Genomic DNA, 115,343 nt, shown 5'->3' with positions numbered 1-115,343 from the left:
CGTGGGCGTGACCTGGTCGGTGCTCGTCGGCGTTTCCGTGATCTACGGCCAATGGCATCGTCCCTCGGACGTGGCCATGTCCATTCTGCTGGTGGCGGGACTGGCCCTGATCGCCATGGCGTTCACCCGCACGTCCGGTATGGACGCGCCCGGCAGCCGCGTCTCCTCGGTGAGCGTGCAGATCGTGGGCAGCGTGCTCATCACCGCCGGACTGCTGCTCATCGCCTACGCCGCGTACGTGATCTGGCAGGTGGTGCCGGGCCTGCCCGTCAGTGCCAGCTGGGCCGTGCAGGGCTCCATCATCAGCGCCGTGGCGGGCGTCACGGGCGTGGCCTCGCTGGCCTTCGGACTGATGTTGGCCCTGCGCCAGATCACAGCCTCGCCGTTGAGCCGCATCGGTCTGATCGGCGCCCCGCCGGCCCCGCCGAAGCGCTAGGCGGGCGTCTTGCCGCCGTCGCCCGGATGCGGTCGTCCGGGCTGCCGCACGCCCCCGATTTGGCGATTGGCCATCGTTCGTGAGTATTATGACGCCAGAAACGCATGTTTCCGCAGGAGAGATATTAAGGAGTGGGTATGGCTACCAAACTCGTGATTGTGGAGTCTCCGACCAAGGCCCACAAGATCGGTGACTACCTGGGCAAGGGGTACACCGTCATGGCGTCGGTGGGCCATATCCGCGACCTCGCGCAGCCCAGCCAGGTTCCCGCCGCGGACAAGGCCAAGTTCGGCAAGTTCGGCGTGGACGTGAACGACGGCTTCAAGCCCTACTACATCGTGGACGGCGACAAGAAGCGCACGGTGAGCGAACTGAAGTCCGCGCTCAAGGGCGCCGACGAACTCTACCTCGCAACCGATGAGGATCGCGAGGGCGAGGCCATCGCATGGCACCTGGTGCAGACCCTGAAGCCCAAGGTGCCGGTCAAGCGCATGGTGTTCCACGAGATCACCAAGGACGCCATCAACGCCTCCCTGAACAAGACGCGCGACGTGGATGGCAACATGGTCGACGCCCAGGAGACCCGTCGCATCCTCGACCGACTCTACGGCTACGAACTGTCCCCGGTGCTTTGGCGCAAGGTGGGTCCGGGCCTGTCCGCCGGCCGCGTGCAGTCCGTGGCCACGCGCCTCATCGTCGAACGCGAACGTGAGCGCATGGCCTTCAAGCGCGCCCCCTACTGGGACATCGTCGCCACGCTGGCCGCCCCCTCCGCCGACGGGGACCGCACCGAATTCTCCGCGCGCATGGTCTCGCTCGGCGGCAAACGACTCGCCGGCTCCAAGGACTTCGGCCCGGACGGCCAGCTCACACCCGACGGTTTCAAGGACAACGTCCGCCAGCTTGACGAGACCTCCGCCACCGCGCTGGCCGGCGTGCTGCGCGACGCCCCGTTCACGGTGATGAGCATGGAAACCAAGCCGTACCGCCGTCGCCCGCAGCCGCCGTTCACCACCTCCACGCTGCAGCAGACCGCCGGCAACCGCCTCGGCATGGGCGCCCGCGCCGTGATGCGCGCGGCCCAGAGCCTGTACGAGAACGGCTACATCACCTATATGCGAACCGATTCGGTGACGCTGTCGCAGGAGGCCATCGCCGCCGCCCGCAACGCCGTCTCCTATCATTTCGGCGACCGGTTCCTGTCCGCCGAACCCAAGCAGTACGCCACCAAGACGGCCGGCGCGCAGGAGGCCCACGAGTGCATCCGCCCGGCGGGCTCCCGATTCCATGACCCGGACGAGCTGGCCTCCAAGCTGCCGGTGGACCAGCTGCGCCTGTACACGCTGATCTGGCAGCGCACGCTGGCCTGCCAGATGGCGGACGCCACCGGTTCCACCGCCACCGTGCGCCTGTCCGCCCCGGCCGGTCCCGCGGACGGCGAGGCCGTGTTCCAGGCGTCCGGCACGGTGATCGAATTCCCCGGCTTCATGAAGGCCACCGGCGAGGGCCGCAAGCCCGCAGCCAAGCCGGCCGCAGCCGATGCCGCCACGTCTGGCAAGGCCGATGGCAAGGCCGCCGCGGGCAAGTCCGGCGCCGACGCATCGGAAAGCAACGCCTCCCTGCCCCCGATGACGGTGGGCCAGCAGGTCGACGCCACAAGCGTTGAGCCCGACGGCCACGAGACCCAGCCGCCGGCCCGATACACGGAAGCCACGCTGGTCAAAACGCTGGAGGCCAAGGAGATCGGTCGCCCGTCCACGTACGCCAGCATCATCTCCACCATCATGGATCGTGGCTATGTCTACGAGCGCGGTCGCGCGCTGATCCCCAGCTGGCTGGCATTCTCCGTGATCAAGCTGCTGGAGACCAAGTTCCCCAAGCTCGTGGATTACCAGTTCACCGCCGAGATGGAGAACGGCCTGGACCGCATCGCCCACGGCGCGGAATCCGGCCGTGAATGGCTCACCCGCTTCTACTTCGGCTCGGGTGAGGGTGCTGCCCAGAACGCCGACGAGGCGCATGAGGGCCTGCAGCAGCAGGTGGCGCAGCTCGGCGAGATCGACGCGCGCGCCATCAACACCATCGACATCGGCGACGGCCTGCATGTGCGCGTGGGCCGCTACGGCCCGTATCTGGAGGATATGGAGCATCTGGACGCGGAAGGTAACCCCAAGCGAGCCTCCCTGCCGGACACCATCGCCCCGGACGAACTCACCGTGGCCGTGGCCCGCGACCTCATCGACAACCATTCGGGCGGCCCGCGCGAGCTGGGCAAGGACCCGGCCACCGGCGGCACCGTGGAGGTGCGCAACGGTCGCTTCGGCCCGTACGTGGCGCTGACGTTGCCCACGCCGGAAGGTGCCAAGGAGGCGCCGCGTCCGAAGATGGCCTCGCTGTTCAAGACGATGAGCCCCGAATCGCTGTCGCTGGAGGACGCGCTCAAGCTGCTGAGCCTGCCGCGCGAGGTGGGCAAGTATGAGGAGACCAACGCCGAGACCGGCGAGGTATCCGAATGCACGGTGTCCGCCAACAACGGCCGCTACGGCCCGTACCTGTCCAAGACCGGCGCGGACGGCAAGTCCGAGACCCGTTCGCTGGCCTCGGAGGACGAGATCTTCACGGTCGACATCGACAAGGCCAAGGAGCTGTTCTCCCAGCCCAAGTACGGTCGCGGCCGCGGGCGCGGCGCCGCCAAGCCGCCGCTGCGCGAGCTCGGCACCGACCCGAACACCGGCAAGAACGTGACCATCAAGGATGGCCGTTTCGGCGCGTACATCACCGATGGCGAGACCAACCGCACCGTGCCGAGGCAGTACACGCCGGAGACCATCACGCCGGACGACGCCTTCCGCCTGCTGGCCGAGAAGCGCGCGGCCGGGCCTTCGAGCCGCGGTCGTGGCCGCGGCCGTGGCGCTGCGGCTGGCAAGGGCAAGAACGCCAAGGCCGCGCCCAAGGTGAGCGCCGTCGAGGCCAAGCGCGCCGAGCGCCGTGCCGAGGTCAAGAAGCTGGCCGCCAAGGGATGGGCCAACACCCGCATCGCCGAAAAGCTTGGCTCCACCGCCTCCACGGTCAAGGCGGACATCGAATGGCTCACCGCGAACGAGGGCTTCACCCGCCCGCCGGTCGTGGCCGCCAAGCCCAAGAAGAAGTAGGCGGGCCCACTCGCACGATTGCGTTGAATGCCCCATTGACAGGCTGCCGTGGCGGTCGTTGATGGGGCATTCCGATTATCAGGCGTCATTCAGCCCCTCGCAATCGAGATGGCCGACGATTTCAGGCAACTCTCCGCCTCACGGTAAGGTCAGGAGCATGACCGGTCTGTTTATTTCCTTTGAAGGCGTCGACGGCGTGGGCAAGACCACACAGGTCGAACGGTTGCGTGCCTACCTGGAGGCGCAGGGGCGCACGGTCGTGGTCACGCGCGAACCGGGCGGCACCGCACTTGGCCGCGCCATCCGCAAGCTGCTGCTGCAGGGCGTCGGGGAGGGAACCGCCGACATCGCCCCGCGCGCCGAAGCGCTGCTGTTCGCCGCCGACCGCGCGCAGCATGTGGCCGAAACCATCCGTCCGGCGTTGGAACGCGGCGAGGTCGTCATCACGGACCGATACTTGGATTCGTCGCTGGCGTACCAGGCGGGCGGTCGCGAACTGACCTCCAAGGAAATCCGGAACCTGAGCATGTGGGCCACCGGCAATCTGCTGCCGGACCGCACGTACCTGTTGGATATGGATCCGGCCCTCTCGCACAATCGTCTCGAACATGCGGAGGATCGCATGGAATCGGCCGGCAGCGACTTCCAGAACCGCACCCGTCAGGCGTTTCTGGACCTGGCCGCCGCCGAGCCGGACCGGTTCCGCGTGATCGACGCCGGGCAACCCATCGAAGCGGTCTGGGCCGTCATCGAAACAGACATCGCCGCATTGCTGCAGTAATGAGCAAGGTTCTGCTCAGCGGGGCCGACGTAACCTATGTTCCTTGGCTCCCCTTGTCAGGGGAGCTGTCGGCGAAGCCGACTGAAGGGTAGTCGAAAAACAAGATTCACGTCAGTTTTGGTCTAATGGAATCAATAGGTTTTCAGGTTAACTAGCACGGGGAACGGCACCCGCAACGACAAGGGGGAGATGCAATGAGCGTGTGGGATTCGCTGGTGGGCCAGCAGCCGGTGGTGGATATGCTGAGCCGCATCGCGCAGGGCGACCCGAGCCAGATCGCCCAGTCGTGGCTGATCTGCGGGCCTCCCGGATCGGGCAGATCGAACATGGCCCGCGCGTTCGCGGCGGCGCTGGAAAGCCCGGATCGCGGCATGGGCGACGGACCCACGCGCGTGACCCAGCAGGTGCTGGCCGGCACGCACCCGGACGTGACGGTGTTGGCCACCAACAAGGTGACCATCGGCATCGACCAAGTGCGCGACATCATCACCACTTCCGAGCAGATGCCGTCCACCGCGCCGTGGCGCATCATCATCATCGAGGACGTGGACCGCATGCTGGAGCGCACCACCAACGTGCTCCTCAAGGAGATCGAGGAGCCGGCCGAACGTTGTATCTGGCTGCTGTGCGCCCCCAGCGCGCAGGACGTGCTGCCGACCATCCGATCGCGCTGCCGCGTGGTGAACCTCGCCGTGCCGTCCCCGGCGGCCGTGGCCGAGTTCCTCACGGCAAACACCGGTGCCGAGCCCAAGGTCGCCCAGCGTGCGGCCCGCCTGTCCGAAGGGCATATCGGCATCGCGCGCCTGTATGCCACGAACGAGCGCGTGATGTCGGACCGCGACGAGCTGGTCGTCGGCGTGCTGAACCTCGCCCGCGCCTCGGACGCGGTGCTGCTGGCCGGCAATCTCATCGACAACGCCAAGGGACAGGCCGAGGCGGACGCCAACGAATGGTTCGGCAAGCAGGAGGCGGAATTCCGCCGCATCAACGGTCTCGCCGAGGGGGAGCGCATTCCCCCGAAGCTGCGCGGCGCATTCAATCAGGTGGCCAAGAAGGACGATATCAAGCGATACGCCACCCGCCGCACGCGCGACGTGCTCGACCGTGCGCTCAACTCCGTCGCCTCCATCTACCGGGACGTGGCGGTGCTGCAGAACAACGCGGAGGACGCTGTCGGGCTCATCAACCTGGAGAACCGGTCGGCCATCACCGAACTGTCTGTGCGGCTGGATCGCGCCGGTGCGGTGGCCCGTCTGGACGAGGTGGCCCGAGCGCGCAAGCGTCTGGCAGGCAACGGCAACCCGCTGCTCACGTTCGAGGCGCTGTTCTGCGCGTTGATTCCGTGAAGTAGTGCCTGCTTCGCCGCGTTGCCACCATGCCATGCGATTGCTGGCGGGGCGGGAAAGGTAGTACGTTGCCGGCTTGCTGCGCATAGTGGGTGCTGAGCGGGGCATGACGGGTAGTGAACAACCGGTTTGCCCCGATGCGGGCGCACAAGCGGGGCATGGCAGGTAGCAGGTCGCTGGCCTGGCTCGATGAGGCCGCGTGATTGGGGCAAAATGGGTGGCAGGTCGCTGATTCGCCTCGGCCAGGCGGTCGCCGGCGTGGCAGATCGGGCATGAGCCGCCCGTGCCGCCCCGCCGGCCGGTAACATGGGGCGCGATACACTGGAGCGTATGAAGATTTCCGCTGATTTCACCGTCGTTCCCGACGACTTCGCCAAAGCGGCCGCGCCTGAATACCGCGCGGGTGGCGTGCCCATCATCTCCTTCCCGTTCTATATCGACGAGGTGAACCCGGAGGCCCATTACCTGCACTGGACGTTCACCGATCCCGATTCCATCCCGGTGTGCGGATTCGAGTGGATCCATTGGACGGTGGCGAACCTGCCGATCGACGCGCTGATGTTCGACTTCAACGACTCCCACGCGCTCTCGATCCCGCCGGACTTCTCCCGTCAGATGACCGCGATGATTCCCGAGGCGGTGCAGGGCCGCAACTCCTCGGCCTCGAAATTCGTGGGCCGTGAGAACGACCCGGCGATCATCATGCGGTACAACGGTCCGCAGCCGCCGGACAAGGATCATGACTACTACCTGCACGTATGGGCTACGAAGGAGCCGCTGCCCGGCCTCAACCAGGGCTTCTGGATGAACGAGCTGCTGCACAAGCTGCGCGAATGCGGCGAGGCTCCCGACCAGGGTGGCATGTTCGTCACCGGCAAGGCGTGAGCTGCGTAACTTCGTAACATATAGGCAGCGATAGCGCGGTCATGGCTCCCCTCCCTGAGGGGAGCTGGCCGACGCAGTCGGACTGAGGGGAGTGCGCCACGGCCCGATTATGCGAATTTTTGACTACCCCTCAGTCACGCAAAGCGTGACAGCTCCCCTGACAAGGGGAGCCAAATGGAAGAGAAAGGACATCATCCAATATGGCCTGCACCACGATTCTGGTAGGCAAGGACGCGAGCTATGACGGTTCCACCATCATTGCCCGCAACGAGGATTCCGCCAACGGCGAGTTCAACCCCAAGCGCTTCATCGTCGTCAAGCCGGAGGAGCAGCCGCGCGAATACAAGTCGGTGATCTCCCACCTGACCATCACCCTGCCGGACAATCCGCTGCAGTACACGGCCGTACCGAACGCCGACCTCAAGGAAGGCATCTGGGGCGAGGCCGGCGTGAACGAGGCGAACGTGGCCATGAGCGCCACCGAGACCCTCACCACCAACGAGCGCGTGCTCGGCGCCGACCCGTTCGTGGAGTACGCCCCGGCCAAGGGCGACGAGCCGGAAGTGCCCGGCGGCATCGGCGAGGAGGACTTCCTGACCATCGTGCTGCCGTACATCAAGACCGCACGCGAGGGCGTCGAGCGTCTGGGCGCGCTGCTCGAGGAGTTCGGCACCTACGAGATGAACGGCGTGGCCTTCTCCGATGTCAACGAGATCTGGTGGCTGGAGACCGTGGGCGGCCATCACTGGATCGCCAAGCGCGTGCCGGACGAGGCGTACGTGACCATGCCGAACCAGCTGGGCATCGACGAATTCGATCTCGAGGACGCCTTGGGTGATCAGGAGGAGCACATGTGCTCCGCCGACCTGGCCGAGTTCATCGAGACCAACCACCTCGACCTGTCCGTGGAGAACACCACCCCGTTCAACCCGCGCGACGCCTTCGGCTCCCACTCCGACTCCGACCACGTGTACAACACTCCGCGCGCCTGGTACATGCAGCGCTTCCTCAACCCGTACGACGAGGTGTGGGACGGTCCGGACGCCGACCACAAGCCGGAGTCCAACGACATCCCGTGGGCCCGTCAGCCCGAGCGCAAGGTGACCATCGAGGACATCAAGTACGTGCTGTCCTCCCACTACCAGGGCACCCCGTTCGACCCGTACGGCCAGCTCGGCGACGAGCGCACCCGTCACATGTACCGCACGATCGGCATCAACCGCCAGAGCCAGCTCGCCGTGATGCAGATTCGTCCGTACCGCCCGCAGGCGAACCGCGCGATCCAGTGGATGGCGTACGGCTCCAACCCGTTCAACACGCTGGTGCCGTTCTTCCCGAACGTGGACACCACGCCCGCCTACCTTGAGGACACCACCACCCGCGTGACCTCCGAGAACTTCTACTGGGCCAACCGCATCATCGCCGCCCTGTGCGATGGTGCCTTCCGCTCCACCTCCAACGCCGTGGAACGCTACCAGGAGAAGACCGGCGGCATGGGTCACCGTCTGGTGGCCGCCACGGACGAGCAGGTGGCCCGTCTGGGGCTGACCGCAGCCGAGGAAGCCGCGCAGTCGGCCGCCGAGGAGGAGTTCGAGGCGGACAACGTGGACGGCGACGTGCAGCCGATGGATCCGGATGAGATCATCGCCGCCGTGCGCAACCCGGAGGTGCGCGGCATCCTCGCCGCCGCCAACCAGACCATGGCCGACCAGCTCAAGGTGGAGACCGACAAGCTCCTCGACTCCGTGCTGTACACCCGCAGCATGGAGATGAAGAACGGCTTCCACATGTCCGATTTCTAATCCGCATATCTGGGCTCCCTTCTCTGAGGGGAGCTGGCCGCGGAGCGGACTGAGGGGAGTTTCGGAGTGAACGGTTCCCCTTCAGTCTCACTCTGTTCGACAGCTCCCCTCAGAGAGGGGGAGCCAAGATGCGGGCCATCCCCACCACACAGAAAGGCTTGAAAATGACCACCATCGAAGACTTCACCAGCCAGTACGGTCTGGTCCAGAAGATCGACGCCTTCGGCTACATGAAGTATCTCGCCGAGAACCCGGACGCCCCGCGCAAGCACGGCAAGGTCATCCTCGTGACCGCCGATACGCCGCTCAAGGCCTCCCGCGGCGAAGGCAAGACCACCACCACCATCGCCCTCATCGACGCGCTCAACAAGCGCGGCATCGACGCCACCGCCGTGCTGCGCCAGCCGAGCATGGGCATCACCGCCGCCGGTTCCAAGGGCGGTGCCTCCGGTGGCGGCAAGGCCTCCCTGACCCACCCCGAGCTCATCGACTGGGGCCTGTGTGGTGAGATGGGCGCCATCGCCGCCGCGCAGAACCTGCTCGTCTCCTTCGCCGAGAAGGCCATCGACGACGGCAAGCTCGACACCATCCTGGTGCCGCGCGTCTCCGAAGTGCCGTCCCGCTCCCTGCGCTCCATCGCCGTGGATTACGGCAAGGGCAACGTGGCGGAGAAGGTGGTGCTCACCCCGACCTCCGAGCTCATGCAGATCGTAGTGCTCTCCCGCTCCATGGACGAGATCGCCGACCGCGTCTCCAAGATGATCGCCGGCACGAAGGACGGCAAGGCCGTGACCTTCGGCGAGTTCATCGACCTGTGGCGCATCACCGGCATCCTGGCCGACGCCGTCAAGCCCGCCAAGACCGAGACCGTGAACGGCTCCCCGGTGTACGTGCACGGTGGCCCGTTCGCCAACGTGTCCATCGGCATCCCGACGCTCGTGTCCGTGGAGATGGCCTGCGCCCTGCATGACGTGGTCATCGTCGAGGCCGGCTACGGTACCGACGCCGGCGCGCAGAAGTGGCTGGACATCGCCTGCCGTGAGTTCGGCGCGCAGTGGCCGTCCGCCGCGGTCGTGGTGACCCGCGCCTCCACTTGGCGCGACGATCCGGATCTGGCCTGGCGCTACCCGTTCCACGTGCAGCGCCTGGAGGGCCTTGACATCCCGACCTTCCCGCTCATCAACCTGTGGGACGGCGAGGACGATCAGATTCCGGCGCTCAAGGAGACCGCCGAGGAGCTGGGCTTCCGTGCGCCGATCATCGGCAACCTGTTCCGCGACGGCGGCGAGGCCCTGGCTCCGCAGCTCGACGGCTTCGTGGATGTGATCGAGAGCGGTTCCATGCCGGCCGAACCGCACTCCCACAAGGGCATGGCCCTGACCGAGAATGTCAAGTGGGTGGCCGAGCACGCCTACGGTGTGCCCGCCGACCGCGTGATCTACAAGCCCGGCTTCACCGAGTCCGTGTCCGCCGCGATGGAACTGTGCCAGTCCGCCGGCATCTCGCTCGATGACCTGGCGCTTGTGGCCGTCAAGTCACCCGCGACCATGACCGACAACGACCGCGCCCCGGAGGAGGAGCGCACGGTGACGCTGAAGAAGGTCGAGGTGCACGCCGGCGCCGGTCTGGTGCACGTGAACCTGACCTCGTCGCTCACCACGCCGATGCCGAAGATCGTCTGATGCTCGTTTGACTCGTTTGACGCACGATTGAAAAAGCCCGCCAGCTCTACGCTGACGGGCTTTTCCATTGATCTTTGGCTCCCCTCGCTGAGGGGAGCTGTCAGCGAAGCTGACTGGGGGGAGCCCTACGCAGGTCACCCCGCGACTCCCCTCAGTCTCACTTCGTTCGACAGCTCCCCTCAAAGAGGGGAGCCGGAAAAGGAAGGAACTCAGAAGTTCCCGCCATTCCAGCCCCAGTCGGTGGTGGCGGTGTAGCGGATGTACGTGCGGTCCTCGGGGATACCGAGCGTGGAGTTCAGCGCGGCCATGATGGATTCGGTCAGCTTCTCCCAAGCGGAGCCTGGCACGGAGCGGCCGAACACGTTGACTTCCACGTAGGCGGCCGGCTTGGAGTCGTCGCCGCCGAAGTAGATGGGCATGTTGTCCTCGAACGGGCACATCAGCCAGCCTTCGGATTTGCCGGGCACCGCGGTGATGGCCTTGCCGTACGCGGCCTTCAGGGCCTCGCGCTGCTCGGGCGTGGTGGAGACGGAGACATGGGTGTGAATGACGGGCATGATTCCTCCTTGACGAAAGCCCTCGCTGACAAGGGCATCGATGAGAACGTTCGCCTTCAGTCTATCGCCGTCCGACGGCTTTCACCGAGGGTCGTACCGGGTCGGCCGGGCGGTCCGGGCTGAATCGCCGCAGACGAACCGAATTGCAGAGATTGCGGGACAATACAGCCAACGGACAGCCGGCAGTCAGACGGGTAGTGTTGAATACCCACTGTGAGAAAACTGATCGCGCAGCTTATGAAGTTCGGCATCGTGGGCGTCATCGCCTTCATCATCGACTGGGGCATCCTGAACCTCCTGGTCGGTGTGTTCCACATGCACAATGTGATTGCCGCCACCATCTCCTTCATCATCTCGCTCATCTTCAACTACCTGGCGAGCATGAAGTTCGTGTTCAAGCACCGTTCCGACATGGCCCGCTGGATGGAGATCCTGATCTTCGTAGTGGGAGCCGTAATCGGTCTGTTCATGAACGACGCCATCATCTGGATCTCGACGTACGGCATGAACCGCGACGCCTTCGTCTCGCAGCACGCGGAGTACCTGCTGCGTACGAACATCGGCAAGCTGATCGCCACCGCCGTGGTGATGGTCTGGAACTTCCTCATCCGCAAATGGCTGCTGGACGATACGCACACCAACGCCATGAACCGTCTGCGTTCCGCGGAGAACAAGCTCACGGCCGAAGAGCTTGAAGCCAAGTGGGAGAACAGCTTCTCCCACAAGCTCGGCGTCTGGTCCCTGGAGCACACGCCCAAGGGCTGGCCGAAGTAGTAGCCTTCGCTGCTCGCGCCTGCCGCCCAATACATACGTAAAAGCCCGGTCCTCAACGGCCGGGCTTTTGTCGTAATACGAGAGTCTTGGCTCCCCTTGTCAGGACATTGCCGTGAAGCAAACGGCAGAGCCGTTTGTAGGCAATGTGCGAGGCGACAGCCGAGCCAGTAGGATGCGAACGGAGTTCGTCATTAATTGCAGGACGAGCTGTCGAACGAAGTGAGACTGAGGGGAGTGCCGTGACGATAGCCCTTGCGGAGACTCCCCTCAGTCAGCTTCGCTGACAGCTCCCCGCAGAGAGGGGAGCCTTCGCCGCTACGCGGCTCACTTCGCCTATGGGAAGTCCACTGGACTCCCCATTTAACGGCTCGGCCCTCAGAGAGGGGAGCCAGACTATCTCACACCGTGACTTCGGTGAGTGTTGGCTGCTCGGTGGAGCCCTTGATCTGCTTGAAGCCCACCAACGCGATCACCAGCGAGGCGATGGCCAGCGTGGTGACCACCATGAAGCCGCCGTGCGAACCCATGCGGTCGATGAACTGGCCTGCGATCGCGGAACCCGCGGATGAGCCGATGGAGTTCATCGCGCCCATCCACGCCATGCCCTCGGTCAGGCGGGACGGCGGCACCAGATGCAGCATGAGCTGGTTGCCGTTGATCCACGTCGGTGCCTGGCACACGCCGATCACCAGATAGATGATCATGATGACCCACAGGTGCTTGGCGAACATGAACGTGCCAATGCCGATGTTCACCACCGCCAGGCAGAAGTAGAAGCGCTTCCACAGCGGGATGGCCCAGTTCTTGGCACCGTACACCAGCGCGCCCATGAGCGAGCTGATGGAGAAGCAGGCGAACACGAAGCCCGTGTACTGCTTCATGTTCGACTCCGTGGCGAACGCGATGATCGAGATGCCGGCGGCCGACTGGAACGCGCCCAGGCCGAACCAGGTGACGCACACCGCGATCAGGCCCGGTCCCCAGATGGACGCCTTCTTGCCGCTACGCGCCTCGGCCACGGCGGCCTGGATGGCGGCCTGGATCTTCGTCTCGTCCGTGACGCCCTTGCGCTCCATGCGGTGACGGGCCTCCTCGGCCGCGGTCTCCGCCTTCAGCGCCTCCGCCTTGGCGGCCTCGCGCTCGCGGTACTCCTTGCGCGTGATGCCCTCGGCGCGTGCCAGCGCGGTCTGCGATGGCGGCTCGGTGGTCAGCTCCGTGAGGAACATGAGCGCGCCGATCACCACGCACACGCCGGTGAACGAGAACGCCAGCAGGCCGGAGATCACGGCCAGCGTGGAGGCCAGCGGGTTGCCGATCACCCACATGCACTCGTCGAGCACGCCGCACAGCGAGAGCGCGCGGTTGGTTTTCTCGCGGTCGCCCTTCAGGATCTTGGTCCAGCGGGCGCGGCTCATGGCGCCCCACGGCGGAATCGCGGCCAGGAACGGGGTCAGACAGTACAGCACCCACTCCGGCGCACGGTTGGTGATGGACGTGACCAGCGCGATCGCGGCCACGATCCATACGAGAATCGTCGGAATCGAAACCTGACGCTGGCCGAACTTGTCCGTGAGCTTGCCCAGCAGCGGCGTGGCCACGGCCAGCGCGATCGCCTGGATGGCCGTCAGCATGCCGGCCAGAGAATAGTTGCCGTAGTAATGCTGTACGGAGATGGTGATGGTCATGCCCACCATCGGGAACGGCATGCACGCGATTACCGAACCGATGGAGTAGCGTGCGGTGTGCGGGATACGCAGCAGCTCGGCGTACCCGCCAAAAACCTTATGTCCGACTTCCTTGATGGCGGCCGTGACGGTGTTCATGTTGGACATAACAGCACTACGCTCCTTTCCGCTCCCGATTGGATGTCCCTCGCGATCCGTGGCGTTGGATGGCGAAGCCCTCATCGAATGATGTGTCTGTCCATGGTCGCGCAAAGTTTGCGTGGCGTTCGGGAATCCGGCGAGACCGCCGCCCCCGACTTCGCATATTTGCGTCACGGCTACTCTATGCGGTGGGCTCGATTGACACGCGGTAGTTAAGGGGATTCGGGCCGTTGTTTTCCGTCCACCGCTCCCTGGCCCGGCTGGTCGCGTATAGTGGCCGTAGCCGTTCCGTTCGCAAGCAACTCGCAAGCAAGGAGAGCCAACGATGACCGCCACCACCATCCACTTCGTCCGTCACGGCAAGGTCTACAACCCCGACCATCTGCTCTACGAGCGCCTGCCCGACTTCCACCTGTCCGACCTGGGCCGCCGCATGGCGCAGGCCACGGCCGCCTACCTGGCCAGCAATCCGCAGACCAACACCATCGCCGCCGTGTACTCCTCGCCGCTCGACCGCACGCGCGAGACCGCCGGAGCGATCCTCGACGCGCTGAACGGGGTACGTGAGACCCGCGGCGAGGCTCCGCTTACGCTCACCACCGACGAGCGCGTCATCGAGGCCGGCAACGAGTTCCGCGGCAAGCGCATCGGCCATGGCGAGGGTGCACTGTGGAAGAACGGCAACTGGAAGCTCGTGACCAACCTATACAAGCCGAGCTGGGGCGAATCGTACCAGCACATCGCCCAGCGCATGGACGCCTTCGCGCGCGAGAAGGTGGCCCAGCACCCCGGCCAGCAGATCGTGGTGGTCAGCCACGAGTCGCCCATCTTCAGCTACCGTCACTATCTGGAGACCGGCCATCCGGAGCATTGGATGTTCCTACGTCACACCGCGCTCGCCTCCGTCACGTCCGTGACGTACGACAACGAGACCGGCCGTGTGATGTCCATCACGTATGTGGACCCCGCAGCGGATGTGAAGTAACCGGAATCGTTGCAATTCCGCCATTTTCATTGGCTCCCCTCTTTGGGGGGAGCTGTCGTCGCAGACGACTGAGGGGAGTCCGTGCGGGTTGGGCCGGGGCGTGCCGCACTACAATCGACTGATGAATATGACCGGCCCGCTGAGGGGCGAGGGGCCTGACGCAAAGGAGCATGCAATGACCGTTGAACTGAATCGTGAGGCAATCGCGCGTGTGGCCGCGCTGCCCGCCGTGCGCGAGGCCGCCGAGTCCGGCGCGCGTCTGGTCGCGCTGTGGCCGCTTACCAAGGCCATGCGGATGGACAACGACGCGAAGTACGCGGAGAACCTGCAGGTGCGCGTCACCCGTGCGTTCGCGCGCATCATCACCGGCGAGGACGTCACGGTCCCCGACGCCGAGTTCGTCTACGAGGGTGCCGACTCGATTCCCGGCCGTCCGCAGTCGATCGTCGACGTGCTGCTCGCCGCCAACGACGCCTACGACACGATGGCCGGGTTCTCCGAGTCCGGCGACGCCTCGCTCGTGGACGAGGCGGCCGAATCGTTGGGCGTTGCCTGGCCCGATGACGTGTCCGTCGCCGTGCATGAGGCGCTGGAGTCCGTCGAGGCCGCCATCGACGCCGGCATGTTCGACACGGGCGTATACACGGTTCCGGGCGCCGCGGACGGTGACGGCGATGCGGCCGGTTCGGCCGACGCCGGTGATGCCGATACGGCCGGTGAAGCCATGGACCCGTCCGATGACGAGTTCGTCCCCTCCCCGGCGCTGACGGACGCGATGGCCCACCGTTTCGCCGCGGCGCTCGCCGTCTGCGACGTGCTGGTCGGAGCGACGGCGGATAGTGCCGTTTCGACCGGCGGCGCCCCGGCTTCCGATGCCGCGGCGCGCGCGGTGCTGCCGGTCCTGCTGGCGGTCAACGAGCTGCGCGAGCAGATCGCCGTGCCGCGCATCTGCCTGACCGACGACCAGATTCGCGGATTGCTCGACGTGCGAGCGAAGGCCGCCGATCCGTCCGGCGCATCCGAAGGCGTGACTCTCGATGCCGTCGCCGACTATATCGCCCCGCTCGCGGCGGCCGAATGGGCCAAGCACCGCGAGGATGTGCTCTGGGATCCCGCCGAGGCCAAGAAGAAGGCCAAGGAAGAGGACGAGAAGCGCAACAAGGAGGCCCTCGCCGCCAAGTTCGCCCACGTCAAGAACGACAACAAGGAAACCGTCGAACTGTAGCTGAACGGCGGCGGTAAGCGATACCTTTCGTCGCGCGTTCTGCTTTGAGTGTGCGACAAAGACAGTCCGGCAACGGTATGCATTCAATTTTGCGTAAAGTTGGTAATTTTACTTTGCCAGTTTTGCGCAAATTGGTAAAGTAAAGTTACCAGTTCTGTTTTCTTGGAAGGGTGATCATGTCTAATCCAGTGATCGCGGAAAAGCTGGAAAGCTTCGATATCGCCGATTTCCAGCCAATCGTCGCACGAGATTTGGATCTGGGCGCACCGTTGACACCCAAGGCGGGCAATCTGGTCAAAGTCGTGACCGGCATGCGTCGTAGCGGCAAAAGTTATCGGTTGTTCCAGGAAATGGAATCGCTGCATCGTTTGGGCGTTCCATGGAATCGCATCTGCTACTTCAATTTCGAGGACGACCGGCTGGGAGTGATTACGCCGGCTACGGGTGACGAGGTATTGGAGGCGTTTTACACTGCTCATCCCGAAGCTCTTCGGGAAGGTGCGTACCTGTTCTTCGACGAGCTGCAGGAAATGCGCGATTGGGGCGCGTGGCTGCGTCGCGTCGTGGATGGCACGAAGGCCACGATTTACGTCAGTGGATCCTCGTCCAAGATGTTGTCGCGCGAGATCGCCACGGAATTCCGCGGCCGCGCACTGGATTTCGAGCTGTTGCCGTATTCGTTCCGTGAGTTCGTCCGGGCGCGCGGGATCGTTGCCGCCGAACGGCTGGATGGCCATGACGCCTCTACGGGAAACTATTCGTTCGAGGAACGTCTCGCTTTGCAGCGGGGCCTGAACGATTATCTGACGGTCGGCGGTTTCCCGGCGGCGCAGGATCTTCCCGTCCCACAGCGGATCGCCCTGTTGCAGTCGTATGTGCAGCGTGTGGTGCTGCGCGATGTGGTCGAACGTCATAACGTCTCACGTCCCCGGGTCGCATCCGCGCTGGCCCGGCGCGCCTTGGGCTCCAATGGCCGGCAATTGTCATTGCGTAAGGTGGAGAATGACCTGCGTTCTGTCGGGTTGCCGACCAGTCGCGAATTACTCGGGGATCTTATCGGTTATTTCGAGGACGCCTATCTGCTGTTCCGCGTACGGGAATTGTCCATGTCGCTCAGCGAGCGGAGCACCGCGGTGCCCAAGGTGTACGCCATTGATCCCGGTCTCGCCGCGGCCTCGTCCAGTGCGGTCATGCGTGATGATGGACAGCGTTTGGAGGAAGCGGTGTATCTGGAACTGCGCCGCCGCAACGTGGGATTCCGGCGTGATGGCATCGCTTCATGCCGTACGCGCGAGCATGCATATGAAATCGATTTCGTGGTAGGCGACGCTTTGGAAAGTGAGACGTATGAGCTCTACCAAGTCACGGCGAACATGAACGACGACGCGACGGTCAAGCGAGAGACGCGCGCGCTGTGGGAGATGATGGCGGAGCATGGTCTCAACGAGGGCGTCATTATTGTGGGCGAGGGCGCGGAACGTGACTATGAGCAGGACGGCTTGGTGATCAAACAGATTCCGGCTTGGAAGTGGTTTCTGCGCGAATGATCATCTGGTGCGCCGCTCCATGACGGCATGGTCTCCGGCCTTTCAGAGAGAAACCGATTCGGACACACTTGCACCGCCGCGGCGGAATTCCAGGGGGGTGCATCCGAAGCGCTTCCTGAACGCGGCGCAGAATGCGCTGGTGGAGTAGAAGCCGCATTCGGCGCAGATCTCCTTGAGGGTGGCCTCGCCGGTGAGCAGCAGGTACTTCGCGGCATGCATGCGCGCATTGACGATGTACGTGTGCGGCGTATAGCCGGTGACCTGCTTGAACACGCGGATGTAGTAGTACTCGCTCATCAGGGCCATGCCGGCGAGCTGCGAGACCGGCAACGGTTCGCTCAGATGCGTGGCGATGTACGAGAGCGTCTCCTCGATGGCGTGCTGGTTGTACGGCGTGCCGGTCCGTTCGGCGGTGTCGTCGCCGGCGGTCAGGCATTCGGTGAGCACCTCCGCTATGGCCAACGACATGCGCGCCTCGTTCACCTTGCGCTCCTCGGCGAAGGTGTCGTAGATCATGCGGAACCGGCTGATGGCGTAGGTGGCGCGCTTCAGGGTGATGACGCTGCCGAGCTCGTCGTGAATGGTCTCGAAGTAGTCGTGCGCGAGCCGGCCGTCGAAGTGCATCCACAGCAGGGTGCTGTCCGTCTCGGCCTGCGCTTGGTAGACGTTCGGCTCATGGCAATCGAGCAGCACCAGATCGCCGGTGCTCGCCGTGGAGCGGCGGCCGTTGACGGTGAACGTGAACGTGCCGCTGTAGACGGCCATGAGGATGAAGCTGTCGAATGAGGCGCGATTGAGCCAATAGCCCTTGAGATAGCGGTACAGGCCGATGCGCGTGGGGTAGAGGAACATGCGCAGGGCGTTGCGGCTGGGCACGTACACGTAGTAATGCGAGACCGCCGCGTCCACATGATGCTCGACTGGTGTCATGCCATTCCTCTCGCGTGCCTGCTTGGCTCCCCTCCCTGAGGGGAGCTGTCACGAAGTGACTGAGGGGAGTGACGATGACATTGGACTCCCCTCAGTCCGCCTGCGGCGGCCAGCTCCCCTCAGAGAGGGGAGCCAAGGGTGCCCCCATAATATCAAAAAATTGTCCTGATAATGATGGAAATTGTGCTGCATCCATCGTCATCAGGGACCTCGATAATCGCTGAAAACGCTGCTATTGCAAGGATTATTGGCCGCGGTTGGGGTGTTGCGTCAGATATCGCCCGTGTTTCAATAACAAGTGAAGGGCATTCGTAAGGAATACCGCGGGCGAGGGCGTCGGCGGCATCCCGCGCGAGTCACGAACAGACGAACGAACCAACCACACGAACCGCAACGCGCACACGAAAGAAGGAACCCATGGCAACCATCGACAGCGAACTCGCCGCCGTAGCGGACCTCTTCCAGCTGGAAGGCGAGGTCGAAAGCATCAAGCCGTACGGCGACGGCCACATCAACGTCACTTACCTGCTCACCACGGATCAGCGCCGCTACATCCTGCAGAAGATGAACACCAATGTCTTCCCGGACACCAAGAACCTCATGCGCAACGTCGAACTCGTCACTGACTTCCTGCGCGCCCGCGGCCAGGAGACGCTGGACATCATCCGCACCAAGGACGGCGGCACCTACGTGGAGCGCGAGTCCGGCGCGTGGCGGGTATACGCCTTCATCGAAAACACCACGTCCTACAGCCTCGTGCCGAACGCGGATGTGTTCCGTGAGTCCGGCCGTGCGTTCGGTGAATTCCAGCAGACGCTCGCTGAATTCGACGCCTCCCAGCTCACCGAGCCGATTGCTCACTTCCACGACACCCCGCACCGTTTCGCCGATTTCAAGGCCGCGCTCGCCGAGGACAAGCTGGGTCGCGCCGCCACCTGCCAGCCGGAAATCGACTTCTTCCTCAAGCACGAGAGCCAGTACTCCGTGGTGATGGACGGCCTCGCCGACGGCTCCATCCCGCTGCGCGTGACCCACAACGACACCAAGCTCAACAACATCCTCATGGATGCCGAAACCGGCAAGGCCCGCGCGATCATCGACCTCGACACCATCATGCCGGGCTCCATGCTCTTCGACTTCGGCGACTCCATCCGCTTCGGCGCCTCCACCGCGCTGGAGGACGAGCAGGACCTCGACAAGGTGCACTTCAGCACCGAGTACTTCCGCGCCTACGCCGAAGGTTTCATCGGCGCGGTGCGTGAGAGCGTCACCCCGCGCGAGGGCGAGCTGTTCGCCTTCGCCGGCAACCTGATGACCATGGAATGCGGCATGCGTTTCCTCGCCGACTACCTGGCCGGCGACACCTACTTCGCCACCAAGTACCCGGAGCACAACCTGGTGCGCGCCCGCACGCAGATCAAGCTGGTGCAGGAGATGGAGGCCAAGGCCGGCGAGATCAAGGCCATCGTGGCCGACGTGCTGGAAGGGAGCGCCCGCTGATGGCCGTGGAACACGAAGCCGGCGTGCAGTCCGGTACCCAGGCCGATGCTCAGGCCGCGCTCGCCGGGGTGTACGCCTCGATCGATGCGCTGATGGCCTACGCCGAGCGCAACCTTGACTTGGACGCCCGCGACGCCGACTGGACCCGCAACCGCATCTTTGAGTTGTTCGGACTGGATTCGTACGGTGCAGTTGCCCCGATCGCCGCTGACGAAGCCGCCGCTTCCGACGCTTCCGCCGGCGACTACGCCTACCCCGACGCTCTCCTCGCCGACTTCCGCGCCGCCGCGGTCGCGGCCGGCCTGTTCGAGCCGGACGAGGGGCCGGTCTACGCGGACATCGTCATGGGCCTGCTCTCCGGCACGCCGTCCTCCATCGAAGACAGCTTCGAGGAGACGGAAGGCACGGACGGCGGCATGGAGGCCATGCACTGGTTCTACCGCTACTGCGTGGCCAACAACTACGTCAAGAAAGCCGTGCTCGACAAGAACCCGCGCTTCGACTCGCACGGACTGGTCATCACCATCAACATGGCCAAGCCCGAATTCAAGAACATGAAGAAGGCTGCGGCCGGCAACTCGGTGGCCGGCGGCTACCCGAAATGCACCATCTGCCACGAGAACGAGGGCTTTGCGGGCCGCAACAAGCGCACGCTGCGCACCATCCCGGTCGCGCTCGGCGGCGAGGAATGGTTCTGGCAGTTCTCCCCGTACGGTTACTTCCACCAGCACGGCATCTGCGTGAACCGCGAGCACACGCCGATGCATGTGGACCGCGACACCTTCGGCCACCTGCTCGACTTCGTGGATCGCTTCCCCGGCTACTTCCTGGGCTGCAACGCCGCACTGCCGCGCATCGGCGGTTCGGTGCTCGCCCACGACCACTACCAGGGTGGCGGCGAGCTGCTGCCGATGCACAAGGCCGCGGCCTGGGCCACGTTCGCCGTGCCGGACTTCCCGGATACCGTGGTCGAGATTCTCGACTGGCCGGGCACCGCCGTGCGCGTGGTCTCCAGGAACCGCGACGCCATCGTGGAGGTCAGCGACAGGATCCGCCTCGCCTGGCAGGGCTACGATGACGCGGCGGCGGATATCGCCAGCCATGACGAGGACGGCAACCGCCAGTCCGCGGTGTCGCCGAGCGCCATCATCACCGACCGCGGCTACGAGATGAGCCTCATCTTCCGCAACAACGCCATCAGCGAGCAGTACCCGGAAGGCATCTTCCACGCGCACCCCGAATTCTGGCCCATCAAGCAGGAGCCGATCGGACTGATCGAGGCGCAGGGCCTGTTCATCCTGCCCGGACGACTGGTCGAACAGCTCGGCAAACTGGAGGACGCGCTCGCCGCCGGCGAGGGACTGCCCGAGGATTGCGCCGAATTCCAGCTGCAGTGGTCCGAACTTGCCTCCACCCTCGACGGCAACCGTGACCGCGACGCCATCCGCGCGGCCATACAGGACGAGCTCGGCAGCGTATGCGAACGCATCCTGGGCAACACCGCCGTCTTCAAGGACAAGCACACCACCGTGGCGTTCCTTGAAGCCCTCGGCCTCACGCAGCAGTAGCTGCCCCCCCCCCTGGGCTCCCCTCTCTGAGGGGAGCTGTCGGCGAAGCCGACTGAGGGGAGTGCTCGAGGAAGTTCCTGTCTCTGCACCATCACCATCGAAAAAACGTATCCGATATCCATCGGCATCAAGAAAGGAATCCAATCATGGCTGAAGTGATCATCGTCAAGAACGAGGAGGAGGCCGGCGAGATCTACGGCCGCTGCGTCGCGGACCTTATCAAAGCCAAGCCGGACGCGGTGCTGGGTCTGGCCACCGGCTCCAGCCCGCTGGCCGCCTACCGCGCTCTCGCCAAGATCGTGAAGGACGAATCCATCGACGTCTCGCAGGTGCGCGGCTTCGCGCTGGACGAGTACCTGGGCCTGCCGTTGACCCACCCGGAGTCCTACCACTCCACCATCCACCGCACGGTCGTCGAACCGCTCGGCCTCGACCCGGCCAAGGTCCACGTGCCCGGCGACGTGCTGGGCGGCGCCCCGCTCGAGGACGGCGACAAGATCGCCGCCGCCGGCCCGGCCTACGATGCGGCCATCGAGGCCGCGGGCGGCATCGACGTGCAGATCCTCGGCATCGGCACCGACGGCCACATCGGCTTCAACGAGCCCGGCTCCTCCCTCGCGTCCGGCACGCGCGTCAAAACCCTCGCCGAGCAGACCCGCATCGACAACGCACGCTTCTTCGACAACGACATCAACCAGGTTCCGACCCACTGCATCACGCAGGGCATCGGCACGGTGCTCAAGGCCCGCCACCTCGTGCTGCTCGCGTTCGGCGCGGGCAAGGCCGAGGCCATCGAGGAGACCGTCGAGGGCGGCGTGAGCGCGTTCTGCCCGGCGTCCGCGCTGCAGCTGCACCCGCACGCCACGATCATCATCGACGAGGAGGCCGCCAGCCGCCTGCGTCACAAGGACTACTACCGCTACGCCTTCGCCCACAAGCCGGCCTGGCAGGGCATCTGATCGGTAGATTGCAGTGTATCGGTTGCCCCGGCGACTCCGTTTCTCCATGAAACCGGCCGCCGGGGCAAGCCCGATTTTGGGCCATTCGTATGCTATGACGCCGATTTGGCGGAATAGTGCGGTTTGTGAGACATCGGTCGTTGCCCCCGCAAGCCGAATCACGGTGGAAAATAGCCGGCGGGGCAACGCATCTGCCCCGAGATGACGAATCACGGCGAATATCCCTTGCCGGGGCAGCATTTTCAGCCCCGGCAAGGCTGATATGGGTGAATCGCGCGTGTAGGGGCCGGAATTATGGTGTATTGGGTAGAGCCAAGTGGTTTTCAGGCAAAGGAGCATCAGGAAACATGACGGACAGAAGTGAAATCGTCGCGCGCGTGACCGCGGCGTTGGAAGGCGAGGCCAAGCCGGTCGCGATCCGCGGGGCGCGCAAGGTGGACGCCCGCGGCGAGCAGTCGGGCTACTGGGTGGTCTCGGACGCGCGTGGCGTGATCGTGGCCACGGGCGCCGCGGCCGCGGACGGTACCGGCGAGGAGGCGTTCGAGCACGCCTGCCGCACGGTCGGCATCGACCCGGCCTCCCGCTCCGGCGAGGTGATCGACGCGGGCGGCCGCATCCTCACGCCCGGCTACGTGGACATCCACGCCCACGGCGCCTGGGAGAAGAGCTTCGACGACGGCCCCGACGGCATCGACGTGGCCCGCGCCGGCCACGCGGTGCACGGCACTACCCGCCAGGTGCTCTCGCTCATCACCAACCCGATGGATGTGATCTGCCGCAACATCCGCACCGTGCACGAGAAGATGGCCACCCGCCCCGACATCCTCGGCTGCCACCTCGAAGGCCCATTCCTCGCCTTGAAGCGCAAGGGCGCGCACGACCCGAACTGCCTCAAGGACCCGGTGCCCGAACTCGTGGACGAGATGCTCGACGCCTCGGGCGCCGACCCCGCCGCGCGGCAGATCGGCTGCATCCGCCAGATCACCATCGCCCCCGAACTCGAGCACGGCATCAGTGCCATCAGGCAGTTCGCGGCCGCCGGCGTGGTGCCCGCGGTCGGCCACTGCGACGCCGACTATGCCACCGCCCAGGCCGGCTTCGACGCGGGCGCCGGCATCATGACCCACATGTTCAACGCGATGAACGGCCTGCACCACCGCGAACCCGGCCCCATCCCGGCCGCCGTCGAGGACCCGCGCGTCACCATCGAGCTCATCAACGACGGCTTCCACGTCCAGAACCCGATGGTCAAACTCGGCTTTGGACTGGCGCCCCACCGCATCGCGTTCGTCACCGACGCCATGGCCGCCACTGACTGCCCCGATGGCGCGTACAAGCTCGGCGAACTCGACGTGAACGTCATCGACGGCCACGCCCGCCTCGTGTCCAACGGCGCCATCGCTGGCTCCACGCTCACCCTGGAGGTCGCGGTCCAGCGCGCGGTCAACGAACTCGGCTTCAGCCCCGTCGCCGCAGTCGAGGCCGCCACCCTCACCCCGGCACGCGCCTTCGGATTCGACAAAGTCAACCCCGTCACCGGCACTCCGCTCGGCCTCATCGCCCCCGGATACGCCGCCGACCTCAACCTCCTCGACCCCGCCGACTGGACCGCCCAGCACGTCTGGTGCGCCGGCCGCCAGGTGGAGTAAACGCTGCAGCGTACGAAATTGGCCTCCGTTCGATAAGGAACGGAGGCCAATTTGCTATGTCAATCAGTTAGTTTCACTGACCCTGCCAGGGCTTCTGTGCGCTGTCGTCGTCGGAAGTCGGTGCGGCGGGCGTCGTCGAAGCCGGCTCGTGCGGAGACAACACGGTTGCGTCGCTCACGGGATCCTCGGCGGGGGCAGCGGGAGAAGAGTATTCCGGAACCGGTGCCGGCGCGGACGCCGCGGCAGGCTGCGCCGACTGACCGTAGTCAGGCAGCGGCACGGACGGTGCGGGTGCCGCAGGGGCCTGAGTGGGCTGTCCATAGGCGGCCGGAGTCGGCTGACCGTACTGCGGCGCTGCCGGAGCGGATTGAACCGGCTGCCCATATTCCGGTGCGGCCGGAGTCGGAACCGCAGGAGCCTGCTGGCCGTATCCCGGAGTCGGGGCGGGCGTGCCGTACTGCGGAGCGTAGCCATTGGCGGAAGCGGTCGGAGCGGTCGGAGCCGGGGCAGCTGGAGCGCCGAACGCGCCGGTGCCGCCGGGCACATCGAAGCGTGCGCCCTCCGGCTTGCTCGGCAGCGCCATGAACACGATGTACACGATGCCCGCAGCCAGCGTCAGCAGCGAGCCGATCACGGCGATGCCGATGCCGCCGGCCGCTGCCGTGCCGTAGTGGTTGCTGTAGCTGCCGGACGCAAAGCCGCCGAGGCCACCCCAAATCGCGGTGCCGGCACCCACGGTCATGAGAATCGCGCCGATGACGATGGCACCATAGAAGATGGCCACCCACCAGCCGGGCTTGTCGATGTCGTGCAGACGACGAACCGCCAGCGCGATGCCGGGAATCAGGGTCGCCAGCGCCCACAAGGTGGCCAGGAAGGCCAGCTTGTCATCCGTGGCCTCCGAAAGGATGTTCAGCACGATATTGACGGCGCTGGCCGCCAGCGTCCACCACCAGAATTCGCTGCGGGAGGCGCGGCCGGAGAATACGATGTACTTCTTCCAGAAACGCAGGAACGCTTCCGGGAACGGGCAGCCATAGTAGGGCTGGTCCAGCGGAACGGGGCCAGCCGGGGCGCTCGGGGCGGCGTACTGCCCGTAGGACGGCGGGGCCTGATTGTACGGAGGCTGGGCGCCGTACGGATTCTGACCGTATGGATTGGCGGGTTGTGCGTACGATTGCTGCTGGCCGTAGGCGGGTGCGGGGGTCTGCTGGCCGTAGGCGGTCTGCCCATACTGACCGTACTGGTCGGCCGGGGCGGAGGCGTAAGGATTGCCGTTCGACTGGGGTGGCGTGGGTTGGCCGTAAGCCGGAGCGCCATATGCGCCATACTCGGGCTGCGGGGCGGAAGTCGGTGCGGGCGTGCCGTACTGGCCATACTGGCCATACTGAGGTGCGGTATTGCCGGTATTCTGCGGATTCTGCGGGGCCGGCGCGGAGCCGTCGGCGTCGGTGTGCGGTGTATTGGGTGCCGAGGGAAGCGGCACGTTGTTGGGATCAGTCATTGATTCCCCTTTCATCACGGACGGTATCGTCCTGCTCCATTCTTCCAGCTTTTCCATGAAAACCCAACAAATACGGTAATTATTGCCTGAACGGCGTCGTTGAGGCGGCGGCATGGTTCGTGGACGGCGAATCGGCGGGAATCGGCGCGTGCAATCGTTATCAAATCGATATCAAACGAGCATGTTCGTTATTGAACGGTTCTGTACTATTTATCGATAGATACGCGCACGGTTGCGGTGACGGAGCCGGAGGAAGCCAACGAAGCTTTCGGCGCGAACGCAATTACAGATCAACATAGGGGAACCATCATGAACAACGACTACAACTACAGCGGCAGCGATCGCCACGACTCCCACGAATCCGACGCACAGGCGCAGGACTGGGCCCTGCTGTTCGACGGCCTCGCCTGCTGACGGTTTCAGCGCTCCGGCGCGTCCCCGCTCCGCGGCAGAATAGAGCCCATGACTGATGCTGAAAACACCAAACCCGAACTCCCCGCGAACATTCGTGTTCGCTTCTGCCCGTCGCCGACCGGCACCCCGCACGTGGGCATGGTCCGCACCGCACTGTTCAACTGGGCCGAGGCCCGCGCCACCGGCGGCAAGCTGATCTTCCGTATCGAGGACACCGACGCCGCCCGCGACTCCGAGGAAAGCTACAACCAGATTCTCGAGGCCCTGCGCTGGCTCGGCATCGACTGGGACGAGGGCATCGACGTGGGTGGCCCCCACGGCCCGTACCGCCAGTCCGAGCGTGGCGACATTTACAAGGACGTCGCCGCCAAGCTGCTTGAGGCCGGCTACGCCTACGAGTCCTTCTCCACCCCGGAGGAGATCGAGGCCCGCAACGTGGCCGCCGGCCGTCCGAAGGCCTTCGGCTACGACGGTTACGACCGCAACCTCACCGAGGAGCAGAAGGCCGCCTTCCGCGCCGAGGGCCGCAAGCCCGCGCTGCGCATCCGCATGCCCGACGAGGATATCGCCTTCGACGATCTGATCCGCGGCACCATCGAATTCAAGGCCGGTTCCGTGCCGGACTACGTCATCGTGCGTCCGAACGGCGATCCGCTGTACACGCTCACCAACCCGGTGGACGACGCCATGATGGAGATCAACGTGGTACTTCGCGGCGAGGATCTCCTGAGCTCCACCCCGCGCCAGATCGTGCTCTACCGTTACCTCGAGGAGCTCGGCATCGCCAAGACCACCCCGCTGTTCGGCCACATGCCGTACGTGATGGGCCAGGGCAACAAGAAGCTCTCCAAGCGCGACCCGGAGTCCAACCTGTTCAACCACCGCGACGCCGGCTTCATCCGCGAGGGCCTGCTCAACTACCTGGCCCTGCTCGGCTGGTCCATCGCCCCGGACCGCGACGTGTTCTCCATGGAGGAGATGATCGCCAAGTTCGATGTGCGCGACGTGAAGGCCAACCCGGCCCGCTTCGATCTGGACAAGGCCATCTCCATCAACGCCGAGCACATCCGCATGCTCGATGCCGACGACTTCCTGCGCCGCTCCGTGCCGTACCTGCACCGTGACGGCGTGGTCTCCGCCGACAACTGGGATGCGCTGACCTCCCGCGAGCAGGAGATCCTGACCGCCGCCGCCCCGCTGGTCCAGCCGCGTGTGCGCCTGCTGGGCGAAGTGGCCGGCATGGTTGGCTCGCTGCTTTCGACCGAAGGCTACATCGAGCCCGACGACGACGCCCGCAAGACCCTCAAGGATTCCGCCGGTGCCGTGCTTGACCTCGCCATCGCCGCTCTGGAGGGCGCCTCCGAGGACGGGTGGAAGGCCGAGCCGCTGCATGAGCTGCTTAACAAGGCGCTCATCGAGGACGGTGGCTACAAGCCGCGTCTGGCCTTCGGCCCGGTGCGCGTGGCCGTCTCCGGCCGCCGCGTTTCCCCGCCGCTGTTCGAGTCCATGGAGATTCTCGGCAAGGATGTGACCGTGGCCCGTCTCAAGGGCCTGCGCGAGCACCTGTGATGTGAGCCTGAGCTGCGGCTGAATTGTTCCGCTGACTGACTTTGGCGAAGAGTATACGGGCGTTTGTCTTTCGTGGGCAGGCGCCCGTTTTCGATGCCGCAGATGGTTGGTGCATCTGCTTATTCGCGGCCGAAGGACTTGACGGCTGAGTAAAGGTCATCGGAGGCCATTTCGGGCGTCTGTCAACCAAGGAATCACAATGTGACACGCCGTAGTTGACGTTGGTGAGATGTTCCCGTATATTAATCACTCGTTGCGGTTCGCCGCAGCGGATAACTTAAGCCCCCATCGTCTAGCGGTCTAGGACTACGCCCTCTCACGGCGCCAACACCGGTTCAAATCCGGTTGGGGGTACTTCTTCGAAAAGCCTCGGCATCGCGCCGAGGCTTTTTCGTTTTCCCGGCCGGCGGTCCGGGGTGACGGTTTTGGGGCAGGGGAAGCGTAGCCGCATCCCTGGTTCTGGGCATACTTTTCTCAATTATTCTGCGCATATGCATACCGCGAAAACGGTCTGAACGGGGAGTCCGTGGTGGATGTATGTCCGGAACGGTGGATGGCGGACGTTTCATGATGGGTATATGCCCGGAATCGATTATCGGGATTCATGGTGGGGCCTGCTTATGGTTTGACGCCAAAACCGCGGAATTCCGCGCGACACGCCGTGATTTGCATTCGGCTGGGCTTTCTGTAATATATACACCTGTTGCGCGGTTCGCCGAGCAGCCGGTTGAAAAACTGAATATGCCCCCATCGTCTAGCGGTCTAGGACTACGCCCTCTCACGGCGCCAACACCGGTTCAAATCCGGTTGGGGGTACGACGGACAACTCTTCGGAGTTGCTACGCCAGCCAAATTGGGGTGTGGTGTAATTGGCAACACAGCTGATTCTGGTTCAGCCATTCTTGGTTCGAGTCCAGGCACCCCAGCCAATGAGCCCTCGCGAAATGCGAGGGTTTTTTGTTTTTCTGGGGGCTTCACGAAAGCCCGTCCCCGTACTGAACGAGAACGAAGGAGATCGAGTATGTCCGCTGAAACCCAGAAGAACACCGCGAACACCCAGACCGCCGCGAAGAAGCGCATGCCGAAGTGGGCCATCGCCCTTATCGTGGTGGTGATCGTCGCCGTGATCGCCGTGGCCGGCGTGTTCGGATTCCGCGCGTATTCCGAGTCCCAGTACAACACTGCTGTGGCTGCCTGCGCCACCGCCTCCGAGGAAGTGCGCAACGCCACCAACGACTATAACAATCTCGTCAACGGCGATGCCTCCGAAGCCGCCGCCCTCACCGAGAAGGACGTTACGGACGCATCCACGCTCGACGCGCTCAACAAGGAACTGAGCGCCGAAATGCCCGAGTACGAGGGCTGCCTCGCCGACGACACCAAGGGCTACCAGGCCGCCACCGACAAGCTCAACGAGCAGACCGACTGGTACAAGACGCACACCGCCTCCCTGCAGAAGGCCGTGGACGCCGTCAACGCCGCCAAGAAGTGAGTTTTCAGCTCCTGACTCCCGTTCGCCGCTCCACTGCGGTGGGCTAATACCCGTTGCGCCCCGCTGAGATTGTTCTTGGCGGGGCGCAACGGGTATGTGATGGCGGTTTTGCCTCGCTGACATGACGTGAGCGGGGCAGCGCGGGGGCGTAACGCCGGGTTTTCTTCGCTTGGAGGCCTTCCGCGTTCATTGCCGGGTATGCTCTCCCCGTTGTGCCACGCTGATGGCCGATGCAGCGAGGCACAACGGATACGAGCTCCTTGTTGCCCCCGCGCATGGGCGGATCCCGAGGTCTACGCGACGAACCGCAGATAGGTGCGATCGTCGAACGAATCCAAATCGGACGTGAATCCCTTGGTTGACCGGTACTCGTTGATGAGTGCCGGATCGTCGTGCTTGAGACGCTGCAGTTCGGCCTCGGACTCGGCAAGCGTGGGCCTGAGCAGGGGGTAGCCGTCCGAGGCGAGCGCGACCTCGTCGCCGGGACGCACCGGCACCGCGCGAATCGGATATGCGGGGTCGGTGAACCCGTCGAACACGAAGTAGCCGTAAGGCCCGCGTTTGTTGGCGAATTGCGATTGCAGTCGCAGGAACGGCAGAATCATGTCGCGTGCCGGGTCTGAAGAGCCGGATGATGAATCGGATGATGAGTCGGATAGTGAATCGGGAGCGGAATCGGGTGAGCTGCTGGCCGGAGCGCCGGATGCGACGTCGGAAGGCGCGTAATTCCGTACGTTCCGTTCCCGCAACGCCAACGTGACGAACGCCCGCAATTCGCCGAGCAATTCATCGACCCGCTTGACGGTGGGCGTCTGCACGCCATTGACCATGATCTGGCAGTCGCCGAACAACCAGGCCTCGTGGCGGTGGGCGCTATAGACCACCGCATTGGTCTGCAGCCGTTCCACGGGCTCGCGTTCGAACACGGCGTAATCGCAGGCCGCTGGGGAATCGTCGGTATGCCCGTACGCGGCTTTGGTGTCCGCGTCGTCGCTCGGGTTCGGGCTGCCGTGCGTGCGCGTATCGGCGCGACTGCGGTAGGCAGTTTGGAACCGTCCATCGATGGCCCGCTGCACCTGCCGCATGTCCGCATCGGCCGGCAGCTTTGCGATGGTTTCCAGCGCCAGATTCTTCGCGACCACTCCGCCGCTCGGCCGCCAGAGATGTCGGATGCTCTTGCTCGTCACCCCATCCACCACGGCCGCGAAGTTGCCGGTGACGATCAGCCCGTCCTCGTTGAGTGATTGGTCGCTCCGCTTGCCTTGACAATACTGTTCGATGATGCGCATGACCGGCCTCCCGGAATCACTATAGGCTTTGTGAAACCAAGACGGCATGTTCTCTTATTTCTGGCTCCCCTTGTCAGGGGAGCTGCCGGCGTAGCCGACTGAGGGGTAGTCCAGCCGGATTCATGCCAATTCTGTTTGAACAGAGCTTTACTGTATCCCTATTAACCTTGGATTGTTGCGCTGCAATTGGCATGCCTCTCGCGTCACCGCCGTCCGACGACCCAGGTGGCGTCGGATCGCACGTGCGGCACCATCATCACGATGACCGCAAGCAGACATGCGATCATCACCATCAGAATCATGTCCTCATGGCCGCGCGTCTGCAGCATCGCGCCGGTCAGGGCACCAAGGGCCAGCGCCAGCATCACCACCGCGCGACGGCCCAGTTTCGACTGCTCGTGACCATGGGCGGACGTATCGGCCACGATTCCGGTCAGCGTCATCGTCAGCACCGTGGTGGGCAGGTCGGGTACGGACAGTTTGCGTGCGGTGGAGTTCTGGATGCCCATGGCAGGCGCGAGCAGCACGATGAGCATGATGATGTGCAGGTCGATATGTCGTGCGGTGGGGAAGTTCAGGCTCGGCTGCGAGGCACGCGCGAGGGTCGTGGGATCGGTGCCGCCCATGGCCGGTTCCGGGGCGAAATGATTGAGCAGGTAGATGCCGGCCAGTGCCGCGGCCACGAACGCGAGCTGTATCACGGTCGACACCAGCAGGTGACGGGCGCGGTTGGCGCCGAAGTAGTGGATGATGCGCCCGCCGATAAGCGCGCCGACCATGAACGCTGCCAGAGTCAGCGCCGACGTCCACCAGACGAAGCCCTATGCATGGGCGATCGCGAATCCCAGGAAGACGATGTTGCCGGTCACGTTGGCCACGAACACGTGCCCGAGCGCCAGATAGCTCAGCGCATCCACGAGTCCGGCCACGAACGTGAGGATCACGAGCGCCGGGGAGAGCAGTCCGTAACGGTCGTCCTTGCGGGGAATCAGCGTGCGTCCGGCTTCTGCCAGGTGCGATGTGGAGGTCATGGTGTCGGGCGGGTTCCTTGGAATCGATGGGCTTTGCGGGCGGCGCGATACGCCGTACGTGGCAAGGCTAGGGGAGTGGCACGACTGACGTGCGGAGAAGGATTTGCGGAGCTGTCGTGCACAACGATTTGGCGGAGAATTCCGCCAGAAAACAAGAGAGCCCCGAGTGAGAATTGGACTCACGACCTCTTCCTTACCAAGGAAGTGCTCTACCACTGAGCTATCGGGGCGTTACGGATTCGGTCGAGCCGTTTGGCCGGGCCTCATCAGGCAACCTGTACATCATGGCACGGAATCGCGTATCGCGCAAATCGGCGGCCGGAAGTCGCCGTGTTCACCACCGCGCTGGCGCGAATTCACCTGTGCTTGGTCGAGTACACATGATTCGGAAACACGGGCGGGGTAAACCGAATCACGATATGAACGGAAGATAAGCAAAGGAATGATTATGAACGCACAGATCAGCGACTATGAATCGCACCATGCCGCCGCGCATCACGGCAACGACAGCCAATACGACGCCTACATGTACACCGAATACGGCATCGAGCGCTGACGCTCTCGCCTAGCCGGTATCCGGACAGAGAAGCAGGCGTGCCGCCGACGGTTCGACATGCTTCCCGCGCGTACCGCGTAGTCACGGGCGATTCCACAAACCCCGTAGTCGTCACCGGTCTTCGCCTCGTCGTAGATGTGTTTTTGATGGCGATATTCATATCCGTCGTTCGGATTGCCGCATGCTGTATGCAAATGAGGCGAGATGCCCGTCTGAACAGTCTCATCCTTGCGGGTAATCCTTCCGGATGAGCCGGTGCGCGATTCTGCGAACCGATTCGGAATGGTTCATCCCACAGCCCGATGGAGGGCCACACGACTGGCCCGTAGCCTCGGTGGTATGAACGCAACAACACAGCAATCCCAGCGAACCGTACCGGCGGCCCGTCCCACCGCCCCGGCAGTCCAGCCGGCGCAGTCTCAACTCCGGCAGCCACGTACGTGGACGCCGATACTCGAGGCGCATGATCTCGTGATGGACTACACCGCCGCAATGCTCAACACGCAGGCCGGTCGCGGGGTCACCGGAGTGGCATCCCCCACCTCCGCCGCAGCCATCCCGAATGCGCCATTCGGCCCGCACGCACTCGCCCTGAACCACGTGAACTTCGCATTGGGAGAAGGCGAGACGGTGGCCGTCATGGGCCCGTCCGGTTCCGGCAAATCGACGCTGCTCCACGCGCTCGCCGGCATCATTCGCCCGACTGCCGGAACCGTGATGTTCCGCGGCGCGAATCTCGGAACGATGAGCGATGCCGACCGCACCAGGCTGCGCCGCAGCGTCTTCGGCTTCGTGTTCCAGTCAGGTCAGCTTCTGCCCGAGCTGCCGGCCGTGGAGAACATCGCCCTGCCGATGATGCTTGGCGGTGTGCCATACCGCGACGCAACGGACGCGGCCATGCTCTGGCTCGAGCGCATGGGTCTCAAGACGCTGGCCACGCATCGGCCCGGCGAGATGAGCGGCGGCCAGATGCAGCGCATCGCCATCGCCAGGGCGCTCGCCGTGCGACCGGCCGTCGTCTTCGCCGACGAACCGACCGGCGCGCTCGACCAGACCACCGGTCGCGAGGTCATGGGCATCCTCATGGCCGCCGCGCGCGACAACGGTGCGGCCGTGGTCGTCGTCACCCATGACCCGAACGTGGCCGCCTTCTGCTCGCGCACCGTGACCATGCAGGACGGACGACTGGGGGAGGGCACACGATGAGCACGTTCGCACTCTGGCGGTTGTTCCATCGTTCCGGTCGGTCGAACACGTCCGGGCATACCTCGGTACTGGCGATCATCGCGTTCGCCGCGGCTACCGCCATCTTCCTCACGGTGCTTGGCGGCGTGCACGGGTTCATATGGCGAGCCTCCGCCGACCACACGCTCGGATGCCTGTTCGATGAAACCGTATGCAGGCCGGGCACGTTGGCCGTCTGGCAGCATCGGCTCACCAATCCCGCTGACCCGGCCTCCTACGCCTCCGGGTATGTGATGCTGGCCGGGTTCGCCTGCGTGCTGCTCGTCGTGCCGTTCGTGGCACTCGCTGGTTCCGCGGCGCGACTGGCTGCGTCCCGCCGTGATGCGCGTCTCGCCGCCCTGCGACTGGCCGGCGCCACCACAGGCCAGGTGGTCCGTCTCACCGCGCTCGATGCCGCCGGCCAGGCTTTGGTGGGCTCGCTCATCGGCATTCTCGGCTACTGCGCACTCATGCCGTTGATCATGCTGCTGCGTTTCCAGAATCAGGGATTCACGTTCGAACAGCTCTGGGTCGGAGTACCTGCTTTGGTCGTCACGGTTGCGGGCGTCGCTGTGCTGGCGCTGGTCTCTTCGCTGATTACGCTGCGTCGCGTGGCCATCACGCCGCTTGGCGTCATGAGTCGCGCGGCAGGTTCGCTGCCGTCCGCTTGGCGCGCGGTGGTCTTTGTCGCCGTGATGCTCGTCGCCGTGATCGTGTTCAAGAATCCGGCGATGCTGGCAGGCTTCGGCATGGGAGAGGCGATGATCTATGTTGTGGTGATCGGCTTCGTGCTGCTCTGCTTCGCGCTGTTCAATCTCATCGGTTCATGGGTGGTCACGGCCCGTGCCAAATCCAAGGGCCGCCATCCCAAGGACGCCGCGACCATGATCGCCATGCGCCGCATCCTCGATAACCCCAAACGCGCCTGGCGCAACGTCTCCGGCATCGCATTGGCCGTGTTCATCGCCGGTATCACGTCGATTTGCGGATTCCTTGGCTCGGCTGCGGTGGGCGGCAGCCCGAATGATCCATCGACGCTGTTCCTGCACGACATCGGCACCGGCGGACTGCTGACGTTGGTGTTCGCCGCCGTGCTCGCGGCCGTCAGCTCAGGCGTGATGCAGGCCGGCAGTGTCTACGATCAGGTGAACGAATACCGCATGCTCGTGCTCGAAGGCACGGATGCGAAGACCCTGAACCGCGCGAGATTCGTCGAAGTGCTCACACCGCTCAATATCGTGGTGATTGTGGCGGGTAGCTGTTCGATGCTGCTTATGGCGCCGCTGTTCGCCGTATCGATGACCGAGCCGGCCACGCTGCTCAGTTTCCTCGGCGGTCTCATGCTGTGCTATGCGCTGGTCGCGATCGGTGCATTCGCCTCCAATCGCGTGGCCGCCGGTCTCAATCTGGCTGATTACCGCGCCGATGACTGATTAAGGGTATTGGGTTATGGGCTTGTAGACCCGAGACCGTTCGAAGGATTGACTGATAAGCAAACCCCGGAACCGTAATGGTTCCGGGGTGATGGCGGAGGATACGAGACCCCAACCTTCAGGTCGGCTCCGCCTTACTGCCGCTTGGTGTTTGAGGGATTCGCGCGCTCGCCGTACCACCTCCGTTACCACGTCCACGGCGTGTCGTGACGGGGCTTCACGTCATGTGCGGGGCGGCTGCGATGGGGTGAGGATGCGCCATGTGCCGCGTTTGTCAGAGCCGATGCGTTCGATGAAACCGGCTTCCTGCATTGTGCGGAGAGTTCTCCACACGGTGGTATATGACACGCTTAGCGCATTTGCCGCCTGTCGATATGTAATCGATGGATTGTCGCGCAGCAACTCTAGAAGACGTTGCTCTCTGGTTACAGTTTCATTTACAGTTTCATTTACAGTTTCACTTGGGTCATTTACCTGTTCATCGGTCCCATTTACAGTCTCATTCGGGTCATGTTCGGTCTCATCGCGAGCCGTCGCGTCGTCCTTGGCGGTGTTGCCCTCCACCCAGCGCACGGGGACGAACGCCTCGAACACGTCGCCGTCGTCGAGCACGGGATCCTTGCCGGAGTAGGGCTTCGAGTATTTGTACAGGTTGCGCATGCCGCTGCCGAGTTCGTCGGCCAGACCGATGTTGCGGAAGAACTTCGCGATGAACGGGTTCTTGGACACCGGCTTGAAGCTCGTGATGGCGAGCTGGCCTTGGAAGATGGCCTTGGAGGCGTTCTCCGTGTGGACGCCGTCGCCCAGAATAAGGAACTTGGCCGGGTACGGGCTGACGAACTCGCGGTGGATCATCAGGTTCGAGACCAGTTCGCGGATGATGATGTCACGTGGGCTGACGGTCTGGGCTCCCTCCAGCATGAACCGGTCAGGTAGGTACCGTTTCGCGAACTCGGCGACCTGTGCCTGCGCCTCGATCAGGTTCGTGTCTACGATGAGCCGGTCGTCGTAGCGGTCCAGGTTCTCGCGGCGCACGATCACGTCGGTCTTGTAAGCGGGCGCGATGCGCGAGATGACCTCATCCTTGCCGAGCAGCATCACGGCGGCGAGGTTGAAGCCCTCCTCGCCGGTGTCGTAGTTCACGCCGTACAAGTCGGCGCTGCGCATCAGCTCCATGTCGTCCATCTCGGCCCACGGATGGCCGGGCGCCTTCAACGCGGCCAGTTTGCGCACGCGCGGCAGCAGATCGAATCGGAAATCGGACGGTTTCAAGTACCGGTATACGCGCTGTTCGCTGAAGTGGTTCTGCTTGCGGATGTGCATCTGCGCGATCTGCGTCTCGCTGGTGATGCGGCGGTCCACGTCGGCCACCCGGTCGTAGATCACGTGCTTGAAGCTGACGACGGCAGGGCCTGCGGGGACCCAGACGCGGATCACGAGCCTGCCGTCGTATTCGATGCGTTCGGTCTCGATGGCGGGCGCGACGTTGAACAGCTTGGGATTGCCGACCACGTTCACCAGATTGCGTTCGATGTCTGTGGCCTGCGGCCGATTGACGCCTTCGACGGTGCCGTCGTCGAGCACGCCGAGGTAGATCGATCCGCCGAACCGGTTGTTGAACGAGCATAACGTCTCGAACGTGTCCGCCTCGGGCTGGACGCCGCAACGCTTGAATTCGACCGAGATGTTCTCGCCGCGCTCAAGCACGGCGGCAAGTTCTGCAGCGTTCATGTCGTCTCCCCGAATCGTCCGTCCATTTAGTGTATCGCAGGGCGATTCGGCAGGATGCTGACGGATTTGTCTCCCGTCTTCCCGATTCCCACGCCAACGTGAGGCGGCCTGACAAATTCAATGCCGGTAGGAGAGGCGAAGAGAGACCTACGTCGGAATCCGGGATGCGACGTGGGGTGCATTGAGCACGTTGACGTTATGCGGCGAGTTTGGCCTTGTAGCCCTCGCCCCAGTCCCATAGGGCGTCGATGACGGTTTTGAGGCTGCGGCCGGTGTCGGTCAGCGAGTATTCGACGCGCGGCGGCACCTCGGGATAGACCTCGCGGTGCACCAGCCCGTCGGCCTCCATCTGACGCAGGTTCGAGGTGAGCACCTTCTGCGAGATGTGGCCGATCGAGCGGCGCAGCTCGCTGAAGCGCTTGGTGCCGTCCAACAGATCACGCACGATGAGGATCTTCCACTTATCGGAGATCAGCGTGAGCGTCGTCTCCACGGGACACGCCGGGAGCGTGTTGACATCGACCATGAACCGTCCTCCTCGAATCGTTGGAATCATCCAATGGTTCCCTTTGGGTAACTATGGCACTTCAGGGTGCCTTCTTCCATTACGGGAAGTACTCCAATATCGTACTGTTCCAACGGCGGGACCACAAGGCCCGTCGATGACAACGAAAGACAGCAACGGCAGACAACATCGAAAAGGAGCAATCATGACCAAGCGCATCGCAGTCGTCGCCGCCAACGGCAAGGCCGGACGCCTCATCACCAAGGAGGCCGTCGATCGCGGTCTCGACGTCACCGCCGTCGTGCGCAAGGAGAACCGCAGCGCGGCACCCAAGGCTATCCTGAAGGACATCCTCTCGCTCACGAAGGCCGACCTCGCCGGCTTCGACGTCGTCGTGGACGCCTTCGGCAACTGGAAGCCTTGGGCGCTGAAGCAGCACGTCGAAACCTCCCAGCATCTCGCCGACCTGCTCTCGGGCACCGACATCCGTCTCATCATCGTGGGCGGCGCCGGCAGCCTCTACGTGAACCCCGAACGCACGGTGCAGCTGCTCGATACGCCCGAATTCCCCGCCATCTTCAAGCCGCTCGCGAGCGCCCAGCGTGACGAACTCGCCGAGATCCGCAAGCGCGACGACGTCAGGTGGACGTTCGTCTCCCCCGCCGCCGACTTTCAGGCGGACGGCCCACGGACCGGCAAGTACGTGCTTGCCGGCGAGGAATTCACCACGAACGAGGCGACCGACAAAAGCGAGATCAGCTATGCCGACTACGCCATCGCCATCGTCGACGAGGCCGTCGCGGCACCGTCCGAGGCGCACGTCAACGAACGCATTTCCGTGCGCTGGTAACGGTCGGCCGTGCGACGCCGGTGCTCGAGCTGCCATCGCTGATGCGGTATCGGCAGGCCATCGGCATCGACTGTCTCAGAGCGGTTTTTCGGTGCTGATGTCGTTCAGGTAGTCGCGCAGGACGACCGCATGGTTAATCAGCGGGTCCTTGGCCGCATACAGGAGCGTGACGTTGCCGTGGGCTGTGATGATGTCGCGCAGCGCGCCGACCGCCTCCGCATTGGCATCCAGTTCCGCCCGGTATCGTTCGGCGAACTCCGCGAATCGATCCGGGTCGTGCCCGAACCACTTGCGCAACGTGGGCGACGGCGCGATCTCCTTCATCCACAGGTCGAGTGCGGCGCGCTCCCGGCTCATGCCGCGCGGCCACAGCCGATCCACCAGAATCCTGCAGCCGTCATCGGGTTCCGGCTCGTCATAGATACGTTTCACCATTATGCTCACGTCCACCATCATCGAACTGCAGGGCGGGCAAGTCAATCGATGCGGGACATTCGAAAACCGAAGTCGGGCAGGATGGTGCCGATGGAGAACAGCGCCGCGCCGCCGCCGAGGCTGACGCGGCCGCCGGCGACTGTGGCGTGGATGACGCCGCCGCGCGTCGACTCCTGATACGCGGTGAGCGCTGTTTTGCCGAGGCGTTTGCTCCAGTATGGCAGGATGTGGCAGTGGCCGGAGCCGCAGACCGGGTCCTCGGGGACGTTGAGCTTCGGCGCGAACGAGCGGGACACGCAGTCGAAGCCGCTGCCTGCATCGCCCGCGGCTGTGACGTTGGCCAGCAGGCCGGGCAGGTCCTTGACCAGCACCTGATCGGGATCGAGCCCGCGCACCGTGCGCTCGTCGGACATCACGCACAGCAGGTCACGGCCGAGCCACGCCTCAACCGGACGGGCGCCCAACGCCTGCTCCATCGCGTCGGTGACTGGGGTGGGCTTCAGGTCGAAGGCGGGGAAATCCATGGTGAACACATCGCCGGCCTGGTCGTCGTCATCACGCCCGTCGCCCCGCCGTCGGGTCACGGTCAGCACGCCGCTCATCGTGCGGAACCGCACCACGTCGGCGTCCGGTTCCACGAACCGCAGCACCACATACGCGGAGGCGAGCGTCGCGTGCCCGCACAGGTCGATTTCGCCGCCCGGCGTGAACCAGCGCAGACGCCATCCTTCCGGTTCGCGCACGATGAACGCGGTCTCGGAGAACCGGTTCTCCATCGCGATGTCCGCCATCAGTTCGTCAGAGGGCCATGATTCCGGCAGGCACACCGCCGCCGGATTGCCCCTGAACACCCTGTCCGTGAACGCATCCACCACATACTGTCTCATAGTTGCGCCCATCTCTCATTCCTTTCGTCGTCTACCGTCGTATGCCTGTCATCGTGAATGCGCGATCAGGCGGAAAGCCGCAGGTCCGTCACACGAACACTAGCTGGACGAGCATCATGTACACGATGGTTCCTCCGGCGACGGACGCCAGCATGCTGTGGCGCCACCGATGCAGCAGCACGATGACGAGGACCGCGATCGCCTCGGGCGCTCCATGGTATCCGGAGAGCGGCGACACGTCCTTGAGCGCGTACACCACCAGCAGACCGGTCATCGCATGCGGCAGAACCCTGCCGAGGTAGGTCACGGTTCTGGGTGGTCGGCGTGAATCGGGAAACAGCGTGAACGGCAGGAAGCGGGTGAGCATGGTGCCCAACGAGACCGCCGCTATGGTCACGACGGCCTGCCATGGGGTCATGGTCATCATCGAACCTCCCTGTTCCGGGCGCCGTGCGCGTCGTCCGCGTCTTCCAATCTCGTACGCAATATCAGGAACGCCGCCAGCATCAGCGCCATGGCCGGAATCATGAACCGGTCCGGGTCGAACAGTGCCAGACAGATCGCGGAGGCCGACAGCCCGACCAGCGCAGGCGCATGAGGCCGAGCCGAATCCACGAGATTCGCGACCACCGGGTGTGGGCGCGGAGCGCTGCCGTCGCCCTCCTTCCGGTTCCGGTCGTCATCCCACTGTTCGAGGAGAATCGACAGGAACAGGGCGGCGAGCACGAACTCGATGCCCTTGGTATCGAACGGAAGCACGCCGCCGGCCAGCCAACCCAACGCTATTCCACCGAACCAGTAGGAGCGGCAGAGGACGGAGACGAACACCATGAACCATCCCCGGTCGACCGATGCCGGAATATGAACGCTGGAATCGATGGCGAACGTCTCGTCAATCATCGTGAAGATCAGATACGGTTTTCTCCAGCCCAATCCACGAAATGTGTCCAGCATCGACAGGCCGTAGAACAGATGACGCGCGTTGACCATGATCGCCAACAGGAACGCGGACCACGGATCGAACGCGGACAACAGCAGATTTACGGTGACGAACTCCATCGACCCGGCGAAGATGACGTAGCCCATGGCCAGCGGGTACACGATCGGGAACCCCTTGGCATGCATGAGCAGTCCGTAGGATCCGCCGAAAAACAGGAAGCCGGCGGCGATCGGCAGCGTGGGCGGCAACGCGGCCCGGAACGCCGTACGCAACAACGCCATATCGGGGGATCCTTTCCTTCATTGATGTTCCCGTGCATGTGTCGAACGATCCAGCTGCGCTGGACGTATCCGATGGCGGCCATCGTATGACGGGCATATGCGATAAGTACAATCAAATCCGCTAATGAACACATAAGCAATGCTTATGCAACGTCTATGATGGGCAATCATGGACAACCGGTATCTCGCCTTGCGGCACATCGTCGAATACGGCAGCTTCTCCGCGGCCGCCGACGAACTGCGATGCAGCCAGTCGGCCGTCAGCCAGATGATCGCCTCGCTGGAGAAGGAACTCGACGTCACCCTGCTCAACCGGCAACGTGGTGGATGCACGCTCACCGAGGAGGGACGCCAGCTCTACCCGCTCATCGGACGCTACGTGGAGGACGGCCTGCGCATCCGAGAACGGACCGACGAGATTCTCGGCCTCGACACCGGCGTGATACGCATGGGCACCATCGCCAGCATCTCCGCACACTGGCTGCCCGGGCTCATCAGCGGATTCCAGCAACGCTATCCGAACGTGCGGTTCGTCCTGCATCAAGGCGACTACACCACAATCCAGGAATGGATCCACAACGGCACCATCGACTTCGGATTCATCAACCCCGCCGCCGCGCGAGACGTGCGGACCATCACCATCAAACGGGGCGCCATGCTCGCCGTCCTGCCGCAAGGCCATCCGCTCGCCGCACTCGATCGGGTGCCGTTGGCCGCGCTCGCCGAGGAACCCATGATTCTGCTGGAGGAGGGACATTATTCCGAGCCGTTGGAGGCATTCGCGTCGATTGGGCTCAAACCGAACGTGCGGTTGCGCATCCACGACGACTACTCAATCATGACCATGGTCGAAGCCGGGTTGGGGTTCAGCATCCTCGCCGAACTCATCCTCCACCGCACCAGCACCAACTACAGGCTCACCCTACGCCCCACCGATCCGCCCGTGGAACGCACCATCGCCATTGCCTACGCTGACCGCGACAGGCTCCCACTGGCGGCCAGACGATTCATCGAACACCTGCGAAGCAATATCGACGCATTGCCGTGAGCCTGCCTGGGGTGTTGCGTATGGGCTTGGGACGATATCGATTGATTTGCGCGGGTTCGAATCCGCGCAATCGCAGACGGCGAGAGGTCTGTACAGGCGTACAAGGCGCGGATAACGAAAAAGGGTTTTGGCAAAAGCCAAAACCCTGATGGCGGAGGATACGAGACCTGAACCTTCATCAGGCCGGCTCCGCCTTACTGCCGCTTGGGGTTTGTGGGGTTCGCGCGCGGGCCACCTTCATTACCACGTCCACGGCGTGTCGTGACGGGGCTTCACGGTGTTGTGGGGCGTGGAATGCGCGTGAACTCGCTGCGTCGATGGCTGTGTGGCGGCATCGCTTTCGCTGAATTCTACGCTGAATACACTGAATTCAGTTATTCAACACTGAATTCAGTGTAGACGTAGCGAATCGATAAGGCGATTCTGACTATTGTCCGTTTTGTCAGGAATTGGTAGCATGGTGACAAGGCAAGGAGGAATCATGACTGCTGTACTTGAAATGCCGCGCGCCGAGGGGACGACGATCCCGCGTGGCGATCGTGCGCTCGTCGGTTCGGACGGTGATGTGGTGGAGCTGAGCGCTGAAGCGTACGAGGCGGCGCTGAACGCGGCGTTCGGTGTGATGGGACGCCGCCGCATGGTCACGACGGGTGAGGCGGCGAAGCTGCTGAACTGCTCGGCGCGTACGGTGGCCCGCATCCTCGATTCCGGCAGGTTGCCGTTCACCCGCAATGGCACCACGGGCCGGCGCATGGTGGACGTGACCGATGTGATGGACTACCAGAGGCAAGAGCGTGAGCGGATGGAACAATCTTTGGCTTCGATGCGCCGCGCGGCTTCGGAGATGGGTCTGTACGACGAGGACGATGCCGCCTATGCCGCCGATTTCGACTGACGGGCCGGAGGCGATATCGTGGTGAAACCCGTCGTATTGCTTGACGCCAATATCTTTCCCGCTGTCTGGCTGCTCGACATCATGCTCACGCTGGACGAGGAGCAGGTGATCGACGCCGTATGGTCCGAGCACATTTTGGAGGAGACTCGTCGTGCTCTCGTTGAAAGACGTAACCGTACGCCGGAACAGGCTGATCGTCTGCTCTCGTTCATCACGCCGATGAATCACCCATTGCGTTTACGGCTGGGAACATCTTGAAGCGGCACTCGATCTGCCGGATCCGGATGACCGTCATGTGCTCGCCGCCGCTTTGGCCGCTGATGCCGATTACATCGTCACGTACAATCTCAGGGATTTCCCGCCGCGGAGTCTCGAACGATACGCGGTGGAGGCCGTGCACCCGGACGAGTTTCTGAGCATGATGCTCAAGCGCGATCAGGAGGGCGTCGTGAACGCGATGAACGCCGTTGTGTCCAGCAAGGATAATCCGCCGCGCACCATGGCCGAGGAATTGGCGCATCTGCGTAAACTGCGCCTGAGTGGATTCGCCGACGGCATGGGGCGGATTGCCTGCTCGGGGTGGTGATCTGTGCCCTTTTCGGGAGACCGACCTAGGAACCTAGGAAGTGGGGGTGAGTAAGGTCCCTGGGTTCGGATGCGAGCATGATGGCGGGAATGCCGGTGAGATGCGAAGTTCTGGTTGCGGTTTGACCCGTTGACCCTAGGCGAGGTCGCTGGTTCTTGTCGCCGGCCGCGTCGAGTTGTTTGTTTCTCGCCTTCCGATTTCCCGCACCAACGTGAGGCGGTCCGGCAAAGAAGCGGTCACGGGGGTGGGGAAGGTGCCCCACCCGTGCCACCGGGCGCCCCCCAGTGTCATAGCGCCGCTCTCTCCCCCGATTTTTCCCGCAACGTTGATTGCGGGGTTTTGGCTTCGTCAGGCATGGGCGTGAATCGCCGATTGTGCCGATGAGGCGAGTTCGTCGATGCGGGTGACGAATGTGCGGATCGCGGGGCTCGGGGCGATGGGGTAGAGCAGTCCGTAGTGCATGACGACCGGTTCGGGCCAGTCCACGGCCACGTTGACGAACTGCGGGTGGATGCCGTCCCACATGGGTTTGGAGATGAGCAGATCGCCGGATTCGGCGCAGTCGTTGAACGTGTCGAGATCGTAATGGTCGATGTCGATCAGATCGATGGCGGGGTGCCGTTCCAGGATGTCCCGGGCTGTGTCGTTGGCGCCGCGGTGGCGTTTGAGGATGCGGATGCGCGTGCCTTCGAGGTCGTCCAAGGCGAGTCGGGCCCGTTTCGCCAATGCGTGGCTGCGCGGAACCGCCACGCATAATGGTTCGGAGTCGAGGGCGAGGGTGCTGCACGTGTTGTCCCAGTAGCCGGCGTCGAAGGCCGTAGAAATCAGGTCGATATCCTCACCGAGATGGGCGATGATGTCGTTGATGGTTTCGGAGTCGTCGGGCATCGACACCAGTTCCAGACGAATGTCCGTGTGCTTGCCGGCGTCGCGTTGCCATAGGTCGAGGATACGTCGGCCGGGGCGCAGCATCGAGACGCCGAGACGCACGGAAGCTGAGCCTCCGGCTGCCCGCCGCTGCGCCCGGTGCAGAATCTCCTCGCACTGTCGCACAATCATCTGCGCGTCCTCGACGAATTCCCTGCCGGCCCTGGTCGGCGTGACGCCGCTGCGCGACCGGTCGAACAGCGTCAGACCGTATTCCTTCTCGAAGGTGGTGACCTGCTTGGCCACGGCCGGAGTGGAGATATGCAGCAGTCGCCCGGCCTTGGCGAAGCTGCCGGTCTGCGCGGCTGCGATCACCGCATCCAATCGTCTGTCGTACATCGCAACCCTTCCATAAACCATCGGTTCATACATCGTGAGCGATAAGCATCCATAAGCCGCTGTTTTGCGAGTGTTTCAAAGAATACCATAGCTACTGCAACAACCAAACGGAAACATATAAACCAATGGGATATAGGTGGGTATGACATCAATCAACGAATCCGCAACCTTCGGCCTCACATGCGAGGACGATGGAGCCGCACGCGAAACTCGACGAGTGTCGCATCGTGCGGCGCGCTACAGCGCCGGTTTGACCACGTTCGTCACGTCGCTGGCGTTCTTCCTGACCGGCATGGACGCCATGATCGTCAACGTGGCCCTGCCGACCATCACCGCCGACCTCGGCGGTGACATGGCCCTGCAGCAGTGGATGATCGACGGCTACACATTGTTGTTCGCCTCGCTGCTGCTGCTCGCCGGCAGCCTGTCCGACAAGTTCGGCGCCAAACGCATGTTCTTCTTCGGCACGGCGTTGTTCGGCGCGGCCTCGCTGCTGAGCACGTTCGCGTGGACCATGCTGATGCTCATCGTCGGCCGGTGTCTGATGGGCGTGGCCGCGGCGCTGATTCTGCCGGCCTCGATGGCTTTGATCAACGAAGCCAACCCCGACCCGCGCCGCCGTGCGTTCGCGCTTGGTCTGTGGGGCGCCGGTTCGGCGTCCGCATCCGCGTTCGGTCCGCTGTTCGGCGGGCTGCTCACGCCGATTCACTGGAGCCTGATCTTTGCGGTCAACGTGCCGTTCTGTGTGATCGTGCTCGCCCTCGCCCCGAAAGTCGCGCCGTCGCCCACCCGCACCATTACGTTCGACTGGCTCGGCCAGACGCTCGCGCTGATCGGCCTTGCCTCGCTGGTGACGGGCGTCATCGAGATCGGTTCCCGGGGCGTTTCCTCGCCGATGACGATCTCGCTGCTTGCCGCCGGTGCCACCGCTCTCGTGCTGTTCGTGCTTGCACAGGCCAAGGTCAAGCATCCGATGGTGCCGTTGAGCCTGTTCCGCAACGATGGCATGCGCATCTCGCTGGTTGTGGGATTCATCATGATCTTCAACTGGTTCGGCATGGTATTCATCTCCACCTTGTTCCTGCAAGGCGAGCAGGGCATGAGCCCATTCACTGCGGGACTGGTGTTCGTTCCTTCCGCGGTGGTGATGGTGCTCACCAACGTGTTCAGCGGGCAGGTCATCAATGCGATGGGCACCCGATTCGCCGTCTCCCTCGGTCTGATCGTCATGGCCATCGGCTTCCTCGCCGCGGTGCTGGTACCCGCGCCGATGCCCGCATGGGTGATCGCCGCGGCCCTGAGCGTCGTCGGCCTCGGCGGCGCGTTGGTCACGCCGGCCCTGTCCGGACTGGTATTGGTGAGTGTGGATCAGCGGCAGGCCGGCATCGCCAGCGCCGTGTTCAACACGTTCCGTCAGGTCGGCGGCGCGATCGGCGTGGCCGTGTTCGGCGTGGTCGCCACCTTCATGCCCTCGCTGGACGGTTCCCTGCGCGCCGTGTTCATCGCGGCCGCCGTACTGCTCGTCATTTCGTTCGCCTACGCCCGTCTGCGTTGGTGCGAACGATGATTCGCACAAAGGAAGCGGCGGCGATCGGCTCTTAGGGGATGGCCGATTCTCGCATGAGGCCCCACCGACCCCAAGAGCGTCGTATCGCCCGTATTACGCGGCTTGCTCTATACCTCGTTCATCGGCTTCGCGACGGGCGAGTTCAGCTGATGCCTTGTTGCTCCACAGGCCGTGCTTGCGACTGCGGATCAGCCTTAGCAGCGATGCCGGCATCGCCGTAAGATCGACCTCGTTCGTGTAGGTCGGCAGTTCGTCGAACATGGCCTCCGTATCGGCGGACGCATATGGGACGGACGTCCGCACATGGCCGTTGCCATCTTGCCACCTTGGCGCCTCCCCGGGTTGAGAACCGTTGCAATCATTGGGTTCTATGGAAGGTGGCACTAAGATCCACGTTTAGTTCCTATAACCCTAAATCTCCTGTAAGTGTGCAAGTAGCGCGAGAGCCGGCCCCCAAGATACTCGGGGCGTCCGGCTCTCACTTCCATTTCCCCAGCGGGGTTGGCTTACCTTGAAGTATACACGGCTTGACGGTGTCAGTCACCGTCGATGAGCACGGTTCGCACGCAGCTGAGGAAGCCGTCGTACCTTTCCGTGCCGGTTCGGGCATCGCCATAGGCTCCCAGCAGCTGGTCGGGAAGCCACAGCCTTGCGTCGGTTTCGCCCGCTTGGAGTTCGACGCGGATTGCGCTGATGAACCCGCGGCTGCGCAGGCCGTCGATGAATCGGATGTCGTTCCTGTCCTGTGAGGCTTCGCGGCGTTCGAGCACGAGTGTGTCCACGTCGTATTCTGTTTCCAACAGGGGGAGAAGGTGTTCCAAACATTTGCGTCTGGCTCGCTCGGCGGTATTCCAACGGTCCATAGGCACGGCGGCCACGATGACGTGATCAAGGTTCATGGCGTCGATCGCGTCGATGACTTTGCCGCGCAATGAAGGTCGCATGTCTCGCCAATGCAGTTTCTTCGCGCCTTTGGGCTTGAGCGAGGACAATCTTTGCCGGGTCAGGGTCTCCGCATCGTCGCACACGCATGCTCCCATCAGGTACATGGGTGAGGGAACGCCAGTTTTCCTAACGCTTTCATCTCCCCAAGCGGTTGCCATGTTTTACCTCTTCTGCGTGATGCGGACAATGGTTTGATGGTACTGGATAGTGACGCCGAGAGGCGTGGACATGGTACTGCGTTCCAACGGGACAGAGCGTAAACGCAGAAATGCCGGGGGATTCCCGGCTCATGGAAGTCTCGCATTGCTTTGGACCTGCGCATGAACCACGTTAGCGGAGTCCAAAGCTGCTCGGGTTTAATTGTGGAAAAAACAGGGGAAAGATCCTACCGCTATGCCTCGGGGCGCGCCCGAGGCATAGCGGTAGGATCTCTCCCCCTACTCGGGTCATCGGGCGTTGTCGGCGATGCGATTCTGTGCTTCGGTCTGTTCGTGGGGCGCCTGTATTAGTTGCCGAGAAAGTAGACTGGCACGTTTGTCCGCAGTGGACGTGGATGCAGTTGTGCCGGTGATGGGCGCGGTCATGGTGATGTCCTTCATACGGTGATTCCTTGCCTGTTGAGTTCGGTGGCGGTTTTTGTTGAGCCATAGGCCGGTGCCTTTCACCGTGCGGATGGCGAGCAGCTGGGCGGTGGACAATGCCGTCCAGTCGGGGATGTCGGCCCAGCCGGTGCGGGCTGTCGCATCGGTTCGGCAGGCGGCAGCAGTGGCGCAGATGACTTGCCATACCCCGCGTCTCCCGCGGAAGCGTCCGACGTGTCCGAGCCGTGCGGCGCTCGCCGACAATCGTTGCTTCATCGCGTGGAGGTCGCCGCGTGCGCGGGTCGGCAGTAGGCCGCGTTCCAACGGGTCGCCGATGGCGGTGTCCGCCTTGTCGGTGCGGATGATGGTGTGACCGGTCATCGGGAACGGGCTGGTGGTGAGCGTTGTGCGGGCGTCGGCGCACAGCAACAACGCGGCCAGCAACATCCGCAGTGCCGGCAGGTCGCCGTTCGTGGCGCTGAACGCGATGGAGGCCGGACGAATGTGCGTCGCGTAGGCGCACAGGGCCAGGCATCGTGCCGTGTGCTCGGCGTCGCGGGTGACTGTCAGACGATGCAGCTCGTAGGCCGTTTCGATTAGATAGCCAGCCGTCGCCTGAAGCACGTAGCTGGGTTCGTTCGAGTCGAAGCGTTCGTCCAACACGGCGATGGTGTCGGGGAAGACGACGTCGTTGTCGATGTCCCGCATCGTTCACTCCTCTCCCGCGAACCTGCGCACGCTGGTGAGGTTCACCAGATAGGTGTTGCCCACCTTGCGCGCCCGGATTTTGCCGGAGCGGATGAGCCCGTACACGGTCTTCGTGTCCGAGTAGCCGAGCATTTCCGCCACTTGAGCGGGTTTGGCGGTCAGTTGTACGTAGTCGTTTCACATATGGCTGTATAACCCTTTGCAGGTCGCACCGAGGAGAAGGCGTAGCCGACGTGGATACACTGCTCCCAAGGTGATGATTCTTCTGTGGACTTACCGGCATCCGCCGCGCGTGGCGCCCGGGTTTTACCGACTTCGGGAGGTCGTGACGTCGCTATCTTCGGCGGATTTCCATTTCCACACGAACTCGCAACAATATCATTTTTACAGCGTTGCACGTTTTCCCGCAAAACGGTTTGGCGTGACTAGATATGTGCCAAAACGGCACCCTGAAAACGTTGCGATGACGCCGATTCCAGCTGTCTGGACGACGGCTGCGGACAGTGATTCAGCTCACAGAAAAACCAAAATCATCGGAAATTGCCGTCGGAATCGCTCCCGGCCCGATACTCGCGTCGTTTCGATGGGCACCCAGCATGTCGACCGAGGCGAGGGAGACCATGCGTCCGACTTCTTTGGAGATGTCATCCATGGAACAGTCGAGGCTTCCGGCGAACCAGAGTTTGTAGAGATTGACGATGCCACCGGCGAAGTAGTTGACGCGCAGTACGTATGAACGGCGCTCGCGTATCGCGGCGGGAATCGCCGCGTCGCCGATCATGCGTTCGGCGAAGACCGTCTGAAGCTTGTCGAGGAACCCCGCGGCGCCGCTGGCTTGGATGAGGACTCGATAGTAGTCGCGTTCGGCTTCGAGTTGGTGACCTATCCGCGCGATCATCGGCGTGGGGTCCCTGAGGAACTCCGCGGATTGGATGTCGTCGAGCACTGTCATGAGTTTGGCGATCGTCTCGTCCTCGATCTCCTCGATCACGCCGTGCACGTCGGAATAGTGCGCGTAGAACGTGGAGCGGTTAATGTCCGCGAGTTTGACGATTGCGGTGACGGTGATTGTGTCGATGTCATGCGTGCGCAGCAGGTCGATGAACGCGCTGCGGATTGCACGGCGCGAACGCTTGGCGTTGCGGTATTCGGCCTTCTGTGCCATGGAATCTCCTTAAAGGTCCATCAATGCTGCCGATATTGTACAAAGTCCGACAGATGTCCGTTCTTTGGTGGTTGTGAGGGCGGCGCGTCGACCGTACGATGAACGGCGACAGGCAAAATCCGACACATGTTTGATATTGCGCGATGGTCGTATATCGCACAATACGGAAAGGAACGAACCATGATCGACGGAACTTACAACGTGATCGTCCGTACCCCGCTGGGAGCCAGGAAGGGTGTGGTCGATTTGAGCGACAAGGACGGCGTCCTGACCGCCACGGTCACCGTGAAGGGAAGGACCCAGAACGCCACCGGCACCGCGGATAGCGACGCCTTCGCTTTCTCTGGCAAGGCGAAGACCCCGGTGGGCATGCTCGACTACCGCATCAACGGTCATGTCGACGGCGACGACATCACCGCCGTGTGCTTGACGGCCAAGGGCGAATTCTCCATCAGCGGCAAGCGCGCCTGAAACCGTACGCGGTGCCGAGGCGTTCAACGCAACGGGACGGCATTGCAGCACGGACCGAACATCCATCCAACCCATCAACAGCGAAAGGACACCATCATGCTGGGCAACAACACACGCGACGACGACAAGCAGTTCTACTTCGTGGGGGCCGGACTCGGCTCCCTGACCGGCGCCGCCTACCTGCTGCGCGACTGCGGTTTCGAGGGCCGCAACATTCACATCATCGAGGCCCTGCCGGTCCCCGGAGGTTCGAACGACGGCGCCGGCGACGGCGACAAGGGCTGGGTGGCGCGCGGCGAGCGCATGTTCTGCAAGCTCACCTACGAGAACTTCTGGGACATCATGGGCTCCATCCCCTCCCTCGAGCACGAGGGAAACTCGGTGACCGACGACATGTTCGCCTTCGCCGAGACGCAGCCGGTCTACGCCCGCGCCCGCTTCGTGGGAGGGGACAAGGAGATCCTGCCGACCGACCACTACGGGCTCGACAAGGGCGAGCTGATGAAGCTCGGTACCCTGCTCAAGGCCGACGAATCCGATCTGGACGAACTGACCATCGAGGACTGGTTCGGCGAGCGCGGCTCCCATTTCTTCCACACGATCTTCTGGTACTGCTACGAGTGCACGTTCGCGTTCACCCCGTGGACCAGCGTCATGGAGTTCCGTCGCTACGTGATCCGTCTGCTGCCGCTCATCATGCGGCTGCCCACCGCCGAAGGCGTGGTTCTGACCCAACGCGACCAGTACGACGGCATCATCAAACCGCTCATGAAGGTGCTCGAGGGCGCGGGTGTCGAGTTCGTCTACGACACCAGCGTCACCGACATGGATTTCGCCGACACGGATGGCATCACCGTGACCGCACTGCACACCCTGCGCTCCGACGGTACGCGCGGAGTCATCGCGATCCGCCCGCAGGACGACGTGGTCGCCACCCTTGGCTGCATGACCGACAACGCCACGCTCGGCGACACCGACCGCGCCGCCGTGGTGGACGACTCCTACCCCCAGAGCGCGACGCTGTGGCGCAACATCGCCGCCAAGAAGGATGGGCTCGGGAACCCCGACGTGTTCTTCGGTCACCCGGACAAATCCAACTGGATGAGCTTCAACTGCACGTTCGCGGGCAACACGCTCATGGAATGGCTGGAGGGATGGACGCATAACAAGACCGGTCAGGGCCTGTCCACCACCTTCGTGGACTCGCCGTGGTTCATGGAGCTGAGGAACCCGACCCCACCGTACTGGAACAACCAGGACGAATCCCGCTCCTACCTGTGGATGTGCGCCTTCCACTGCGACGAACCCGGCAAGTACGTGAACAAGCCGATGTGGGAGTGCACCGGACGCGAAATCCTCGAGGAGCTCATCCAGTCACTGCCCATCCCCGACGATGTGCGCGGGCGGATCCGCGGTGAGGTGGTCAACGCGACCCCGGTCGCCATGCCGTACATCAACGCGCACTTCATGCCGCGTTCTGTGGGAGACCGACCGGACGTGGTGCCCGACGGCTCCACCAACCTCGGCTTCACCGGCCAGTACTGCGAGATTCCCGGCGACATCGTGTTCACTGAGGAGTACTCGGTGCGTGCCAGCCGCATGGCCGTCTACCGGCTGCTCGGCATGAGACGCGAGGTGGCCCCGATCAAGCCGCTCAACTACGACATCCGCGTGCTCGGCGCGGTCGCCCTGAACCTGCTCAAATAGGACGGGTGACCCGGGCGCGCGTGGAGACTCCCTGGGACCGGTGGGCGGCATGGGCGGTTTGCGGGGTGGTTCTCGTGCGCTCCTGCGCGCGCCCATGTATGCGCAAGCCGCCGCGATACCGCGTTCATCTATGGCACCATAACGACACCGGCGCCCGCTGGGACGGTATGAAAAAAGCCGGAATCCTTTGGAAATCAAGGGTTCCGGCGATGGCGGAGGATACGAGATTCGAACTCGTGAGGCTGTTACACCAACACGCTTTCCAAGCGTGCGCCATAGACCACTAGGCGAATCCTCCATGCTTTGCAGTGTTTGCTTGAAGCAAGCTCCGCAGGCAACTTGAATAAAATACCACAGGATTTGGAAAAGCGCACAGTCGGAGTGCCTTCGGCGTGTCGCGGTTGGGATGTGCGGTCAGACAACGCCGCCGCATGACCGATGCATGACGTTCCGCCGAATGTTCGTGAATACTGAATGCCCAACCGAATATGAACGGGCCGCGCTGCCGTCATGAATTTTCGGTACCTCGCCGCACGGAACGCGATAACGCGTTTTACGCTGTGAAGTCATGCGGAATGTAGTGGCGTTTGCGGCGGGCGCGGCGGAGGATACGAGATTCGAACTCGTGAGGCTGTTACACCAGGCCGCACTACCGGCACTCACCTGGCTCGCCGCACGCACTCCCTCCACGCTGACCGCGGCCGCAAAGTCCCGCTTCATCCCGTACCTCCTGACCGTCGCCATCTGCTGGCTGCCCTGGCTTATGCTCACCTGGCCCGGTTCCATGCGCGACGACACCGTGGCCCAATACCTCCAGGCCGCGGGAATCCACCATTACTACACCCAGCACCCGCTGTTCGACACCTTGACATTCGGTCTGTTCTGGCATCTCGGCGAGGCACTCGGCGGAGGCTCCCCGCTCGCGGGTCAGGCCATATACACCTCCGTGCAAGCCGCACTACTCGCGGCCGGTGCCGCCCTGTCCCTCTGCTATATCCGCAAACTCGGCGCCCCGCGATGGCTCATCGCCCTCTCCCTCACCTTCCTCGCCACCAGTTACGTGGTGGTCGGTTCCGTGACCACGATGGGCAAGGACTCCCTGCACACCGTCTTCTTCCTGCCCCTCGCGGTGATGTTCGCCGAAATCTGCCTCACTCGCGGCCGGGTGCTTGACCGCCGTCCGGTCGCCATCATGTTCGTGGCTCTGCTGTTCGCCGCCATCGTTTCCAAGCGCACGGCCCTCGTGATTGTGCTGTGCGCCGGCTGCGGGCTGCTGGCGGTATGCCGGAAAGGGAAACCGCGCCTCCGCGCGTTCGCGTGCCTTGCCGTCGCGATCCTGCTTGCCCAGGCCGTATGGTCACCGCTTGCCGCCGCAGCCACGCACGCGAACTCATCGCCCGGACGTGAGGTCTGGGGACTCGTCACCCAGCCGGTCGCCCAGGTCGCGCATGATCATCCCGACGACCCCAACGTCATCACCGCGGCACAGCTCGCCCGGCTGAACGCCGTCATGAACCTTGACCGGGCCGCGGCTGACATCAACCCGCGCCGTACCAACGAAACGTTTGCCACCCTGCGGGAGCATCCGCAGCCGACCGCGGCCCAAAAGCTCGCGGCCCTCCGCACGTGGGCGGAACTCGGCCTGTCACATCCGGCCGACTACGCCAAGGCCTACGCCGGCCCGATCCGCGCCTGGTGGGATCCCACGCTCAACTTCGCGTATCCCACCGACTCCGACTACCTGTTCACGCCCGGATACCTGAGACAGTGGGCGACGTTCCTGCCAGAAGGCGCGGCGAATGCAGAGGCGCGGGATAGGAGCCAGGTCAAGGCTGGAGTGACGGCCGGAACGTCCGAGGCAAAGTCCGATGCCGACGTCGATGCCGCCACTGAGACCAAGGTTGACGGCGATACTGCAGCCGCGAAGACGGCAGGCGTCACCGGAACCACGGGACAAGAGACCGCCGCATCTGACGAAGACGCCGACGTGCCCGCAGCTGAACGCATCGCCGCCGTCGACCGCGATCTCACACCGCTTATGGGCACGTCCCGCCGGCCGCAGTGGCAGCGCCGCATCCTCAAGTCGGTGCATCGCTGGGTGCGCAAGGACAATCCGTTGACCGCGATGGCCCTGTACGTCACTTGGATTCCGCTGGCTGTAGGCCTTGCGTTGCTGATGCGTGCCGTGGCGTGGCGTGCGAAGATGGCCCATCGCGACGATGGCGGGCGGACTGGAGGCCGGGGAGACGTACGGAACGACTGTCGAAACCAATGTGACGACAGACGTGGCAATCCCCGGACGAACATCGCAGCTGCCGCGGATCACATCGCTCGCCCTGCCGTCGACACTGCCGATTCTGTTGCCGTCAAACGCACGGCCAACCCAGCCGCCAATCCCATTGCCCCCGTGCTCGCCGCGTACGGGCTGCTGTTCTTCACCGTGCTTTCGCTGTACGCCTCACCGGAAGCGCTGTTCTGGTACCCGATCCCGGTGTACTTCACGCTGCCGCTGTTCGCGGCCCTGCCGTTCGTCACCGGTCGGACGGCTGATTTGGATCCGATGCCGGCTCCGACACGGGAGGCCCGCCCCTGACTCCACGAGGCTGCCCGCATCTGATGTGATGCCGTTGTCCGAATGATGGTCTCGTCGTGACCCGGAGCCCGCCTCGCTCGCCGTCAGTCCGTATGGTGAGACATTTTATCCTTCCAATTTCCGCGTATCGGAGCTTCCAATACCTCGACTAAACCCAAAAATCAAGACTGTTGCCGAAGAATTTTTTTCTCTATATTGCGTAGGTGGTTTGAAAGCTTTGAACCATGCCCATGAGAGAGGAATTCAGCATGCTTCGTCGCTCGCCGCTGCGTGCGCTCGCCGCGCTGGCGTTCGTGTTCGCCATGATCTTCGCCGTCGTGATACCGTCCGCGATGATTCCGCAGCAGGCTTTCGCCGATTCTTCCGACTCCTCCTCCGATTCCTCGAGCTCCAGCTCCAGCGTCACCGACTACGCCACCTGGACCGATGTGGCCAAGGCGATGGACAAGCAGCTCGCCCAGGGCCTCAAGACCTACAAGGATGGCAACACCGCCGGCTCCACCTCCGAGGTCATGTCCGCGTACAACACCATCTACGTGGCCTCCAACTTCACCGCCGTGGTGCGCGACACCATCGGTTCGGACAAGCAGCTCGCCCAGCAGCAGGCGTTCCAGTCTATCCAGGACCTCACCTATGTGCCCGGCAACGAGGACCAGATGAGCCAGCAGATCGACGCGCTCTCCGCCGACCTCGACGTCACCGCCCAGCAACTCGACGCCAACACGCAGCTCGCCAAGCCGAAGGCCTACGCCGAGGCCCTGCAGGCCCAGCTCGCCAAGGAGCGCAAGGAGCTCGACGCCAAGAAAAAGAAGAACCCCGGCAAGGGCAACCGCTCCTGGACCGACGTGGCCAACGAGATGACCCCGATTCTCGACAACGCCTACAAGGCCTATGCCAAGGGTGACGGCGCGAAGGGCGCCACGCTCGTCAACAACGCCTACTACCAGTACTACGAGAAGCTCGGCTTCGAGAAGAACGTGATGAACGCCATCAGCGGCAGCCGCGTCTCGCAGGTCGAATACCAGTTCAAGATGTGCCGCAAGTCCATGAACACCGGCGCCGACCTCAAGAGCACCAAGAAGCTCATCGACGACCTCAAGGCCATGCTCGTCAAGGACGCCGGCATCCTCGACGGCGGTGCGGCCGACAAGGAGGGCGGCTTCACCAAGCTCATCACCAGCGCGGTCGGCCAGGCGTTCCTCATCCTCATCCGTGAGGGTCTCGAGGCGCTGCTCGTGGTCGCCGCCGTGGTGGCCTACCTTGTCAAGTCCGGCAACAAGCGCTTCACCAAGTGGATCTACCTCGGCGTGCTCGCGGGCCTCGCGGGTGCTGGCCTGGTGGCCGTGATCTTCGTGCTCGCCTTCGGTGGTTCCGGCCCGATCCAGGAGATCATGGAGGGCGTCTGCGCGCTCGTGGCCATGGGCATGCTGCTGTGGACCAGCAACTGGATGCTCAACAAGTCCTCCGTCGAAGCGTGGAACCGGTACATTCGCACCAAGACCGAGGCGGCCGTCAAGTCCGTCTCCGCGCAGGTCGCGTCCGGCGAGCATGTGGCGTTCGGCACCGTGGTCTCGCTGGCCATGCTGAGCTTCCTCGCCGTGTTCCGTGAAGGTGCCGAAACCGTGATCTTCTACCAGTCGATCTACACGATGAGCCAGGACACCCACGGCATGTGGGTCGGCGGCATCGCCGCGGCCGTGGTGCTCGTGTTCATCTTCCTGATCATCCGATTCACGTCGGTGAAGATCCCGATTGGCCCGTTCTTCCTCGTCACGTCGATCCTGATGTCCGTGCTTGTGGTCGTCTTCGCCGGCGGCGGCGTGCACTCGCTCATCGAGGGCGACGCACTGCCCGCCAACTACATCCAGGGCCTGCCCACCAACGATTGGCTCGGCTTCTACCCGTACGTCGAGTGCATCGTGGCCCAGGTCATCGCGGCCATCGCCGTAATCGCCCTGTTCGTGGTCGGCTTCATCAAGCAGCGCAGGCTCAAGGCCCAGGCCGCTGCCGAAACCCACTGATTTTTGCCAATATTTCATCCAAATACCAAAGGAAGAGAAATGATGAAGAACAAGAAGATCGCAGCGCTGCTCGGCTTGCTGCTCGCTGGCTCCATGACCCTGTCCATGGCCGCCTGCGGTTCCACCAACAACGCTTCCGACACCAAGTCGGACACCTCCTCCTCCCAGTCGGACACCAAGTCCGATTCCTCCGACTCCAGCGACACCGCCTCCGATGCCGGCGCCGGCTTCGAGGAGGTCCCGGTGGGCCCGTCCGGCACCGCCGAGGAGCAGGATCAGGAGGCCGGCCCGCTGACCGTGGGCGCCGTCTACTTCCAGCCGATCGATATGGAGCCGTCCTCCATGGGCCTCAAGGCCGCCGACGCCTCCTTCCACCTCGAGGCTGACATCCACGGCAACGAGAAGGCCACCGAGCTGGGCTACGGCAAGGGCGACTTCATCCCTGACCTGACCGTGAACTACACCATCATCGACAAGTCCACCGGCAAGGAAGTCGAGGGCGGCACCGCCACCTCCGGTACCTTCATGCAGATGAACGCCTCCGACGGTCCGCACTACGGCGCCAACGTCAAGCTCGACAAGGCCGGCACCTACCAGCTCAAGCTCTCCATCGAGTCCCCGGCCAAGAAGGGCTGGATGCTCCACGTCGACCCGGAGACCGGCGTCAAGGGCCACTTCTGGACCGAGCCCATCGAGGTCACCTTCGACAACTGGGATTACACGCCGCGTCAATGGTGATTGAAACCATGTAGCGAATCTGCTCCCCTCAGCCTGAGGGGAGCTTTCGCTGTTTTGTGGGGTTAACTTATACGGTTCTAGGAAAGGGCGCGAATGCTCGAACAATTCGTAGCGGTGATGCCGGGGACGCTGGCCCCCGCACTGCTGGTCATGTGCCTGAGCGTGATGCTCACCGTGGGTGAGGGCCGCGACAAACCGCTCAGCGCCCACTGGCGGTTGTGGGGCCTTGTCATCGGCCTCGTCGCCGCGGTGGTGTTCGCCGCCCTGCGCGCCACTGCCGTCATCAACCAGCGCACGTTCGTCAACTACCCGGTGCTCGTGGTGGCCGTGATCGTGGACGTACTCGCCATCGTCGTGGTGCTGTGCGCGCACCGTATCACGCATGACTGGGCCAAGCACGCGCTCTGGATGCACGTGGCCAATGCGGTGGCCGCCGTGCAGATCGCCCTGACCGTCTTCTACGCCCTGCCGGACGTGATCCTGCAGCTGACCATCTGGGTGGAGCCGGGGGAGACCGCCTTCACCTCCGCCATGCTGTTGCGCGCCCTCGGCTTCGTGCTCGGCGCCGCCATGTCCATCGTGGTCGCCGCCATCTTCCGCACCATGCGCACCACGGCGGTGCGCTGGGCGTTCACCGTGTCCGTGGTCGCCGTCATGGCGATCCTGCTCGTCCAGCACTTCACCGGTCTGGCCCAGATCCTGCAGGCGCGCGGCTTCCCGATGAACCACATGATGTTCGTGGCCCTCGCCTGGTCCATCAACCACAACACCGCGATGATCATGGCGCAGGCCCTGGTGTTCGTGGTGCCCGCGGCGGCCTCGGTGGTGGCCGGCTTCCGCATGAAGACCCACAACGTGCCCGGCGCCAACGAGGCCACGCTGCGCCGTCACAAGGCGTTCCGCCGCCATGCCATCTCCGCGACTGTCTGGAGCCTGATCGCCATGATCGGCGTCACCGCCACGCTCACCGCGGGCGTGGCCGCCACCCACCAGACCATCACGCTGTCCGAGCCCGAGGCCTACTCGCTCCAGGACGGCGTGGCCACCATCCCGTTCAGCCAGGTCGAGGACGGCCATCTGCACCGTTTCGAGTACAAGGCCAAGGACGGCACCGTCATGCGCTTCATCATCATCAAGAAGAACGGAGGCGCGTACGGCATCGGCCTGGACGCCTGCGAGAACTGCGGCGACGCGGGCTACTACGAGAAGGACGGCAAGATCATCTGCAAGAAGTGCGAGGTCGCCATCAACCTGGCCACCATCGGCTTCAAGGGCGGATGCAACCCGATCCCGTTCCCGTACAAGACCGGCAACGGCAAGATCACCATCCAAACCGCCGATCTGGACGCCCTGAGCGCCCACTTCCAGTGAAATCGGGCAGGAGGCAAGAATCATGTTCTTTCTGCGAATGATCGCGCGGTCGTTCACGCGCCAGTTGCGCCGGCGCCTGCTCATCGCGCTGACCGTGTGCCTGTCCGCCACGGTGAGCGTCTCGATGCTCGGCGTTGTGTTCGACGTGGGCGACAAGCTCAACGCCGAACTGTCCACGTACGGTTCGAACATCGTCGTGCAGCCCAAGTCCGACGCCGTGGTCTCCGACCTGTATAACACCGGCGGATCCGACGAGGACACCTCGGGCGGCTCGGCATCCGCCAGCGACCCGACGTCCTTCCTCAAGGAGTCGGACGCCGCCAAGATCAAGACGATTTTCTGGGCGTTCAACATCACCAATTTCGCGCCCGAACTGAACCAGCACGTCACGGCCGTCAACACCAAGCCGGTGACCGAAGGCGATGGTTGGTCGGTAAGCCTCGCCGACTACCCCACGAAGAAGAACGTGCCGGTGGTCGGCACCTGGTTCAACAAAAACCTCAAACTGGCATCCGGCGAGACCACGGTGGTGGGCGTCGAAGGCATGCGCTCCTGGTGGAAGCTTGAGGGCCGCTGGCCCAAGGACGGCACCAAGGAAGCCGTCATCGGCAAGGACCTCGCCAAATCGCTCGGCGTCGACGCCGGTCAGGGCCATGAGGACGAGGCCGCCGTGCAGATCGGCGGCACCGTCTCGCTGATGCGCGGCAACAAGTCCATCGACTTCAAGATCGTCGGTGTCTACGATTCCGGCGACGACGACAACAGCGCCATGTACGTCTCCTCCGACCAGCTGCAGGATCTGGTGGGCCTGCCCGACTCGGTGAACAAGATCGAGGTCAAGGCCCTGACCACACCGGAGAACGATTTGGCCCGCAAGGCCGCCAAGAACCCGGCCGCGCTGAGTCAGGACGAATGGGAGGTTTGGTACTGCACCGCCTATCCAAGCTCCATCGCCTACCAGATCGAGGAGGTGATTCCGGGCGCGGTGGCCAAGCAGGTGCGTCAGGTGGCCGCGCTGCAGGGCAACGTGCTGCAGAAGACGCAGGCCGTGATGATCCTGATGACCGTGCTGAGCCTTATCGCGGCGGCCGTGGCCGTGGCGAACCTCATGGTCGCATCCATCGGCGAGAGGTCCTCGGAACTGGCGCTGCTCAAGGCCATCGGCGCCACGGACGGAGCGGTCTCCCGCCTGATGATGGCGGAGACGGCCGCGATTTCGCTGCTTGGTGCCCTCGTCGGCGCAGGCCTCGGCTCCGGCGTGGCCCAGCTGATAGGCCATGTGGTGTTCGGTTCGGGCATCACGATGCGCCCGATGGTGTTCGTGCTGGTGTTCGTGCTGCTCGCCATCACCGTGCTGCTGGCCTCCGCCTCGTCCATCCGCTCGATTCTGAGCCTCAAGCCCGCGGAGGTGCTCCATGGCCGCTGAGTTCGTCTATGAACGTGTGAAGGGAGACCGCCGATGACCAATACCGGCATGTTCTTCAGGATGCTGTTCAGCGCCGTGTTCCGCCGCCGTTCGCGTGCGGTCATGGCCGTGGTGGCCTCGCTGGTGGGTGCGGCCACGCTGTTCTGCCTGGCGATGATCTGCATCGCCGTGCCCCAGCAGATGAACGAGGAGATGCGCGCGTACGGCGCGAACCTTATCGTGACCCCCACTGAGGCCGGTGCCGACGGCAAGGCCGGCATCGACAAGGCGATGGTCGAGCACACCACCGAGATGGTGGCGGCCAAGGGCTCCGAGAAGCACGCCGCCTACCGGTACGAGAACGTGCGCGTCAACGCCGCGCCCTACGTGATGGCAGGCATCGACGTCTCCGAGGTGCGGAACCTCAACCATCACTGGGTGGTGGACGGTGCGTGGCCGTCCGAAGGCAAGGTGCTCATCGGCCGTGACGTGGCCGACGCCATGGGATTGCAGGTCGGCAGCGGCATCACCATCGGCTACCGTGCGTCCGACAACGCCTCTTCCTCCTCTTCCGGTTCCTCCGGTACTGACGCTTCCGGCACCGCCGGTTCTTCCGACTCCGAGGCGGGCTCGTCCGCTTCCGGTTCCGCCGACTCCACCGGCACTGCCGGTTCCGCCGATTCTTCCAACTCCTCGGATTCGTCCTCGTCCGGCGCCACCCAGTCCCAGACCCCCTCCGACCAGCCCACCCAGGACGGCCGCGTCTCCAGCGACATCATGGACACCTCCGGCACCGAATTCCGCGTGGCCGGCATCGTGGACACCGGTGGCAGCGAGGACTCCATCATCTACGCCACCAACGCCGACGTGGACAAGCTCACCGGCACCAGCCGCGGCGTGGACGTCATCGAGTACTCGGCCGGAGCCGAGGACCTCAACGCCCTCGTGCAGAGCATCAACGACATGACCTCGATGCACGTCAAGGCCCAGCAGGTCACCAAGATCACCTCCTCGGACACCCGCATCATCACCATGCTGCAGACTCTGTTCTGGATCGTCTCGCTGGTGGTGCTGGTCCTCACGCTCGTGGGCGTGGGCACCACGATCAGCTCGATCGTCTCCCAGCGCCGCAACGAGATCGGCCTGAGAAAGGCGCTCGGCGCAAGCTCCGCCGCCATCGGCACCGAGTTCTACGTGGAATCGGCCATGTACGGCCTGATCGGCGGCCTTCTCGGCACCGCCATCGGCTACGGACTGGCCCAATGGCTGTGCGTGGCCGTGTTCGAACGGTCCATCGGCTTCAACTGGTGGCTGGGCGCCGCATCCGTGGTTCTCGCCGCGCTGGTGGCCGTCATCGCCTCCATCCCGCCCGTGCACCGGGCCACGCGCATCGACCCCGCCGTCGTGCTGCGCGAGGAATAACGCTAACGTAAGGAAACATCATGGATATGCTGCTTGAACTCGACCATATCTCGAAGATCTACGGCGACCTGCATGCCGTGGACGACCTGAGCCTGACCGTGCCGCAGGGCGAATGGCTAGCCATCGTGGGTTCGTCCGGCTCCGGCAAGACCACGCTGATGAACATGATCGGCTGCATGGACACCCCGTCCAAGGGCTCGGTGAAGCTCGAAGGCCGCAAGCTGGAGGATCTCAACGCCGGCCAGCTGGCGGACGTGCGCAAGAACCTCATCGGCCTGGTGTTCCAGAAGTTCTACCTGGTGCCGCACCTGACGGCCGTGGAAAACGTGATGGTGGCGCAGTACTACCATTCGGTCGTGGATGAGAAGCAGGCGCTTGAGGCGCTGGAGAAGGTCGGCCTGAAGGACCGCGCCCACCACCTGCCCGGCCAGCTCTCGGGCGGCGAGCAGCAGCGTGTGTGCGTGGCCCGCGCGCTCATCAACGAGCCGAAGCTGATTCTGGCCGACGAGCCGACCGGTAATCTGGACGAGAAGAACGAGAAGATCGTGCTCGACCTGTTCCGCCAGCTGCACGAGCAGGGCACCACGATTATCGTGGTCACGCACGACGCCCTGGTGGCTTCATGCGCCGAGCGTGAGATCATGCTCAACCACGGTGTGCTCGTGGGTGAGAAGTGGAACGACGAGAAGGCTCGCAAGGCTTACGAGGCGGCCGGCGGCAAGCCGGCCTCCACCGGCGCTCAGGTCGAGGGCGCGCAGACCGGCGAGACCGCCATCGGATTCGCAGACCCCACCAAGGCAGCCAAAACCGGCGGTGAGGAGTGATTCCGTTGAGCCGATCGATAAGGTCGCTCTCCTTGGCTCCCCTTGTCAGGACATCGCCGTGGAATGGACAGCACGGTGTGCTGTCCATAGGCGATGTGCGAGACGACAGTCGAGCCGGCAAAACGTGAACGAAGTTCGTCCTTGATTGCAGGACAAGCTGTCGGCGAAGCCGACTGAGGGGTAGTCAATCGCGATGAGTCGATAAGGTGGGCATAATGACTGACATGCATGCACTGAAGAAATCCGCCACGCTGGCGGCCGCCGGTCTAGTGGTGGCCGGCGCGCTGCTCGCCGGATGCGGCGAGTCCAAGGCCACGCCGATGAACGACGACTATGCCGGCAACTCCGGCGAGACCGAGAAGTCACAGGAGGAGCAGTCGCAGTCGAGCGGCTCGGATTCCTCGGATTCCTCCGATTCCAGTTCGTCGTCCGATTCGTCCGACTCCTCCGACTCCGGCACCACGTCCGACAAGAAGGACACCGGCAACTACAAGGACGGCGACTACTCCATCAACGGCCAGTACGGTCCGGTGGGCGAGGATTCCATCGACGTCCATCTGACCATCAAGGACGGCAACGTCGAGAACGTGGAGATCGTGGGGCACCCGTTCACCACCATCTCCAAGAACCATCAGGACGCCTTCGCCAAAGCCATCAACGGCGTGGTGGACGGCAAGCCTCTGAAGGACCTCAAGGTGGACAAGGTGGCCGGTGCCAGCTGGACCTCGGACGCCTTCAACAAGGCCCTCGAAATCGCCCGCCAGGAGGCATCTATCCAGGAGTGACGTGGGCGCGTTTCGTGCCGTCGCTGCACGGACGCGCAACACATACTTGCCCATACGACACGGTCGGCGGTCGGTTCAGGCCTGCAACGCCGGCCAGAGCAGGTCGGTCAGGCGCTCCGGCCAATCCCCGTGCGACGACGTGGCCCGCGCCGCCCCCGTAGCCTGACCCTCAATCGCCTCATACGCCACCAGCGAGCCGATGATGGTGGACAGCAGCAGCCGCTCGTCAAGGCCGCGCCGAAAGACGCCCTGCGCAACGCCCCGCTCCAGGAACGCCTTGAGCGTGCCCAGCCAGGGCGTCACGACCTGAGTGACGATGTGCTGGAAGAACTCCGCTTCGCTGGACAGTACGATGCCCACGCTCTTGATGTCGATGTCGTTGGCATTCACCCAATCCACCAGCCGCTGCAGCAGTTGCATGAAATGCTCCCGCGTGGGGGATGGCGCTTCCGAGGTGTCCTCGTTGCTGACCAGATACCTGGCGCTGATTTCGCGCAGTAGCTCATTGGCGTTGTGATAGCGGCGGTAGATGGTGGTTTTGGCCACACCCGAACGCCGCGCCACCTCCTCGATGGTCACGCCGCTGATGCCACGCTCCACCGCGATCTGCAGCGTGGCCTTCATAAGCTTGCGGTCCGTGGCCTTGCGCGTGCGTTCGGCGCGCGGAGCCGCGGTCATCGCCATTGCCGTCATGATTCCTTCTTCTTGTTTCGTCTGGCCTGTATCCGGGATTGCTGGTACTACTCGGCTCCCCTTGTCAGGACATCGCCGTGATGCAAACAGCAGAGCTGTTTGTAGGCGATGTGCGAGACGACAGTCGAGCCAGTGGACTGCGAACGAAGTTCGTCCTTAATTGCAGGATGAGCTGTCGGCGAAGCCGACTGAGGGGTAGTGGTCCGAAGTGGAACCGCCGCCTAACTCAGCACCTTCGTGCTCTCCACCTTGGCCACATACCACTGGTTGAACCGCACCAGAGGCTTCCTCAGCAACAGACCGAGCAGCAGCAGCGGCGGCACGAACACCAGCAGCATGCCGGCGGCCTTCCAGTAATCCATGTCGTAGACGCCGGCGATGGCCGCACGCATCATCGTCACCGAATGGGTCAATGGCAGCGCGGGCGAGATCTTCGAGATGAAGTCGGGCAGCATCTGCACCGGATACGCGGCGTTGGCGCCAGTGATCTGCACGATGAGCATGAGTACGCCGATGGCCTTGCCCACGTTGCCGAAGCTCACCACCATCGTGTACATGAACAGCGAGAACACGAACACGGAAAGCCAGCCGGAAAGCATGAACAGCAGCGGATGCACGGCCTGCACGCGCAGGAACAGCAGATCGCCGCCCAGCGAGACCGTGGCCTGGATGAAGGCGATGAGCCCGAACACCCCGTAATGGCCCAGATACAGCTGGTGCGGCCTCGGATCGCCGAGTTCCTTGCGGATACGGCGGGACACGGTGGTCTTCAGCGTCACCACCAGCAGCAACGAACCCACCCACAGCGGAATCAGCGTGTAGAACGGAGCCATCGAGGAGCCGAAGTTGTCCACCGGGAACACGGCCTTGCGCTTGAGCTGCACCGGCGCGGCCAGCGTGGAGGCCAGCGTCTCCGGGTCGGAGCCGAGCACGTCCTTGACCATGCTCATGTCCCCGGTGTCCAGCGCCTCGCCGAGTTTGCCGGTGAACGAGGTCAGTTCCGTGGCCGCCGAACGCAGCTTGCCCGCGACCTTGCCCAGCGTGGCCCGCGCGTCCGTGAGCATCGTGCCCGCGTTCGAAGCCGAATCCTTGAGATCGCCCAGCGTGCCCTTGAGCGTGTCCGCATTGGTGCCGAGCAGCGTCGCCGCGTCGGACACCGTGGACGACAGCGATTCGATCTGCGGCTTGACGTTCTCGTCGAAGTCCGTCTTGACGCCGTTGATGCTGTCCTTGGCCTGGTTTGCCAGCGCCTTGACCTGCTCGCGCTGGTCCTGGGCGTGCTGGTTGCCGGCGCGGATGTCGCTCGCCGCGCCGCTCAGCGCGTTCTGCAGCTTGGTCTGCCGTGCGATGGACCGGTCCAGCATGCGCACGGTCAGCGCGTTGTCGCCCAGGATCGAAGCCAGGGTGTCGCGGATCGACTGGTAGTGCGCGATCTGCTCGCCCACGGCGGCGGCCTGGCTATCCAGTTCGGCGGCGGCCGTGGAGGAACCGGCGGCCGCGTCCTCGTACAGCGAGTCGATGGAATCGGAGACCGAACCAAAGCTGTCGGCGCTGGTCTTGAGCGCCTCGGTCATGGCGGATGTGGTGGTGCCCAACGCGCCCGCCACGTCCTCCACGCCGGACTTGGCGCCGGACAGGTCCTTCTTGGCCTGCTTGGCCGAATCCGAGGCCTGCGCGATGAGGTCGTTGGACGTGTCCATGAGCAGCTGGGCCGATTCGGTGAGCGAGGAATACGTGCCGAGCATGTCAGCCGTGTCGTTGAGACGGGCGGCGAAGTCGGCGATGTTCGTGTTGAAGTTGGCCAGCTTCTCCTTGGCTTCCGGCTGGTCGAGCTGGTCGGCGAGCGACGAGGCGATCTCCAGCGCCGAGGAGGTGATGGTCTTGGCGAACGTGGTGTTGATCTCCGCCGCCACCTCGTCCGCGCCCTCGTTGAGCAGGTTCGGGGCCAGCGCGTTCTTCTTCTCGTTGCGGTAATAAGTCAGCTGCGCGTTCTTGGCGTCGCTGGAGAAGAACGTCATCATGTCCTTGCTGAACGACTTCGGAATCACGATGGCCGCATAGTACTTGCCGGACTTCGCGCCGTCGATGGCATCCGCCTTCGTGGTGATGGTCCAGTCGAGCTGGCTGTTGGCGCGCAGGGCGTTGACCACCTGGTCGCCCACGGTCATCTTGATGGGGATGAGGTCGGACTTGTACCCCTCGTCCACGTTCGCCACCGCGAACTTGAGGTTCTTCATGTTCGAGAACGGATCCCAGCATGCGGCCACGTTGAACCAGGTGAACAGGCCGGGAATCATCACCAGACCGATCACGATGATGATGGAGACCACGTTGCTGGTCAGTCGCCTGACGTCGCCGATGAACAGCTTCCAGATGGTTTTCATCGTGCGTGCTTTCCTTCCTTCTCGTACAGCATCGAGCGGATCGATTCGTCGGAGAGATTGCCGAGTTCGGTCTGGCGGCGGATGGAGTCGCGCGTGAACTCCACCACCATCAGGAAGCCGATGATGATGACCACCCACGCGAGCCATGTGGCCATGACCACGATCTTTTCGCCGGTGGTCAGCGAGAAGATGATGATGAGGGCCGCCGGCACCACGAATCCGGCGATGAGCGCGCCCAGCAACAGCCTCGGGTAATGCCGCTGGAAGCTGGCCGCACGCCGTTCAATGGATCTGCGGTAGCCCTCATGGTTGGCCAATGCGGCGATGGCCTGCGTGATGCGGTATTCGTTGCCGGGCAGATGCACCTTTTCGCCGATGATCATGTCGCTTTCCTCGATCTCGCGCGCGAACAGGCGGTTGAGGTTCGCCATCTTCGGACGGGCCATGAGTCCCAGCAGGAAGGCGATCACGGCGAAGATCAGGAGTTTGCCGATGTAACGGAACCAGTTGCCGTCGTAGAACCCGGCGATGGCCTCGCGCATCGCGTCGATCGAGTACGTGAACGGCAGCAGCGGGTAGATCACACGGAAGAACCTGGGCATCATCTCGATGGGGTACAGGCCGGAGGCGCCCGGCACCTGCAGGATCACCAGGGCCACGCACAGGCCCTTGCCCACGTGCATGAACGTGGTGGCCATGGCGAAGATGAACGACATGTACACCAGCGAGGTGATCACGCAGGTCAGAATGAACACGGGGATGTTCACGCACTGCATGCCCAGCACCAGGTTGCCGATGGCCGTGACCAGTCCCTGCGTGGCCGCCAGAACGGACAGCAGCGCGAGGCGACCCAGATAGCCCTGCGTGGGCGTGAGATGCTCGATGCCCTCGCTGTCCGTCTCGATCTTGGGAATCACCACCAACACGAACGCGCCCACCCACAGCGCCAGCGCGGTGAACAGCGGCGCCATGCCGGAGCCGTACGAGGAGACCGGGTAGAGCGTCTTCTCGCTGATCACGGTGGGGGAAAGCATGAAGCTGGAAATCTTGGACGCATCCAGCTTGCCGTCCGTGTCCATCAGGGCGTTGAGGGTGCTGGAGATGGACAGGACCTTGATGTCCGTGGCGAGGGTGGAAAGCTTGTCCTGCACGCTCGCCAGCGCCGAGTCCGTGTCCTTCAGCGCGGTCTTGGTGGAGGAGACGGCCTTGTCCAGCTGGTCCAGCACCTTCTTCGACTGGTCGATGAGCTGGGTCTGCGAAGTGACGCCGTTCGCGAGGGTGCCTGCGGTGACGCCCAACGTGTTCAGGCCGTTGTTGAACTGCGGCAGTGAACCGGAGACCAGCGTCTTGCGTGCGTCGCCCACGGCGGTGATGGTGGTCTGCGTGGCGTTGTTGAGGTTGTCCGCCAGCCCCTGTGTGTGCGTGGCGGCGTTGCCGATGGTGGTGTTGAGGCTGCTCAGGTTGCCCAGCGTGCCGGCCAGCTGGCTGTTGCGGTGCTCCAGCTTGGCGATCGCCGACTTGAGCGGCTCCCTGTCCGCGTTCGGCAGCGCGTTGAGCTGCGTGATGATTTCGGCGTTCGCCTCGTTGATGTCCGTTGCGGTGTTGATGAGCCCGCCCACCTGCTGGTTGGCCGAATTGATGGCGCCGGTCACGGTGCCCACGCTCTGGTTGGCCTTGTTCACGGCCTGGCTGAGCAGGCTGGAGCCCTGATCGATGGTGCCGGAGGTGTCCACGATGAAGTCGGTGACGCTGTTCTGCGTGGTACCGATGAGCTTGGATGCTCCGGCAAGGCCCTGTGCGGCGTCAAGGCCGAGCTTGCGCGCGTCCTCGATGGCTTCGCGCGCGGTGCGGGTCTGTCCGGGCGCCTTGTCCAGTGCGGTGTTGAGCTTGGCGATGGTGTTTCGCGTGGTCTGCACGTCGCCGGAGGCCTCGTCGAGGGCCGTGAGCGCCTTGGACTTGGTCTGGTCGGTGCTGGCGATGGCCTTGTCGCCGGCCTTGTTGATGACGTCCGTGAGCACCTTGGAGACGGTGGAGACGAACGTGGAGTTGACCGTGCGGTCCAGCGTGGAGGCGCCCACGTCCGTGACCTTGGGGGCCACGGCGCTCGCCTTCTCGTTGACGTAGTACTCCAGGGTCGGCCGGTCGCTGCCGCCGGTCACCACGCCGGCGAGGTCGTCCGAGAAGCTTTTGGGGATGACGATGGCGGCGTAGGCGTTGCCGGATTCCACCATGTCCATCGCCTCGGCCTGATTCACGAAGGTCCAGCCGAGCTGGGTGTTCTCCTTCATCTGCGCCACGATCTGGTCGCCGAGGTTCTGCTTGCCGATGAGGGCGTTGTCCGTGCCGGCGTCGTTGTTGGCGATGGCCACCTTGATGCCGCCGGTGTTGCCGTACGGGTTCCAGAAGCCCACGATGTTGTACCAGGAGTACAGCGGCGGGATGAACACCATGCCGAACAGGATCACCCAGGCGGTCGGCACCTTGAGCAGGCGCAGGATGTCGCGCTTGAGGACCTTGAGAATGTTGCGCACTGCATACCCCCGGTCTTGTGATGCTACGTTTCCCGTAGCGATACGTAAACCGTAGCGCTACGCGGTAAGTAGCGTAATGCCATGCCGGGAGATTTCGGGATGCGCGCGGCCGGAAACGCAGACTGCCCAGCGGCAAATCGTGCGCCGCTGGGCAGTCTGTCTATTTTGGTGGTTGCTGTATCAGCTTTGGATGGTGCTCGCGTCCTCGGACGTGCCGCCCAACTGGCTGGAGGATTCGGAGGAGCCGTCCGTGGACTGGCCCGAAGCGGAACCGCTCTGGCCGTCAGTCGACTGGCCTCCCGGTGCGGACTGGCCGCCGGGCATGGACGGCACGGAACCGGACTGGCCCGACTGGCTGCTGCCGTCGGAGCTGGAGGAGCCGCTGGACGACTCGCTGTCCGTGGACTGTCCGCTGGAGGACTGTCCATCGGTGGTCTGGCCTCCCGGCAGGCTCTGGCCGCCCTGGCTGTTGCCGTTGCCGGACTGGCCGCCCATGCCGCCCTGGCCGCCGCCCATCTGCATCTGCTGGCTGGACGAGGACGAACCGTTGCCGGCGATCGCACCATACGCCATGCCGCCGCCGAGGCCGCCTACCAGACCGCAGACCAAGCTGATTCCCACGATCAAGGCGATGGCCTTGCCGGAGAACGTGCCGGCCGCAGCGGCCTCGCCGCTTGGGATCGCCGGGGCTACGGGAGCGTTGGCGGCGGCGGACTGCCAGTAGGCGTTGGCTTGGCCGGCCTGCTGCGTAGGCGCGCTGTACGCACCTGGCACGCCCTGCGCGGGCGCGGCGAACGGGGTGGACTGCTGTGCGGACTGCGTCTGCTGGCTGGATGCCGAGCCCGCATAATTGCCGGCATTGGACTGCTGCGGTGTGTAGGACAGCGGCAGGCTCTGGTCGGCCGCATTCGCTCCGGTTGCGCCGGTCGTGCCGGAGGACTTCGCCGTGATCGGCGTGGTGGAGCCGGTGACGGGCTCGCCGCCGTTGTTCTGCGGAATGATGTTCGTGGTGTCGTTGTTGCTCATGATTGGTCCTTTCCTATGAACCGCTGGTACGGGAGTGCTCGGTTCGGAGCATCGCGGATTGGTGGTTATCGGCTCCGTCAAACCAATGCAGGCGCGCCCTTATCCTTGGCTCCCCTTGTCAGGGGAGCTGTCGGCGAAGCCGACTGAGGGGTAGTCCAATCGGGTTCATGCCGACTTTGGATTAACGGAGTCTTATTGGTTTATTGGTTGTGGTTTGGAAACGTGGTGCGGGGCCGAAGGGGCGAGGGGATAGCGCGTCGGGTTCGCCCCGCATCACCCGACGCAAGTCTGATGTCGTCTCGTTCCTTGGCTCCCCGCTTTGGGAGAAGCCGTCTAGCAAAACGGGAAGCGAAGGAACGCCGTTTGTGGCGTCACATGCTCCAGCTGGTCGAGGTGCCGAACTGGTCGTCGAAGTCGGAACGGTCGATGAGATCCGTGTCGAGCTGCGTGTCCTCACCGGTGGCGGAATCCGGCAGCGTGGTGCCGTAATCGCCGGTGACGGTCACGGTCACCGAACCGGTGCCCTTGACCACGGTCTCGCCGTTCGCCACGATCGTCACGGTGTTGCCGTCCGAATCGACCACCTTGCCGCCGTCCGCCACGTTCAGGGCGGAGACGGTGGTGTCGCCGGTGACCGTCCAGGTGGAGGTGCCGTCCACGTTCACCGTGATCGGGGCGTCCGAGGTGGATCCGTTCGCGTTCTCGGTGATCGAAGCCGTGCCGGTCCAGGTCGAGCCCTCAAGCAGGTTCAGTGTGACCGAGGAGATGGTGTCCGCGCTCACCGTGCCCTTCAACGTCTGGTTGCGGCCGGTGAACACCACGGTCGCGCCGTTCGAACCGGCCTGGCCCCAATTGTTGGAGTCGTTGCCGGCCGCGGTGATGAGCGCCGCCTTGCTTGAATCGAAGTCGAGCGTGGTGTTGGACAGCACCACATCGGCCGTGGTGTTCGTGAAGTAGAACATCGAGCCGGACTGGATCGAGGACTTCAGTGTGGAATCCGCTGCTTGGAACGTGGCGTGCTCGCCCGTGGTGGACTCGGCGTCGCCCGAGGTGGACTGGTAGATGATCACACCGTTGGCGATCGGGTCGCTGGCTGTCTTGTCGGTGATGGTGCTGGTCAGCTTGGAATCCTTGATGAGGATGGTGTTCAGGCCCTCCATGCCGGCGATCTGCGAGCCGGTGGACGTGCCCGTGACTCCGGAGACCTGCACGTCGCCCGTGGAGTAGAGCAGCGGCGAGCCCGAGCCGGCGGTCGAAAGCGTGGAGTCGGTGGCGGAGATGGAGCCGCCGCCGCGGTCGGTGGCGATGGTGGCGCTGTGGTCGCCCTGTGTGGAGGCGGTGATGGCGCTCGCCAGAATCGTGCCGCCGTACGTGGCGTCCAGCGCTCGCGAATTGTCGGACGTGGTGGTGATCTTCACGTTGTTGGCCAGCACGGTGCCCGAATTCGTGGCGAAGATGCCGTTCGAGCCGGAGCTGGAGGCGTTGAGCGAGGAATCGGAGATGATGGTCTTGGAGTCCTCGCCCACGGTCAGGGAGATGGAGTTGGTGCCGTAGAAGTTGTTGTTGTCGGCGTTGTCCGAATCGCCGGACTTGTTCAGCGTGGCGTTCGTGAGGGTGAGGGTGCCGCCGTTTTCGGCCAGCGCCACGTTCTGGTCCGATTCGGTGGCCTCGGTGGTCTCGCCGTCGGAGCTGACCTTCTTGCCGTTCGCGGTGAGGGCACCGGAGTAGGTGCCGGTGTAGTCGAAGGTCATGGTGTCGGCGCCTCCGCCCATGCCGCCCTGCGCGTTGCCGTTCGCGGCGGAACTGCTGCTGGAGGAGCCGAGTCCCAGATTGGAGGCGATGGCGGTGCCGGCCATGCCGTATCCGAATCCAGTGATCAGGGAGATGGCGGCCGCTGCGGCCGCGGCCTTGCCAAGTGGAAGCTGTGCGGTGCGGCGGGCCTTGGACGAGCCGGGGCGGGAACCGCGGGACTGGTCGTTGGCGCCATGGGCGGACGTCCGCCGCTTGCCGGACGAATGCGTGCTGGTCATGATGATTCCTTTCACAGTGCATGACGGTTACTGCTGCCCGCGCTTGCGGTGGGCACCCGTCGTGCGTTGATGGTTTCAGTACACCGCTCCTGCCGCAAAGGTCCCTTGTATGGCCCGAAAGAGTCTCTGGAACTTCTGTCAAGGCCTTCTGGACAGTTTTGGGGAGTTTCCTGAAAGCCCCGGCGTGCTAGCGTGGGCAGTGACGATTCGTTTTCTTGGCTCCCCTCGTTGAGGGGAGCTGTCGAACGAAGTGAGACTGAGGGGAGCGACTTGCGCAAGTACTCCCCTCAGTCAGCTACGCTGACAGCTCCCCTCAGGGAGGGGAGCCAAGAGATCACTCGTACATCGCTCAGAGAAGAAGGATCCGCCAATGGCACAAACCCCAACCACCGAGTCCCCGGAGGAATCGGCCGTGGTCGCCGAACTGGCCGCCACTGAGCTGGACGGCGCCGACATGGACCTGGATGCCAAGCGACTGCCGATTCTGGCCCGCGTCTACGGCGTGCTGGTGCTGCTGGACGGACTGGCCACGCTGCCCATCCTGGTGCTGTCCTCCCTGTACGCCATCCGTGAGATCGCGGAGGGCCGCGTCCACGTGGACGCGCTGAGCCTGACCTTCATCCTGACCGCGGCGCATGCGGTGGTGCTCATCGTCAACGCCGTGTGCCTGACCATTTTCGGCATCCTGCTGGTGCGCAACCGCCGCCGGTACGCCGCACGTTGGGCGTACGTGCTCATGCCGCTCACCCTGGCGGACGGCATGCTGTCGTTGGCGCTCGAAGGCCTTGGCTGGAACCTTGTGCTGCCGGCCATCCAGATGGTCATCCTCATCGTGATCTCCGTCACGGCCGATCCGTCGCTGCGCGAAGAGCGTCGCTTGCAACGCGCGCTCAGGCGCATGGACGAACGTAGCGACTACGAATCCGCCGTGGCTGCAGGCATGCTTGGACGCGACCAGTCCGGCAAAGGCTACATCGCGCTGGACTTCTTCAACATCTTCTGGCTGTTCACCATCGCCTCCGTGGGCGGGCTCGTCATCGAGACGATCTACCATATGGCGCTCTATCACGGCGAGCTGCAGGACCGCGCGGGCCTGCTGTGGGGCCCGTTCTCGCCAATCTACGGCTGCGGGGCCGTGCTGGTGACCGTCTGCCTGAACCGGTTGTGGAAGGCGAACCCGTTCCTCATCTTCTGCGCGTCCGCGGTGATCGGCGGCGCGTTCGAATACTGCACGAGCTGGTTTATGGAGGTGGCGTTCGGCATCACCGCGTGGGACTACACCGGCCAGTGGCTGTCCATCGACGGCCGCACGTCCGGCAAGTACATGTTCTTCTGGGGCCTTATCGGTGTGGTGTGGGTCAGGTTCCTGCTGCCGCGCATGCTCGCGCTCATCAATCGGATTCCCTGGAAGGTGCGCTACTCACTGACTGCGGTGTGCGCGGTGCTCATGGTGATCGACATTGCCTTCACGCTGATGGCCCTTGATTGCTGGTACGGGCGCATGGCCGGGCAGGTGCAGGATTCGCCGGTCGCCATGTGGTTCGGCGAGCATTTCGGCGACTCCTACATGGCCGACCGATTCCAGACCATGCACATCGACCCCTCCAAGGCCGGTCGCATGTGATTCCGCTACGCGGGCAGCGTAAGACGACCCGTGCGCGGGGTTATGCCGAACGATAGACTTGCAGTTGTTTGACCGAAGTCAAGGAAAGGCAAGGCAATGGCCGAAGCTACTGCAAATATCGGCGTTATCGGACTGGCCGCCATGGGTTCCAACCTGGCGCGCAACCTGGCCCACCACGGCAACACGGTGGCCCTGTTCAACCGTCATTACTCCCGTACCGAAAAGCTGATGGACGAGCACGGCACCGAGGGCAACTTCGTGCCGGCCAAGACGCTGGAGGAGTTCGCCGCGTCCCTGAAGCGCCCGCGCACGGCCATCATCATGGTCAAGGCCGGCGCCCCGACCGATGCCGTGATCGAGCAGCTCGAGGAGGTCTTCGAGCCCGGTGACATCATCGTGGATGGCGGCAACAGCTTCTTCAAGGACACCATCAAGCGTGAGAAGGAAGTGCGCGCCAAGGGCTTCCACTTCGTGGGCTGCGGCGTGTCCGGCGGCGAGGAGGGCGCGCTCAACGGCCCGTCCCTGATGCCCGGAGGCACCGCGGAATCCTGGAAGACCCTCGGCCCGATCCTCGAATCCATCGCGGCCAAGGTCAACGGCGAGCCCTGTGTGACTCACATCGGCACGGATGGTGCCGGCCACTTCGTCAAGATGGTGCACAACGGCATCGAGTACGCGGACATGCAGGTGATCGGCGAGGCCTACGACATCCTGCGCCGCGGCCTGGGCATGGACGCCGAGGAGATCGGCGACGTGTTCGAGGAGTGGAACAAGGGCGACCTCGATTCCTACCTCATCGAGATCACCGCCGAGATCCTGCACCACAAGGACGCCGAGACCGGCAAGCCGTTCGTGGACGTGGTCGTCGACCACGCCGGTATGAAGGGCACCGGCACCTGGACCGTGCAGACCGGTCTGGAGTTCGGCTCCCCGGTCGCTTCCATCGGCGAGGCCGTGTTCGCCCGTGCGCTCTCCAGCCACGGCGAGCTGCGCGAGGCCGCCCAGAAGGAGGGCCTGGCCGGTCCGAACAAGACCATCGACCTGAACGGCGAAGAGAAGGCCGCATTCGTGGAGGACGTGCGCAAGGCGCTGTTCGCCTCCAAGGTGGTTGCCTACGCCCAGGGCCTCAACGAGATCCAGGACGGCGCCAAGGAATACGGCTGGGACATCAACCTGTCCGAAGTGGCCCGCATCTGGCGTGGCGGCTGCATCATCCGCGCCCAGTTCCTGCTCGACCGCATCACCGAGGCCTTCAAGGGCGACAACCCGCCGGAGAGCCTGCTGTTCGACCCGTACTTCGAGAAGATCATCGGCGAGTCCCAGGATGCCTGGCGTCGCGTGATCGTGAAGGCCATCGAGGCCGGCATCCCGACCCCGGTGTTCTCCAGCTCCCTGGCCTACTACGACGGCCTGCGCTCCAAGCGCCTGCCCACCGCCCTGACCCAGTCCCAGCGCGACCTCTTCGGTGCCCACACCTACGGCCGTGTCGACAAGCCGGGTGTGTTCCACACGTTGTGGGCCGAGCCGGGCAAGCCTGAAATCGAGGCATGAGCCTCGGAATTTCAGACTTAGGAGAGCCCTGTGGGCTCTCTCCGGCCTTCTTCGGGCTTGGCGATAGCCAAGCTGAAAAATATCAGCCTGAAGAGCAGTTCTGCCGCTCTTCAGGCTTGAGGACAGTCCAGTGGACTGTCCGACCGGCTCGGTGGTTGGCGGCTATGCCGCCAACCCCGTGGGCCTCCCAGCCTTCTTCGGAGCGAGGCGGCTGTGCCGCCGAGCCAACGCTGAGCCTCGCCGCAGCAGCTTTGAGTCTCCTCTGCGCGAGGCAGATCTGTGCCCCGATAGTCATTTTTCATATCAAATTCGTATATCGGGGCATGCGATGTGCCCCCGGAGACTGATTTGAAGTGTTTTTGGCGTATCGGGGCAAATAAGAATCGTTGGAATTCCGCCGTTTTTGCCTGAATCGGCAGAATGGCGCAATAAAGGCCTGTGCCCCCATATGCGATTCTGGCGAAAAATGGGCTATCGGGGCAAGCAATATTGTCCCGATAGCCCATTTTCAGGTGAAATGCTCTTACGGGGGCACACAATCCGCGTGCTCGGAGGCACACGGTCTGCGCCGTCCCGTCTCAGAGCTGCACCACGGTCTCCTCCGTGGAGAACCAGACGAATTCATCCACGCCACTCGCGAACGACGACGGATACGCCGGATTATTCGGCTGCGCGAACACGTGTGCCAGCGAATCGGCCTTGCCTGCTCCGGCCGCGAAGAACCACGTGTGGCGGGACCGCGCGATGAGCGGCGCGGTCAGGGACACGCGCAGCGGCGGCATCTTGGGGGAGTGGTTCACGCCCACGGCCAACCGGTCGGCGACCAACACCTCGTCATGGCCAGGGAACAGCGAGGCGTAATGGCCATCCGGTCCCATGCCCAGAATCATCAGATCGATCACTGGTTCCGGCCCCAGCTCATGCACGAGTTCATCCTCATAGGCGCGCGCGGCTGACTCCAGCAACGTGTCATTGACCGCATCGGCCGCGGCCCGTACGGCGGCATCGTCGCTGGCGGCATCCGCCATTACCGAGGCGATCTCCTCGGCGGAACGTGCATCCGCGGCCATCTCATGGATGTTCGATTCCGGCAGCTTGCCATCGGCCACCAACCGGTCGAGCAGAAGGCGACGGGCCTCCAGAGCGTTGCGGTCGGCGTTGTCGTCCGGCACGAAGCGCTCGTCGCTCCACCAGAAGTGGACACGCTGCCAGTCGATGGCATCCGCCAGCGGGTCGTCGAGCACCAGACCCAACGGCTGGGCCGCCGAACCGCCGGACAGCGCCACGTCCACGCGCTTGCGATGGCTGCCGTCCGGAAGACGCTCAGCGAGCAGATCCAGAATCGTCAGTACGAAGCGACGTGCGCCCGCCTGAATCATGAGGTCCTTATTCGGATAGACCACCAGTTTGCGTTCCGCCATACACGTTCCTTTATGAATCGAAAAACCAATAACAAAAGGCTCCCCTCGCTGAGGGGAGCTGGCAGCGAAGCTGACTGAGGGGAGCGGCTACGTTGTGTTGGCTCTTCCCGGCCTCACTCCGTTCGACAGCCACCTCCCCTAGAAGGGGAGCCAATTGGCAGCTCCCCTCAGTCTCGCTATGCTCGACAATCGAGCCAAGCAATGTCACTCGTCAGTGACGAATCAGATCCCAGCCTTCGTTGATGACCTCGGCATAGATCTCATCCGGGTCGATGCGGCGCAGTTCCTCGGTCAGGCAGTCCTCGATGGTGCGCACCGGCACAGAAATCGTCTGTGGGGCCTGGCCTGGCATCGAAATCAGCGCCTGCTCCTCATCCGGGCGTTCCAGCGAAACCACGCCGTCCGCGCGCGTCAGATACACGCCGGTCACGGCCTTGGCATCGTTGACGTACTCCACGTCCACCGGCACGCCGAGCTTGAGACGCAGCCAAGCGCACAGCAGATCCATCGGCAGGAACTCGGACGGGCCGGTCACCTTGGCGGCTGTAATCGGCAGATGCGGCGGCTGGTCGAGCATGGAGGCGAGCATCGCGCGCCAGACGGTCAGCCGCGTCCAGGACAGGTCGATGTCCTCCGGAGTCCAGTTGCGGCGCAGGCGCTCGATGGTGGCCTCCGGGTTGTTGGAGTGCAGGGCGTCCGTGATGCGGCTGCGGGCCATCGCACCCATCAGGTCCTTGGACGGGTTGGACGGCGGGTTCGTGGGCCACCAGGCCACCACCGGCACGTCCGGCACCAGCAGCGGGATGACGAGCGTATCCGGGTGATTGATCAGGCCGCCGCGCGGACGCAGGATGATGATTTCGCCGGCGCCGGCATCCGCACCGAAGCGGACCTGGGCATCGAGGTTCGACTCCGCCGGGCCGTCGGTCAGGTCGATGGCCGGGTTGTCGGTCTTCTCCATGGCCTTGACGTCGTCGGTGGTATCGTCGCGGTGCGCGGTGTCCGGCACGATGGCAATGACACGGCAGGGATGCTCGCGGCTGGCCGCGTTGGCCACTTCCAGCGCATGCTCCAGATCGGCGTCCTCAGTGGCGATGAGTAGCGTCAGCACACGGCCCGTGGCCGACTCACCGCGCTCCTCGTGCAGTTCGTCGATCTTATGTGCGATTTCGCGCGTGCGCGTGTTCGGCATATCGATGATCATGGCATCCTCCAATGGCGTCCGTCGCGCGCCAGCATCTCATCGGCCTCGGCCGGGCCCCAGGTACCGGAGCGATAGGGCTGCGGCTGGCCGAGCGTGGACCAGAACTCTTCAATCGGATCGAGGATCTCCCAGCTGAGGTTCACCTCTTCGGTGGTCGGGAACAGCGGCGGATCGCCGAGCAGTACGTCCAGAATCAGTCGCTCGTAGGCCTCCGGCGAGTTCTCGGTGAAGGAACGGCCGTAGCTGAAGTCCATGTTCACGTCACGGACTTCCATCGTGGAGCCGCCCGGCACCTTGGCGCCGAATCGCATGGTCACGCCCTCGTCCGGCTGCACGCGGATCACGATGGCGTTCTTGCCGAGTTCGCGCACGGCAGTCTGCTCGAACGGCAGGTGCGGGGCGCGCTTGAACACCACGGCGATCTCGGTCACGCGCTTGCCCAGACGCTTGCCGCAGCGCAGGTAGAACGGCACGCCGGCCCAGCGGCGGGTGTCGATGTCGAGACGGATGGCGGCGTAGGTCTCGGTGGTGGACTTCGGGTCGATGCCCTTCTCCTCCAGATAGCCGACCACCTCATGCGAGCCCTGCCAGCCCTTGGCGTACTGGCCGCGCGCGGTGTTGGCCGCGAGATCCTTGGGCAGGCGCACGGCGGAGAGCACCTTGGTCTTCTCGGCCGTGAGGTCCTTGGCGGTGAAGCTCACCGGCTCCTCCATGGCCGTGAGGGCCATGAGCTGGAGCAGGTGGTTCTGGATGACGTCGCGTGCTGCGCCGATGCCGTCGTAGTAGCCGGCGCGACCGCCGATGCCGATGTCCTCGGCCATCGTGATCTGTACGTGATCGACGTAATTGGCGTTCCAGATCGGCTCGTACATGGCGTTGGCGAATCGCAGGGCCAGCAGGTTCTGCACGGTCTCCTTGCCGAGGTAGTGGTCGATACGGAACACCGAGCTCGGGTCGAACACCTCGGACACCACGCGGTCGAGCTCCTTGGCGCTGGCCAGATCATGGCCGAACGGCTTCTCGATGATCACGCGGCGCCAGGCCCCCTCGCTTGAGCGGGACAGGCCGGAGGCGGCCAGCTGCTTGGCCACCACCGGGAAGGCGCGCGGCGGCACGGACATGTAGAAGGCGTGGTTGCCGCGCGTGCCGCGGTCGCGGTCAAGCTCCTGCACGGTGGCGCTCAGGCGCTCGAAGGCCTCCGGGTCGTCGAACGTGCCCTGCACGAATCGGATGCCGGCCGCGAGGTTATTCCACGTCGACTCCTTGAACGGCGTACGGCAATGCGCCTGCACGGCCGCCTTCACGAATTCGATGAAATGCTCCTGCGTCCAGTCGCGACGGGCGAAGCCGGTCAGGCCGAAGCTGGGCGGTAGCAGGCCGCGGTTGGCCAGGTCGTAGACGGCCGGCAGCAGCTTCTTTTGCGCCAGATCACCGGTGACGCCGAAGATGACCAGACTGCAGGGGCCCGCGATGCGCGGCAGACGCAGGTCGCGCGGGTCGCGCAACGGATTGGTCCAGACAATGGATTCACTCATGGTGTTCAGCCTAGTCCGTAGGGCCCATGATTCGCCAGAGGCGATATACGATATGGGTGCTTCCGGATGCGATGTTGGCCACAGTTCGCTGCGTGTTCATGTTGGGATATCGGGAAGAATGGATGGTGCGTCTGGGATTTGGGGCGTCGGGGAACACCGATCGGGGAACATCCTTGCGGGATTGATGCCGATGATTGATGTCGATGGGGATTAATCAGGTTCGGGGGTGATGCGCTGACGGCGCACATTCCCATGAATTTCTCAGCTTTTGCACACGTCCCGTTGAATCTGCCGTACTTATATGGGAACCACGGCGGCAAGCCGCATATAACTTAATCCCTTCTTCTCTCTTCTCTCTCAAGCCCGGTTCCCGCCGGGCTTTCTCTTTTTCTCCGTTAAACCAAGATTGACATGAATTCCGCCGGACTACCCCTCAGTCGGCTGTCGCCGACAGCTCGTCCTGCAATTAATGACGAACTCCGTTCGCGGTCTACTGGCTCGGCTGTCGCCTCGCACATCGTCTGCAAACAGCTCCGCTGTTTGCTTCACGGCAATGTCCTGACAAGGGGAGCCAAGAATAAGGGACATGTCAATCTTGGTTTAACAGAGCCTAGATGATTGCCATTCTGCGGCCGGGACGAAACGAATTGATGGGTGGCCGGATCTGAAGACTGAGACTCAGCGGCATCTGCGTGCATGTTGTCCAATCAGGGATGCTGTCAGCCTCCCGGATACGATTAAGCCCTTGGAACCTCAATGATTCCAAGGGCTAACGTGTGCCCCCCGTGGGATTCGAACCCACAACCCACGATTGTCTTCACCAAAAAACAAGTCGCCACTACTGACTCTCAATAGCTCGAAAACCGTTGATTTCACTTGGTTTTTGACACACTCAATGAATGGCCCATTATGGCTCATAACGGCGTTTTGTGAAGTTCATCAGGGATAAATCAGGGATGCTATATGTTCGTTATCCGTTGCAATGACGGCGATTACCAGACCGTTCTAAGGGAGCAAAGTGCGCACAAAGAGAGCATAAAGCGAGCAAGTCGAATTGTTGGAATGAATCTAAGAGAGCAAAGGGAGTAACCATAGCTCATAGCTACATCCGCTACACTAGGAACACAGCGCCCCCGCTTCCGCCTTTCTGGTAGTTGCCGAGGCGCTTTCTGGTTGTAGTAGACCGAAGCCGTCGTTTCTCGATGACGTGCGAGCCTCCCCACTGCAATGGGCGAAGGTTTCCGCTTAGAATGGTGGCATGTCTGGCATGGAGCACGGCGAATCGATGAAGATTGCGGCGGATAATCTCTTGTTGGAGTACGCCGAGACATTCGGCCAAAGTTTCTTTGATGTCGAAACCGTTGGACCGAGTATGGATGATCAACAGCTATGCCGGACGATACGGCACTGCCTCGATGCTGGAGAACTGTGGGACTGCAAGACCGTGTACTAGTCCGCGTGGCGGTTTTGGGCGCGTTCTGGGCTGCGTAATCCCTGTAATCACAAGGCTTTTAAAGGTTTCCGAATGCAATTCTTCCTGTGGAAAAAACCTCGGGGGTAAAATGGCCCTTTGCCCGTGGTGGCCATGACCCGACCGGGAGGGGTACTCCCCCCACCCATCAACGGCCGAACCAATCCGAAGAACGAACCACGACACTCTCAGGCGCTCGCCGACTCGGAGCCTTGCCTTCCTTGATGAGTTCACGAACCTTGGCGCGAGCCCACTGAATCGAATGAGTCGACTTGATGCGATTGCACCACCAATGCGCAGGCGCAGTGTTGTCCCAGCTCAGCGGGTCGCCGCCGTACTTGACCGGCACTATTTCGTCTGTGACATAGCTCCAAGGACTCGGAGCGACCGCATCGTAATCGATCGGACCGCCACAGATGTGACAGTTCTCACGCAGCGCCTTGTGCCGTCGGTTGAGTTCGTCGCGCTTATAGCCGTTGCGGCGTCTCGGGTTGTTCATCGCTGGTCCTTCGCGTTCAGCCGGCGAGCGCCGGAACTGTTCTCAGTATGACCGTGCCCGGTCCTCCATGTGTCGGCCGGGGCATGAAGAGCGAGGGTGGGTTTACGGTCGGAGGGGGGTACTTGTTTCCCTCGATTTTGTGCAATGTCTTACGGATGCTGGCTATCTACTGTTATCCGCTTCCGGCAATACTGCCGGTGTCTTCTATGGGCTTGTGGAGGGTGTTGGTGATGGGGGAGGTGAAATAGGGGCCGGGGGGTATTTCCCGGCCCTATACAATGCCTCCTAGAGGGCGTTAATTATCCTCCCCGACCGTTGTAGTGGGGGAGGGGCGTTTATCGCTGTATGCCCCTTCAAGGGTGGAGGCGATACGTTCGAGGGCGTCGGCGGCTCGGCAGCGAGCTTCGAGTTCGATCACAATGCTGTCCTCGGCGATGCAGTTGCTTCGCTTTGCAATGTAGAGCTTGTGCAACATGGTTCCGTCTTCGGCGTCGGCGAGATTATACATATATCCGATGTGTCGGGGATTCATTTCTTTGGTCCTTTCGTGTGGTGGTATCAGCGGTCTGGGAAAAATGAAGGGTCCATAGCCGCTGCGATGTAATTGATTGCCCTATGCGGAAGCGGGCCATGGGGGTGTCTGTCCACGCCATGCACGGCGGGTGCCTTGGGTTTCGGCGTCGCGTAGTCTTTGATTGCCTTGGCGTGTGCCTGAATCTCTTCGAGACTGTCACCCCTGAGTAGATCGGCCGGTATGCCGGTATCGGCCGACACCTTGGCCTTCCACTCGGATTGCTCCTGTTCGGCCTTGTAGCGGCCTATTTCGGCCTCTAGCTCACGGATTCGCTGAGCTGGGTCTACCGTTTTGGGCTCGATGGCGCTATTCTGTTCGGCGTCAGCGGGTTCGATGTTGGCGTTTTGTGCGTCTGTCATGCTTTCCATATCACGCCTTCGTGGTCTTGGCCTTGGGCGGGACGGGGTTGTAGACGCTTACTACGGCCAGTCGTTCGGGGTTCGTGCATCCGAAGCCGAAACGGAAGGTGACTCGGAACTGAGTGGCATCCCGGCTGAACTTGGAATGGGCGCTGGATGAAACCCGCATGTCCGTGATGGCGGAATAGACCACATTGGCGTCGTTGATAAGGATCTTGTTGTCCGGTGCGGCATTATTGATTACCACAGGAAGACCGTACAGCATGGGAATAGGAGCGTTCGCCACATCTGGGCTAATCATGGGACGGTAATCGGCGTACTGAAGATTGAGCAATTGCGCCCACGTGCCGAAATTCATGATGAGGGATGTGGGCTTAGCGCCCTTCGCTGACACTTTGGCGAGCGCATCCACGAGTACAGAAAGACCATTTTGCAATGCGTTGGTGATTCCCTCGCCGTTGGCGATTTCACCGCCTTGGGTGATGCCTTTGAGATTGAACAGGCCAATTGGGCCATCCGGGATACCGTTGGCATCCTCGTTGGGCGCGTTCTGGAGAAACACGGCATCGGCCTTGTTGGTCACGCTCTTATCCATCTGCCATGTAAGCAGAGTTTGGATTTTGCTGGCATTGTTGTCGTACTCGACGGATTCGTTCGTGGCCGTTACCAGAGAGGTGATTTTGAACGTGAAGATGTTCAGGCTATTGATCTGGGCGGCGGATTCGGGGATTTCTTGACCTTCCTCGATGATCTGAGACGCGGGCAGCTCGGGTACGAAAGGCACGGAGACCGAACCGGCTTCGCTCTTGATTTCCATAGTCACTGGCTTGCTCTGCGAGAATATGAGCGCATCGGGAATGTGTTCGACGGCGGGGAAGACGATTTCGCTGAACGCTATACGATCTTGGAGTCTTGTGCCGTGCGACGTGAGGATGTCTGTTGGCGTTGCCATTGTTGTTTCCTTTTCTTGGGCCTTCGCGTCGCCGTAGACGTCCCAAGACGATGAAAGCAGCGAGAAGGCCGGGTTAACGTGCGCCTTCTGGCTGCTTTCTGCATCAATGTGCTGGATTCGACTCTACCATGTTCCGAAGCACGGCGTTCTCGCGCTCCAGTTTCTTGGCATAGTCCTTCCATCCGACCTTCTTGGCCCGTTGGGTGGCGGCGTCCGCACTGGCTGCTCGCAGCCAGCGAATGAGCTCACTCTTGGTGGCCGTGCTGTAGTCCTTGCCCATATTCACTTTCCCTCGACTGAGAGCGTTGCCGCATCCACGAGATTGCGTAGGTTCTCGTCGGGCAACGCCACGTACACTTCGGTTACTTCAGTGCTGGAATGACCCAGCGCCTTGGACACGGCCAGCATGTCGTGCGACTGCGAGTAGGCCACCGTGGCGAACCTGTGCCGCAGCTTGTGCGGCCCGTAGCCGTCCGGTAAAAGGGCGCTGACGTGCTTGCCGATATAGGACGCCTCCACATGGCCCGTCCACCGTCCGGGGAACAGATACCCCGGCGCGACCTCTATCGCGTCGGCGAGATCGTCGGGCAACGGCACTATCCGCTGTTTGTCGCCCTTGCCATGCACCACCAGCGAGCGCCGTCCGTCTATGCCGGTCAGTACGTCGTCGTGGTGTACTCGGGCGATCTCGGCACGTCTTAGCCCGCATTCGGCGGCGAGCAAGATCATGAGCCGTTCGGCGGGCGTGGCCTTGGCGAGTGCGGCGCGTATGTACTTGTCGGGGCATGGTTTCGGGTGTGGCGGTGGCTTGCGGACGTTCGGCAAGAGCGCGGCGGGGTTGTCTTTGCGGTATCCGGCCGCTTGCATGTAGCGGAAGAACGTGGCGAAGCAGTTGCGTAGGCCCTTGCGGGATTCCTGTTTGCGGCCGTCGGCGAGCGCCGTGGTGAGATCGTCCGTCGTGACCTGTTCGGGCGGCTTGCCGGTCATGTCGGCGAAGTGGTGGAGCTGGTAGAAGCGTGTGCGCAATGTCTGTTCGCTGCAACCGCTCGCCTGTTTGTAGTCGATGAAGCCGGCCACGGGCTCGCGCCATGTGGCGGGGAGCTTGCTCATATCCATTTCGGTCCTTAGAAGAGCGTTGGTTGTATCCATGTCGGCGAGCGCCGGCGCGGATACGGGTTAGGCGTGCCGTCGAGCGCTAGAGCTGCCTCGCACAGCGGGCACGAGACCCACGGGCCTTGCTTGACTCGGTTGACGGCTTTGGTGTTGGTGCGCACCTTCTTCCCGCACAACGTGGTGGTGGCCGTGTTGTCGTGGCAGGTGCGGGCGATATGCACGACGGCGGGCGCGTCTGTCATCATCGTTCGCGTCCTTCGATAAGGTGCCATACCCATGCGCCCTGAAATTCGGACGATTTCTTACTGACGGCAACCTTCTTCTTGGCACGTTTCAGTTGATCGCGGGTATAACCGGCGACCTTGAACCCTTCATTGATGATGGTGTTGGCGAGCGCTTCCCGGTTTGGCTGTTTCATGAGGTAGTCGACTATCCATTGCTCGATTTCGCTTCGTTCCTCGGCGTTTGTTCCGCTTGCCAGCGTCTGCCGTATGTCCTCCACGGTTATGATCGATTCCTCTACATGGTCGATGGTCTGGACCGTGGTGGTGCCGCCATCGTCCGTCTTGAATGGCGTGAGCTTGGCTGTGAGGCGAATCGAGAGTTTGCCTGAATTATTGGCTTTGGACAGACTTACCACGCTTGCCATGTCATCGTCCGGGTCGGCGGCGATCTCCATGAAGCTGCGCGAAGTGTCTTCGAACTTCTGCGAGCCTGTGAACTTGCCTTCCTTGTTCCAGTGATGGAGGCCAAGAACCGCGCACCCTTCCGAGAGCTGCGCCAGTTCGTTACAGGCCACTAGGGCGGGCTGCACATCCTGATACGAGTTGATGTCGCCATTAACCAACAGGCTGAGCGGGTCGAACACGATCAACTCCGGCTTCCACTCGGCGACAATGCGCTTGATAGCCTCAAGGTCTTGCTTGCCGGCCATCACGGTGGTCTCCGTGCCGAACGCCCCCAATGTCGTGACCCTGAGCAGCCTGACAAGCTCAAGGTCGGCGCCTTGCGCCTTCATGCGCGGCACCAGCACTGAAGCCAAGTCGTCTTCTCCCTGATCGATGTAGAGCACACGCAGCTTGCCGCACTTCTTGCCATGATCGTCGGCAAGTTCGCCGTTCGTAGCCTTGGCGACGATGTACGCGGCGAACGTGCTCTTGCGTGAGCCGCCCTTGCCGGCCAGCACGTTCAGGCCCGGACGAAGCCACGGATACCACAGAAACTGAAGTGGCTTCGTCTTGATCTCGCGCAAGTCCAGCAAGCTCACGCTGCGAGCGCCCTTCGTTATCCTGATGGCATCGGCACCGACCTTACCGGTTTCCGGGTCGCAAGGAATCCCCTCGGCCGTGCGGTTGATGCTGTCCCCTATATGCTCGCCACGTTCCGGCATGACGTCCGCATAGAGCGTTTCGGCTGCCTTCATCGCCTCTTCCACAAGCGCCGTGCGTCTCAAAGTATCTTTTGATGCGGCGATCGTCACCATGATTCCTGTCCTTGCCCCATGTGGTCCTTGATGTATTCGAGTACGGCCGGCCGCGTGTAGTACACCTGACCGCCCACGGTGGTCTCATAGCGCGGGCCGCGCCCGGCCAAGCGAAGAGTACGCAGCGTGCCCACGGGAACGTCGATCGCGGACGCTACCACGCTTTCCGCCGCCTTCCACGTCAAGCCCTGAGCCTGATTGAACTGTTTCCGGGTGAACGTCACCATCACGCCCCGCCTCTCCGAAGGTCAAGCAGCACGGCCCGGCCTTCCTTGCTGCGCTGCCATTCGATGAGCTCGCCTTGCCTGTACACGATCGAACCGTCGTCGCGCCGGTGAGATCGCGGGCCCTTGTCGGCGAGCGCCGCTAGCTGTTCCGGTGTGATGCCATAGGCTCGCGCCGTCTGTTCGAGGGTGAGCCACGGGTCGTCATCGGGATACTTGTCAGAGCTGGGCAGCGAGAGCCACACGCGCTTAGTCACGTTTCGCATGTCACTCGCTCCGGCACTCGGCCGTCTCGGAGAACTCACGGGACTTTAGCCATTCCAGCACGGCGTCACGCTGGTAGTACACCGTGCGGCCAATCTTCGTGAACCTCGGGCCTCTGCCCTTGCCGCGCCAATCATTCTGCGTGTTCCTCGGCACATGGAACACCTGTGCGAACGTCTCCGTGTCCACCAGCGGCGGCAGCTCCCGCGCGATGTCGGCGAGCGCTGAAGGGACTTCGATGGTTGAAGCAGTCACCGTTACCTCCGTCAATATTCAAATCGTTATCTAAGTAACGAAATGAAGCATATCCCAACGAACGGCGGTGCGTCAAGCTGAAATCGGACTATTTGACAAGATTTTTTACAAGTCGCAATGGGGCCCTAATCTTTACATATGATCACTGAAGTCGATGCCTTGGTAGGCGAGAATGTCCGACGGCTGCGCGGCAACATGTCGCAAGAGGACGTTGCGAGCAAGATGCGCACAAGCTATGGGCACGCTTGGAAGAAGCAGACGGTATACAACATAGAGGCGGGGCAACGGCAGCTAAAGTTGTCCGAGGCGCGAGATTTGTTGAACCTATTCGGATATGACGGGGACACGGATTTCTCGCTACTCTTCCGATCGTCAGGCGACATGAAGCTGGAAGCCGAAGCCAAGTACGTTATGGAACAGGCTTGCAACGCGGAAGTCGCATGTTTCAACACAAGACAGGCGATGGAGCAACTGCGCAGCAGCATGGAAGCCGAACCGGCACATGGATACGGGGAAGCAGCGAAGCGCATGGCGCGCATGGCTCTTCAATATGGAGACACAGAGAAGCTAGAAAGTATCCTCGCTGATATTTTGAACGGTAAGGCCATGCCGCGCTATTACACCGAAGAGAAGACTCAGCATGACATACTTAGAGATGCGGCCGACGTTGATTCGCATATGGCTCCCTAGCATACTTCCTCTCTTTGCGTTCTTTGCTCTGTTTGTTGGAATTACTGGGTTTTCGGGTGCTCTCTTTGCGCACCCTTTGTCGCTCTCTTAGGAAGAAGCATGGCTAGAGCTTGGATTAAGGACAGGTGGTTATCGAAAGACGCTTCAAGGGACGCGAAACGTCTCTTGAACGCGGCGGTGAGCAACCCGGAGAGGGTGGCCGCGAAGATTCCCGATGAGTACAAGCTGAAGAACTACGGCAAGGGCGCGCGGTGGGTGCTGTGCTGGTACGAGGCGGTGGACGGCAAGCAGAAGGAACGCAACCGCAGCTTCGAGAAGAAGTCGGAAGCCGAGAAGGCGCGGACGGCAATTGCCGACGACATGTATTCCGGCCGGTACGTCAACGCGGAAGACCGCGAGCGCCTATTTTCCGAGGCTGCATCGGAATGGCGGGCGAGTCAGCACACGGCCCGTGCGTCCAGTGGCAAGCAGTATGACGACTTGCTCAGGTGCTATGTGCTGCCTCAATGGGGCAGCAAGAAGCTCATGGACATAGATGAAACGGCGATAAACAAGTGGGTGACGGCGCTCCGAGAGGCCAAGGCGCCGTATGAGTTCAACACGAAGAAGAAGCCGACGAAGCCCACGCCCAAGTATCTGAATCAGATCGTGAACGTGGCGTTCGGTGGCGTCATACGCTATTCGCTGAAGCGCGGATGGCTCAAAACCGACCCGATGACGAACATTCACGTATCGCGCAAGGACAGTGACCCGGAACGTGAGGCCAAGCGCAAAGTCTTTCTCACTTACGAACAGGTGGAACGGCTTGCGAACGCTGCTGCGCAATTCAAGGACGGCAAGCGTGACGCGGCGATGATGCGATTCATGGCCTACGTCGGCACACGCCCCGGCGAGACCTACGCGCTTCGCGTCGGGGACGTGGATTTCGAGCACAAGCGCGTCACGGTGTCCAGATCGTTGACGAAGGACAATAAAGGCAACTGGACAATAGGCCCGACGAAGACCGGCAAGACCCGGCGTGTCGCATTGCCCGATTTCGTGGCCGATGAGCTGAAGCCCTTGTGCGAAGAGCGTGAATCAACAGACTACGTGTTCCCGGCACGCGGCGGCACATACCTTCAGCCGAGCAACTGGCGCGGGCGCGTGTTCAACAAGGCCGTGAAGCTGGCGAAGCTGGATAAGGTGGCCGGATTGCGCCCGCACTCACTACGCCATTCGTTCGCGTCGCTGTCGATCGCGGCCGGATGCGATGTGCGCACGCTGGCGGCGGCTCTTGGACACGCCGACGTGACCATGACCCTCAATGAGTACGCCGGATTATGGCCGGACAGGCTCGATGAAGTGGCGGCGGCGTTGTCCCAAAGTCGCGCCGAAGCAATTCATCAGGGATAATCAGGGATGAAACGCGATCGGCGGGAACGGAAAAGCCCTCGGAACCTCAATGATTCCAAGGGCTGACGTGTGCCCCCCGTGGGATTCGAACCCACAACCCACGACTTAAAAGGACGCTGCTCTAACCGTTGAGCTAGAGGGGCAACATTTCTAAAATACACACCGACGCCAGACATTCCAAATCGGCGGCGCTTCGAGCCTGCATCACCGCATTGCCCCAACAACAGACAAAGCCCGGCGGGAAACCGGGCTTCGAGAGAGAAGAAAGAGGAAGAGAAGAAGAAGGATTCAATTATTGCGGGCTTGCGGCCGTGATTACATATAACAACACCAGTCTCGGCATGGCGTGTGCGTTAGCTGGGAATTTCATGGGAATGCCGGTTCCGAGCGCCCCAAACGCATGGCGACCGCCTAGAGTGGTCGGCATGTCATGCACTACCATCCTCATCGGCAAGAACGCCAGCTACGACGGCTCCACCATCATCGCCCGCGACGACGATTCCGGCTCCGGCCGCTACGATCCCAAGCGTCTCGTGGCCGTCGCCCCGAAAGACCAGCCGCGCCACTACAGGAGCGTGCTGAGCCACGTCGAGATCGACCTGCCGGACGACCCCTGCCGGTACACCATCGCCCCGAACGTCCTCAACAACCGCGGCATCCTGGCCGAGGCGGGCGCGAACGAACACAACGTGGCGATGAGCGCCACCGAAACCATCGCTGTCAACGAGCGCGTGCTCGGCGCCGATCCGATGGTCGAGCTCAAGCCAGCCCACGGCGAGCCCGGAGACGAGGACTACCGCCCCGAACAGCCCGGCGGCATCGGCGAGGAGGACATCATCACCCTTGTGCTGCCGTACGTGAAGACTGCGCGCGAGGGCGTGGCCCGGCTCGGCGAACTGCTCGAGACCTACGGCACCTACGAGTCGAACGGTGTGATCATCTCGGACGTGGACGAAATCTGGTACGTCGAGACCATCGGCGGCCACCACTGGATCGCCCGCCGTGTGCCGGACGACTGCTACGCCACCATCCCCAACCAGCTGGGCATCGACGACTTCGACCTGGCCGACGCCTTCGGCAGGCAGCGCGAGTACATGTGCAGCGCGGACCTGCGCGAGTTCATGGTCAGGCATCACCTCGACCGCACGATGGGCGCTCCGGTCGCATCCGGCGGCCGTCATGCTCACAGCGCCGGATTCGGGTCGGCCTCCGCCGGTACCGGAGCCCATTCCGCCCGTCGCGTCGCCGTGGCCTCCGCTCGCACGAACGCTGGATCCGCAGCCGCGAACGGCCAGGACGATCAGATCGCCGCGCTCGTGGCCGCCCTGCCCCGCCACTTCAACCCGCGCAAGGCATTCGGCGCCACCACGCCGAAGGACCACATCTACAACACGCCGCGCGCCTGGTACATGCAGCGTCACCTCAACCCCAGCGAGGACTGGGACTCGTCCGCAGCCCGGTACACGCCGGAATCCGACGGCATCCCGTGGTGCCGCGTGCCCGAGGACAAAGTGACGCTCGAGGACGTGGACTTCCTGCTCTCCTCCCACTTCGAAGGCACGCCGTACGACCCGTACGGCACCAAGGGCACGCCGGAGACCCGTCACCGCTACCGTCCGATTGGCGTGAACCGCACCGGACACATGGTGGCGCTGCAGATTCGCCCGTACGCGCCGGCCTGCAATCGCACGGTGATGTGGGTTTCGTTCGGCTCCGGCCCGTTCACCACGATCGCCCCGTTCTACGCGAACGTGGACGACACGCCCGCCTACCTGCGCGACACCACGCCCGAGGTCTCCACCGGCAACCTGTACTGGACGAACCGCCTCATCGCGGTCATCGCGGACGCGCACTGGTACGAGACCAACAGCGCGATCAACGGGTACATCGAGCAGGTGCGCGCGTTCGGCCATCAGCTGGTGGAACGCACGGACGAACGGATCATCGAGGACGGCTACGCCGAGGAGAATACGGGAGACGTGCGTGCGGCCGCCGAGGTGCTTGAAAAGGCCAACGGCGAGACGGGCGAGTACCTGCGCGAGCATACCGCCAAACTGCTGAACAGCGTGCTGTACACGTCCAGCAACCTCATGCACAACAGCTTCGCCATGTCCGACCGCTGGGCGTGATTGCCAGAAAGCCGGGGCGATTCGGCACCTTATTCACCGAATCGCCCCGGCTTTTCGACTGCACAGATCAGTTGAAACCGACGACCTTCTCCGCGATGGTGTACCCGTTGCGCACGGCCCAGCGGCCTGCGGAACCGGGCAGGTTGATTGCGCGGGACATCAGCTTGGCGCGCACGTCACGCCCGATGGCGGGCGAATAGGCGTCGATGGCCTCCCACAGTTCGCGTTTCTTGGCGTAGTTCTCCGGCTCGCGCGAAAGAATGAGGAACACCGAGGTCACGCACGATTCGATGGCCAGGAAGTGGATCATGTACCGGTACAGGCCGTCCGGCACCGTGCCCTTCTCGGGGGTCGCCTCCGTCATGAGCCGGTTGACGAGACGGAGCTGGTCCACGCGGCGAATCATCACGTCCGTCTGCACGCTTTGACCCTCACGGCCGATGAAGTAGTGGTAGAACGGCACGTCGAGGTACTGGATTCGCTTCACCCACGGGAACGGCTGGTAGGAGTAGTAGAAGTCCACGTAGAACGTGTGCTCCGGCAGCTTGAGGCCGGAGCCGCGCACCACCTGCGTGCGGAAGGTGAGCGCGTGCATGATGATGTACTGCGCCAGGCCGAAATGACCCAGATCATCCCAGCCGAGCACGCGGCCGGATTCCATGACACGACGGAAGTTCACGGTGTGCTTGTGACGCTTGGCCACCTTGTCGTAGACGTAGTTGGTCACCAGCATGTCGATGGGCTCGGCGGTCTCGCGCTGGGCGCGCAGCGTGGCCAGCACGGTGTCGATGGCCTGCGGATCCACCCAGTCGTCTGCGTCCACCACCTTGACATACATGCCGGTGGCCGCCGCGATGCCGGTGTTCACCGCACCGCCGTGGCCCTTGTTCTCCTGATGGATGGCGCGCACGATGCCCGGATTGTTGCGTTCCAGCTTCTTCGCGTATTCCAGCGTGCCGTCCTTGGAACCGTCGTCCACGATCAGCACCTCGACATCGCGCGCGTCCGTGGCGGAAAGCACGGAATTGACGCAGCGGTCAAGGTAGGACTCCATATTGTATGCGGGGATCACAAAGGTTAGCGTTTTCGCCGTGGTGGCCATAGCAGTCTGTCGTCCTCACATATTCTCATCAAGCGTGTGCGTTGTTACTGTTCAAACCGTAGCACTTGGGTTTCCGGTGCGGCAGGCCGTTACGTAAGTTGACGCCCTGACTACACATTCTGCATCCCGGATTTTCTGGACCAATGGCGTCTCCACGTCTTGGCTCTCCCCTTGTCAGGGGAAGCTGGCGCCAGAGGCGACTGAGGGGTAGTCCAACCGAATTCATGTCAACGTTGGTTGAATAGTGTCTCTCTCAGTCCTCTCCAACCCGACTTGGGTAGGACTTGGGATTCGCCGGTGCGTTGTGCGCAGGGTCAGTCGGTTGCCGGCGACGCTTCCGGCACGGCCTCATCTGTGCCGTCCGATTCCGCTGGCTCCGTCGGCTCTACCAATTCGTCCGATTCCGGCGGTTCCGTTGACTCCGCAGCCGCGACTCCGCCGTCCTTCCGCTGCCGCTTCTCCGCCTTCGCGCCCTCGAACAGCAGCTGCGGCTTGGAATTGAGCCGGCTCAGGCCGTGCCACGCCAGATCCACGATGTACGCCGCCAACTGCTCCTTGCTCACCTTCGGCCGGTCCGCCCAGTACTGGCCGGTGAACACGGTCATGCCCACGAGCATCTGCGCGTAGTACGGCACGCCTTTGACGGAGAGCTTCTGCCGTTTGAACGTTTCGGAGAGGATGTCCTCCACGCGCAGGGAGATGTCGCCCAGCAACGAGCTGAACGAACCCGACGGGTCGGTGCTGGGGGAGTCGCGCACGAGCACCTGGAATCCCTCGGCGTTCTCCTCGATATAGGTGAGCAGCGCCAGCGCGGTGCGCTCCACGATGCGGCGCGGATGAACGTCCGGATCGTCCAGCGCGGCGGTGAGCACGCTGGTCAGCGCGCGCATCTCACGGTCCACGATCACCGCGTACAGGCCTTCCTTGCCGCCGAAATGCTCGTAGACGATCGGCTTGGACACCTTGGCGTGCGCCGCGATCTCCTCGACGCTCACCGCCTCGAAGCCCTTGGCCGCGAACAGCGAACGCCCTACCGTGATGAGCTGTTCGCGGCGCTGAAGCGATGTCATACGTGAAGAATGTGCCATGCGTTTCAGCATAGCCATCGCACGGAACCGGCCTTCGTGGACTTCTTCCTGGCTTCCCCTGTCGGAGGAGTTTTGACGGGCTCGACTGAGGGCGTCCAAAACATCGAGGCCAGGCTCATGCCGATTCCGGCCTCAACAGGGAAACCGCTTGATTCCGGCCGCAGACTAGACTTTTGAGACATGGATATGAATACTGTATTGGCCGTTATCGGCGTGATTGTGGTGGCGGTCATCCTGGTCGTCGCCAGCGTATGGTGGTCCAAGTCCCGCAAGCGCGATCTGGACCGTGCCCTGGGCCAAGCCGCCCCAGAGGACAAGAAGACCCGCGACGCCAAGGCCGCCGCCGACGCGCGACTGGCCGCCGAAGCCGAGGAGGCCAAGGCCGCGCAGGCCGCTGCCGCCCAAGCCGAGTCGCCTGCAGAGGCTCCGGCCTCGACCGAGTCCGCAAAGTCCGCAAAGTCCGCGGAGGCCGCCGAAACGTCCGCGTCCGAGCAGGCCGAGGGCGATGGATCCGTCGCATCGGCCACCGAACAGGCGGAACCCGAAGCCGCAGAGGAGCCGGCCGAGTCCGTCGAGAAGTCCGTTGCCGAGCCTGCCGAGCCTGTCGAACCTGCCAAGCCGGAAGAGACCGAGGAATCCCAACCGATCGAGCCGGTCGCCGCTGAGGAGACCGCGGCATCCAAGCCTGAGCCGGAATCCACTCCCGCCAAGCCTGCGCCGGAGCCCGAACCGGCCCCTGCCGAGCCCGTCGCCGAGCCCGAGCCAACCCCTGCCCCCGAACCCGCCAAAACCGAATCCCCCGAGTCCATCGGCTCCCGCCTGACCCGTCTCAAGGCCAAGCTCGCCAAGTCGAGCAACCCGTTCGGCAAGGCCCTGTTCTCCATCCTCACCAAAGACAACCTCTCCGAAGCCGATTGGGAGGACGTCGAGGACACGCTGCTGCTCGCGGACGTGGGCGCCGACGCCTCCGGCCAGCTGGTCGACGACCTGCGCACCGACGCACGCATCACCGGCAAGGCCAACCCGGACGAGGTGCGCGCCACCTTGAAGGAGAAGCTGCTCGACCTGGTGGGCCGTGACACGGACCGTCGCCTCAACGCCGAGAAGCCGGGCGCCAACAAGCCGTCCGTCATCATCATGGTGGGCGTCAACGGCACCGGCAAGACCACCACCGCCGGCAAGCTGGCCCGACTCTTCGTGGCCGAAGGCAAGCAGGTGGTGCTGGGCGCCGCCGACACCTTCCGCGCCGCCGCCGCCGACCAGCTCGAAACGTGGGGTGCCCGCGTGAACGTGCCCGTGGTCCGTTCGGACAAGGACGGCGCCGACCCGGCCTCCGTGGCCTTCGAGGCCGCCGCCAAGGCCAAGGAAGCCAACGCGGACGTGCTCATCATCGACACGGCCGGCCGTCTGCAGAACAAGTCCAACCTCATGGACGAGCTCGGCAAGATCCGCCGCGTCACCGAGAAGAACCTGCCGGTGGACGAGGTGCTGCTCGTGCTCGACGCCACCACCGGCCAGAACGGCATGACCCAGGCCAAGGTGTTCGCCGAGGCCATCGGCATCACCGGCGTAGTGCTCTCCAAGCTGGACGGCTCCGCCAAGGGCGGCATCGTGATCTCCGTGCAGAAGGAGCTCGGCGTGCCCGTCAAGCTCGTGGGTCTCGGCGAAGGCCCGGACGACCTCGCCCCCTTCGACCCGGAAGGCTTCGTGGACGGCATTCTCGCCTAAGCGTCATCCCCAAGCGGCACCGACCGACGACGCAACGTCCACGTTGTGAACGTCCGAAACGCCGCAACAACCCCAAACCAAGGCCCCGAATCATGTTCGAAACATATTCGGGGCCTTCTCATATCCGTTGGAATCCCGCCGGAATCGACCGGCCGGACTGTCCAGAACGATCCCGTTGTGATTAACAATCGCGTAACTTGCCGTAACGAAACCAAAATGATGCGGGCATTTACTGACGAACTGTTAGCCCCCGAGAGGGGGACGGCAAAGTGAGTACAAAGACGCCGGCCGCGACCGCGGTTCAGGCGCCGTGAGCTGAAAGAGAGGGAGGTAGACATGGGAACGCTCGATTCCGGTAACGCCGCATGGATCCTGACATCCGCGTCCTTGGTTTTCCTCATGACGCCTGGTGTGGCGTTCTTCTACGGCGGTATGGTTCGTGCCAAGGCCGTCCTGAACATGCTTATGCTTGAGGCGGCCGCACTGTCGGTCACCATGATTATCTGGACCCTGTGGGGTTGGTCGATCGCATACGCCGGTTCCGACATCGGCGGCATCTTCGGCGATCCCGCCACGGGCTTCCTGCTCAAGGACACGATGGTCGCCGACAAGGGCGTGTTCGGTTCCGCTTCGCTGAACGCCAACAACTACCCGGCCTCCATCGACGTGGCCTTCCAGGTGGCGTTCGCCATGATCACCGTCGGCCTGATCTGCGGTGCCATCGCCGAGCGCGTCAAGTACAGCACCTGGATGATCTTCGTGGCCCTGTGGATTACCTTCGATTACGCTCCTATGGCCCACATGGTCTGGAACGGCGGCCTGCTCTCCGGTGACGGCGCCATCTCCAAGGCCATCGGCGCCACCGCCCACGATTTCGCAGGTGGTACCGTCGTCCACATCAACGCCGCAGTCGCCGCCCTGATCATCGTGCTCATCATCGGCAAGCGCAAGGGCTTCGGCACCCAGCCGTTCCGCCCGCACAACGTTCCGTTCGTGATGCTCGGTGCCTTCCTGCTGTGGTTCGGCTGGTTCGGCTTCAACGCAGGTTCCGCCTTCGCCGCCAACGGCACCGCCGGCTACGCCTGGGTCTCCACCTCCGCCGCCACCGCTGCCGCAATGCTCTCCTGGGGCTTCACCGAGAAGATCCGTTCCGGTCACTACACCGCCATGGGCGCTGCCTCCGGTATGGTCGCCGGCCTGGTCGCCATCACCCCGGCTGCTGATGTGGTCTCCCCGCTGTGGGCCATCGTCATGGGCGCCATCGCCGGTGTGCTCACCTGCCTCGCCTGCGGTCTGAAGTTCAAGTTCGGTTACGACGACTCCCTTGATGTGGTCGGCGTCCACGGCGTCGGTGGTTTCACCGGCACCGTCCTGATCGGCTTCTTCGGCGAAGGCACCGGTCTGCTGGCCGGCGGCGATTGGAAGCAGCTGGTCGTCCAGCTGGTCATCGCCATCGTGGCCATCCTCTACTCCGCCGTGATCACCGCGATCATCGCCTTCGCTCTTGAGAAGACGATCGGTTGGCGCGTCACCGAGGCCCAGGAAGTCGGCGGCATCGATCTTGCCGACCAGGGCGAACGTGCTTACGATTTTGCTGGTACTGCCAGCTCTGTCCTCAAGGAGGTGAAGTGAGATGAAGCTGATCACCGCTATCATCCAGCCCCACAAGCTCGACGACGTCAAGGAGGCTCTCGCAGCCGCCGGCGTGCACGGTCTGACCGTGTCCGAGGCCAACGGCTACGGCCGCCAGCGCGGCCACACCGAGGTCTACCGCGGCGCCGAATACACCGTGGACCTGGTTCCGAAGATTCGCGTTGAGGTCCTGGCGGATGACGCCGATGCCGAAACGCTGGTCGGTGTGATCGTCAAGTCCGCCGGCACCGGCACCATCGGCGACGGCAAGGTGTGGGTCGCCCCGCTTGACTCCGTGACCCGCGTGCGCACCGGCGAGACCGGTTCCGCCGCCATCTGATAAGGCGTCCGTTCCTCTCCCTAGGGGTTCGGATTATCAAACAAGGCAGATCCCCGCATGCCGCGCTAGCCGCCGTGCGGGGATTTTTTATTAGCTTTGTTCAATTTTTCTCTTGGTTTCCCCTGAAAGACGATGCCGACTGAGGGGTAGCCCGGCAGAGCCTTTTTATTCTGATTGTTGAAGGATGGGACAATTGACCAGCGCAGTCGATGGTTTGAAGCAGCGATTCATGGATATGAGCCAGCCGGATGCGGACGGTGTCTACCGCAACGGTGCGGCCAAACGCAAGGCGCGCACCGAGCTGGCGATGCAGTGCCTCACGCAGCTGTGGTCCGAAGCGTGCGAGGCCGTCTCCTTCACCGTGCCGTCCACCGGCATCGGCTTCGCCGCGGTGGGCTCCCTGGCCCGCGGACAGATTGGTCCCAGTTCCGACCTGGATTTGGTCATCATCTACGAACCCCGTGCGATGAACGACCAGCAGCTCAACGAGCTCGCCAACAAACTCTGGTACCCCCTGTGGGACAGCGGCCTGGACCTCGACCATTCCATCCGCACGCGCGCCCAGTGCGAGGAGGTCACCGACCACGACCTGCCCGCCGCCATGGGCTGGCTGGACGTCAAACCCATCGCCGGGGACACCGAGCTCATCAGGGCAACCGCACTGTCCATTCTGGAACGTTGGCGCAAGGCGGCCCGCAAACGCCTGCCCGAACTGCTCGACTCCGCCAAGGCCCGCCTGGACGAGTTCGCGCGACTGCAGTACGTCAACCAGCCTGACATCAAGGAGGCCCGCGGCGGGCTGCGCGATTCGGTGCTGGTCTCCGCGCTGGCCGCCTCATGGCTTGCCGACCGCCCCCACGGCAGTTACGACGAAGCCGTGGAACGTCTCTTGGACGTGCGCGACTGCATCCACTTGGTGGCGAACAAGGACACCAACCTGCTGCTCACGCCGTATCAGGCCAAGGTGGCCGCCATGATGGGACTCGCCGACCCGACTTGGCCGGAGAACGAGCGCGCCGCCTACTCCATCGACGACCTGCAGACGCTGCTCGCCCGCATTGGTCGCCGCATCTCCTTCTCGCTGGACTCCACGGCGTCCCGCGCCGAACATTCGCTGACGCATGAGAAGCCGCGGTTCGCCTTCTTCCAGATGTTCTCCCAGCGGGCCGGCGGCAAACGCGAGGCCCCGCAGTTCGATGTGGTGGCCCCCGGTGTGGCCAAGCACGAGGGCGAACTGGTGCTGGCCCCCGGCGTCAATCCCGCCACCGACGCCAAGCTGGCGTTGCGCATGGCCGTGGCGTCCGGCGAGTTCGGCCTGCCCATCAACCCGTCCACGCTGGTCAACCTCAAGCGTTGCCCGATTCGTGACAGCCAGTGGGACGATGAGTCCCGCGCCTTGTTCGTGAGGCTGCTCGCCTGCGGGCCGGAGCTCATGAACGTGTGGGAGAGCATCGACTTCGTTGATATCCCGGGTCGTTGGATGCCCGAATGGCTGGGTATCCGCAACCGTCCGTCCGCCTCGGCCGCCCACCGGTACACGATTGACCGTCACATGGTCGAAGTCACCTCGCGTCTGGGTCGTGAGACGCCGTCCGGCGGCCGGTATGACGACGAGCATTACACGGCGCTGCTGCTGGCCGGCATCACCCATGACATCGGCAAGCGCGCGTTCGTGCGCGACCACGCCGCCGAGGGCGCCCGCCACGTGCCGGTGATCCTGAAGCGTATGGGCTTCGCGCCGGGCATCGTGGAATGGGCCACCGTGCTGGTCCGCGAGCATCTGACGCTTTCCGAATTCGCCACCGGCAAGGATCCGAACGATCCGGCCGTCGCAGGCGAGCTGGCCGACCGACTGCATCACGACAAGATGCTGCTGGACATGCTTTTCGACCTGACCCGCGCGGACGGCTCGTCGCTCGGAGCCACCGCCGGCGAGACCATCACCAAGCAATACGGCTGGTCCAAATGGCGCGAACAGCTCGTCCGAGGCATGTACTCCGCCGTCCGTGCCGCCATGTGAGTCGAGTGAGTGTTGGCATATCAAGGTGGCGCCCCTTATTCCTGGCTCCCCTCTATGAGGGGAGCTGTCGGCGAAGCCGACTGAGGGGAGCAGCTCAAAGTAATACGGTTTCGCTGCCTTATCTCATCCACCTATCCCCACGCACACGCAACCCGTTGAACACGCCACGCCCGCCCATAAGCACGACATTGAACACCGCCCACAACACCATCGTGCGCAGAAGATTGTTTCCCAGCCACGGCGTCACCGCATCGGCCAGCACCATGATCACCGCGATGTACGCCACGGCCGTCACCGTGCAGGTCGCCGCAAGGTACCGGTAGTCGCGCGAGCCGATGAGAATGCCGTCGATCGCCATCATCCATCCCTGCAGCGGGAAGAACACGCCCATCGTCACCATGCCGGCTGCGATAAGCATCTGGATATGCGGGGTGGGGGAGAAGAAATGGCCGGCGAACAGGCCGATCACCGCGAATGCCAGCCCTATCAGCGCGCCGGTGGCTAAGCCGGCTCGTCCGGTCGCCTTCGTCAGCCTGCGCGCCTGACTCGCGCTCCCCGCGCCCAACGCCGTGGCCACCAGCGTCTGCCCTGCGATGCCCACGGAATCGAGCATGTTCATCGCGAAGTTCCATGAGGAATTCACGGCTTGGAATCCGGCCAGCACCGAGGTGCCCATGCGTGCCGCGCTCGCCACCGTGACCACCATCGCCGCGCGAATCGTCAGCGTGCGGATGAACAACGGCAGACCGTCCCCGCCGGCGGCGGCGATGCCGGCCAGTCGCGGCCTCAGACTCGCGCCATCCGCCTGCGCCCACAGGATGGCCGGAACCACCAGGAACAGGCCCATATACCATTGCGCGATCATCGTGGCCGCACCGGAGCCGGCGATGCCCCAACCGAATACGATGACGAACAGCACCTCCAGCATCGTGTTCAATATCGCACCGCTCACCGCGGCGATCAGCGTGATGCGTACCTTCTGCAACCCCCGAAAGATGCCGTTCGCCGCATACACCAGCAGCATGCCGGGCGCGCCCAACACGATCGCGCGCGTATACGTCACCGCCTGATCCAGCACCGCGCCCTGGCCGCCGAGCGCCCGGCACAACGGCTCGGCCCCTGCGAACAGGCCAATGGCGAGTATGACTCCGATGCCCAGGGCCAGCCACAAACCGTCGATGCCGGCCTGCAGACCCTCGCACCTGCGGCCCGCGCCCAGGAGATGTGCCACCTGTGCGGTGGTCGAATACGCCAGGAAGATGCACAGCCCCACGGCGGTGAGGATGATGGTCGAGCCGATGGACAGGCCCGCCAGCGCCGCATCCCCGATATGCCCCACAATCGCCGTGTCGATGAGAATGAACGTCGGCTCGGCGATGAGCTGCCCGAACGTGGGCAGCGCCAACGCCAGAATCTGCCGGTTGATGGGCCTGCTGTCTGCTACGCGGTCCGAATCACCGTGCCCGGCGTCGCCGGAGGCGTCGGAATTGCCGGCATCGATGGGCTTGTGAGTACTGGAGGGCATGGGGGATTCGCTGTGCACGCTCGCATGCATAGCATGACTGACTACGTTGCGCAACCGGCCAATAACCAGCGCACAGGTTATCCCCAAACTATCCACCAAGTTATCCCCATTTTGTGGATAACTTGGTGGATTATCCCCATGGTTATCCCCTAAATGTGGATAACTCATTTTTCTATCCACATTCCCCTCCTCTGCGTGTCGCGCGGCCGACATCCGGATGAATCCGACGTGAACGAATCGCCTGTGAAGGTGTGAAAGTTTTCCTGATTGTGCGAATGTTTTCACTTCTCGACACAGTGTTCGCGATGTGAACGTGAAAAGTCGTTGGGGGGGGTATTCGTGGCTAATAAGGATGGCTGTGCCGTCCCTGTTGTTCCCATATTTCAAAGAGATTTATCTGAAGAGACAAGGTGGTACGGGAAATGGGAGTGGAGAATCATAGCCCTGCCAAACGCCTCATGGCGTTGATGGCGGCCATATGCACATTGGGATCATTGGCGGTGACGCCGTTGGCGAACGCCGAGGACGCGACGCCCGCGCAGGCCGCGGACGGCTGCGTGGCTGTCGACACGGCCAGGAACGCGGACAAATTCAAATGGGGCGACGATCAGAAGACCGTGGTCAAGGGTTTCACGAGTGAATTCCTCGCCGAGGGCCATTCGTGCTATGACCTGAACATCTCCGCGAACGTGACCGAGATTTACGGATTGCCAGTAGAAGACTTGGGCGCGTTCCATGACCAGCCGATTCACAAGCTGACGTTCGACGACGGCGACGTACCGCTGACGATCGGCAGCTATGCGTTTTCGGGTGCGAAGGGCTTGAAGGACCTCTCGTTCCCATCCCGTCTGCAGAACCTCAGCGGGTTCAACACGTTCGCGAATACGGGTTCCTTGGAGACGGTGATATTCCCGGATGACTCCCCGGTCACCGAGATCGGCATCCATATTTTCGCTGGCAGTGCGCTGAAGAGCGTGAAGCTGCCGCCCAAGCTCACCAAGATCGGCAATGCGGCATTCATGGGAGATTCGAAGAACCCGACCGCGTACACGATCGAGTGGCCTACGGAAAGCACGTCGTTGACGATTGATGACCAGGCGTTTGATTATTCGGAGAACACGGCGCTTGATTTCACGGGCACGAAACTAACCAGTCTTGACATTGGCGACCTTGCGTTTGCCGACGGTAGATTCACGAGTGTGAAATTCCCCTCCAAGATGGATAGGCTCATCCTCGCCGGAGGAATATGGAACAGCAACCAGGTGACTGCGTTTACCCTGCCCGATGAGGTCGACGACCTGCAATTCCAGGGCGGCGGCCGGTACACGTTTGGTGGCGTGAAAGACGATGCCATGGTAAGGCTTCCCAAGAAGGTCGGGAAGGCGTATATCTGGACGCCTGCTGGTGGTGGGTTGCATCCTTTGACTGCCCCGGACGGCGTGGACGCCGATAGCGATTACTGGGATGCCTTCATTTTCGCGAACGCCAACCCGGAGATCGTGGATTCGAAAGGAAATGAGATTGATCTTCCCCTGTGGCCTCATGTGCGCGTGTACGTCCAGGACTCGGACAAGAGCGAACGCCATCTGCAAACCGTAGAAGACAAGACTCAAGAGCTTACTGCTCCGCAGGCTCCGGCGTTGAAGCCGTCGGACGTGTCCGAGGACCTTGAGTTCGCCGGCTGGAAACTGTATCGGAATTACCCTGATGAGAATGACTACACCCGTTATGAGCTGCTTCAACCCGGTGCTGTGCAGACCGTCGGTGCGGGTGAGTTCACGTGGGTCGCGCAGTGGAAGGCTGCGTGGACGGTGTCTTACGATTTGTCCGGTCTGCCGGAGGGCGTGAAACTGCCCGATGACGCGGCGAAGTATTATGCGATTGGCCAGAGGGGTGGCCAGTTCGCCCTGCCGACCCCGGCGCCCGCGGTGAAGGGGCTGACGTTCACGGGCTGGACGTGGACCAGCGACTACGATCTGAGCCAGTACCCGCAATACGCGGGCGCGTACGACCAGACGACGCCGATCACCTCGTGGGACCAGCGTCCCGCCAACGCTGTTAACCAGACTGATGTCGCAGGTAATCTGACGTTGACGCCGCATTACTCGGGCACGGTCAAGTCGGTGGAGCAGCCGGCGGGCGTGACGTACTGGCAGGGCGGCGAGCCCGTGCTGCCGAAGTCGGTGAAGGTCACATACGAGGGCGGCGCGGTCCGCAACCTGACCGCCGGATGGGATGCGACCGAGAACGGTCAGGCCATCGACTGGAAGACGTTGAAGGCCGGAACGGTCAAGACCCTGAAGGCCACGCTGCCCGACGGCGCGGGCGAAGCGCAGGTCACGGTCACGGTCCTGGCCAAGGCCCAGATCACGTACGACGCGAACGGCGGCACGGGCACGATGAATCCCACCGAGGGCGCGGCCGGCGGCAAGGTCAAGCTCGACGCGAACCGGTTCACGTACCGTTGGCATGAGTTCAAGGAATGGAACACCAGGAAGGACGGTACCGGCACCGCGTACCGGGATGGCGCCGAGGTGACGCTGCCGGCAGGTGGCCTGACCCTGTACGCGCAGTGGAGGGTCGCGTGGAACCCGACGCCCACCCCGACGCCGACGCCTACCCCGACTCCGACTCCGTCTGGTCTGACGGATGTGCGTCGTTTCTACAACCCGCGTAGCGGCGAGCATTTCTACACGACTGGCGTGAAGGAGCAGGAGGCCCTGCGCGCGACCAAGGTGTGGCGTGACGAGGGCGTGGCGTTCCGCATGTCCTCGGACAAGGGCACGCCGGTGTATCGCCTGTACAACAGGCGTGGCAACGGCATGCACCTGTTCACCACGAGCCAGAGGGAGCGTGACTTCCTCCTGTCCCAGAAGTGGGTGGATGAGGGCGTCGCGTTCTACGTGCCGTCTGATGCGTCCGTGAAGGTGCATCGCCTGTACAACACCCGTAACGGCGATCACCTGTTGACGGTGGGCGCGAACGAGTATGGCGTGGTGCTCATGTCGAAGGCTTGGCGTGACGAGGGCATCGCGTTCAACGCGAAGTGACCGTCGCTGAGTGAATGGAGGGTCCCGGCTGTTCCTGTTGGAGGGGCCGGGGCCCTTCCCTGTTTTCGTAGATGTTTTGTCCGTGTGGGGAGTGCCCTGTGTGGATCCCCTCAGCCGGCTTCGCCGGCAGCTCCCCTCGGGGAGGGGAGCCAGGTTCTATTCGTGAAGGGATTTGATTGATGCGTGTTGTGGCTGGGGATGTGAGGGCGTTGGTGAAGTCGCCGGTGGCGTTTGCCGGCGTGCTGTTGGCCGTGGCGGCCACGGTTGTGGTGCCGGTGTTGTGGTGGAAGGCTGACCGGCTCCTGTGGTGGGTGATTATCGGCCTGGCGTGGCTGGCGGGCCTCCTGCTGGCCGGGTTGTTCGTGCCGAAGGCGGAAGCCGCGCGGGATGGTGTGGCGTCCCTGGTGTTCGTGGGTGAGGCCGTGTTCGCCGTCCTGTTCGGTGTCATCGGGTTTGTCTCGAAGGTGGGTGGTCGTCTGGCGTACGCGCTGGCGCCGCTGGTGCTCGTGCTGGCCGTTCTGGGCCTGAAGGCGGTGGCCTCGGGTGCGGGCGCTTCCGTCCGTAAGGCTGCGGTCTGGCCGTTGGTGGCTCCGTTCCTGCTCGTGGTCGACAGGGTACCGGCCGGTGACAACTGGATGACGATTCACCTGCCGTTGCTGTTGGCCGTGGCCGTGTGGCTGGTGCAGGCGGGCCAGGTGTGGGATGCCCTGGTGGATGTTCCTGTGGTGTCTGAGGGTGTTCGTGGCCGTCATGGTGGGGACTCGCGGTGAGTGATTTCACTCCCGAGCAGATCAGGTATTTGGAGTCCCTGCCGGCTGTGGAGTCGGCGACGCCGACTCGCGTGTACTACACGAACGAATTCAGGGCTGACTGCCTGCGCCAGTACGCGCTGGGCAGGCGCCCCGTGAGTATCTTCCGTGACGCGGGCTTGGATCCCAGGCTTGTGGGGTATAAGCGTATCGAGCGTGCGTTCGCCCGGTGGAAGCAGGCCGAACACGAAACCGTCCTGCCATGGGAACGGCCGGCGGACGGGGCGGTCTCCGAAGCGGCAGACGGGCCCGATGGGATTAAGCCGGCTGTTGGCTCCCGCGCGGAACCGGTTCCGTCGCGTGCTGGGGCGGATACTCGTGACGTGCTGATCACCCAGCAGATCCACTACATCCAGTACCTGGAACGCGAACTCGACCGAATGCGCGGGCTACTGAACAAATGACTACATAGGTCATTGAGAGCTGCCAACACTTCGCTGATTTAGCATAATTATGCTAAATTTGGGCTGGAGGTGGTCGGTATGGCTCATCAGATGATTCGCCCGGTGTCAGACCTTCGGAACAATTTCGCGGACGTGTCCCGCACGGTTCATGAGACGGGCCAGCCTGTGTTCCTGACGAAGAACGGGTTCGGTGACATGGTGGTGCTCAGCATGGATGCGTACGAGAACCTGCGACTGGATAGTCATGTGTATGACATGCTTCTGGAAGGTGAGCGTGAGGCCGAGACCACCGGCACGCGATTCAGCCCCAAGGAGGCGCTGGCATCCATGCGCGCCGCCATCGACGGTGCGGCTCGTGTATAAGGTCGAGATTCTGCCGAAGGCCGTGGGAGATATGAGTTCCGCGGTCGCCTACATCGCGGGCGAGCTGCAGAGTCCTCATGCCGCCGAACGTCTCATGGTGGGATTGAATGCGGCGATTGAGGGCTTGGCGGATTTCCCGTATTCCCATCCTTCGTACATACCCATTCGTCCGCTTCGTCATGAATACCGTAGAGTCATGGTCGGCAATTACGGGATTTTCTACTGGGTGGATGAGCCGGCCAAGACAGTGACGGTGTCCAGAGTCATCTACGCGCGAAGGAATCTGTCCCAACAACTTTCCTGAACGGCTGTGTTGCTCCGCGCGATATCAGGTTCGTTATGTCCATGTGCGTGTAGATTGGGGAGCTATGGCAGAAGGAAGCGACACCTCATATCAGGACTATTCGGGCGGCGGCAGCGGCGCTCGCGGTGCGTCGGGCGCGACCCAGACGGTCGGCGACGCGATTTTCGACCGCGTGCCCCCGCATGACGACGACGCCGAAATGGCCGTGCTCGGCGGCATGCTGATGAGCAAGGATGCCATCGGCGAGGTTTCGCAGACCATCGATTCCGCCGATTTCTACCAGCCCAAGCACCAGACTATCTACAACGCGATCATCGACCTGTTCTCCGCCAGCCAGCCGGTGGACGTGGTGCTCGTGGCCAACCAGCTGCTCGCTGACGGCAATCTGGACAAGGTGGGCGGCGCGGATTACCTGCACAGCCTGGTGGCATCCGTGCCCACCGCCGCCAACGCGATGTACTACGCCGAAATCGTGCATCAGCGTGCCGTGCTGCGCAACGTGATCGCGGCCGGCACCAAGATCGCCCAGCTCGGCTACTCCGCCGAAGGCTCGCAGGCCGAGGACGTGGTGAACCTCGCCCAGTCGGAGATCTACGAGATGTCGATGGGCAAGGTACGTCAGGACTACACCGCCATCGGCCCGGTGGTCCATGACGCGCTCGACCAGCTCGACAAACTCCAGCAGGGTCTGGTGAACAAGGGCGTTCCCACCGGATTCCGCGACATCGACGACGTGACCCAGGGTCTGCAGCCCGGCCAGATGGTAGTCGTGGCAGGCCGACCGGCCATGGGCAAGTCCACGCTCGGCATCGACTTCGCGCGCGCCGCGGCCCTGCACCACAACATGACCTCGGTGGTGTTCAGCCTGGAGATGAGCAAGGTGGAGCTCGCCCAGCGCATCATCTCCGCCGAGACCAACATCCCGATGGCAGCTCTGCGCCGTGCGGACGACATCACGCCCGAACGCTGGAACACGCTGAACCAGTTCTGGACCAAGATGCAGAACGCGCCGCTGTTCATCGACGACAGCCCGAACATGTCGCTGATGGAGATCCGCGCCAAGTGCCGCCGACTCAAGCAGACCAACGACCTGAAACTCGTGGTCATCGATTACCTGCAGCTCATGACCTCGGGCAAGGCCGTGGAATCCCGCCAGCAGGAGGTCTCCGAGTTCTCCCGTGCCTTGAAGCTCTTGGCCAAGGAGCTAGAGGTGCCCGTGGTGGCGCTGTCCCAGCTGAACCGTGGTCCGGAAATGCGTAACGACAAGAAGCCGCAGCTGTCCGACCTTCGTGAATCCGGCTCCATCGAGCAGGACGCCGACGTGGTGTTCCTCGTGCACCGTCCGGACTTCTACGACAAGGAGGACCGTCCGGGCGAGGCCGACATCATCATGGCCAAGCACCGTAACGGCCCCACCGAAACCTTCCATCTCGCCTTCCTCGGCGCCACGTCCAAGTTCAAGGACATGCCGCAGGACTACAACCAGGGGGTGTGACGCATGGTCGGAGGCAATGTTCCACGTGATGTTTCACGGAGCGGCGAACCTGTTTCACAATATGTTTCACAAAGTGCCGGAATTGTTTCACGGCATGTTTCACGCCTGGAATGCGTGCGATAGGAGGTGCCACGATGAATGAGAACAATCCGGCTGCGAACCAGCCCAAGGCATCCAAGACTTCCCAAGCCCCCCAGGCGCCATGGAACGCCTTCGCCACGCCGCTGATCGGCAAAGGCGTGCGTTGGGCGTCCCGCGTCACCAAGCACGGCGGCTCGGCGTTCCCGGGCAAGGTGATCGAACGGATCGACCCCACCTTCCTGGCCCGCACGCTCGGCCAGCTGCCGCTCGGCGTGGTGCTGGTCTCCGGCACCAACGGCAAGACCACCACCACCCGCATGGTGGCCTCGATGCTCGCCGATCTGGGCCTTAAGGTGTTCACCAACCCCACCGGCTCCAACTTCACGCGCGGCGTGGTCTCCGCACTCCTCACTGAGGTGAACCTCGCCGGCAGGCTGGATGCGGACATCGCCGTGCTGGAGCTGGACGAGGCGTACGCCGTGCACTTCGTGCGCCAGGTCAAGCCACGCTATGCGCTGCTGCTCAACGTGATGCGCGACCAGCTCGACCGCTTCGGCGAGATCGACACCACGGCCAAGCTGCTCAGCCATGTGGCCGAAACTACCACCGGCACTGTGGTGCTCAACCGCGAGGATCCGCGCATCGCCGCGCTCGCCGCCAAGGCCCCGGCCGGCACCGAAGTGCGGTATTTCGGTCTGGCCGATGGCCTGAAGCGCTACTTCCCCTCCGACGACGACATGGCCACCACCGTGTCCGTGGAGGCTGGTGCGGGGGATGGGGCGCGCCGCGAGCTCCCCTCAGTCAGCTCCGCTGACAGCTCGTCCTGCAATAATGGACAGACTGCGTCCGACGTTTCTGTAGGCTCGACTGCCGTCTCGCACATCGCCTACGGACAGCACACCGTGCTGTCCGCTTCACGGCAATGTCCTCAGGGAGGGGAGCCAAGGACCGTACGGAATGACTTTCGTCGGAAGACTTCGGCTCCCCTCTCCGAGGGGAGCTGTCCGCGAAGCGGACTGAGGGGAGCTGCGTCGGAGACCCTCCCCGCGGACGTAACGCTCACCGCCGTAGGTGACCATCAGGCCACATTCCGCATGGACGACCGCGACTACTCCACCGCCGTCAAACTCGAAGGCGTCTACAACCTCTACAACGCCGCCGCCGCGCTCGCCGTGGTCCGCGCAGTGCAGAAGGACGCGCAGGCCCTCGCCCTGCCCCCACTCGCTACCATACGAACCGGCTCACTGGCGGCCCGCGAGCGCGCGTTCGCCGATGCCGACGCCGACAAGCTCATCGCCGCCGTCTCCCGTGTGACCCCGGCGTTCGGCCGCGGCGAGATCATCGACGTCAATGGCTCGCCCGTCGAACTGCTGCTCGTCAAGAACCCGATGGGCTTCCGTCTCTCGCTGGCCAGCTTCGACCCGGCCGGTGCCGACACCATGATCGTCATCAACGACGAATACGCCGACGGCCGCGACATGAGCTGGCTGTGGGATGTGGACTTCACCTCACTGCGCACCTCGGGCGTGGCCATGGTCTCCGGCGTGCGCGCATGGGACATGGCGCTGCGCCTCGGCTACGACCAGGTTCCCGTCGCTGCCACGGACCCGGACATCGAATCGGCGCTCACCGCGTTCGTCAACGGCAACCCCGGCAAGCCGAAGCACATCTACTGCACGTACACCTCCATGCTCAAGGTTCGCGCCGCGCTCGCGCAGGTGGCGAACGTCGCGGACGCCGGCGTGGGCAAGTGAGCCGGCAGACGACCCAAGGATTCCAAGGAGAACGAGACATGGGCAAGACAATCGATGTGATGTCCCTCTACCCCAAGGACATGAACATCTACGGCGACTCCGGCAACGTGCTGACCATCCGCCGCAGGCTGGAACTGTACGGTTACGCGCCGCGCATCCACCAGTACAACCAGGGCGACGAATGGCCGGACCACGTCGACCTGATTCTCGGCGGCGGCGGACAGGACACCGGTCAGAAGAAGATCATCGACGACTTCTTCAAGCGTGCGGATCTGCTGCGCTCGCTGGCCGTGGACGGCACCCCCATGCTCATGATCTGCGGCCTGTACCAGCTGTTCGGCGAGTACTTCGAGACCGTGGACGGCACCCGCCTGGACGGCATCGGCATCATCGGCGCCCACACCGTGGGCCGTGACGTGCGCATGATCGGCAATCTGGTGGAGCATTCCGAGCAGTTCGGCGACGTGATCGGCTACGAGAACCACTCCGGCCAGACCTTCCTCAACGAGGGCGTGCAGCCGCTGGGCCATGTGGATCAGGAAGGCCGGGGCAACAACGGCGAGGACCATACCGAAGGCGCGCGGGTGAACAACGTGATCGGCACGTACATGCACGGCTCGCTGCTGCCCAAGAACCCCGCCATCAGCGACTTCCTCATCGCCACCGCCGTGACCCGCCGCTACGGCACGTTCGCTACGAACGACCAGACCCAGGAACAGGCCGCCGAACTGAAGCGGTTGGACGCCGTGGCCGCCAACGCCCGCAAAACCGCCGCGGCCCGCCCGCGGTGATGTCGCAAATCCAGACGAAATCGGCCGCGGGGACTAGCGCCAAGGCCGGGCGGTTGCGCTAGGCTTGACAATACGGGACGCGGCATAAGGCCGCGGACGAACCTCGAAGGAGGGGTTATTATGGCAGATTTCGATTTGGGCGACGGCCTGCGCAAGGTTCTGCTGGCGGGCATCGGTGCCCTGGCCACCGGCTATGAGAAGAGCAGCGAGATCGTCGATGACCTCGTCAAGAAGGGCGAGCTGACCGTCGAGCAGGGCAAGAGCCTGAATACCGAGCTCAAGCGCAAGGTGGGCGAGGCCCTCGTCAACGACGCGAACAAGGATGACGCCAAGAAGTCCGAGCCCGTGGACACCGAGGTCGCGCCGGAGACGCCCGAAGCCACCGCCGACAAGTCCGCCGAGGCCTGAGCGATACTCTCGTGACAGCAGTTCAGCCGGAAACCAAGCAGCAAAGCAACGACCAGCCGACCTCATCCAGTACCGGAAGTACCGGCAGCACTGGCAGTGCTGGCAACACCGTCAATACTGCCAGCACTGCCAATACGGAGGCCGGCTGGTCGCAGTATGCCTGGAATCCGGCCGACACCGAAACCATCGGCCTGTTCGGCGGCCGGCGCGACGATTTCTCCACGCGCTATCACCTGACCCGTCGCGGCAAGGTGAAGCGCCTTGCCCAGATCACGCGCATCGTCAACCAGTTCGACGCGCTCAAGGGCCTGACGCCGGTCAAGATGCGCCTCATGTTCGAGGCGCTCGGCCCCACCTTCGTCAAAGTTGGCCAGATCCTCTCGATGCGCTCCGAGATCCTGCCGCAGAGCTTCTGCGACGAACTCGCCAAACTGCGCGCCGACGCCGACCCCATGCCCTACGCCACCGTGCTGGACGTGCTCGCCGCCGAATACGGCCGTCCCGCGGATGAGGTATTCGCACAGATCGACCCCAAGCCGCTGGGCTCCGCATCGCTCGCCCAGGTGCATCGCGCCACGCTGAAGACCGGCGAGGACGTGGCCGTCAAGGTCCAGCGCCCCGGCGTGCGCGAGACCATGGCCCAGGACGTGTCCATCATGCGCTCCATCGCCAAGGCGGCAACCAAGGTCATCGGCTCCTCGCAGATCGTGGACCTCAAAGGCGTGGTCGAGGAGCTGTGGGACACGTTCGAATCGGAGACCGACTTCTTGGTGGAGGCCCGCAACCTCGCCGAATTCAAGCGGTTCGCCTCCCGCTTCAAATACATGGACTGCCCCACGCCGTACCCGGAGCTATGCACCGAGCATGTGGTGGTCATGGAATACGTGGACGGCATCTCCGTCTCTCATGCCGGCGAACTGGTCGCCGCGGGCTACGACCTCAAGGACATCGGCACCAAGCTCGTGGACAACTACGCCACGCAGATTCTGGACGACGGCTTCTTCCACGCCGACCCGCACCCCGGCAACATCATCATCCGCGGCGGCCAGATCGTGCTCATCGACCTCGGCATGACCGGCCGTCTTGACGCCAAGACCCGCGCGGTGATGAAGGACATGATCTTTGCCGTGGCCAAGCAGGACTCACCGCAACTGGCGGACGGCCTGTTGCGTTTCGCCGGCGCCGAAGCGGATCCGGCCGACTATCCCTCGCTGCTCGCGGACCTGGACGTCATCGTCAAGGAATACGGCACGGTGGAACTGGCGGACCTCGACATCGCCGCCTTCATCGCCGCGCTCACCTCGCTCGCGCAACGCCACGGCATCGAGGTGCCGAGCACCGTCACTACCGTGGGCCGCGCGCTGGTGACGTTGGAGGGCCTGCTGGACGAGTTCATCCCGGACGTGAACATGATCGAGATCATCTCCCAGCACATCGCCACGTCCAAGACCACCAGCCAGGCCGTCAAGGACGAGCTGAAATCGCTGGGCATCGAGGGGCACGAGGCCGTCCACAGCGCGCTGGGGGCACTCAGCGAGTTCAACGTTGCCGCCCGCATGCTCACGCGCGGCCAGTTGCGCGTGAACATGGAACTCGTGGGTTCGCAGGAGCCGTTCCAGCTGCTCTCCGACATGGTGAACCGACTGACCATGGCCCTCATCGTGGTGGGCCTGTTCATCGGCTCGTCCATCGTGTACTACGCCGGCATGAAGCCGATCATCTTCGGCATCCCCATCGTGGGCTTCCTGGGCTACGTGGTGGCCTTCGTGCTTGGCGTGTGGATCGTGCTCGACATCTACCTCAAGGGCCGCAAGTCCAAGAGGCGGTAGGGTTCCGGCGGCCGAGGTCTTTCTGCAGAGCTGTGTCAGTCCAACGGCTCAGTCCAGCGGAAGCGTGGACTCGCGCTGGATGAGGCGGCAGGGCGTGTAATCCACTCCATGATGGGGATTGCCGTCGATGGCGTCCATCAGGTAACGGGCGGCGCGGCGGCCGATGGTCTCGGTCTCGTTGTCGATGGAGGTCAGGGCCGGGCGTGAGCTGGAGGTGAGTACGGACCAGTTGTCGTGGCCGATCACGGCCACGTCGTCCGGGATGCGCATGCCCTGCTGCTTGAGCACGTCGATGCAGCCGCGGGCCAGCTGGTCGTTCTGGCAGACCACGGCGTCGAACTTCACGCCCTGATCGAGCAGCAGTCGGGTGGCCGCGCGGCCCCAGCCCTCGTCCCACTTGCCGTAGCGGATGGGCCCGGCCGGTTCGATGCCGAGCTCGGCCAGCGCCTCGAGCGCGCCCTTGGTACGGTCCGTCGCGGCGGTGTAGGTCTCGTCGCCGCCGATGATGGCGATGTGCCGGCGACCGCAGGAAATCAGGTGATTGACGGCCATGCGGCCGGCGTCCACGTTGTCGCAGGTCACGGAGCAGTCGTCCGGATCGGTGGAGGGGCCGTAGACGTAGACCAGCGGCACGCCCCAGTCATGGCCGAGCGAGGGGCGCGGGTTGGTCTCGCGCTGCACGATAAGCAGGCCGTCGACCTTCAGGGAGAGCAGCTTCTCCACATGCTGGCGTTCGAGAGCCGCATCGCCGCGGGCGTTGGCCAGCAGCACGGACGTGGACTGCGCGCGCAGCTCGTTTTCCGCGCCGATGAGGATCGGGGTGGAAAAACGACCCTGCAGGTCGGAGGTGACCAGGCCGATGAGGCCGGAGGTGCCACGGACCAGCGACTGGGCCAGTTTGTTGGGGGAGTAGTTGAGCTGACGGGCGGCATCCAGCACGCGCTGCTTGGTCTCCTCGCTGATGCGGGGCTTGTTGTGCAACGCCTTGGATGCGGTGGCCAGTGAAACGCCGGCCAGCGCCGCAACGTCCTCAAGTCGGGCCGAACGTCCGGCTGGTGCCTGGGCCATCATCATGCCTCGATTCCTCATCGTGCCGCTTCTATATCTATCCAGTATGCGTGTGCGGGCCGTTCGCCACGCTCCATTCCGACACCTCTGGAGGAGTACATCGCCGAAAGACGGTCACGCGGCGAAGCATTCGGTCAGGTACATCGCTGTGCTGCAATCGATTGTAGTGCAAAAATGCGAAAAAGTTTTCGCAAGGCGTGTTTCTGGGGGTATGTTTATAACGAAACGATAACAACAATGTTCGTTTTTGCAAGAATTGAATGAAAGCGTTTGTTTTCTGTGAGGTTTTGTGTTACTTGTGCGACACGCCGTAGAAAAGCTGAAAATAAGCCGATTTTTGCATGATTTAGTTCGGTGATTTACATATCGAACCCGTTCGGTGCGCGAAAGAAAAGGAAAATGCGAAAGCGTTTTTGCAAAAACTCCGATGTTCGCATATATTGAGAAAAGGCTTTCGCAAGGTTTCATTCCACCGAAGGAGGGAGGAACGGAGCCCCGAAGGACCGGAGGCGGAAACTCCGCCACCGCCTCTCAGAGATGAGCGGAACATTTTAGAGAAAGAAGCGAATATGTCCTTCAACAAGGTCACCCGCGCGCTCGCCGGCATCGCCGCCGCTGCAATGTTGATCCCGCTGGCCGCCTGCGGCGGCTCCGGCAATGGTGGCACCGCCACCGCCGAAGGCATCCCGGCCAAGGGCACCGATGACGGCACCGAAATCACCCTGTGGACCCGTTCCCCGCTGGAGCGTCAGGCCAAGGCCGCCGTCGAGGCCTACAACAAGAGCCACAAGAACCAGGTCAAGCTCGAGATCATCCCGAACGACGATATGGAAGGCAAGGTCGGCGGCGCCTCGCAGACCGACTCCCTGCCCGACATCCTCGCCGGCGACGTGGTCCGTATTCCGTACTGGGCCTCCGAGGGCATCTTCACCGAGATCACTGACCAGATCAAGGGCCTCGACAACCTGGACGACATCCAGCAGGGCCACATCAAGGCCGGCACCGTGGACGGCGCCGAGTACACCCTGCCGTTCATCACCGACGTTTCCGTGTGGGTCTGGAACAAGGACCTGTACAAGGAGGCCGGCCTCGACCCGGAGCAGGGCCCGACCGATATCAAGACCTTCACCGAGCAGGCCAAGAAGGTCGCCGCGCTCAACAAGGACGGCGTGGCAGGCTCCTACCTGGCCGGCCAGTCCGGTGGCGCCCTGGTCTTCGACCTCTTCCCGTCCGTGTGGGCTGACGGCGAATCCGTCATGAACGACGACGGCACCGAGGCCACCCTGAACAATGACTCCATGAAGGCCGTGCTCGACTCCTACAAGGAGCTGGCCAACACCACCAACGGCCTCGGCGCAGGCTCCAAGGAAGAGACCGGTGCCACCTGGACCGCTCCGTTCGCCAACGGCAAGATCGGTGTGATGCCTTACCCGAACACCTCCCTCAACGACATCTTCGACGCTGAGAAGTCCGGCGGCTTCCAGGTCGGCGTGACCCCGATCGCCGGCACCTCCGGCAAGACCTCCACCTTCCTCGGTGGCGACGCCATGGGTATCTCCAAGGATTCCAAGCACGTCGCTCAGGCCTGGAACTTCCTCTACTGGCTGATGCAGTCCGACACCCAGAAGGAAGTCTTCGCCGACAACGGCTACACCGCCTCCAACATCGAGACCCTGAAGACCGCCTACAAGGACGCCGATCCGCGCATCCAGACCATCAACTCCACCATCATCGACGGCAACGGCCAGACCCCGAAGTCCGCGGCCTTCAACGAGGCCTTCAACGCCGCCGGCTCCCCGTGGCAGCTGCTCGTCCAGAACGCCGTCTGGGGCGATGGCAACCTCAAGTCCGACAACCAGGCCGTCACGGACGTCCTGTCCGCCCAGTGATTCCGCTGAATCGCTCGCATAGCCCAATAGCTACCAATAACTGAATATCGCTCTCCTCGGTCGCTTTGCGGCGGTTCCCCTCAAAAAGGAAGCCGGACGAATCATCTCTGGCTTCCCTCCCTGAGGGGAGCTGGCCGGCAAGGCCGGACTGAGGGGAGCCTTCCCAAGCCAAAATCACATCACCAATCCCGACTGTGGTCTGCTGCCAAGGTCGATTCCGGTTTCCTGTTGTACTCTCCTTCCTTTCTCCTTCACACAGGAATCGGCCTTGATAACGGATTGCATTCGCCTTTCAACAACGAATCACATCCGATTTTTCGATCAACGTCCGATCGTCCGATCAAATCCATTTCCCCATAAAGGAGTGAAACATGTCGAGTGTTTCCAAGTCCGCCGCGGCCGTGCCCGAGCACAAGTCCACGGCAAAGGCCCAGGCATTCCGGCGCGGCATCCTGTACGCGCTGCCCGACTGGGTGATGATCATCGTCCTGTTCTTCGTGCCGATCGTGCTGCTCGTCATCATGGCATGCTCCCGCTGGAGCCTGCTGGGCGGCAACCGAGGCACCAACTTCCCGGACAACTTCACCAAGGTGTTCGAACACAAGCTGTTCTGGCCTTCGATCGGCTTCACGCTTGAGTACACCGTGATCGTGACGATCTTCCTGCTGGTGCTGGGCCTGGGCATGGCCCTGATCGTGCAGGAGTCCAGCAAGTGGAACAACGTGCTTCGTACCTGCTTCCTGCTGCCCTCCGCCACCGGTCTGGCCTCCGCATCCCTGCTGTTCTACGCGCTCTACTCCCCGCAGGTGGGCCCGGTCACCAAGATCCTGAGCTCCCTGGGACTCATGCAGGAGGGCGGCTCCGTGCTCGCCACCGGCCAGTCCGCGCTGTGGGCCACGATCATCGTCATCGTCTGGCGCTTCTCCGGCTACTACATGCTGCTCATGATGATTGGCCTGCAGGCCATCCCCGGTGACCTGTACGAGGCCGCCCGCATGGACGGTGCCGGCACCTGGCGCATCTTCCGCTCCATCACCCTGCCGTTGATGAAGCCGACCATCGTGATGTGCTTGGTCTACTGCGTGACCGGCTCCATCCTCGCCTTCGATCAGTTCTTCATCCTGACCAAGGGCGGCCCGAACAACTCCACCATGACCGTGGTGCAGCTCATCTACAACTTCGCCTTCGATTCCAAGAAGGACCTCGGCATGGCCGCCGCGCTCTCGCTGATCGTGCTCATCGCCCTGGTGATCATCAACTCCATCCAGATGCGCGGCATGCGCGACAACACCAAGTGAGAAAGGGGAGGGAATACATCATGACTACCCCATTGTGGAAGCGCGTCATCGCCCGAATCCTCGAAGGCCTTCTGGCCCTGATCTTCATCAGCCCGCTGATCTGGGTCGTGATCAGCTCCTTCAGCCCGCAGGCCGGCTCGGCCCAGTCCCAGGGCTGGGGCGTGGCCAACTACCTGACGCTGTTCGGCTACCAGGAAGGTCTGCCCAAGTACCTGTTCAACTCCATCATCGTCTCGCTGGTCGCCGTGGTGTTCTCCGTGGTGGTCTGCACCCTGGCCGGCTACTCGTTCTCCCGCTTCGACTACCCGGGCCGCAACCTCGGCTTCATGGTGACCCTGTCCATCCTCATGGTCCCGTACGCCTCGCTGCTGATCCCTCTGATGGTGTGGTTCAAGGACATCGGCCTCAATGACACGCTGCTTGGCGTGGGCCTCGTGATCACGCTGTTCCAGCTGCCTATGTCGACGTTCATCATGCGCAACGCCTTCGACGCCATCCCGAAGGACATGGAAGAGGCCGCCATGGTTGACGGCTGCAACTCCTTCCAGGCCCTCGTCAAGATCCTGGTGCCGGTGGTCAAGCCCTCCATGGTCACGGTCGGCCTGCTCGCCTTCCTCGAGGCATGGAACAACTTCATGATCCCGCTGTACCTGTCCTCCTCCGCGAAGAGCACCCTGCCGCTCGCCATGGTGAACATGCGCCAGCAGACCATGGGCGTCATCGACTACGGCGCCACCGAAGCCGGCGTCGTAGTCCTCCTGATCCCCTGCGCCATCCTCTTCCTCGCCCTGCAGAAGTACTACGTGAAGGGATTTATGGCTGGAGCCGTCAAGGGCTGACGGCCGGCGCCGTCAGCCCTTGGCTGGAAGCCCGGTGGGCTTCCAGCAGGCTCCAGGCTGAGGGCTGGCAAGCCCGAAGCCAATGCTGAGCCCGGCTGAAAGCCGGTCTTTAATTGCAGGACGGGCGCGGTCAGGATACTGAGCCTCGCCGAAGGCGAGTCCTTAATCGCAGGGCCGGAGGCGGTGCCATATAGCAGGCGCACTTGGATTTAATCCTGTTCGCGCTCTTCCTCCCGCAAGGCTACTCAGTCAAAAGCCGGCCAACCCCCAACCCCCGCC

General features: G+C 63.2%; 96 protein-coding genes, 6 tRNA genes and 3 pseudogenes (1 of these 105 running past the window's edge). 61 read left to right on the top strand and 44 right to left on the bottom strand.

Translation table 11 applies throughout. The features are described from left to right. The 7 genes from JS536_RS00530 to JS536_RS00500 all read left to right on the top strand — a co-directional run. On the top strand, positions 1-436 hold the 3' end of the coding sequence (locus JS536_RS00530; protein ID WP_109056925.1) for a phosphatase PAP2 family protein. It extends 737 nt beyond the left edge of the window; only the last 436 of its 1,173 coding nucleotides appear in the window; its start codon lies beyond the left edge, outside the window; its stop codon occupies positions 434-436. Between the two features lie 137 nt (positions 437-573). Then, complete coding sequence (gene topA / locus JS536_RS00525) at positions 574-3,588, top strand: type I DNA topoisomerase (RefSeq protein WP_214355383.1); 3,015 nt, start codon at positions 574-576, stop codon at positions 3,586-3,588. A 157-nt stretch (positions 3,589-3,745) separates the two neighbouring features. Then, the gene (gene tmk, locus JS536_RS00520) at positions 3,746-4,369 is read left to right on the top strand and encodes a dTMP kinase (RefSeq protein WP_214355382.1); all 624 of its coding nucleotides are present in this window, start codon (positions 3,746-3,748) and stop codon (positions 4,367-4,369) included. A gap of 194 nt (positions 4,370-4,563) precedes the next feature. After that, positions 4,564-5,715 carry a DNA polymerase III subunit delta' gene (locus JS536_RS00515; protein WP_214355381.1) on the top strand — a complete coding sequence of 384 codons (1,152 nt, stop codon included), beginning with the start codon at positions 4,564-4,566 and terminating at the stop codon, positions 5,713-5,715. 330 nt (positions 5,716-6,045) lie between these two features. After that, entirely contained in the window at positions 6,046-6,600 is a 555-nt protein-coding gene (locus JS536_RS00510; RefSeq protein WP_214355380.1) for a YbhB/YbcL family Raf kinase inhibitor-like protein, read from the top strand. 200 nt (positions 6,601-6,800) lie between these two features. Then, positions 6,801-8,402 (top strand): C69 family dipeptidase, encoded by a 1,602-nt coding sequence (locus JS536_RS00505; RefSeq protein WP_214355379.1) that lies wholly within the window; start codon positions 6,801-6,803, stop codon positions 8,400-8,402. Between the two features lie 164 nt (positions 8,403-8,566). Beyond that, entirely contained in the window at positions 8,567-10,084 is a 1,518-nt protein-coding gene (locus JS536_RS00500; RefSeq protein WP_214355378.1) for a formate--tetrahydrofolate ligase, read from the top strand. Between the two features lie 209 nt (positions 10,085-10,293). Here the strand turns inward: JS536_RS00500 and JS536_RS00495 are convergent, their stop codons facing one another. Beyond that, a complete protein-coding gene (locus tag JS536_RS00495) occupies positions 10,294-10,641 on the bottom strand; it encodes a hypothetical protein (RefSeq protein WP_109056918.1) in 348 nt (115 codons plus the stop codon). Positions 10,642-10,878: 237 nt separating this feature from the next. Here JS536_RS00495 and JS536_RS00490 point away from each other — a divergent pair, with 237 nt between their 5' ends. Beyond that, complete coding sequence (locus JS536_RS00490) at positions 10,879-11,415, top strand: GtrA family protein (RefSeq protein WP_109056917.1); 537 nt, start codon at positions 10,879-10,881, stop codon at positions 11,413-11,415. A 398-nt stretch (positions 11,416-11,813) separates the two neighbouring features. Here JS536_RS00490 and JS536_RS00485 read toward each other — a convergent pair whose 3' ends face one another. Continuing rightward, the gene (locus JS536_RS00485; protein ID WP_214355377.1) at positions 11,814-13,247 is read right to left on the bottom strand and encodes an MFS transporter; all 1,434 of its coding nucleotides are present in this window, start codon (positions 13,245-13,247) and stop codon (positions 11,814-11,816) included. A gap of 319 nt (positions 13,248-13,566) precedes the next feature. Here JS536_RS00485 and JS536_RS00480 point away from each other — a divergent pair, with 319 nt between their 5' ends. From JS536_RS00480 to JS536_RS00470, 3 genes are all read left to right on the top strand, one after another. Further along, positions 13,567-14,226: a histidine phosphatase family protein gene (locus JS536_RS00480; RefSeq protein WP_109056915.1), complete on the top strand. Its 660-nt coding sequence runs from the start codon at positions 13,567-13,569 to the stop codon at positions 14,224-14,226. A 175-nt stretch (positions 14,227-14,401) separates the two neighbouring features. Beyond that, a complete protein-coding gene (locus JS536_RS00475) occupies positions 14,402-15,451 on the top strand; it encodes a hypothetical protein (protein ID WP_214355376.1) in 1,050 nt (349 codons plus the stop codon). A gap of 176 nt (positions 15,452-15,627) precedes the next feature. Next, positions 15,628-16,998, top strand: coding sequence for an ATP-binding protein (locus tag JS536_RS00470; protein WP_214355375.1), 1,371 nt, complete (start codon positions 15,628-15,630; stop codon positions 16,996-16,998). 42 nt (positions 16,999-17,040) lie between these two features. Here the strand turns inward: JS536_RS00470 and JS536_RS00465 are convergent, their stop codons facing one another. Continuing rightward, the gene (locus tag JS536_RS00465; protein WP_214355374.1) at positions 17,041-17,928 is read right to left on the bottom strand and encodes an AraC family transcriptional regulator; all 888 of its coding nucleotides are present in this window, start codon (positions 17,926-17,928) and stop codon (positions 17,041-17,043) included. 417 nt (positions 17,929-18,345) lie between these two features. On the opposite strand from JS536_RS00465, the gene JS536_RS00460 reads away from it, so the two are divergent. The 4 genes from JS536_RS00460 (at position 18,346) to nagA (ending at position 23,604) form a co-directional block, all read left to right on the top strand. Beyond that, positions 18,346-19,428 carry an aminoglycoside phosphotransferase family protein gene (locus JS536_RS00460; protein WP_214355373.1) on the top strand — a complete coding sequence of 361 codons (1,083 nt, stop codon included), beginning with the start codon at positions 18,346-18,348 and terminating at the stop codon, positions 19,426-19,428. Further along, complete coding sequence (locus tag JS536_RS00455; RefSeq protein WP_214355372.1) at positions 19,428-20,996, top strand: UDP-glucose--hexose-1-phosphate uridylyltransferase; 1,569 nt, start codon at positions 19,428-19,430, stop codon at positions 20,994-20,996. The genes JS536_RS00460 and JS536_RS00455 overlap by 1 nt, the downstream gene beginning before the upstream one ends. Positions 20,997-21,142: 146 nt before the next feature. Continuing rightward, a complete protein-coding gene (nagB, locus tag JS536_RS00450) occupies positions 21,143-21,955 on the top strand; it encodes a glucosamine-6-phosphate deaminase (protein ID WP_214355371.1) in 813 nt (270 codons plus the stop codon). Between the two features lie 347 nt (positions 21,956-22,302). Beyond that, complete coding sequence (gene nagA, locus JS536_RS00445) at positions 22,303-23,604, top strand: N-acetylglucosamine-6-phosphate deacetylase (RefSeq protein ID WP_214355370.1); 1,302 nt, start codon at positions 22,303-22,305, stop codon at positions 23,602-23,604. Positions 23,605-23,677: 73 nt separating this feature from the next. Here nagA and JS536_RS00440 read toward each other — a convergent pair whose 3' ends face one another. After that, positions 23,678-25,108, bottom strand: a complete 1,431-nt coding sequence (locus JS536_RS00440; RefSeq protein WP_240544177.1) for a DUF805 domain-containing protein — start codon at positions 25,106-25,108, stop codon at positions 23,678-23,680. Between the two features lie 462 nt (positions 25,109-25,570). On the opposite strand from JS536_RS00440, the gene gltX reads away from it, so the two are divergent. The 5 genes from gltX to JS536_RS00415 all read left to right on the top strand — a co-directional run bounded on the left by gltX (position 25,571) and on the right by JS536_RS00415 (position 28,583). After that, entirely contained in the window at positions 25,571-27,091 is a 1,521-nt protein-coding gene (gltX, locus tag JS536_RS00435) for a glutamate--tRNA ligase (RefSeq protein ID WP_214355368.1), read from the top strand. Positions 27,092-27,372: 281 nt separating this feature from the next. Then, a tRNA-Glu gene (locus tag JS536_RS00430) sits at positions 27,373-27,445 on the top strand. A 389-nt stretch (positions 27,446-27,834) separates the two neighbouring features. After that, positions 27,835-27,907, top strand: a tRNA-Glu gene (locus tag JS536_RS00425). A gap of 38 nt (positions 27,908-27,945) precedes the next feature. Then, positions 27,946-28,020 (top strand) — tRNA-Gln (locus tag JS536_RS00420). 92 nt (positions 28,021-28,112) lie between these two features. Next, complete coding sequence (locus tag JS536_RS00415) at positions 28,113-28,583, top strand: hypothetical protein (protein ID WP_214355367.1); 471 nt, start codon at positions 28,113-28,115, stop codon at positions 28,581-28,583. A gap of 293 nt (positions 28,584-28,876) precedes the next feature. Here the strand turns inward: JS536_RS00415 and JS536_RS00410 are convergent, their stop codons facing one another. The 3 genes and pseudogenes from JS536_RS00410 to JS536_RS00400 all read right to left on the bottom strand — a co-directional run bounded on the left by JS536_RS00410 (position 28,877) and on the right by JS536_RS00400 (position 31,133). After that, the gene (locus JS536_RS00410) at positions 28,877-29,872 is read right to left on the bottom strand and encodes a hypothetical protein (protein ID WP_214355366.1); all 996 of its coding nucleotides are present in this window, start codon (positions 29,870-29,872) and stop codon (positions 28,877-28,879) included. 203 nt (positions 29,873-30,075) lie between these two features. Further along, positions 30,076-30,903, bottom strand: a pseudogene (locus JS536_RS00405) (YoaK family protein). 158 nt (positions 30,904-31,061) lie between these two features. Further along, positions 31,062-31,133, bottom strand: a tRNA-Thr gene (locus JS536_RS00400). A gap of 665 nt (positions 31,134-31,798) precedes the next feature. Between JS536_RS00400 and JS536_RS00395 the strand changes: the two genes are divergently transcribed. Together JS536_RS00395 and JS536_RS00390 are read left to right on the top strand one after the other, a co-directional pair. Continuing rightward, positions 31,799-32,665, top strand: coding sequence for an ABC transporter ATP-binding protein (locus tag JS536_RS00395; RefSeq protein ID WP_214355365.1), 867 nt, complete (start codon positions 31,799-31,801; stop codon positions 32,663-32,665). Beyond that, positions 32,662-34,116, top strand: coding sequence for an FtsX-like permease family protein (locus JS536_RS00390; RefSeq protein WP_214355364.1), 1,455 nt, complete (start codon positions 32,662-32,664; stop codon positions 34,114-34,116). The genes JS536_RS00395 and JS536_RS00390 overlap by 4 nt, the downstream gene beginning before the upstream one ends. Before the next feature lie 222 nt (positions 34,117-34,338). On the opposite strand, the gene JS536_RS00385 is transcribed toward JS536_RS00390, so the two are convergent. Both JS536_RS00385 and JS536_RS00380 read right to left on the bottom strand, forming a co-directional pair. Further along, the gene (locus JS536_RS00385) at positions 34,339-35,847 is read right to left on the bottom strand and encodes an RNA-binding domain-containing protein (RefSeq protein WP_214355363.1); all 1,509 of its coding nucleotides are present in this window, start codon (positions 35,845-35,847) and stop codon (positions 34,339-34,341) included. Between the two features lie 196 nt (positions 35,848-36,043). Continuing rightward, positions 36,044-36,403, bottom strand: a complete 360-nt coding sequence (locus tag JS536_RS00380) for a helix-turn-helix domain-containing protein (RefSeq protein ID WP_276310815.1) — start codon at positions 36,401-36,403, stop codon at positions 36,044-36,046. Between the two features lie 154 nt (positions 36,404-36,557). Between JS536_RS00380 and JS536_RS00375 the strand changes: the two genes are divergently transcribed. Further along, positions 36,558-37,202 (top strand): NAD(P)H-binding protein, encoded by a 645-nt coding sequence (locus JS536_RS00375; RefSeq protein ID WP_214355361.1) that lies wholly within the window; start codon positions 36,558-36,560, stop codon positions 37,200-37,202. Positions 37,203-37,277: 75 nt separating this feature from the next. On the opposite strand, the gene JS536_RS00370 is transcribed toward JS536_RS00375, so the two are convergent. The 4 genes from JS536_RS00370 to JS536_RS00355 all read right to left on the bottom strand — a co-directional run bounded on the left by JS536_RS00370 (position 37,278) and on the right by JS536_RS00355 (position 39,745). Then, entirely contained in the window at positions 37,278-37,646 is a 369-nt protein-coding gene (locus tag JS536_RS00370; protein ID WP_214355360.1) for a DUF488 family protein, read from the bottom strand. 32 nt (positions 37,647-37,678) lie between these two features. Then, on the bottom strand, positions 37,679-38,536 hold the full coding sequence (locus JS536_RS00365) for a PhzF family phenazine biosynthesis protein (protein WP_214355359.1): 858 nt from the start codon (positions 38,534-38,536) through the stop codon (positions 37,679-37,681). 76 nt (positions 38,537-38,612) lie between these two features. Beyond that, a complete protein-coding gene (locus tag JS536_RS00360; protein ID WP_214355497.1) occupies positions 38,613-38,948 on the bottom strand; it encodes a branched-chain amino acid transporter permease in 336 nt (111 codons plus the stop codon). Continuing rightward, positions 38,948-39,745, bottom strand: a complete 798-nt coding sequence (locus JS536_RS00355) for an AzlC family ABC transporter permease (RefSeq protein ID WP_240544175.1) — start codon at positions 39,743-39,745, stop codon at positions 38,948-38,950. The genes JS536_RS00360 and JS536_RS00355 overlap by 1 nt, the downstream gene beginning before the upstream one ends. A gap of 169 nt (positions 39,746-39,914) precedes the next feature. Here JS536_RS00355 and JS536_RS00350 point away from each other — a divergent pair, with 169 nt between their 5' ends. The 4 genes from JS536_RS00350 (at position 39,915) to JS536_RS11715 (ending at position 42,274) form a co-directional block, all read left to right on the top strand. Then, positions 39,915-40,793, top strand: coding sequence for a LysR family transcriptional regulator (locus JS536_RS00350; RefSeq protein ID WP_214355358.1), 879 nt, complete (start codon positions 39,915-39,917; stop codon positions 40,791-40,793). A 481-nt stretch (positions 40,794-41,274) separates the two neighbouring features. Then, entirely contained in the window at positions 41,275-41,688 is a 414-nt protein-coding gene (locus tag JS536_RS00345) for a helix-turn-helix domain-containing protein (protein WP_214355357.1), read from the top strand. An 18-nt stretch (positions 41,689-41,706) separates the two neighbouring features. Further along, on the top strand, positions 41,707-41,946 hold the full coding sequence (locus JS536_RS11720) for a PIN domain-containing protein (protein ID WP_240544174.1): 240 nt from the start codon (positions 41,707-41,709) through the stop codon (positions 41,944-41,946). A gap of 37 nt (positions 41,947-41,983) precedes the next feature. Then, positions 41,984-42,274, top strand: coding sequence for a hypothetical protein (locus JS536_RS11715; RefSeq protein WP_346427443.1), 291 nt, complete (start codon positions 41,984-41,986; stop codon positions 42,272-42,274). 348 nt (positions 42,275-42,622) lie between these two features. On the opposite strand, the gene JS536_RS00335 is transcribed toward JS536_RS11715, so the two are convergent. Further along, a complete protein-coding gene (locus JS536_RS00335) occupies positions 42,623-43,540 on the bottom strand; it encodes a LysR family transcriptional regulator (RefSeq protein ID WP_214355356.1) in 918 nt (305 codons plus the stop codon). A 142-nt stretch (positions 43,541-43,682) separates the two neighbouring features. Here JS536_RS00335 and JS536_RS00330 point away from each other — a divergent pair, with 142 nt between their 5' ends. Beyond that, positions 43,683-45,107: an MFS transporter gene (locus tag JS536_RS00330; RefSeq protein WP_214355355.1), complete on the top strand. Its 1,425-nt coding sequence runs from the start codon at positions 43,683-43,685 to the stop codon at positions 45,105-45,107. A 93-nt stretch (positions 45,108-45,200) separates the two neighbouring features. Here JS536_RS00330 and JS536_RS00325 read toward each other — a convergent pair whose 3' ends face one another. From JS536_RS00325 to JS536_RS00305, 5 genes are all read right to left on the bottom strand, one after another. Then, positions 45,201-45,368 carry a hypothetical protein gene (locus JS536_RS00325; RefSeq protein ID WP_214355354.1) on the bottom strand — a complete coding sequence of 56 codons (168 nt, stop codon included), beginning with the start codon at positions 45,366-45,368 and terminating at the stop codon, positions 45,201-45,203. Positions 45,369-45,643: 275 nt separating this feature from the next. Beyond that, a complete protein-coding gene (locus JS536_RS00320; RefSeq protein ID WP_346427442.1) occupies positions 45,644-46,135 on the bottom strand; it encodes a hypothetical protein in 492 nt (163 codons plus the stop codon). Positions 46,136-46,498: 363 nt separating this feature from the next. Then, positions 46,499-47,341: a hypothetical protein gene (locus JS536_RS00315; protein WP_214355353.1), complete on the bottom strand. Its 843-nt coding sequence runs from the start codon at positions 47,339-47,341 to the stop codon at positions 46,499-46,501. Between the two features lie 3 nt (positions 47,342-47,344). After that, positions 47,345-47,482 (bottom strand): helix-turn-helix domain-containing protein, encoded by a 138-nt coding sequence (locus JS536_RS00310; RefSeq protein WP_346427441.1) that lies wholly within the window; start codon positions 47,480-47,482, stop codon positions 47,345-47,347. Between the two features lie 367 nt (positions 47,483-47,849). Beyond that, on the bottom strand, positions 47,850-48,506 hold the full coding sequence (locus JS536_RS00305) for a TetR-like C-terminal domain-containing protein (protein WP_214355352.1): 657 nt from the start codon (positions 48,504-48,506) through the stop codon (positions 47,850-47,852). Between the two features lie 180 nt (positions 48,507-48,686). On the opposite strand from JS536_RS00305, the gene JS536_RS00300 reads away from it, so the two are divergent. Both JS536_RS00300 and JS536_RS00295 read left to right on the top strand, forming a co-directional pair. Continuing rightward, positions 48,687-48,977 (top strand): hypothetical protein, encoded by a 291-nt coding sequence (locus tag JS536_RS00300; protein ID WP_214355351.1) that lies wholly within the window; start codon positions 48,687-48,689, stop codon positions 48,975-48,977. Positions 48,978-49,073: 96 nt separating this feature from the next. Beyond that, positions 49,074-50,684, top strand: a complete 1,611-nt coding sequence (locus JS536_RS00295) for an oleate hydratase (protein ID WP_214355350.1) — start codon at positions 49,074-49,076, stop codon at positions 50,682-50,684. Between the two features lie 210 nt (positions 50,685-50,894). On the opposite strand, the gene JS536_RS00290 is transcribed toward JS536_RS00295, so the two are convergent. Next, positions 50,895-50,982 (bottom strand) — tRNA-Ser (locus tag JS536_RS00290). 270 nt (positions 50,983-51,252) lie between these two features. On the opposite strand from JS536_RS00290, the gene JS536_RS11710 reads away from it, so the two are divergent. The 8 genes from JS536_RS11710 (at position 51,253) to JS536_RS00250 (ending at position 61,843) form a co-directional block, all read left to right on the top strand. Then, complete coding sequence (locus JS536_RS11710) at positions 51,253-53,277, top strand: DUF6020 family protein (RefSeq protein WP_240544173.1); 2,025 nt, start codon at positions 51,253-51,255, stop codon at positions 53,275-53,277. A 224-nt stretch (positions 53,278-53,501) separates the two neighbouring features. Then, a complete protein-coding gene (locus tag JS536_RS00280) occupies positions 53,502-55,298 on the top strand; it encodes an FTR1 family protein (RefSeq protein WP_240544172.1) in 1,797 nt (598 codons plus the stop codon). A 39-nt stretch (positions 55,299-55,337) separates the two neighbouring features. Beyond that, complete coding sequence (locus JS536_RS00275) at positions 55,338-56,036, top strand: iron transporter (protein WP_214304300.1); 699 nt, start codon at positions 55,338-55,340, stop codon at positions 56,034-56,036. 93 nt (positions 56,037-56,129) lie between these two features. Beyond that, on the top strand, positions 56,130-57,407 hold the full coding sequence (locus JS536_RS00270) for a DUF2318 domain-containing protein (RefSeq protein ID WP_214355348.1): 1,278 nt from the start codon (positions 56,130-56,132) through the stop codon (positions 57,405-57,407). 22 nt (positions 57,408-57,429) lie between these two features. After that, positions 57,430-58,833 carry an FtsX-like permease family protein gene (locus tag JS536_RS00265; RefSeq protein WP_214355347.1) on the top strand — a complete coding sequence of 468 codons (1,404 nt, stop codon included), beginning with the start codon at positions 57,430-57,432 and terminating at the stop codon, positions 58,831-58,833. 33 nt (positions 58,834-58,866) lie between these two features. Further along, the gene (locus JS536_RS00260) at positions 58,867-60,234 is read left to right on the top strand and encodes an FtsX-like permease family protein (RefSeq protein WP_214355346.1); all 1,368 of its coding nucleotides are present in this window, start codon (positions 58,867-58,869) and stop codon (positions 60,232-60,234) included. 26 nt (positions 60,235-60,260) lie between these two features. Beyond that, complete coding sequence (locus tag JS536_RS00255) at positions 60,261-61,058, top strand: ABC transporter ATP-binding protein (RefSeq protein WP_214355493.1); 798 nt, start codon at positions 60,261-60,263, stop codon at positions 61,056-61,058. Between the two features lie 215 nt (positions 61,059-61,273). Continuing rightward, complete coding sequence (locus tag JS536_RS00250) at positions 61,274-61,843, top strand: FMN-binding protein (RefSeq protein ID WP_214355345.1); 570 nt, start codon at positions 61,274-61,276, stop codon at positions 61,841-61,843. Positions 61,844-61,918: 75 nt separating this feature from the next. Here JS536_RS00250 and JS536_RS00245 read toward each other — a convergent pair whose 3' ends face one another. The 5 genes from JS536_RS00245 to JS536_RS00225 all read right to left on the bottom strand — a co-directional run bounded on the left by JS536_RS00245 (position 61,919) and on the right by JS536_RS00225 (position 70,507). Next, the gene (locus JS536_RS00245) at positions 61,919-62,467 is read right to left on the bottom strand and encodes a TetR/AcrR family transcriptional regulator (RefSeq protein WP_170114994.1); all 549 of its coding nucleotides are present in this window, start codon (positions 62,465-62,467) and stop codon (positions 61,919-61,921) included. A gap of 290 nt (positions 62,468-62,757) precedes the next feature. After that, the gene (locus tag JS536_RS00240; protein ID WP_214355344.1) at positions 62,758-64,920 is read right to left on the bottom strand and encodes a YhgE/Pip domain-containing protein; all 2,163 of its coding nucleotides are present in this window, start codon (positions 64,918-64,920) and stop codon (positions 62,758-62,760) included. Beyond that, entirely contained in the window at positions 64,917-67,451 is a 2,535-nt protein-coding gene (locus tag JS536_RS00235; protein ID WP_214355343.1) for a YhgE/Pip family protein, read from the bottom strand. Before JS536_RS00235 ends, JS536_RS00240 begins: the two co-directional genes overlap by 4 nt. 180 nt (positions 67,452-67,631) lie before the next feature. After that, positions 67,632-68,477, bottom strand: coding sequence for a hypothetical protein (locus tag JS536_RS00230; RefSeq protein WP_214355342.1), 846 nt, complete (start codon positions 68,475-68,477; stop codon positions 67,632-67,634). 371 nt (positions 68,478-68,848) lie between these two features. Then, positions 68,849-70,507, bottom strand: coding sequence for an adhesin (locus JS536_RS00225; RefSeq protein ID WP_240544171.1), 1,659 nt, complete (start codon positions 70,505-70,507; stop codon positions 68,849-68,851). Between the two features lie 370 nt (positions 70,508-70,877). Between JS536_RS00225 and JS536_RS00220 the strand changes: the two genes are divergently transcribed. Together JS536_RS00220 and gndA are read left to right on the top strand one after the other, a co-directional pair. Next, on the top strand, positions 70,878-72,131 hold the full coding sequence (locus tag JS536_RS00220) for a putative ABC transporter permease (protein ID WP_214355341.1): 1,254 nt from the start codon (positions 70,878-70,880) through the stop codon (positions 72,129-72,131). Positions 72,132-72,227: 96 nt separating this feature from the next. Further along, on the top strand, positions 72,228-73,682 hold the full coding sequence (gndA, locus tag JS536_RS00215) for an NADP-dependent phosphogluconate dehydrogenase (RefSeq protein ID WP_214355340.1): 1,455 nt from the start codon (positions 72,228-72,230) through the stop codon (positions 73,680-73,682). A gap of 578 nt (positions 73,683-74,260) precedes the next feature. On the opposite strand, the gene pgl is transcribed toward gndA, so the two are convergent. The 3 genes from pgl to zwf form a co-directional block, all read right to left on the bottom strand. Further along, complete coding sequence (gene pgl, locus JS536_RS00210; protein WP_214355339.1) at positions 74,261-75,103, bottom strand: 6-phosphogluconolactonase; 843 nt, start codon at positions 75,101-75,103, stop codon at positions 74,261-74,263. A gap of 211 nt (positions 75,104-75,314) precedes the next feature. Further along, the gene (locus tag JS536_RS00205; protein WP_214355338.1) at positions 75,315-76,307 is read right to left on the bottom strand and encodes a glucose-6-phosphate dehydrogenase assembly protein OpcA; all 993 of its coding nucleotides are present in this window, start codon (positions 76,305-76,307) and stop codon (positions 75,315-75,317) included. Then, positions 76,304-77,842, bottom strand: coding sequence for a glucose-6-phosphate dehydrogenase (zwf, locus tag JS536_RS00200; protein WP_214355337.1), 1,539 nt, complete (start codon positions 77,840-77,842; stop codon positions 76,304-76,306). Before zwf ends, JS536_RS00205 begins: the two co-directional genes overlap by 4 nt. A 1,258-nt stretch (positions 77,843-79,100) precedes the next feature. Between zwf and JS536_RS00195 the strand changes: the two genes are divergently transcribed. Then, positions 79,101-79,295 (top strand): hypothetical protein, encoded by a 195-nt coding sequence (locus JS536_RS00195; RefSeq protein WP_214355336.1) that lies wholly within the window; start codon positions 79,101-79,103, stop codon positions 79,293-79,295. Positions 79,296-79,461: 166 nt separating this feature from the next. Here the strand turns inward: JS536_RS00195 and JS536_RS00190 are convergent, their stop codons facing one another. From JS536_RS00190 to JS536_RS00140, 11 genes are all read right to left on the bottom strand, one after another. Continuing rightward, positions 79,462-79,812: a hypothetical protein gene (locus JS536_RS00190; protein ID WP_240544170.1), complete on the bottom strand. Its 351-nt coding sequence runs from the start codon at positions 79,810-79,812 to the stop codon at positions 79,462-79,464. A gap of 295 nt (positions 79,813-80,107) precedes the next feature. Next, positions 80,108-80,344 carry a hypothetical protein gene (locus tag JS536_RS00185; protein ID WP_214355335.1) on the bottom strand — a complete coding sequence of 79 codons (237 nt, stop codon included), beginning with the start codon at positions 80,342-80,344 and terminating at the stop codon, positions 80,108-80,110. A 26-nt stretch (positions 80,345-80,370) separates the two neighbouring features. After that, on the bottom strand, positions 80,371-80,745 hold the full coding sequence (locus tag JS536_RS00180) for a hypothetical protein (protein ID WP_214355334.1): 375 nt from the start codon (positions 80,743-80,745) through the stop codon (positions 80,371-80,373). A gap of 10 nt (positions 80,746-80,755) precedes the next feature. Beyond that, positions 80,756-81,697: a phage major capsid protein gene (locus JS536_RS00175; protein ID WP_214355333.1), complete on the bottom strand. Its 942-nt coding sequence runs from the start codon at positions 81,695-81,697 to the stop codon at positions 80,756-80,758. Between the two features lie 103 nt (positions 81,698-81,800). Next, positions 81,801-81,977, bottom strand: a complete 177-nt coding sequence (locus JS536_RS00170) for a hypothetical protein (protein ID WP_214355332.1) — start codon at positions 81,975-81,977, stop codon at positions 81,801-81,803. A 2-nt stretch (positions 81,978-81,979) separates the two neighbouring features. Beyond that, positions 81,980-82,813, bottom strand: a complete 834-nt coding sequence (locus JS536_RS00165) for a tyrosine-type recombinase/integrase (RefSeq protein WP_240544169.1) — start codon at positions 82,811-82,813, stop codon at positions 81,980-81,982. Between the two features lie 8 nt (positions 82,814-82,821). Next, entirely contained in the window at positions 82,822-83,055 is a 234-nt protein-coding gene (locus JS536_RS00160) for a hypothetical protein (protein ID WP_214355331.1), read from the bottom strand. Then, entirely contained in the window at positions 83,052-84,293 is a 1,242-nt protein-coding gene (locus JS536_RS00155; RefSeq protein WP_214355330.1) for an AAA family ATPase, read from the bottom strand. The genes JS536_RS00160 and JS536_RS00155 overlap by 4 nt, the downstream gene beginning before the upstream one ends. Beyond that, positions 84,287-84,520 (bottom strand): hypothetical protein, encoded by a 234-nt coding sequence (locus JS536_RS00150; protein WP_214355329.1) that lies wholly within the window; start codon positions 84,518-84,520, stop codon positions 84,287-84,289. The genes JS536_RS00155 and JS536_RS00150 overlap by 7 nt, the downstream gene beginning before the upstream one ends. After that, positions 84,520-84,783 (bottom strand): hypothetical protein, encoded by a 264-nt coding sequence (locus JS536_RS00145; RefSeq protein ID WP_214355328.1) that lies wholly within the window; start codon positions 84,781-84,783, stop codon positions 84,520-84,522. Before JS536_RS00145 ends, JS536_RS00150 begins: the two co-directional genes overlap by 1 nt. 1 nt (position 84,784) lies before the next feature. Next, positions 84,785-85,036, bottom strand: a complete 252-nt coding sequence (locus tag JS536_RS00140) for a helix-turn-helix domain-containing protein (protein WP_214355327.1) — start codon at positions 85,034-85,036, stop codon at positions 84,785-84,787. Positions 85,037-85,174: 138 nt separating this feature from the next. On the opposite strand from JS536_RS00140, the gene JS536_RS00135 reads away from it, so the two are divergent. Further along, positions 85,175-85,726, top strand: coding sequence for a helix-turn-helix transcriptional regulator (locus JS536_RS00135; protein WP_214355326.1), 552 nt, complete (start codon positions 85,175-85,177; stop codon positions 85,724-85,726). A 165-nt stretch (positions 85,727-85,891) separates the two neighbouring features. Next, positions 85,892-87,118 carry a site-specific integrase gene (locus tag JS536_RS00130; RefSeq protein ID WP_214355325.1) on the top strand — a complete coding sequence of 409 codons (1,227 nt, stop codon included), beginning with the start codon at positions 85,892-85,894 and terminating at the stop codon, positions 87,116-87,118. Positions 87,119-87,188: 70 nt separating this feature from the next. On the opposite strand, the gene JS536_RS00125 is transcribed toward JS536_RS00130, so the two are convergent. Further along, positions 87,189-87,261 (bottom strand) — tRNA-Lys (locus JS536_RS00125). A gap of 282 nt (positions 87,262-87,543) precedes the next feature. On the opposite strand from JS536_RS00125, the gene JS536_RS00120 reads away from it, so the two are divergent. Further along, positions 87,544-89,247 (top strand): C69 family dipeptidase, encoded by a 1,704-nt coding sequence (locus tag JS536_RS00120; RefSeq protein ID WP_214355324.1) that lies wholly within the window; start codon positions 87,544-87,546, stop codon positions 89,245-89,247. Between the two features lie 67 nt (positions 89,248-89,314). Here the strand turns inward: JS536_RS00120 and JS536_RS00115 are convergent, their stop codons facing one another. Beyond that, positions 89,315-90,349, bottom strand: a complete 1,035-nt coding sequence (locus JS536_RS00115) for a glycosyltransferase family 2 protein (RefSeq protein WP_214355323.1) — start codon at positions 90,347-90,349, stop codon at positions 89,315-89,317. A 314-nt stretch (positions 90,350-90,663) separates the two neighbouring features. Beyond that, complete coding sequence (locus JS536_RS00110) at positions 90,664-91,419, bottom strand: TetR/AcrR family transcriptional regulator (protein ID WP_214355322.1); 756 nt, start codon at positions 91,417-91,419, stop codon at positions 90,664-90,666. Positions 91,420-92,049: 630 nt separating this feature from the next. Between JS536_RS00110 and ftsY the strand changes: the two are divergent. The 4 genes and pseudogenes from ftsY to JS536_RS00085 all read left to right on the top strand — a co-directional run. Further along, positions 92,050-93,165 (top strand): annotated as a pseudogene (gene ftsY, locus JS536_RS00100) (signal recognition particle-docking protein FtsY); the annotation flags it as partial. Positions 93,166-93,501: 336 nt separating this feature from the next. Further along, a complete protein-coding gene (locus JS536_RS00095; RefSeq protein WP_214305445.1) occupies positions 93,502-94,797 on the top strand; it encodes an ammonium transporter in 1,296 nt (431 codons plus the stop codon). Between the two features lies 1 nt (position 94,798). Further along, a complete protein-coding gene (locus tag JS536_RS00090; protein WP_109057958.1) occupies positions 94,799-95,137 on the top strand; it encodes a P-II family nitrogen regulator in 339 nt (112 codons plus the stop codon). A 193-nt stretch (positions 95,138-95,330) separates the two neighbouring features. Next, a complete protein-coding gene (locus tag JS536_RS00085) occupies positions 95,331-97,157 on the top strand; it encodes a nucleotidyltransferase domain-containing protein (protein ID WP_214355321.1) in 1,827 nt (608 codons plus the stop codon). 118 nt (positions 97,158-97,275) lie between these two features. Here the strand turns inward: JS536_RS00085 and JS536_RS00080 are convergent, their stop codons facing one another. Further along, complete coding sequence (locus tag JS536_RS00080) at positions 97,276-98,712, bottom strand: MATE family efflux transporter (RefSeq protein ID WP_214355320.1); 1,437 nt, start codon at positions 98,710-98,712, stop codon at positions 97,276-97,278. Positions 98,713-99,104: 392 nt separating this feature from the next. Here JS536_RS00080 and JS536_RS00075 point away from each other — a divergent pair, with 392 nt between their 5' ends. From JS536_RS00075 to JS536_RS00025, 10 genes and pseudogenes are all read left to right on the top strand, one after another. Further along, complete coding sequence (locus JS536_RS00075; protein ID WP_214355319.1) at positions 99,105-101,732, top strand: leucine-rich repeat protein; 2,628 nt, start codon at positions 99,105-99,107, stop codon at positions 101,730-101,732. Between the two features lie 179 nt (positions 101,733-101,911). Next, a complete protein-coding gene (locus tag JS536_RS00070; RefSeq protein WP_214355318.1) occupies positions 101,912-102,502 on the top strand; it encodes a hypothetical protein in 591 nt (196 codons plus the stop codon). Then, complete coding sequence (locus JS536_RS00065; RefSeq protein WP_214355317.1) at positions 102,499-102,945, top strand: transposase; 447 nt, start codon at positions 102,499-102,501, stop codon at positions 102,943-102,945. Before JS536_RS00070 ends, JS536_RS00065 begins: the two co-directional genes overlap by 4 nt. Positions 102,946-103,023: 78 nt before the next feature. Continuing rightward, complete coding sequence (locus tag JS536_RS00060) at positions 103,024-103,308, top strand: type II toxin-antitoxin system Phd/YefM family antitoxin (protein WP_214305037.1); 285 nt, start codon at positions 103,024-103,026, stop codon at positions 103,306-103,308. Continuing rightward, positions 103,301-103,612: a type II toxin-antitoxin system RelE/ParE family toxin gene (locus JS536_RS00055; RefSeq protein ID WP_214355316.1), complete on the top strand. Its 312-nt coding sequence runs from the start codon at positions 103,301-103,303 to the stop codon at positions 103,610-103,612. The genes JS536_RS00060 and JS536_RS00055 overlap by 8 nt, the downstream gene beginning before the upstream one ends. 64 nt (positions 103,613-103,676) lie before the next feature. Next, complete coding sequence (dnaB, locus tag JS536_RS00050) at positions 103,677-105,107, top strand: replicative DNA helicase (protein ID WP_214355315.1); 1,431 nt, start codon at positions 103,677-103,679, stop codon at positions 105,105-105,107. 203 nt (positions 105,108-105,310) lie between these two features. Beyond that, positions 105,311-106,942 (top strand): annotated as a pseudogene (locus JS536_RS11705) (MurT ligase domain-containing protein); the annotation flags it as partial. 38 nt (positions 106,943-106,980) lie between these two features. Beyond that, entirely contained in the window at positions 106,981-107,733 is a 753-nt protein-coding gene (locus JS536_RS00035) for a glutamine amidotransferase (RefSeq protein WP_214355314.1), read from the top strand. Between the two features lie 120 nt (positions 107,734-107,853). Further along, positions 107,854-108,141: a hypothetical protein gene (locus JS536_RS00030; protein WP_214355313.1), complete on the top strand. Its 288-nt coding sequence runs from the start codon at positions 107,854-107,856 to the stop codon at positions 108,139-108,141. Between the two features lie 185 nt (positions 108,142-108,326). Beyond that, entirely contained in the window at positions 108,327-109,970 is a 1,644-nt protein-coding gene (locus JS536_RS00025) for an AarF/UbiB family protein (protein ID WP_346427447.1), read from the top strand. 48 nt (positions 109,971-110,018) lie between these two features. On the opposite strand, the gene JS536_RS00020 is transcribed toward JS536_RS00025, so the two are convergent. Continuing rightward, complete coding sequence (locus JS536_RS00020) at positions 110,019-111,038, bottom strand: LacI family DNA-binding transcriptional regulator (protein WP_214305041.1); 1,020 nt, start codon at positions 111,036-111,038, stop codon at positions 110,019-110,021. 569 nt (positions 111,039-111,607) lie between these two features. Here JS536_RS00020 and JS536_RS00015 point away from each other — a divergent pair. From JS536_RS00015 to JS536_RS00005, 3 genes are all read left to right on the top strand, one after another. Then, positions 111,608-112,927: a sugar ABC transporter substrate-binding protein gene (locus JS536_RS00015; RefSeq protein ID WP_214355311.1), complete on the top strand. Its 1,320-nt coding sequence runs from the start codon at positions 111,608-111,610 to the stop codon at positions 112,925-112,927. Between the two features lie 371 nt (positions 112,928-113,298). Then, on the top strand, positions 113,299-114,225 hold the full coding sequence (locus JS536_RS00010; protein WP_109057944.1) for a sugar ABC transporter permease: 927 nt from the start codon (positions 113,299-113,301) through the stop codon (positions 114,223-114,225). A gap of 20 nt (positions 114,226-114,245) precedes the next feature. Further along, positions 114,246-115,064 (top strand): carbohydrate ABC transporter permease, encoded by an 819-nt coding sequence (locus tag JS536_RS00005; protein WP_214355310.1) that lies wholly within the window; start codon positions 114,246-114,248, stop codon positions 115,062-115,064. Positions 115,065-115,343 lie beyond the last annotated feature (279 nt).

This window comes from Bifidobacterium sp. SO4 (assembly GCF_018555355.1).
Classification (GTDB): Bacteria; Actinomycetota; Actinomycetes; order Actinomycetales; family Bifidobacteriaceae; genus Bifidobacterium; species Bifidobacterium miconisargentati.
The sequence above is the reverse complement of the archived record's forward strand: the minus strand, read 5'-3'. Positions and strand labels throughout refer to the sequence as shown.

Bases quoted from the DNA above. Each gene is read 5' to 3' on its own strand.
- topA (WP_214355383.1), top strand. From the start codon at position 574: ATGGCTACCAAACTCGTGATTGTGGAGTCTCCGACCAAGGCCCACAAG.
- tmk (WP_214355382.1), top strand. From the start codon at position 3,746: ATGACCGGTCTGTTTATTTCCTTTGAAGGCGTCGACGGCGTGGGCAAG.
- JS536_RS00515 (WP_214355381.1), top strand. From the start codon at position 4,564: ATGAGCGTGTGGGATTCGCTGGTGGGCCAGCAGCCGGTGGTGGATATG.
- JS536_RS00510 (WP_214355380.1), top strand. From the start codon at position 6,046: ATGAAGATTTCCGCTGATTTCACCGTCGTTCCCGACGACTTCGCCAAA.
- JS536_RS00505 (WP_214355379.1), top strand. From the start codon at position 6,801: ATGGCCTGCACCACGATTCTGGTAGGCAAGGACGCGAGCTATGACGGT.
- JS536_RS00500 (WP_214355378.1), top strand. From the start codon at position 8,567: ATGACCACCATCGAAGACTTCACCAGCCAGTACGGTCTGGTCCAGAAG.
- JS536_RS00495 (WP_109056918.1), bottom strand. From the start codon at position 10,641: ATGCCCGTCATTCACACCCATGTCTCCGTCTCCACCACGCCCGAGCAG.
- JS536_RS00490 (WP_109056917.1), top strand. From the start codon at position 10,879: ATGAAGTTCGGCATCGTGGGCGTCATCGCCTTCATCATCGACTGGGGC.
- JS536_RS00485 (WP_214355377.1), bottom strand. From the start codon at position 13,247: ATGTCCAACATGAACACCGTCACGGCCGCCATCAAGGAAGTCGGACAT.
- JS536_RS00480 (WP_109056915.1), top strand. From the start codon at position 13,567: ATGACCGCCACCACCATCCACTTCGTCCGTCACGGCAAGGTCTACAAC.
- JS536_RS00475 (WP_214355376.1), top strand. From the start codon at position 14,402: ATGACCGTTGAACTGAATCGTGAGGCAATCGCGCGTGTGGCCGCGCTG.
- JS536_RS00470 (WP_214355375.1), top strand. From the start codon at position 15,628: ATGTCTAATCCAGTGATCGCGGAAAAGCTGGAAAGCTTCGATATCGCC.
- JS536_RS00465 (WP_214355374.1), bottom strand. From the start codon at position 17,928: ATGACACCAGTCGAGCATCATGTGGACGCGGCGGTCTCGCATTACTAC.
- JS536_RS00460 (WP_214355373.1), top strand. From the start codon at position 18,346: ATGGCAACCATCGACAGCGAACTCGCCGCCGTAGCGGACCTCTTCCAG.
- JS536_RS00455 (WP_214355372.1), top strand. From the start codon at position 19,428: ATGGCCGTGGAACACGAAGCCGGCGTGCAGTCCGGTACCCAGGCCGAT.
- nagB (WP_214355371.1), top strand. From the start codon at position 21,143: ATGGCTGAAGTGATCATCGTCAAGAACGAGGAGGAGGCCGGCGAGATC.
- nagA (WP_214355370.1), top strand. From the start codon at position 22,303: ATGACGGACAGAAGTGAAATCGTCGCGCGCGTGACCGCGGCGTTGGAA.
- JS536_RS00440 (WP_240544177.1), bottom strand. From the start codon at position 25,108: ATGACTGATCCCAACAACGTGCCGCTTCCCTCGGCACCCAATACACCG.
- gltX (WP_214355368.1), top strand. From the start codon at position 25,571: ATGACTGATGCTGAAAACACCAAACCCGAACTCCCCGCGAACATTCGT.
- JS536_RS00415 (WP_214355367.1), top strand. From the start codon at position 28,113: ATGTCCGCTGAAACCCAGAAGAACACCGCGAACACCCAGACCGCCGCG.
- JS536_RS00410 (WP_214355366.1), bottom strand. From the start codon at position 29,872: ATGCGCATCATCGAACAGTATTGTCAAGGCAAGCGGAGCGACCAATCA.
- JS536_RS00395 (WP_214355365.1), top strand. From the start codon at position 31,799: ATGAACGCAACAACACAGCAATCCCAGCGAACCGTACCGGCGGCCCGT.
- JS536_RS00390 (WP_214355364.1), top strand. From the start codon at position 32,662: ATGAGCACGTTCGCACTCTGGCGGTTGTTCCATCGTTCCGGTCGGTCG.
- JS536_RS00385 (WP_214355363.1), bottom strand. From the start codon at position 35,847: ATGAACGCTGCAGAACTTGCCGCCGTGCTTGAGCGCGGCGAGAACATC.
- JS536_RS00380 (WP_276310815.1), bottom strand. From the start codon at position 36,403: ATGATTCCAACGATTCGAGGAGGACGGTTCATGGTCGATGTCAACACG.
- JS536_RS00375 (WP_214355361.1), top strand. From the start codon at position 36,558: ATGACCAAGCGCATCGCAGTCGTCGCCGCCAACGGCAAGGCCGGACGC.
- JS536_RS00365 (WP_214355359.1), bottom strand. From the start codon at position 38,536: ATGGGCGCAACTATGAGACAGTATGTGGTGGATGCGTTCACGGACAGG.
- JS536_RS00360 (WP_214355497.1), bottom strand. From the start codon at position 38,948: ATGACCATGACCCCATGGCAGGCCGTCGTGACCATAGCGGCGGTCTCG.
- JS536_RS00355 (WP_240544175.1), bottom strand. From the start codon at position 39,745: ATGGCGTTGTTGCGTACGGCGTTCCGGGCCGCGTTGCCGCCCACGCTG.
- JS536_RS00350 (WP_214355358.1), top strand. From the start codon at position 39,915: ATGGACAACCGGTATCTCGCCTTGCGGCACATCGTCGAATACGGCAGC.
- JS536_RS00345 (WP_214355357.1), top strand. From the start codon at position 41,275: ATGACTGCTGTACTTGAAATGCCGCGCGCCGAGGGGACGACGATCCCG.
- JS536_RS00335 (WP_214355356.1), bottom strand. From the start codon at position 43,540: ATGTACGACAGACGATTGGATGCGGTGATCGCAGCCGCGCAGACCGGC.
- JS536_RS00330 (WP_214355355.1), top strand. From the start codon at position 43,683: ATGACATCAATCAACGAATCCGCAACCTTCGGCCTCACATGCGAGGAC.
- JS536_RS00325 (WP_214355354.1), bottom strand. From the start codon at position 45,368: ATGTTCGACGAACTGCCGACCTACACGAACGAGGTCGATCTTACGGCG.
- JS536_RS00315 (WP_214355353.1), bottom strand. From the start codon at position 47,341: ATGCGGGACATCGACAACGACGTCGTCTTCCCCGACACCATCGCCGTG.
- JS536_RS00305 (WP_214355352.1), bottom strand. From the start codon at position 48,506: ATGGCACAGAAGGCCGAATACCGCAACGCCAAGCGTTCGCGCCGTGCA.
- JS536_RS00300 (WP_214355351.1), top strand. From the start codon at position 48,687: ATGATCGACGGAACTTACAACGTGATCGTCCGTACCCCGCTGGGAGCC.
- JS536_RS00295 (WP_214355350.1), top strand. From the start codon at position 49,074: ATGCTGGGCAACAACACACGCGACGACGACAAGCAGTTCTACTTCGTG.
- JS536_RS11710 (WP_240544173.1), top strand. From the start codon at position 51,253: ATGCGGAATGTAGTGGCGTTTGCGGCGGGCGCGGCGGAGGATACGAGA.
- JS536_RS00280 (WP_240544172.1), top strand. From the start codon at position 53,502: ATGCCCATGAGAGAGGAATTCAGCATGCTTCGTCGCTCGCCGCTGCGT.
- JS536_RS00275 (WP_214304300.1), top strand. From the start codon at position 55,338: ATGATGAAGAACAAGAAGATCGCAGCGCTGCTCGGCTTGCTGCTCGCT.
- JS536_RS00270 (WP_214355348.1), top strand. From the start codon at position 56,130: ATGCTCGAACAATTCGTAGCGGTGATGCCGGGGACGCTGGCCCCCGCA.
- JS536_RS00265 (WP_214355347.1), top strand. From the start codon at position 57,430: ATGTTCTTTCTGCGAATGATCGCGCGGTCGTTCACGCGCCAGTTGCGC.
- JS536_RS00260 (WP_214355346.1), top strand. From the start codon at position 58,867: ATGACCAATACCGGCATGTTCTTCAGGATGCTGTTCAGCGCCGTGTTC.
- JS536_RS00255 (WP_214355493.1), top strand. From the start codon at position 60,261: ATGCTGCTTGAACTCGACCATATCTCGAAGATCTACGGCGACCTGCAT.
- JS536_RS00250 (WP_214355345.1), top strand. From the start codon at position 61,274: ATGACTGACATGCATGCACTGAAGAAATCCGCCACGCTGGCGGCCGCC.
- JS536_RS00245 (WP_170114994.1), bottom strand. From the start codon at position 62,467: ATGAAGGCCACGCTGCAGATCGCGGTGGAGCGTGGCATCAGCGGCGTG.
- JS536_RS00240 (WP_214355344.1), bottom strand. From the start codon at position 64,920: ATGAAAACCATCTGGAAGCTGTTCATCGGCGACGTCAGGCGACTGACC.
- JS536_RS00230 (WP_214355342.1), bottom strand. From the start codon at position 68,477: ATGAGCAACAACGACACCACGAACATCATTCCGCAGAACAACGGCGGC.
- JS536_RS00225 (WP_240544171.1), bottom strand. From the start codon at position 70,507: ATGACCAGCACGCATTCGTCCGGCAAGCGGCGGACGTCCGCCCATGGC.
- JS536_RS00220 (WP_214355341.1), top strand. From the start codon at position 70,878: ATGGCACAAACCCCAACCACCGAGTCCCCGGAGGAATCGGCCGTGGTC.
- gndA (WP_214355340.1), top strand. From the start codon at position 72,228: ATGGCCGAAGCTACTGCAAATATCGGCGTTATCGGACTGGCCGCCATG.
- pgl (WP_214355339.1), bottom strand. From the start codon at position 75,103: ATGGCGGAACGCAAACTGGTGGTCTATCCGAATAAGGACCTCATGATT.
- JS536_RS00205 (WP_214355338.1), bottom strand. From the start codon at position 76,307: ATGATCATCGATATGCCGAACACGCGCACGCGCGAAATCGCACATAAG.
- zwf (WP_214355337.1), bottom strand. From the start codon at position 77,842: ATGAGTGAATCCATTGTCTGGACCAATCCGTTGCGCGACCCGCGCGAC.
- JS536_RS00195 (WP_214355336.1), top strand. From the start codon at position 79,101: ATGTCTGGCATGGAGCACGGCGAATCGATGAAGATTGCGGCGGATAAT.
- JS536_RS00190 (WP_240544170.1), bottom strand. From the start codon at position 79,812: ATGAACAACCCGAGACGCCGCAACGGCTATAAGCGCGACGAACTCAAC.
- JS536_RS00185 (WP_214355335.1), bottom strand. From the start codon at position 80,344: ATGAATCCCCGACACATCGGATATATGTATAATCTCGCCGACGCCGAA.
- JS536_RS00180 (WP_214355334.1), bottom strand. From the start codon at position 80,745: ATGACAGACGCACAAAACGCCAACATCGAACCCGCTGACGCCGAACAG.
- JS536_RS00175 (WP_214355333.1), bottom strand. From the start codon at position 81,697: ATGGCAACGCCAACAGACATCCTCACGTCGCACGGCACAAGACTCCAA.
- JS536_RS00170 (WP_214355332.1), bottom strand. From the start codon at position 81,977: ATGGGCAAGGACTACAGCACGGCCACCAAGAGTGAGCTCATTCGCTGG.
- JS536_RS00165 (WP_240544169.1), bottom strand. From the start codon at position 82,813: ATGGATATGAGCAAGCTCCCCGCCACATGGCGCGAGCCCGTGGCCGGC.
- JS536_RS00160 (WP_214355331.1), bottom strand. From the start codon at position 83,055: ATGATGACAGACGCGCCCGCCGTCGTGCATATCGCCCGCACCTGCCAC.
- JS536_RS00155 (WP_214355330.1), bottom strand. From the start codon at position 84,293: ATGGTGACGATCGCCGCATCAAAAGATACTTTGAGACGCACGGCGCTT.
- JS536_RS00150 (WP_214355329.1), bottom strand. From the start codon at position 84,520: ATGGTGACGTTCACCCGGAAACAGTTCAATCAGGCTCAGGGCTTGACG.
- JS536_RS00145 (WP_214355328.1), bottom strand. From the start codon at position 84,783: ATGCGAAACGTGACTAAGCGCGTGTGGCTCTCGCTGCCCAGCTCTGAC.
- JS536_RS00135 (WP_214355326.1), top strand. From the start codon at position 85,175: ATGATCACTGAAGTCGATGCCTTGGTAGGCGAGAATGTCCGACGGCTG.
- JS536_RS00120 (WP_214355324.1), top strand. From the start codon at position 87,544: ATGTCATGCACTACCATCCTCATCGGCAAGAACGCCAGCTACGACGGC.
- JS536_RS00115 (WP_214355323.1), bottom strand. From the start codon at position 90,349: ATGGCCACCACGGCGAAAACGCTAACCTTTGTGATCCCCGCATACAAT.
- JS536_RS00110 (WP_214355322.1), bottom strand. From the start codon at position 91,419: ATGACATCGCTTCAGCGCCGCGAACAGCTCATCACGGTAGGGCGTTCG.
- JS536_RS00095 (WP_214305445.1), top strand. From the start codon at position 93,502: ATGGGAACGCTCGATTCCGGTAACGCCGCATGGATCCTGACATCCGCG.
- JS536_RS00090 (WP_109057958.1), top strand. From the start codon at position 94,799: ATGAAGCTGATCACCGCTATCATCCAGCCCCACAAGCTCGACGACGTC.
- JS536_RS00080 (WP_214355320.1), bottom strand. From the start codon at position 98,712: ATGCATGCGAGCGTGCACAGCGAATCCCCCATGCCCTCCAGTACTCAC.
- JS536_RS00075 (WP_214355319.1), top strand. From the start codon at position 99,105: ATGGGAGTGGAGAATCATAGCCCTGCCAAACGCCTCATGGCGTTGATG.
- JS536_RS00070 (WP_214355318.1), top strand. From the start codon at position 101,912: ATGCGTGTTGTGGCTGGGGATGTGAGGGCGTTGGTGAAGTCGCCGGTG.
- JS536_RS00060 (WP_214305037.1), top strand. From the start codon at position 103,024: ATGGCTCATCAGATGATTCGCCCGGTGTCAGACCTTCGGAACAATTTC.
- dnaB (WP_214355315.1), top strand. From the start codon at position 103,677: ATGGCAGAAGGAAGCGACACCTCATATCAGGACTATTCGGGCGGCGGC.
- JS536_RS00035 (WP_214355314.1), top strand. From the start codon at position 106,981: ATGGGCAAGACAATCGATGTGATGTCCCTCTACCCCAAGGACATGAAC.
- JS536_RS00030 (WP_214355313.1), top strand. From the start codon at position 107,854: ATGGCAGATTTCGATTTGGGCGACGGCCTGCGCAAGGTTCTGCTGGCG.
- JS536_RS00020 (WP_214305041.1), bottom strand. From the start codon at position 111,038: ATGGCCCAGGCACCAGCCGGACGTTCGGCCCGACTTGAGGACGTTGCG.
- JS536_RS00015 (WP_214355311.1), top strand. From the start codon at position 111,608: ATGTCCTTCAACAAGGTCACCCGCGCGCTCGCCGGCATCGCCGCCGCT.
- JS536_RS00010 (WP_109057944.1), top strand. From the start codon at position 113,299: ATGTCGAGTGTTTCCAAGTCCGCCGCGGCCGTGCCCGAGCACAAGTCC.
- JS536_RS00005 (WP_214355310.1), top strand. From the start codon at position 114,246: ATGACTACCCCATTGTGGAAGCGCGTCATCGCCCGAATCCTCGAAGGC.